Annotated in this window: 104 protein-coding genes, 2 tRNA genes and 2 pseudogenes (1 of these 108 running past the window's edge); 23 read left to right on the forward strand and 85 right to left on the reverse strand. The window is 50.2% G+C overall.

All coding sequences use genetic code 11. The features are described 5' to 3' along the window. Positions 1-224, forward strand: a 224-nt coding sequence (locus tag GOM71_RS07390; RefSeq protein ID WP_173275340.1) for a transposase, incomplete at its 5' end; no start/stop codon positions are given. Between the two features lie 163 nt (positions 225-387). Here GOM71_RS07390 and GOM71_RS23785 read toward each other — a convergent pair. The 3 genes from GOM71_RS23785 to GOM71_RS07395 are packed head-to-tail and all read right to left on the reverse strand — an operon-like array spanning position 388 to position 1297. After that, positions 388-555, reverse strand: a complete 168-nt coding sequence (locus tag GOM71_RS23785) for a hypothetical protein (protein ID WP_173275343.1) — start codon at positions 553-555, stop codon at positions 388-390. Further along, the gene (locus GOM71_RS24690) at positions 546-674 is read right to left on the reverse strand and encodes a hypothetical protein (RefSeq protein ID WP_301539611.1); all 129 of its coding nucleotides are present in this window, start codon (positions 672-674) and stop codon (positions 546-548) included. Before GOM71_RS24690 ends, GOM71_RS23785 begins: the two co-directional genes overlap by 10 nt. After that, positions 674-1297, reverse strand: a complete 624-nt coding sequence (locus GOM71_RS07395) for a hypothetical protein (RefSeq protein ID WP_156279362.1) — start codon at positions 1295-1297, stop codon at positions 674-676. The genes GOM71_RS24690 and GOM71_RS07395 overlap by 1 nt, the downstream gene beginning before the upstream one ends. Before the next feature lie 184 nt (positions 1298-1481). Here GOM71_RS07395 and GOM71_RS07400 point away from each other — a divergent pair, with 184 nt between their 5' ends. Both GOM71_RS07400 and GOM71_RS07405 read left to right on the forward strand, forming a co-directional pair. Next, a complete protein-coding gene (locus GOM71_RS07400; RefSeq protein WP_156279366.1) occupies positions 1482-2402 on the forward strand; it encodes an ABC transporter ATP-binding protein in 921 nt (306 codons plus the stop codon). After that, on the forward strand, positions 2395-3354 hold the full coding sequence (locus tag GOM71_RS07405; RefSeq protein ID WP_156279368.1) for an ABC transporter permease: 960 nt from the start codon (positions 2395-2397) through the stop codon (positions 3352-3354). Before GOM71_RS07400 ends, GOM71_RS07405 begins: the two co-directional genes overlap by 8 nt. A gap of 87 nt (positions 3355-3441) precedes the next feature. Here GOM71_RS07405 and GOM71_RS07410 read toward each other — a convergent pair whose 3' ends face one another. Both GOM71_RS07410 and GOM71_RS07415 read right to left on the reverse strand, forming a co-directional pair. Further along, entirely contained in the window at positions 3442-4254 is an 813-nt protein-coding gene (locus tag GOM71_RS07410; RefSeq protein WP_156279370.1) for an ABC transporter permease, read from the reverse strand. Beyond that, on the reverse strand, positions 4251-5270 hold the full coding sequence (locus GOM71_RS07415; protein WP_156279372.1) for an ATP-binding cassette domain-containing protein: 1020 nt from the start codon (positions 5268-5270) through the stop codon (positions 4251-4253). The genes GOM71_RS07410 and GOM71_RS07415 overlap by 4 nt, the downstream gene beginning before the upstream one ends. Positions 5271-5497: 227 nt before the next feature. Here GOM71_RS07415 and GOM71_RS07420 point away from each other — a divergent pair, with 227 nt between their 5' ends. Continuing rightward, positions 5498-6964: an MFS transporter gene (locus GOM71_RS07420; protein ID WP_156279374.1), complete on the forward strand. Its 1467-nt coding sequence runs from the start codon at positions 5498-5500 to the stop codon at positions 6962-6964. Between the two features lie 157 nt (positions 6965-7121). Here GOM71_RS07420 and GOM71_RS07425 read toward each other — a convergent pair whose 3' ends face one another. The 9 genes and pseudogenes from GOM71_RS07425 to GOM71_RS07465 form a co-directional block, all read right to left on the reverse strand. Next, positions 7122-7505, reverse strand: a complete 384-nt coding sequence (locus tag GOM71_RS07425) for a DUF4830 domain-containing protein (protein ID WP_156279376.1) — start codon at positions 7503-7505, stop codon at positions 7122-7124. A gap of 261 nt (positions 7506-7766) precedes the next feature. After that, on the reverse strand, positions 7767-8414 hold the full coding sequence (locus GOM71_RS07430) for a DJ-1/PfpI family protein (RefSeq protein WP_156279378.1): 648 nt from the start codon (positions 8412-8414) through the stop codon (positions 7767-7769). A 71-nt stretch (positions 8415-8485) separates the two neighbouring features. Beyond that, the gene (locus GOM71_RS07435) at positions 8486-9076 is read right to left on the reverse strand and encodes a TetR/AcrR family transcriptional regulator (RefSeq protein WP_156279721.1); all 591 of its coding nucleotides are present in this window, start codon (positions 9074-9076) and stop codon (positions 8486-8488) included. 170 nt (positions 9077-9246) lie between these two features. Further along, positions 9247-9924, reverse strand: coding sequence for a ribose-5-phosphate isomerase RpiA (gene rpiA, locus GOM71_RS07440; protein ID WP_156279380.1), 678 nt, complete (start codon positions 9922-9924; stop codon positions 9247-9249). A 377-nt stretch (positions 9925-10301) separates the two neighbouring features. Beyond that, complete coding sequence (locus GOM71_RS07445; protein WP_156279382.1) at positions 10302-11012, reverse strand: SDR family oxidoreductase; 711 nt, start codon at positions 11010-11012, stop codon at positions 10302-10304. A gap of 51 nt (positions 11013-11063) precedes the next feature. Then, entirely contained in the window at positions 11064-11645 is a 582-nt protein-coding gene (locus GOM71_RS07450; protein WP_156279384.1) for a TetR/AcrR family transcriptional regulator, read from the reverse strand. A 102-nt stretch (positions 11646-11747) separates the two neighbouring features. Beyond that, a pseudogene (locus GOM71_RS07455) lies at positions 11748-11987 on the reverse strand (DUF4180 domain-containing protein); the annotation flags it as partial. Further along, positions 11975-12145 (reverse strand): hypothetical protein, encoded by a 171-nt coding sequence (locus GOM71_RS07460; RefSeq protein WP_156279388.1) that lies wholly within the window; start codon positions 12143-12145, stop codon positions 11975-11977. The pseudogene GOM71_RS07455 and the gene GOM71_RS07460, both read right to left, overlap by 13 nt. A 64-nt stretch (positions 12146-12209) precedes the next feature. After that, positions 12210-12623: a MerR family transcriptional regulator gene (locus GOM71_RS07465; RefSeq protein WP_367649507.1), complete on the reverse strand. Its 414-nt coding sequence runs from the start codon at positions 12621-12623 to the stop codon at positions 12210-12212. Between the two features lie 132 nt (positions 12624-12755). Here GOM71_RS07465 and GOM71_RS24695 point away from each other — a divergent pair, with 132 nt between their 5' ends. From GOM71_RS24695 to GOM71_RS23800, 3 genes are read left to right on the forward strand one after another with little or no spacing between them, the layout of a single operon-like run. Next, on the forward strand, positions 12756-12878 hold the full coding sequence (locus GOM71_RS24695; protein WP_301539612.1) for a hypothetical protein: 123 nt from the start codon (positions 12756-12758) through the stop codon (positions 12876-12878). Between the two features lie 13 nt (positions 12879-12891). Beyond that, on the forward strand, positions 12892-13203 hold the full coding sequence (locus GOM71_RS23795) for a hypothetical protein (protein ID WP_173275350.1): 312 nt from the start codon (positions 12892-12894) through the stop codon (positions 13201-13203). Positions 13204-13210: 7 nt separating this feature from the next. Beyond that, positions 13211-13363, forward strand: a complete 153-nt coding sequence (locus GOM71_RS23800; protein ID WP_173275353.1) for a hypothetical protein — start codon at positions 13211-13213, stop codon at positions 13361-13363. A gap of 124 nt (positions 13364-13487) precedes the next feature. Here the strand turns inward: GOM71_RS23800 and GOM71_RS07475 are convergent, their stop codons facing one another. Beyond that, the gene (locus tag GOM71_RS07475; protein WP_253944746.1) at positions 13488-14504 is read right to left on the reverse strand and encodes an AraC family transcriptional regulator; all 1017 of its coding nucleotides are present in this window, start codon (positions 14502-14504) and stop codon (positions 13488-13490) included. A gap of 121 nt (positions 14505-14625) precedes the next feature. Between GOM71_RS07475 and GOM71_RS07480 the strand changes: the two genes are divergently transcribed. Further along, positions 14626-15201 carry an NAD(P)H-dependent oxidoreductase gene (locus GOM71_RS07480; protein ID WP_156279397.1) on the forward strand — a complete coding sequence of 192 codons (576 nt, stop codon included), beginning with the start codon at positions 14626-14628 and terminating at the stop codon, positions 15199-15201. 183 nt (positions 15202-15384) lie between these two features. Here GOM71_RS07480 and GOM71_RS07485 read toward each other — a convergent pair whose 3' ends face one another. The 16 genes from GOM71_RS07485 to GOM71_RS07565 all read right to left on the reverse strand — a co-directional run bounded on the left by GOM71_RS07485 (position 15385) and on the right by GOM71_RS07565 (position 36521). Beyond that, positions 15385-16413 carry a LacI family DNA-binding transcriptional regulator gene (locus GOM71_RS07485; RefSeq protein WP_156279399.1) on the reverse strand — a complete coding sequence of 343 codons (1029 nt, stop codon included), beginning with the start codon at positions 16411-16413 and terminating at the stop codon, positions 15385-15387. Between the two features lie 69 nt (positions 16414-16482). After that, complete coding sequence (iolB, locus tag GOM71_RS07490; protein ID WP_156279401.1) at positions 16483-17304, reverse strand: 5-deoxy-glucuronate isomerase; 822 nt, start codon at positions 17302-17304, stop codon at positions 16483-16485. A gap of 28 nt (positions 17305-17332) precedes the next feature. After that, positions 17333-18346 (reverse strand): inositol 2-dehydrogenase, encoded by a 1014-nt coding sequence (gene iolG / locus GOM71_RS07495; protein WP_156279403.1) that lies wholly within the window; start codon positions 18344-18346, stop codon positions 17333-17335. 23 nt (positions 18347-18369) lie between these two features. Continuing rightward, a complete protein-coding gene (locus GOM71_RS07500; protein WP_156279408.1) occupies positions 18370-19839 on the reverse strand; it encodes a CoA-acylating methylmalonate-semialdehyde dehydrogenase in 1470 nt (489 codons plus the stop codon). Between the two features lie 31 nt (positions 19840-19870). Continuing rightward, on the reverse strand, positions 19871-20884 hold the full coding sequence (gene iolC / locus GOM71_RS07505; RefSeq protein WP_156279410.1) for a 5-dehydro-2-deoxygluconokinase: 1014 nt from the start codon (positions 20882-20884) through the stop codon (positions 19871-19873). Positions 20885-20888: 4 nt separating this feature from the next. Beyond that, positions 20889-21800, reverse strand: coding sequence for a myo-inosose-2 dehydratase (gene iolE / locus GOM71_RS07510; protein ID WP_156279412.1), 912 nt, complete (start codon positions 21798-21800; stop codon positions 20889-20891). 34 nt (positions 21801-21834) lie between these two features. Then, positions 21835-23700: a 3D-(3,5/4)-trihydroxycyclohexane-1,2-dione acylhydrolase (decyclizing) gene (gene iolD, locus GOM71_RS07515; protein WP_156279414.1), complete on the reverse strand. Its 1866-nt coding sequence runs from the start codon at positions 23698-23700 to the stop codon at positions 21835-21837. Between the two features lie 266 nt (positions 23701-23966). Then, complete coding sequence (locus tag GOM71_RS07520) at positions 23967-24638, reverse strand: MgtC/SapB family protein (protein WP_156279421.1); 672 nt, start codon at positions 24636-24638, stop codon at positions 23967-23969. A gap of 52 nt (positions 24639-24690) precedes the next feature. Beyond that, positions 24691-26919 (reverse strand): glycoside hydrolase family 88/105 protein, encoded by a 2229-nt coding sequence (locus GOM71_RS07525; protein ID WP_156279424.1) that lies wholly within the window; start codon positions 26917-26919, stop codon positions 24691-24693. Next, complete coding sequence (locus tag GOM71_RS07530; RefSeq protein WP_253944747.1) at positions 26916-28673, reverse strand: hypothetical protein; 1758 nt, start codon at positions 28671-28673, stop codon at positions 26916-26918. Before GOM71_RS07530 ends, GOM71_RS07525 begins: the two co-directional genes overlap by 4 nt. 5 nt (positions 28674-28678) lie before the next feature. After that, a complete protein-coding gene (locus GOM71_RS07535; RefSeq protein WP_156279428.1) occupies positions 28679-29359 on the reverse strand; it encodes a hypothetical protein in 681 nt (226 codons plus the stop codon). A 5-nt stretch (positions 29360-29364) separates the two neighbouring features. After that, a complete protein-coding gene (locus GOM71_RS07540; protein WP_156279430.1) occupies positions 29365-30315 on the reverse strand; it encodes a sugar phosphate isomerase/epimerase family protein in 951 nt (316 codons plus the stop codon). Between the two features lie 51 nt (positions 30316-30366). Then, complete coding sequence (locus tag GOM71_RS07545; RefSeq protein WP_156279432.1) at positions 30367-31242, reverse strand: carbohydrate ABC transporter permease; 876 nt, start codon at positions 31240-31242, stop codon at positions 30367-30369. Positions 31243-31279: 37 nt separating this feature from the next. Then, positions 31280-32182, reverse strand: coding sequence for an ABC transporter permease (locus GOM71_RS07550; protein ID WP_156279434.1), 903 nt, complete (start codon positions 32180-32182; stop codon positions 31280-31282). 93 nt (positions 32183-32275) lie between these two features. Next, a complete protein-coding gene (locus GOM71_RS07555) occupies positions 32276-33889 on the reverse strand; it encodes an extracellular solute-binding protein (protein WP_156279440.1) in 1614 nt (537 codons plus the stop codon). A 355-nt stretch (positions 33890-34244) separates the two neighbouring features. Next, positions 34245-36521 carry a helix-turn-helix domain-containing protein gene (locus GOM71_RS07565; protein WP_156279444.1) on the reverse strand — a complete coding sequence of 759 codons (2277 nt, stop codon included), beginning with the start codon at positions 36519-36521 and terminating at the stop codon, positions 34245-34247. 362 nt (positions 36522-36883) lie between these two features. Here GOM71_RS07565 and katG point away from each other — a divergent pair, with 362 nt between their 5' ends. Then, the gene (katG, locus tag GOM71_RS07570; RefSeq protein ID WP_156279446.1) at positions 36884-39067 is read left to right on the forward strand and encodes a catalase/peroxidase HPI; all 2184 of its coding nucleotides are present in this window, start codon (positions 36884-36886) and stop codon (positions 39065-39067) included. Positions 39068-39134: 67 nt separating this feature from the next. On the opposite strand, the gene GOM71_RS07575 is transcribed toward katG, so the two are convergent. From GOM71_RS07575 to GOM71_RS07595, 5 genes are all read right to left on the reverse strand, one after another. After that, entirely contained in the window at positions 39135-40046 is a 912-nt protein-coding gene (locus tag GOM71_RS07575) for an ROK family protein (RefSeq protein WP_156279448.1), read from the reverse strand. 23 nt (positions 40047-40069) lie between these two features. Beyond that, positions 40070-41545: a glycoside hydrolase family 32 protein gene (locus GOM71_RS07580; RefSeq protein ID WP_156279450.1), complete on the reverse strand. Its 1476-nt coding sequence runs from the start codon at positions 41543-41545 to the stop codon at positions 40070-40072. Positions 41546-41571: 26 nt separating this feature from the next. Further along, on the reverse strand, positions 41572-43188 hold the full coding sequence (locus tag GOM71_RS07585) for an ABC transporter substrate-binding protein (RefSeq protein WP_156279456.1): 1617 nt from the start codon (positions 43186-43188) through the stop codon (positions 41572-41574). A gap of 78 nt (positions 43189-43266) precedes the next feature. Next, entirely contained in the window at positions 43267-44148 is an 882-nt protein-coding gene (locus GOM71_RS07590; RefSeq protein ID WP_156279457.1) for a carbohydrate ABC transporter permease, read from the reverse strand. Positions 44149-44164: 16 nt separating this feature from the next. Next, positions 44165-45058 carry an ABC transporter permease gene (locus GOM71_RS07595; RefSeq protein ID WP_156279725.1) on the reverse strand — a complete coding sequence of 298 codons (894 nt, stop codon included), beginning with the start codon at positions 45056-45058 and terminating at the stop codon, positions 44165-44167. Between the two features lie 532 nt (positions 45059-45590). On the opposite strand from GOM71_RS07595, the gene GOM71_RS07600 reads away from it, so the two are divergent. After that, the gene (locus tag GOM71_RS07600; protein WP_156279458.1) at positions 45591-46631 is read left to right on the forward strand and encodes a LacI family DNA-binding transcriptional regulator; all 1041 of its coding nucleotides are present in this window, start codon (positions 45591-45593) and stop codon (positions 46629-46631) included. A 51-nt stretch (positions 46632-46682) separates the two neighbouring features. Continuing rightward, on the forward strand, positions 46683-47204 hold the full coding sequence (locus GOM71_RS07605) for a GNAT family N-acetyltransferase (protein ID WP_156279459.1): 522 nt from the start codon (positions 46683-46685) through the stop codon (positions 47202-47204). Positions 47205-47302: 98 nt separating this feature from the next. On the opposite strand, the gene GOM71_RS07610 is transcribed toward GOM71_RS07605, so the two are convergent. Further along, positions 47303-47806: a DinB family protein gene (locus GOM71_RS07610; protein WP_156279461.1), complete on the reverse strand. Its 504-nt coding sequence runs from the start codon at positions 47804-47806 to the stop codon at positions 47303-47305. A 107-nt stretch (positions 47807-47913) separates the two neighbouring features. Further along, positions 47914-48849 carry a helix-turn-helix transcriptional regulator gene (locus GOM71_RS07615; protein WP_156279463.1) on the reverse strand — a complete coding sequence of 312 codons (936 nt, stop codon included), beginning with the start codon at positions 48847-48849 and terminating at the stop codon, positions 47914-47916. Positions 48850-49256: 407 nt separating this feature from the next. Here GOM71_RS07615 and GOM71_RS07620 point away from each other — a divergent pair, with 407 nt between their 5' ends. Next, positions 49257-49403, forward strand: coding sequence for a hypothetical protein (locus tag GOM71_RS07620; protein ID WP_156279465.1), 147 nt, complete (start codon positions 49257-49259; stop codon positions 49401-49403). Between the two features lie 166 nt (positions 49404-49569). On the opposite strand, the gene GOM71_RS07625 is transcribed toward GOM71_RS07620, so the two are convergent. From GOM71_RS07625 to GOM71_RS07660, 8 genes are all read right to left on the reverse strand, one after another. Next, a complete protein-coding gene (locus GOM71_RS07625; protein ID WP_156279468.1) occupies positions 49570-50004 on the reverse strand; it encodes a MarR family winged helix-turn-helix transcriptional regulator in 435 nt (144 codons plus the stop codon). An 8-nt stretch (positions 50005-50012) separates the two neighbouring features. After that, entirely contained in the window at positions 50013-50966 is a 954-nt protein-coding gene (locus GOM71_RS07630; protein ID WP_156279470.1) for a quinone oxidoreductase family protein, read from the reverse strand. Positions 50967-51172: 206 nt separating this feature from the next. Next, positions 51173-51331, reverse strand: coding sequence for an S-layer homology domain-containing protein (locus GOM71_RS07635; RefSeq protein ID WP_173275357.1), 159 nt, complete (start codon positions 51329-51331; stop codon positions 51173-51175). 13 nt (positions 51332-51344) lie between these two features. Next, positions 51345-51905: a hypothetical protein gene (locus GOM71_RS07640; protein ID WP_156279474.1), complete on the reverse strand. Its 561-nt coding sequence runs from the start codon at positions 51903-51905 to the stop codon at positions 51345-51347. A 2-nt stretch (positions 51906-51907) separates the two neighbouring features. Beyond that, positions 51908-52174 carry a hypothetical protein gene (locus GOM71_RS07645; protein WP_156279476.1) on the reverse strand — a complete coding sequence of 89 codons (267 nt, stop codon included), beginning with the start codon at positions 52172-52174 and terminating at the stop codon, positions 51908-51910. Positions 52175-52202: 28 nt separating this feature from the next. Further along, entirely contained in the window at positions 52203-52418 is a 216-nt protein-coding gene (locus tag GOM71_RS07650) for a hypothetical protein (RefSeq protein ID WP_156279478.1), read from the reverse strand. 371 nt (positions 52419-52789) lie between these two features. Beyond that, positions 52790-52894 (reverse strand) — tRNA-Ala (locus tag GOM71_RS07655). A gap of 101 nt (positions 52895-52995) precedes the next feature. Continuing rightward, positions 52996-53511: a prolyl hydroxylase family protein gene (locus tag GOM71_RS07660; protein ID WP_253944760.1), complete on the reverse strand. Its 516-nt coding sequence runs from the start codon at positions 53509-53511 to the stop codon at positions 52996-52998. Positions 53512-53757: 246 nt separating this feature from the next. Between GOM71_RS07660 and GOM71_RS07665 the strand changes: the two genes are divergently transcribed. Beyond that, on the forward strand, positions 53758-55035 hold the full coding sequence (locus tag GOM71_RS07665) for a glycosyltransferase (protein ID WP_367649508.1): 1278 nt from the start codon (positions 53758-53760) through the stop codon (positions 55033-55035). Between the two features lie 88 nt (positions 55036-55123). Here the strand turns inward: GOM71_RS07665 and GOM71_RS07670 are convergent, their stop codons facing one another. From GOM71_RS07670 to GOM71_RS07685, 5 genes are all read right to left on the reverse strand, one after another. Next, positions 55124-55726 carry an exosporium glycoprotein BclB-related protein gene (locus tag GOM71_RS07670; protein ID WP_253944748.1) on the reverse strand — a complete coding sequence of 201 codons (603 nt, stop codon included), beginning with the start codon at positions 55724-55726 and terminating at the stop codon, positions 55124-55126. A gap of 151 nt (positions 55727-55877) precedes the next feature. Further along, on the reverse strand, positions 55878-56432 hold the full coding sequence (locus GOM71_RS24070; protein ID WP_367649514.1) for an exosporium glycoprotein BclB-related protein: 555 nt from the start codon (positions 56430-56432) through the stop codon (positions 55878-55880). Further along, positions 56327-56749 carry a hypothetical protein gene (locus tag GOM71_RS24075; RefSeq protein ID WP_216651731.1) on the reverse strand — a complete coding sequence of 141 codons (423 nt, stop codon included), beginning with the start codon at positions 56747-56749 and terminating at the stop codon, positions 56327-56329. The genes GOM71_RS24070 and GOM71_RS24075 overlap by 106 nt, the downstream gene beginning before the upstream one ends. 811 nt (positions 56750-57560) lie before the next feature. After that, positions 57561-58616 (reverse strand): stalk domain-containing protein, encoded by a 1056-nt coding sequence (locus tag GOM71_RS07680; RefSeq protein ID WP_156279486.1) that lies wholly within the window; start codon positions 58614-58616, stop codon positions 57561-57563. 256 nt (positions 58617-58872) lie between these two features. After that, positions 58873-58946: transfer RNA gene (locus tag GOM71_RS07685), tRNA-Ala, on the reverse strand. Between the two features lie 276 nt (positions 58947-59222). Here GOM71_RS07685 and GOM71_RS07690 point away from each other — a divergent pair. Continuing rightward, positions 59223-59564, forward strand: coding sequence for an ArsR/SmtB family transcription factor (locus GOM71_RS07690; RefSeq protein ID WP_156279488.1), 342 nt, complete (start codon positions 59223-59225; stop codon positions 59562-59564). Between the two features lie 96 nt (positions 59565-59660). Next, positions 59661-60440, forward strand: coding sequence for an SDR family NAD(P)-dependent oxidoreductase (locus GOM71_RS07695; protein WP_173275359.1), 780 nt, complete (start codon positions 59661-59663; stop codon positions 60438-60440). 359 nt (positions 60441-60799) lie between these two features. Here GOM71_RS07695 and nrdR read toward each other — a convergent pair whose 3' ends face one another. Beyond that, entirely contained in the window at positions 60800-61279 is a 480-nt protein-coding gene (nrdR, locus tag GOM71_RS07700) for a transcriptional regulator NrdR (protein WP_156279492.1), read from the reverse strand. A 113-nt stretch (positions 61280-61392) separates the two neighbouring features. On the opposite strand from nrdR, the gene GOM71_RS07705 reads away from it, so the two are divergent. Beyond that, positions 61393-61596: an alpha/beta-type small acid-soluble spore protein gene (locus GOM71_RS07705; protein WP_156279494.1), complete on the forward strand. Its 204-nt coding sequence runs from the start codon at positions 61393-61395 to the stop codon at positions 61594-61596. Between the two features lie 105 nt (positions 61597-61701). Here GOM71_RS07705 and GOM71_RS07710 read toward each other — a convergent pair whose 3' ends face one another. The 7 genes from GOM71_RS07710 to GOM71_RS07740 all read right to left on the reverse strand — a co-directional run bounded on the left by GOM71_RS07710 (position 61702) and on the right by GOM71_RS07740 (position 70127). Continuing rightward, on the reverse strand, positions 61702-62268 hold the full coding sequence (locus tag GOM71_RS07710) for a lytic transglycosylase domain-containing protein (protein ID WP_156279496.1): 567 nt from the start codon (positions 62266-62268) through the stop codon (positions 61702-61704). Next, positions 62265-62864, reverse strand: a complete 600-nt coding sequence (gene coaE / locus GOM71_RS07715; protein ID WP_156279499.1) for a dephospho-CoA kinase — start codon at positions 62862-62864, stop codon at positions 62265-62267. The genes GOM71_RS07710 and coaE overlap by 4 nt, the downstream gene beginning before the upstream one ends. Positions 62865-62890: 26 nt before the next feature. Beyond that, on the reverse strand, positions 62891-63613 hold the full coding sequence (locus GOM71_RS07720; protein ID WP_156279727.1) for an MntP/YtaF family protein: 723 nt from the start codon (positions 63611-63613) through the stop codon (positions 62891-62893). Between the two features lie 171 nt (positions 63614-63784). Continuing rightward, complete coding sequence (mutM, locus tag GOM71_RS07725; RefSeq protein ID WP_156279501.1) at positions 63785-64633, reverse strand: DNA-formamidopyrimidine glycosylase; 849 nt, start codon at positions 64631-64633, stop codon at positions 63785-63787. Between the two features lie 48 nt (positions 64634-64681). Further along, entirely contained in the window at positions 64682-67351 is a 2670-nt protein-coding gene (gene polA / locus GOM71_RS07730; protein ID WP_156279503.1) for a DNA polymerase I, read from the reverse strand. Between the two features lie 32 nt (positions 67352-67383). After that, positions 67384-68634, reverse strand: coding sequence for an EAL domain-containing protein (locus tag GOM71_RS07735; RefSeq protein ID WP_156279505.1), 1251 nt, complete (start codon positions 68632-68634; stop codon positions 67384-67386). Further along, complete coding sequence (locus tag GOM71_RS07740) at positions 68631-70127, reverse strand: GGDEF domain-containing protein (RefSeq protein WP_173275362.1); 1497 nt, start codon at positions 70125-70127, stop codon at positions 68631-68633. The genes GOM71_RS07735 and GOM71_RS07740 overlap by 4 nt, the downstream gene beginning before the upstream one ends. Positions 70128-70273: 146 nt before the next feature. On the opposite strand from GOM71_RS07740, the gene GOM71_RS07745 reads away from it, so the two are divergent. Both GOM71_RS07745 and GOM71_RS25120 read left to right on the forward strand, forming a co-directional pair. Further along, positions 70274-71272, forward strand: a complete 999-nt coding sequence (locus tag GOM71_RS07745) for an HD domain-containing phosphohydrolase (protein WP_156279511.1) — start codon at positions 70274-70276, stop codon at positions 71270-71272. A 435-nt stretch (positions 71273-71707) separates the two neighbouring features. Then, positions 71708-72729, forward strand: a pseudogene (locus GOM71_RS25120) (transposase). A 124-nt stretch (positions 72730-72853) separates the two neighbouring features. Here GOM71_RS25120 and GOM71_RS07755 read toward each other — a convergent pair. After that, positions 72854-79405 carry an S-layer homology domain-containing protein gene (locus tag GOM71_RS07755; RefSeq protein ID WP_156279513.1) on the reverse strand — a complete coding sequence of 2184 codons (6552 nt, stop codon included), beginning with the start codon at positions 79403-79405 and terminating at the stop codon, positions 72854-72856. A gap of 278 nt (positions 79406-79683) precedes the next feature. On the opposite strand from GOM71_RS07755, the gene GOM71_RS07760 reads away from it, so the two are divergent. Continuing rightward, positions 79684-80904 (forward strand): HupE/UreJ family protein, encoded by a 1221-nt coding sequence (locus GOM71_RS07760; RefSeq protein WP_156279515.1) that lies wholly within the window; start codon positions 79684-79686, stop codon positions 80902-80904. Between the two features lie 75 nt (positions 80905-80979). On the opposite strand, the gene phoU is transcribed toward GOM71_RS07760, so the two are convergent. From phoU to GOM71_RS07790, 6 genes are all read right to left on the reverse strand, one after another. Then, positions 80980-81645 carry a phosphate signaling complex protein PhoU gene (phoU, locus tag GOM71_RS07765; RefSeq protein ID WP_156279729.1) on the reverse strand — a complete coding sequence of 222 codons (666 nt, stop codon included), beginning with the start codon at positions 81643-81645 and terminating at the stop codon, positions 80980-80982. A 28-nt stretch (positions 81646-81673) separates the two neighbouring features. Next, on the reverse strand, positions 81674-82453 hold the full coding sequence (gene pstB, locus GOM71_RS07770; protein ID WP_253944749.1) for a phosphate ABC transporter ATP-binding protein PstB: 780 nt from the start codon (positions 82451-82453) through the stop codon (positions 81674-81676). A 26-nt stretch (positions 82454-82479) separates the two neighbouring features. Further along, positions 82480-83358 (reverse strand): phosphate ABC transporter permease PstA, encoded by an 879-nt coding sequence (gene pstA / locus GOM71_RS07775; protein ID WP_156279517.1) that lies wholly within the window; start codon positions 83356-83358, stop codon positions 82480-82482. Position 83359: 1 nt separating this feature from the next. Further along, on the reverse strand, positions 83360-84223 hold the full coding sequence (pstC, locus tag GOM71_RS07780; RefSeq protein ID WP_483311027.1) for a phosphate ABC transporter permease subunit PstC: 864 nt from the start codon (positions 84221-84223) through the stop codon (positions 83360-83362). A 218-nt stretch (positions 84224-84441) separates the two neighbouring features. Beyond that, positions 84442-85431 carry a PstS family phosphate ABC transporter substrate-binding protein gene (locus GOM71_RS07785; RefSeq protein WP_253944750.1) on the reverse strand — a complete coding sequence of 330 codons (990 nt, stop codon included), beginning with the start codon at positions 85429-85431 and terminating at the stop codon, positions 84442-84444. 86 nt (positions 85432-85517) lie between these two features. Next, positions 85518-86732 carry a methyl-accepting chemotaxis protein gene (locus GOM71_RS07790; protein ID WP_156279522.1) on the reverse strand — a complete coding sequence of 405 codons (1215 nt, stop codon included), beginning with the start codon at positions 86730-86732 and terminating at the stop codon, positions 85518-85520. A gap of 263 nt (positions 86733-86995) precedes the next feature. Between GOM71_RS07790 and GOM71_RS07795 the strand changes: the two genes are divergently transcribed. After that, on the forward strand, positions 86996-88114 hold the full coding sequence (locus GOM71_RS07795; protein WP_216651723.1) for an acyltransferase family protein: 1119 nt from the start codon (positions 86996-86998) through the stop codon (positions 88112-88114). 77 nt (positions 88115-88191) lie between these two features. On the opposite strand, the gene GOM71_RS07800 is transcribed toward GOM71_RS07795, so the two are convergent. After that, on the reverse strand, positions 88192-90261 hold the full coding sequence (locus tag GOM71_RS07800) for a beta-galactosidase (RefSeq protein ID WP_156279526.1): 2070 nt from the start codon (positions 90259-90261) through the stop codon (positions 88192-88194). Between the two features lie 145 nt (positions 90262-90406). On the opposite strand from GOM71_RS07800, the gene GOM71_RS07805 reads away from it, so the two are divergent. Continuing rightward, positions 90407-91234, forward strand: a complete 828-nt coding sequence (locus tag GOM71_RS07805; protein WP_173275368.1) for an AraC family transcriptional regulator — start codon at positions 90407-90409, stop codon at positions 91232-91234. Positions 91235-91676: 442 nt separating this feature from the next. On the opposite strand, the gene GOM71_RS07810 is transcribed toward GOM71_RS07805, so the two are convergent. After that, entirely contained in the window at positions 91677-92648 is a 972-nt protein-coding gene (locus GOM71_RS07810; protein ID WP_156279530.1) for a 2-hydroxyacid dehydrogenase, read from the reverse strand. 34 nt (positions 92649-92682) lie between these two features. Next, positions 92683-93027, reverse strand: coding sequence for a hypothetical protein (locus GOM71_RS07815; RefSeq protein WP_156279532.1), 345 nt, complete (start codon positions 93025-93027; stop codon positions 92683-92685). Between the two features lie 284 nt (positions 93028-93311). On the opposite strand from GOM71_RS07815, the gene GOM71_RS07820 reads away from it, so the two are divergent. Further along, on the forward strand, positions 93312-94178 hold the full coding sequence (locus tag GOM71_RS07820; protein ID WP_156279534.1) for an AraC family transcriptional regulator: 867 nt from the start codon (positions 93312-93314) through the stop codon (positions 94176-94178). Positions 94179-94201: 23 nt separating this feature from the next. Here the strand turns inward: GOM71_RS07820 and GOM71_RS07825 are convergent, their stop codons facing one another. From GOM71_RS07825 to GOM71_RS07835, 3 genes are all read right to left on the reverse strand, one after another. After that, positions 94202-94924, reverse strand: coding sequence for a response regulator transcription factor (locus tag GOM71_RS07825; protein ID WP_156279536.1), 723 nt, complete (start codon positions 94922-94924; stop codon positions 94202-94204). Positions 94925-95011: 87 nt separating this feature from the next. Next, positions 95012-96787, reverse strand: coding sequence for a two-component system histidine kinase PnpS (pnpS, locus tag GOM71_RS07830; RefSeq protein ID WP_156279538.1), 1776 nt, complete (start codon positions 96785-96787; stop codon positions 95012-95014). 32 nt (positions 96788-96819) lie between these two features. Next, positions 96820-97797 (reverse strand): bile acid:sodium symporter family protein, encoded by a 978-nt coding sequence (locus tag GOM71_RS07835; protein WP_156279540.1) that lies wholly within the window; start codon positions 97795-97797, stop codon positions 96820-96822. Between the two features lie 123 nt (positions 97798-97920). Between GOM71_RS07835 and yfbR the strand changes: the two genes are divergently transcribed. Beyond that, positions 97921-98613, forward strand: a complete 693-nt coding sequence (gene yfbR / locus GOM71_RS07840; protein WP_156279542.1) for a 5'-deoxynucleotidase — start codon at positions 97921-97923, stop codon at positions 98611-98613. Here the strand turns inward: yfbR and GOM71_RS07845 are convergent. From GOM71_RS07845 to GOM71_RS07905, 13 genes are all read right to left on the reverse strand, one after another. Continuing rightward, positions 98591-99145 carry a 2,4'-dihydroxyacetophenone dioxygenase family protein gene (locus tag GOM71_RS07845; protein ID WP_253944751.1) on the reverse strand — a complete coding sequence of 185 codons (555 nt, stop codon included), beginning with the start codon at positions 99143-99145 and terminating at the stop codon, positions 98591-98593. The genes yfbR and GOM71_RS07845 overlap by 23 nt on opposite strands. Beyond that, positions 99142-99723: an adenylyltransferase/cytidyltransferase family protein gene (locus GOM71_RS07850; RefSeq protein ID WP_156279546.1), complete on the reverse strand. Its 582-nt coding sequence runs from the start codon at positions 99721-99723 to the stop codon at positions 99142-99144. The genes GOM71_RS07845 and GOM71_RS07850 overlap by 4 nt, the downstream gene beginning before the upstream one ends. A gap of 33 nt (positions 99724-99756) precedes the next feature. Next, complete coding sequence (locus GOM71_RS07855; protein ID WP_156279548.1) at positions 99757-101175, reverse strand: nicotinamide phosphoribosyltransferase domain-containing protein; 1419 nt, start codon at positions 101173-101175, stop codon at positions 99757-99759. 105 nt (positions 101176-101280) lie between these two features. Then, complete coding sequence (locus tag GOM71_RS07860; RefSeq protein WP_156279550.1) at positions 101281-102057, reverse strand: NUDIX hydrolase; 777 nt, start codon at positions 102055-102057, stop codon at positions 101281-101283. A gap of 505 nt (positions 102058-102562) precedes the next feature. After that, entirely contained in the window at positions 102563-104173 is a 1611-nt protein-coding gene (locus GOM71_RS07865; protein ID WP_156279552.1) for a glycoside hydrolase family 3 protein, read from the reverse strand. Next, positions 104173-105813 (reverse strand): response regulator transcription factor, encoded by a 1641-nt coding sequence (locus tag GOM71_RS07870; RefSeq protein ID WP_156279554.1) that lies wholly within the window; start codon positions 105811-105813, stop codon positions 104173-104175. The genes GOM71_RS07865 and GOM71_RS07870 overlap by 1 nt, the downstream gene beginning before the upstream one ends. Next, the gene (locus GOM71_RS07875) at positions 105810-107621 is read right to left on the reverse strand and encodes a cache domain-containing sensor histidine kinase (protein WP_156279556.1); all 1812 of its coding nucleotides are present in this window, start codon (positions 107619-107621) and stop codon (positions 105810-105812) included. Before GOM71_RS07875 ends, GOM71_RS07870 begins: the two co-directional genes overlap by 4 nt. 28 nt (positions 107622-107649) lie before the next feature. Next, entirely contained in the window at positions 107650-108507 is an 858-nt protein-coding gene (locus GOM71_RS07880) for a carbohydrate ABC transporter permease (RefSeq protein ID WP_156279558.1), read from the reverse strand. After that, positions 108507-109388, reverse strand: coding sequence for a carbohydrate ABC transporter permease (locus GOM71_RS07885; RefSeq protein ID WP_156279560.1), 882 nt, complete (start codon positions 109386-109388; stop codon positions 108507-108509). The genes GOM71_RS07880 and GOM71_RS07885 overlap by 1 nt, the downstream gene beginning before the upstream one ends. A 249-nt stretch (positions 109389-109637) precedes the next feature. Further along, entirely contained in the window at positions 109638-111005 is a 1368-nt protein-coding gene (locus GOM71_RS07890) for an extracellular solute-binding protein (RefSeq protein WP_156279565.1), read from the reverse strand. A 227-nt stretch (positions 111006-111232) separates the two neighbouring features. Beyond that, positions 111233-111412 carry a hypothetical protein gene (locus GOM71_RS07895; protein ID WP_156279568.1) on the reverse strand — a complete coding sequence of 60 codons (180 nt, stop codon included), beginning with the start codon at positions 111410-111412 and terminating at the stop codon, positions 111233-111235. A 7-nt stretch (positions 111413-111419) separates the two neighbouring features. Further along, positions 111420-114320, reverse strand: coding sequence for a DEAD/DEAH box helicase (locus GOM71_RS07900; RefSeq protein ID WP_156279570.1), 2901 nt, complete (start codon positions 114318-114320; stop codon positions 111420-111422). Then, positions 114317-115343: the 3' portion of an SWIM zinc finger family protein gene (locus GOM71_RS07905; protein WP_156279572.1), read on the reverse strand. Its footprint extends 608 nt past the window's final position; only the last 1027 of its 1635 coding nucleotides appear in the window; its start codon lies beyond the right edge, outside the window — the gene reads right to left on this strand; its stop codon occupies positions 114317-114319. Before GOM71_RS07905 ends, GOM71_RS07900 begins: the two co-directional genes overlap by 4 nt.

The following is a 115343-nucleotide window of genomic DNA, read 5'->3' on the forward strand; positions in this document are numbered from 1 at the left end:
ACACAACAAATCCGATCGAGCGTATGAACAAAGAACTACGCAAACGATTAAAGCCGATGAATAGCCTTACTAATATTGAAGCGGCAGAAAAGATCATTTACCTGCAAGCACTAGATTACAACGAAAAATGGTGTGGCAGAGCCATTCGCGGCTTTGTCGATCCTGATACGAAGGTCGCGTTTGAGCAGATGTACAACGAGCGATATGCGAGAGGGGCAGACTAAGATCTTTAATCTCCCGCGCCTGCGCTTGGGCTACGCCCTCCAACCGAACAAACATCATATTCTTTATCCATCGTCCCGATGGATAATCTTACTACACAAACTACTTGACGTCACCCCGTTTTCGCCTCGATTGTGCAATATAACGCTGTGCCACAGCGTTATTTCACCAGCCGCCGGCTTTCGCGCCCGAATAAAGCTGCAGGACAGCTTTATTTCCAACCAATCGGCCGTTTTCGCCTCGATTGTGCAATATAACGCTGTGCCACAGCGTTATTTCACCAGCCGCCCGCTTTCGCGCCCGAATAAAGCTGCAGGACAGCTTTATTCCCATCCATAATTAGTCGAAGTGCCGTCGGTCGCCATCCGTTCGAGCATGAGATCAACACTGCCGCATCCGGCATTGCCGCCAAAGAAAAAAGACGCTTTCGATGAAAGCGTCTTTCTCGTCATTATTCTATGCCATGTTCTGCGCGAATTTTATACATCCCTTGCAGGAGCACTTCGGATGGATCCCGGTTTAGCAAGTGATGCGCAAGCAAGAGGTGGAGAGGAAATGCACAAACATTATTGCCCTCGCGAATAGCCGGGAAACCCGCTTCAAATACAGGACCAATATCCTTATTCCAATCCAGACCCGCATGCACCTTTTCCGGTGCAAATTCCTCTTCTACTGCCGCGATGCAATGCGGAATCACGACTTTGTCGAGCATCGCTTTCGCTTCGTCCTCGCTTGTAGGAGATTTAGGAAGCGGCTTGCCGCCTTCCGTCTTCATCAATTCTACAAAGAAAGAGGAAATCCACAGAGACGGATCGCCGCCCGATTGAAACTTCGCAACAAGCTCGCGAAGAAAAAATCCGCACGTATATCCGTTATTCGATTCATCCTTCACTTCGTAAATAAATATGGGACCGTAAACTTCCTGATTCATGACTTGTCCGTTAACTTCGTCAAAATGCATCTTCAACGCTACGAGGCCATTATGGTAAACAGCCTTAATCAATTCCTGAAACTTCTCTGCGTTTTCGGCTTCTTGTTTGCCGTTTGCTTCCGCGTTTGCGGTCTCATTATTCATCGTCTGCTTCACCCGTTACCAGTATAGCATTAGCTTGTTCCGGCAGTCCAGCAACCGTTTTCAATTTACAATTTTTACTCTTCCCCGACCAAAGCAGGGGGAAAAACCTGTTCAAAGGTCTATTTTGACAACAGCTTTGTTTCGGTATAGTTCTCTTGTAAAGATCATTTAGGAGGTACATTCCATGTCAGAGGCTGTGTTGCAACTTCGCAACCTTACCAAAAAAGCAGGCAATCGCACGATAGTAGACAATTTAACATTTGAAATCCCCGCAGGAGAAGTCTTTGGATTTCTCGGTCCAAACGGCGCAGGCAAAACAACGACGATCCGCATGATCGTCGGACTGATCGCTATGACAAAAGGAGAAGCCATTATTAAAGGCATATCTGTCCGCGATCACTTTGAGCTCGCGATGACTCATGTCGGAGCTATTGTTGAAAATCCGGAAATGTACAAATTTTTAACCGGCTATCAGAACTTGACCCATTTTGCCCGCCGCCATAAGGGCGTTACGAAAGAGCGGATCGACGAAGTCGTTCATATGCTCGGTCTGCAAAACCGCATTCACGAAAAAGTAAAACGCTATTCGCTCGGCATGCGACAGCGGCTTGGCGTCGCGCAAGCCATTCTGCATCGCCCTTCACTGCTTATCCTTGACGAGCCGACAAACGGGCTCGATCCTGCAGGCATTCGCGAGCTGCGGGATTATTTGCGAATGCTTACTCGCGAGGAAGGCATTTCCGTCATCGTCTCCTCTCACTTGCTTGCCGAAATGGAGCTCATGTGCGATCGGGTTGCGATCATTCAGGCCGGCAAGCTTGTCGATATCCGCTCTTTGCAGGAGTCACGCGACCTCGCCGATACGAAAATTTTGATCGAAGCCGATAATCTGGAGGTAGCTCAGCGGCTGCTGTCACAATCGTTTGAGCCGTCAAAGCTGACTATAACGAACAATGGTCTCGAGCTGACGGCCGACAAAGCGGTCATTCCGATTATTGCGAAGCTCCTCGTTAGCGCTGAAATCGAAATCTACGGCATCCATGCCGTACAGAAATCGCTGGAAGAACAATTCCTCGAAATTACGGGAGGTGAGATGGTTGTCTAGTCTGTCCAAACTGATTCAAAACGAAAATATGAAAATTTACCGCCGTCCCCGGACATGGGTGATGATCGGTTTCCTCTTGCTAACCGTTGCGCTGCTAAGCGGGATCATGAAGTGGGATGAAAGTAAAATGGATCTCAACAATTGGGAGCAAGCTCTATCGCAAGAGAACGAACAGTTCCAGCAAGAATTAACTTCGAACAAAGAGCTCGATGCCCAGCAAACGACCTATTTGTCCAATCAAATTAAACTTAATCAATATTACTTAGACAGCGGCATTAATCCGAACGATCTTTCGCTATGGGACCATGTAAACAGCTCCGTCAATTTAACGATGCTTGTCACTCTGTTGACGGTCATTATCGCAGCCGACATGATTGCCGCCGAATTTTCCTGGGGCACGATTAAACTGCTGCTCGTCGGCCCCGCCTCGCGCACGAAAATTATGGCGAGCAAATATATCGCGACGATGGGCTTCGCCTTGCTGCTGCTCGTCATTTGCTTTGCCGCAGCCTTTGCAGCCGGCGGCATTCTCGAAGGCTTCAACAGTGTAAGCCAGCCGCTTGTAACGATCGATGCCGCTGACAGCAGCATTCAAGAAAGCTCGATGATCGTGAACGCTTTGCAAAAATACGGCTTCGCCGTCATCTCGTTAATTATGTATGTAACGATGGCTTTCATGATCTCCGCCGCGTTCCGCAGCACTTCGATGGCGATCGCCTTCTCGCTTCTCTTCATGCTTGTCGGCAATACGCTGACTGCGATTTTGAGCAGCTACAGCTGGGTCAAATATTTGCTTTTCGCCAATATCGATTTGACGCAGTATCTCGACGGCGCCGAACCTCTTCGTCCGGAAATGACGCTGTCCTTCTCGATCCTTATACTGGTCGCCTATTATGCGCTGTTCCAGTTCACAGCTTGGCTTCTCTTCACCAAGCGCGACGTTGCAGCTTAAGCAAACGAAAGAAGCCATGTGCGGGCAGCCCGCACATGGCTTCTTCTTTGCTTTTTACCCAAAGGCTGCGCCGCAGCTTGCGGCGTTTTACGTCCGGCGCATATAAGCGCGAACGGTAAGCGGCGCAAATACAGCGACGATAATAGCCGCACCGATGAGCGAAACAACTAAATCCCAGCCTGCTGTCCCGGTATTGCAAAGCTCACGGACAGCCGTTACCAAATGGGAAATCGGATTGACGTTTACAAACCATTGCAGCCATTTCGGCATCGTTTCAACCGGAACATAGGCATTGGAAAGAAACGTGAGCGGAAATAGAACGAGCATTGAAATACCCTGAACGCTTGAAGCCGTGCGGGAAATGACGCCAAAAAACGCAAAGATCCAGCTAATTGCCCATGAGCAAGCGATAACAAGCAGACCAGCCAGAGCGACACTGCCCAGACCGCCTTCTGGACGCAAGCCCATAATATAGCCCATCGCAAAAGTCAGTACCGTTGCGATCGTATATCGGATCGTATCGGCAAGCAGCGCTCCCGCCAGCGGAGCGATACGCGCGATTGGCAGCGATTTGAACCGGTCGAATACCCCTTTATCCATATCCTCGCGCAACTGGACGCCCGTAACGATCGAGGTCGTAATAACGGTCTGAACAAGGATGCCGGGAATGATGACCGGCAAATAGCTTTTTACATCGCCGGAAATCGCACCGCCAAAAATATAAGTGAACATCAGTGTAAAAATAATCGGCTGAAACGTAACGTCGAACAGCTGCTCCGGCGTGCGTTTTATTTTCAACAGTCCGCGATAGGCCATCGTAAGCGAGTTGCGCAGCGTTTGCCCGAAGCTCGTATAGTTTTTCAATTGCCGCTCACCGGCTAACTTAGTCATTCTGCTCATACTCTCACCGCCTCCAATTGTTTACTTTCCTCCGCACTATCCGAAACGCCATGGCCCGTAATCGTCAGAAACACTTCGTCGAGCGTCGGCTTCTGCACGCTTATTTCTGCCAAGTGAATATTCGCCGAGCGCAAAGCGATAAGCAGATCGGTTACACGGTCCGCATCTGTCATCGGCGCCGTAATTTTGCCCGCTTCTGACGTTAATTGCGACTGAACGTTAAGCACCTGGTCAACGATTCGGCGAGCACCTTGAATATCCAGCGCATCTTGCACTCTTAAATGGAGCGACGAGGTGCCGACGGATTCTTTCAATTCATCCACCGTACCTTCGGCGACAACTTTTCCTCGATCAATTACGGCAACACGATCCGCCAGTTGATCGGCCTCTTCAAGATACTGCGTAGTCAACACTACGGTCGAGCCGGTATTGACCAAACGGCGAATCGTATCCCACATTTGCGACCTTGTGCGCGGGTCAAGCCCGGTCGTCGGCTCATCCAAGAAAATGAGCGGCGGCTGCGCGATCAGACTCGCTGCCAGATCAAGCCGGCGGCGCATGCCGCCGGAGAAATTTTTAAGCGGTTTTTTCGCTGCCTCCGACAATCCGAATTCCTCAAGCAAATCCGCCGCTTTCTTCTTCGCTTCCGCACGGCCGAGCCCCAGCAGCCGGGAGAAAATAATTAAGTTTTCCGTCGCGCTAAGCGACTCGTCGACCGATGCGTATTGGCCGGTTACGCCGATTAATTGGCGAACGATTTGCGATTCCTTCACGACGTCATGGCCGAAAATTTTCGCTGAGCCGCCATCCGGCCGCAGCAGCGTCGCGAGCATGCGAATCGTCGTCGTTTTACCCGCTCCGTTCGGTCCAAGCACGCCATAGATCGAACCGGCGCGCAATTTCAGATTGACGCCGTCCACCGCCCGATTCTCTCCAAAAATTTTAACAAGATCATGTGCTTCAACCGCCCATTCCGCGTGATCCGGCGTTATTATCTTTTTGTTTACAGGGTTCATTTCCATACCTCCATCAACCGTTTATAAAGCGATTCTATTTCACTTTTATAAACTGAGTTTAAACAGCGGATTATTTTTTCGAATCGGTCGGCAGAAGGATTTCAGCCATACAACCAGCGGCGGATATTATTTTGTTGCAATATTGCCAACACCGTTCTGTTTGACGACTCCAATAAAATGTTAGAATGAAGTATCCGATCCCAAATTTCAAATTAGGAGCTAATCTAATGCGGATACATCCTATATCCCTTTTACGTATAACCGGCATTCTAGACGGCGTATCCTTGCTTGTCCTATTGTGTATTGCCATGCCAATGAAATATAAGTGGGGAATCGAAGAAGCGGTAACGATTGTCGGCAGCGTGCACGGCGGCATCTTCATTCTTTACTCGCTTGCCATTGCATACAGCGCCATTCGCGTTCGATGGAGCCTTCTGTGGCCGGCTGCGGCAGCCCTTGCCGCTTTCGTGCCGCTTGGCAACTTTGTGCTGGACTGGCAGCTTAAGAAAGCGCAGACTCGTTACAGCGAACGGCCTTTTGATCGCAGCCTCATCGTTTACAGTATCGTGTTCTTCTCCTTCTTCGATCTGTTCTCGCAGCTGCCGGTCATGAGCACATTTGCTTCCTCCGTCGGCGCCGGCTCGTTTATTGCAGGCTTCGTTATCGGACTGTATTCGTTGACCAATACGCTAGGCAACATTGTATCGGGGATTCTGACCGATAAAGTCGGTCCGTTCAAACTGCTAATGAGCGGATTGCTGTTATCCAGCGCAGCGCTGCTGCTTTATCACTTTGTCGATGAACCCGTCTTGTTGATCGTCGTTCGAATCATTCACGGTTTTGTCGCGGGCTTGATCGTGCCAGCCGCCTTTACGTTCTCGGCAAATACGACGAAAGCGACCGAGCAAGGAAAAAAAGTCGCCTTCACCGGCACATTTGTCGGTTTAGCCGCTATTATCGGCCCCGCTTTCAGCGGCATTATGGCCAGCAGAACTTCCGTTCCGTTTGTTTTTACTTGCGTTGCTATTCTCGGCTTCGCCCTGACGGTGCTGTCCGCTATTTTTCTAAGCCAGAGCAAATTGTCATCCCAACAAAAAAACAAAGCCCGCCGGGAAGTGCAATCCTCCGGCTCAGTGCTCAACGCAAATGTAGCGAAAGCGTATGGAGGAGCTTTCTTCTTAATGTTCTCGCAAGGCGTCATTGCCTACTTGCTGCCGCTGCACGTTCAATCGCTCGGCTATGATTCGCGATTAAGCGGGACGCTGATGAGCACGTTCGGCATCATTGCCGTCCTGCTGTTCGTACTTCCTACCAATCGCATTTTCGATCGGGTGTCTTCGTCCAAAACGATGGCGCTAGGCATGGGATTAATGGGCTTAAGCCAGCTGCTGATCAGTCTGTCAGCTACGACACTCACGCTTTATTTGGTGCTCGGACTGTACGGCGTAGGCTTTGCCTTGCTGTTCCCGTCGATTAATACGATACTGATCAAAGCTACGCCATCGGAGCTCCGCGGCAAAGCTTACGGTTACTTCTACGCCTTCTTCTCCCTAGGCGTTGTCGCCGGCTCTTCATTGCTCGGTTGGCTGCCGTTCAACCATACCGAAGGATTTATTTTCACAGGCATTATTTTATTGCTTTTTGCAACGCTTGCCGCTTTTGTTAAGTCCAAGGAGTCCGCGTTGGCGCACTGATAAAGAGCTATTTGGAAAATTTAACACAGAAAAATCGGTTGATACTAAATCAAACGGGTTCCGTTTTAAGATGCATGAACAAGATTAAAAAGCAGAAAACCCTATACTTATAAGGGTTTTCTGCTTTTTTGTTAATAGTGTTAAGGCTGCGATTGAACTATCGTACCGTTAGCGTAATAAATTTATCTATTTGTCCTACGTTGATTAACCTTTCTTTATCCTTCAAAGAGAAAACTCCAGGCTCCAAACCCTCTAAATTTCCGTATCCACCAATAATATCTTCATCAACTTGATAAATGGAAGCGAATATTTTCTTTCCTGTTTTTTGTTTTTCTTTCAGCAAGTAGGTTGTAATATAAATTTCTTCATTCACATACGGCTTCAAATCAACAACACCTGCGATACTTGGATCCAAGCTTTTTGTCTCTAGCTTTTCTTTACTAATTTTCTCCTCAATATGCCAACCAAACGACTCAAGGTATTCAATAGGATTAACATGATTCTGCTCAGTTGTTTCTTTACTGCAACCAATCAGGAACACAATACAAAAAAATACAAATAAAACAATAATTTTCTTAACCGAAATCGGCTCCCTTCATTTTCCAGATAGATTTGAGACGTAAAGATCCACATGAAGGTTGCAGTGTTTCAACTATTCTGCCAGTTGCTTAAATCAACAATGAGCGTTAAAACAGAACATAGTGCAAAAGGAAGAAGAATTTTGAACTAATCGGTATTTTGAATTAAAAAAGACGCGCCAATTGGCACGTCAAACCTATTGTCATTTAAACCTTTTACACCACTACGCTTTTGCCGCATCCAAATACGGATATTCAATCGTATGAGCGGTCGTTTGAGCCGCATCTTGGCCGAGAAGCTTTCCAACCATATAGAGCGCCATATCAATGCCGGCAGATACGCCGGCTGAGGTCATCACGTCTCCGCTGTCGACATAGCGAACGTTCCTCAACACTTCTACCTCAGGGTAGTTGTTCTCTAAGTAATCCAATACGAACCAATTCGTCGTCGCCCTGCGATTCGTCAGAAGGCCTGCTTCAGCAAGCAAAATGGCGCCGGAGCAAATGGAAGCAACCCATTTATTCGAGCGATGCTGCTCGGCGATCCATTGGAGCAGCTCGGGATTGCTGATCCCGCTTTTCACGGCTGTCAGAGGCCCCCCCGGAATAATAACGATGTCGAATTCAGGATGATCGTTAAGACTGTAATCCGGCTGTATTTTCAGTCCGTTATGCGCCGTAATTTGTTGCCCGTATTGCGACAGCGTATAGACGATAAAAGGCTTTTCTTCCTTCGAAATTCGGTTCAAAAGCATTTTCGGCACATCCGCAGGATCATTGACCGTAAGCGAGAACACTTCGAACGGTCCCGAATAATCCAATACATCAACATGATCAAACAACAAAATACCTACGCGACGCTGTTTTTGCATCCTCTATCCCATCCCTTTCATCAGAGACCAATCGGTCTCTTGAGTTCAAAAAAAGAGAGTTTAACAAAAACTCACTTTACGCAGCAACGAATATACTGCACGACTTGCCTATAATAGCTTTTCATAAACTCATTATCGCTGTACAGCCTTCCCATCATAATTGCCCCTTCAAAGGCCGAAGTCAGAAAAACCGAAACGTCCTGAATGTTGAGGTCGTCTTTAAATTCGTTAGACCGTACGCCCTCTTTCAGAATGGCACGGATAAAGGAAAGCCATTCATTCATCGCTTCCCGCGCTTTGCTATTCAAAGGCTGATGCGTGTCATCCGTGTCTACTGCCGTATTGAGCAGCGGGCATCCGCCGTCCAAAGGCGGATTATGGGCCACGTCCATATAAACGGAGAAAACGGAAAGCAGCTTTTCCTCTGCCGTTCGTTTGCCGTAGACCGCAGCGCGAAATGCCGCGCGGAGCACTTCAACGGCATGGTCGAAAGCTTCCAGCGCGAGCTCGTCTTTATTTTTAAAGTGGCGGTAAATCCCTCCTTTTTGCAAACCGGTAGCATCCATGATATGCGACATGGAAGATCCGGTGTAGCCTTGGCGATTAAACAGCACCGCGGATTTGGCAATGATCATCGTTCGCGTATCCTGTCCGTTTCGCATCATGAATTCCTCCTCTTTCCCTTGAGACCGATCAGTCTCTATTATCTTATTGCATAAATTACCAGCTGTCAACTTTATAATTCATTATTGGCATTTGCCCAAACGAAACGCCCGGAAGCGAGCTCCCAGGCGTTATTTCGTCCTATTCTATTCGTCCTCTTATAAGCGTATTAGCGGTTGTAAGAGCGTTCTGTCAAATTCCCATCCTCGCCGCCCGCGATTACATGATCCGTCATGCCGACAAACAAACCGTTCTCCACAACGCCAGGTATCATATTAATTGCGATATTCAGATGCTTCGGATCATGAATCGCCCCAAAATCGCAATCCAAAATTAAATTTCCGTTATCGGTAATAAACGGAGCTTGTCCCGCCATCCGCAAATCGGCACGACAGCCTAGCTCAGCCAATTGCCTTGCCGTTACCTGCCAGCCGAAAGGGACGACTTCGACCGGCAGCAGAAACTTGCCGAGAACCGGCACGATCTTGGAATTGTCGGCAACGACGATAAAGCGCCGCGATACCGCTGCGATCATCTTCTCGCGAAGCAGCGCTCCGCCGCCGCCCTTTATCAAGCAGAAATTGGGATCCACTTCGTCGGCCCCGTCGATTGCCAAGTCGATGCCTTTCGTTTCGGCAAAATCAAGCAACGGTATGCCTAATTCCGTTGCGAGCTTCTCCGTATTTTTAGAAGTAGGCACGCCTTGAATCTGCAGCCCTTCTTGCACCATTTGCCCGAGCTTCATAATCGTCCAGTAAACCGTCGATCCCGTTCCAAGCCCTACGATCATTCCGTCTTCTACATATTGCGCCGCTTTCTCGCCGACTAACTGCTTCGCATTTGTCATCGCTGCTCCATCTCCATCCCATCCTTTTTATCTCAAACAACAATAATCCATTATGAGCGCACTTGATTCGATTGCGCAACTGTCTAATCGTTATTTAGCAATTCGCCTTCCGTTTACTTTGTTATTACTCTCGTTGTTTATGCTTGCAATATACCGGTATTGCCCGGACACATAAATAAGGAGTGGATCTATTCGATATAGTCAACCATCTCACCAGGGCGAATGTGCATGCTGAGTATACAAAAAAACCCGACTTCTCTTCTATAGAGAAATCGGGGTTGTTCGCGAACTTGGACTTCATTGCGCGGTGCATTGCCCTTTAATTGTAAAATAATTTGTATATAGCGACAATTATTTAGTCAATTATTATTTTCACCCTACCAAGGCAGAGTCTCCATCTTGTGAAAAAAACCTCCGGTTGGCCCGTCGCTCGGCAATGTTGCCAAATACACGGCCGTCTCCGCTCCCTCTTCGATTTCCATCACGGCGCCCGGACCGCCCATATCGGTTTTTACCCAGCCCGGATGACAAGCGTTTACTTTCACATTCGTATCTTGAAGCTGAATGGACAGCTGCGCCGTCCAAGCGTTGAGCGCCGCTTTCGAAGTCGTATATCCCGGGGCGGCTGCTCTTGCATAAAATTTATCCGTCATTAACGTTCCCATCGAGCCCAAAATGCTCGATTGATTGACAATGCGTCCTGCAGGACTCGCTTTCAGCAAATCAAGAAGCGATGTCGTTAATGCATACGGACCAAAGAAATTCGTCGTAAAGCTCCGTCGGATGACATCTACGCCATCCCCTTCATGATCTAAATAAGTACCGGCATTGTTTACGAGAATATCCAGCTTCCCATACTCTTCTTGAATTTTCTCCGCTGCGGATCGAATATGCCGGGCATCCGTAACATCAAGTTCAACCGGTATAGCCTCAATTTGTTCCGTCTTCAGCTGAGCTGCCGCCTGTTCAGCCTTGCTGAAGCTTCGCGCACCCAAAAGTACAATCGCGCCTTGCCGCCCCAGCTGTCTTGCGATTTCCAGTCCGATCCCTTTGTTGGCTCCCGTGATCAATGCGATTTTTTTATCCATAAAAAAAGCCTCCTTTTTATACCGATCGGTACATAATGTTTAAAAAAAATCTTACTCCAGAAGAGTAAGTATTTCGGATGCGACATGCTCAACTTGAGGAAGATTCGGCTTCGACTTCATCGATACGGATAGTCCGATTGCGCTAATCGTCAATAACCGCGAAATAGATGCCGGATTCAAATGCTTCGGCAACTCGCCCGACTGAATTCCTCTTTCAATCGTCTTCCGGAACAATTCCGTTAGACTGGCCTGATAATCCGCCGTAATTTGAGCGAAATCAGGCTCGTGCGGAGCCATCTCAACCATCGTATTGACGCATAAGCAGCCATAATCCGGATTGTTTCCGCCAGATCCGTCGATTATGCCCTGAAAATAAGCATGCAGCGACTCTCTCACTGACGGCGCGCTTTGCAGCTTGTTTACCAAATAGGATAAACTTAGCTGCACATACAGCTTCAGCGCCGCCGTAAACAGCTCTTTCTTCCCTCCGAAAGCCGCATACAAGCTTGGACGTTGAATCGCCATCCGATCGGTAAGATCGCTCAGCGAGGTTGCTTCATATCCTTTTTCCCAAAACACTTGCATAGCCGCCGCCAATGCCGCCCGTTCATCAAATTCCCTTGGTCTTACCATCGTCACTTCACTCTTTCTATACTGATCAGTACAAAACCATATTAATACAGTTTCTTCCACGCGTCAAGAGCGGCGGCATAATCATTTCAGCCTTTTGCTTAGCTAGCTGAGCTTGCTAAACTTTTCAATTGCAGACTGCTCCGTAGGCAAGAAAAAGATATGGCTGCCTTTGTTCGTTTCATACATGAAATCTTTCAGGCTCTGGCTTGAATAGCCCGAAAAATCGCCAACGATCGCGGCCTTCATTTGATAGTTCACAAACTTTTGCATGATCTCGCCTGCGATGCGTGTGCTCAGATCAAAGAAAGCCTCGCTGACCAAACCCTTATCTATAATAAAGCGGTCGCCTGACGAATCGCAATATCCTCATGCGGAGGCATATTTTTAGCTGCCGCATCCATCTCTTGGCGAATTTGATCCCATGCTTTGTTTTCAAATCTGCTAGTTTGCTTTAGATGATCTTTAATGGCCTGCAATTGTTCGATACTCGTTTTTTCCAAATAAATCCCTCCTATCGGTTTTCCTATCGCCATCATAAAACCTGTAGGTAAGTACAGAGTCAAGCTATGACTCCATCTTCATCATTTGGAGTATCGCTCGAGTAGCTGGCTGCATGTCCGACTGTTGCAAATCTTTTTTTAGATACTCCAGCATATCCAGCATCATTTCTTTCTTAGCCATTTCGGATCGAATTTTATTTTGTTTCTTTTCGATTACTACAATAAAATCGTCGATCGTAATCGGCTGGCTATTGGGCTTTAGTAACGCTTTTTGTATTTCTTTTAAAGTAAATCCGCATCGTTTGGCGTTATGAATAAACGCCAGCCGTTCCAGCGCCTCCTCTGAATATAGCCGATAGCCGGATTCGGAACGCAATGGAGCAGAGAGAATGCCGAGCTCCTCGTAATATCTCAATGTCTCGATATTTACATTCGCTAATTTTGCGAGCTGGCCGCGTAAGTAACCGCCGGAAGCCACACCTATCATCTCCTTGAGCGAGTATTACAATTTTTTCATCAAAATTATTGCATTAAACTATCAATTATGACACATATATGTAATTATAGCCTCAAGCTCATATCCTCTCCAAATACAATTCAGGAGAAAATCATGATGAAAACAGTTGTTTTTGGCGCCACCGGCTTTATCAGAAGTAATGTTGATGAGCAATTACTAGAAGCAGGACATGAGGTTAAAGCAGTCGTTAGTCGTTCGAGAAGCAATGAGGAGTAAATTTCTTGAGTCGATGAGAGCGGAAGTCGTCCAGGCCGATTTCAATAAAACCGATGCGATTCTCTCGTTATTAAAAGGAACGCATGAAAAACGGGAGCGGCTTCAACAAGTTGAGGTGGAGCTCACTCGAATGCTTATTCAGGCCGCCGCGCAAGCCCCCTACATATTCATTTCAACAAATTTGTTTGCAAAGAGAGCATGTTGTATTAAACGAGGGCAAGCAACTTGGGATCGAAACCATAATCGTAAGGCCGGCAAGCACGATTGGCAGAAGAGATCGAGCCTCTTTCTTTTCTTCTTTTTACAAAGCGCACTTGCACAATAAGTATCCGATGATTGGTTCAGGAGAAGTGCCGGTATCCTTTATCGATACGAGGGATATTGGCAGAGCAATGGAATGGCTCGGTCATTATGAGCTCAAACCAAGTGAAGATGGCATTTATTTGGTGAAAGGCTTCGATACGACATGTTGGTCGAATCATTAACGGTTCCCCGGATTTGGGATGACAGTAAAATAAGAAGCACCGGTTTTTCCCCTACATATACGCTGGCAGAAGCGGTTGAAGATGCTTTGCACTATTATCAACATGTAAGTCATCGTGAGTAAAGCTATCCGTTACCAGTCGTCTTTCTGTAAGCTGCCGGCGCCAGCCCCGTCCACTTCTTGAACGCGTTGTGAAAGGCGCTCGGTTCGGAATAATGAAGCAGGTAGGCGATTTCTCCGATTGAAAATTCTTTTCCCCGCAAATATTGCTGCGCAAGCTCCTTGCGTACTCGAGCAGATAGCTCATTGAACGAGGCATCCTCCTCTTTGAGCTTCTCCTGCAGGGATCGCGTGCTCATGCCGAATGCTTCAGCCGTCTGCTTTAGCGTCGGCATGCGTGCAGGCATGCAGCCGATCATCCATTGGAACACCTGGCTTGAAAGCGTCCGGCCTGTGAGCAAATGTTGTTTCTTTTCATCCGCAATCGGCTCGAACGCCAAGCGCAGCTTCGGATCCGAATATAGTATCGGATAGCTCAGCACTTCTTGCTTGAACCGCAGAAAGCTTTCGCCGTTCCCGAAGACGGGCTCCACGCCAAACAGCTCCGTGTACGGGCTGATGTCGGCGGGTGCCGTGTGCGCGAATTGCACCTCCAGCAGAGGAATGGTCCGATTGCTCATGAGCCCCATCAAGTGATAGACGGAACTTGTCATGTCCTCCAAGCAATGTCTTGGCATCGGCCGGCCGTCATCGCGAGCAAACCGCAGCCGGATATCCCCGCCTTCGCTGCTCCATTCGAGATTCGCCCCGCTGCACAAAATGACGTTATAACGCTGATAAGCTTTCAGCGCATTCTCGATCGTTTCCGAGTGCATCATGACATAGCCGAGTATCCCCATGTCCGAGATGTCCGTCGTCCTGCCCTGAAATAAGCCAAAGCTTTCATCATTTGTGAATGCTGCCGCTTCGTTCATAAGCCGCTCCAGCTCTTCCCCGGAAATGCGCGTTTCCGCGTCTCGAAGCAAGCCCGGATCGAATGCGGCAGTTTGGCAAAAGCGATCGAAATCCAGCTTTTTACGAGCGATCGCTTTCATGATCGGATATACCATTGTAATCGAAACTTCCCGTCCAGCAGCCACCATTCCCGCCCCCACTCCAAATCTGCGCGATCGATCAACGATTATGCGTGTTGGATCATTTTCCCATACTGACCTTTACTATATAGTGAAAACATCTTAGAAAACAAGGGGAGAAACCATTACTATGAATACGTTGATTATCGTCGGACATCCCGATGCAGAAAGCTACTGCAGCGCACTGGCTCGCGCATATGCGGAAGGAGCATCTTCGCTTTCGGCTAACGTTCGATTGCTGGAGCTGGGCAAACTCGATTTCAATCCGAACCTGGAGTATGGATACAGGAAAAGAACAGAGCTTGAGCCTGATTTGCTGCAGGCGCAGGAATGGATTCGCTGGGCGGATCATCTTGTCATTGTATATCCTACCTGGTGGGGAACGATGCCGGCTATGCTCAAAGGCTTCATGGACCGCGTGCTGCTTCCCGGCTTCGCCTTCAAATACCGGGAAAACTCCGCGCTGTGGGACAAATTGCTAACCGGAAAAACCGCACACCTTATTGTCACTTCAGATACGCCCAGTTGGTTCAATCGGCTCGTCTATCGCCAAGCTGGACACAGCATCATGAAGCGCAACATTCTCGGTTTTTGCGGGGTGAAGACGAAACGGGTAACAGAGGTCGGGCCGGTTCGCGGCTCCTCGGACAGATCGAGGGACAAATGGCTGGAGAAAACGAAAGAGCTCGGATCACGGTTTGCTTAAGCGGAATGGGGAGAGGCACATCTAATAGCTGCGTTTAAACCGCACCCTGCGCCTGCGCATCGGTTACTCTTGCGCCCGGACATAGAAATAACGCTGTGCAGCAGCGTTATTCGGACACATTCCCGCCCAGACGCAGAAATAACGCTGGCAGACAGCGTTATCTCGTCGCAGAGATGCGGAAGTTTATAGGGCTTGTTCAGGTTTTCCAATATAGTCGGTTAGCGCCGATGCAGACTGCCGGACAGAGATTGAGGGACGAAGCACGATTTTTTCTGGCTCCTCACCCGGCTTAGCAATTTGGCGGACAAGAAGCTGAACGGCCGTCTGTCCCAGCTGCTCGATCGGCTGGGCGATCGTCGTCAGCGGCGGATCCGTCACCGAAGCGAGCACCGTATCATCGAAGCCAACGATGGAGCAGTCCTGCGGGATTCGCAGTCCGCTTTCTTTAACCGCCCGGAAGGCTTCAATGGCAAGCAGATCGTTACAGCAAAATATCGCGCTCGGACGATTGGGCATGCTCAGCAGCTCCATCGCCCGTTCCTTGCCATCCTTACGTCCGCAGCTGAGAACATAGGCCGGATCAAGAGATATACCCGCCGCTTCAGCGGTTTGTCTGAAGCCGCGCACCCGTTCTCTGCTGCTGCTTATCGAGTCCTGTTCGGCAAGTACGGCGAGCCGGCGGTGTCCGAGCGAGATCAGATGCTCCGCCGCAGCCGCTCCGCCCGCGTAATCATCCACCACTACGGACGGGATCGTCACTAATGGAAACTCCCGCGCGAGCAAAGCGACCGGAACACCGCCCTGCAGCAGCGGTTTTAAGACAGACAGCTGCTGCATCCCGGTACTAATAATGACTCCGTCCACATTTTTCTGCTGCAGCAGTGCGGCATAATGTTCGACCTTCTCGTCCTTGTTATCGGTACTGCATATAAAGACGCTGTATCCGTGGCGCTGCCCTTCATCCTCGACCGCCCTTGCGATCTCCGCGAAAAAGGGATTGGATATATCAGGCACAAGCAAGCCCAGCGCGTAGGTCTTCTTGCCTGTAAGTGCAGAAGCGATCATACTCGGCTTGTAGCCCATACGCTCCATGATCCGCCTAATCTCTTCCCGGCGTTCCTCGCTGATTTTTCCTTTGCCGTTAATGACAAGGGAAACAGTAGCAATGGATACGCCAGCTTCTTTGGCTACATCATATATGGTTGCTTTCATGATTGCCGTTCTCCAATCCATGTAACATAATACATTTATTATGCGCCCAAATGGATCCGCTTTCAACCATTATCTGGGCGCGGACGGAGACGGCATTAGCCACGCATGCGCCGGATCGTTATAGAACTTCCATACGCGGACCGGTCCGGCCATCACATTCAAGTAATAAACTTCATAGCCCGGGGGCGCCGAGACGGGATGGTACCCTTTGGGCACAAGGACGGCTTCGCCGTCGCCTACAGCCAACGTTTCATCAAGCGACCGGTCATCCGTATAAACCCGTTGAACCGCAAAGCCCTGAGCCGGATTCGTATGATAATAGTAGGTCTCTTCGAGCAGAGACTCCTCGGGCAGAAAGTCCCGGTCATGCTTGTGCGGCGGGTAGCTCGACCAATGTCCGCCAGGCGTAAATACCTCAACAACCAACAGGCTGTCGGCAGGCTCGCTTTCCGGCAAAATGTTATGAACCAGCCGCTCCATGCTGCCGCTTCCGCGAACCTCAACGCCCACTTGCTCCGGCGCGATAAGACGCGCTTCATGCCCGCTTTTGCCCGGCGCAAGACATAACGCCAGCTCCAGCTCCGTGAGCGCCGTCACTTCCCAGCTGTCGCCGCTTGGCACATAGACCGAGTATGGCGGTATTTTCTCAAATACGCTCATTCTTCCACCAATGCCGCTCCAGCTCTTTGTCTTCGTAGCGACATCAGCCTTGCCGCTCAGCAGCACGAGACAGGCTTCCTGATCCCCTGTCTTACGCTTGAGCACTTGCCCCTCAGCCAGCTTAAACACTTCAAAGCCGACATATTCCCATCCCGCCGACTGCTTCGTAATCGAAAGAACCGAGCCGTCTTCTTCCGGCACATGCTGCGGCGATACGATTAAATTGCTCATAGCGTTTGCCTCCTTAGCAGGTTACAATCTATGCCAGCTCGTTGAGCTTAACCGGCCTACTCAGTTTGGCCGATTGCTTAGCCGCCCGTGCGATTAGCTCCGCCTGAAGACCGTCGAAGCCCTCCACCGGAAGCGGCCGGTTATACAATACACTGTCAACGAACATTTTTGTCTCTTCGATATAAGCCTCGTTATAGCGCTCCAGGAAAAAATGAAGCGGCTTATCGCGGACAACGCCTGTCCCGTCGCTGACCGTGACCGTGTTCGGGTAATCATTCTCTGCCGCTACGGTGCCAAGAGAACCAAACACTTCGACGCGCTGGTCGTAGCCGTAAGCGGCGCGGCGGCTGTTATCGATGACGGCGAGTGCGCCGTTAGTAAAAGTAAGCGTCGTTACGGCCGTATCATAATCATCCAGCTCTCCGAAAACCGGATCAATCAGCACTGCGCCTTGGGCGAATACCGTATCAACCTCGCTCCCCGACACGAAACGAGCCATGTCAAAGTCATGGATCGCCATATCCATGAAGATGCCGCCGGATACTTTAATGTACTCCGGGCTAGGCGGGTTCGGATCCCGCGATGTAATTTTTACGAGATGAGGATCGCCGACCCGGCCCTCTTCGACGACCTCCCGCAGCCGTTTGAAATTATGGTCAAACCGGCGGTTAAAGCCAATCTGCAGCTTTACGCCTGCCTTGTTTACCGCTTCAAGCGCCTCTTTTGTCCGATTGACGTCCATGCTGACCGGTTTCTCGCAAAAAATATGTTTTCCCGCTTCCGCCGCCTGAATAATGAGCGGAACATGCGTATCCGTCGATGAACATATAAATACCGCATCAATATCCGGATGTCCGATAATTTCCGAACTGTCTGTCGTAACGAGGCCGATGCCGCGGGCATTAGCCCACGACGTCAGCTCCTCGTTTGCATACAGATCGCTGACGGCGACAATTTGCGCCTCCGCCATGCGAAGCAGATTATCGGCATGAATTTTGCCGATGCGCCCTGCGCCGATAATGCCTACTCTAACCTTGCTCATAAGCCGCTCCTCCATCCGCCCGCTTACCAGCGTGCTGTCATCATTTTTTTACGCGTGTAGAACTCAACCCCATCCGTACCGTTGGCATGAAGATCGCCGTAGAACGATTCCTTCCAGCCCGAGAACGGGAAGAAGGCCATTGGCGCCGGAACGCCAAGATTGATGCCAAGCATGCCCGCGTCAATCGTCTCGCGGAATTGCCGCACATTGCTGCCGTCCTTCGTAAACAGGCATGCGCCGTTTGCGAACGAGGAACGGTTCGCGATCTCAATCGCTTCATCAAGCGAGGAAGCGCGCATGATGGACAGAACCGGCGCAAAAATTTCATCCCGCCAAATTTTCATTTCGCAGCTGACATTATCGAAGATCGTCGGGCCGACAAAATAGCCTTTTTCACCCGCAGCGGCATCCTTGCGGCCGTCACGCAGCAGCGTTGCGCCTTCCTGCTCGCCGGCTTCAATGTATCCGAGCGTCCGCTGCTTATGAGATTCACGGATGACTGGCCCAAGGAATACCCCCTCATCCAAGCCGTTGCCGATCGTGATGGCATCCGCTGCCTGCTGAAGCTTCAGCACGAGCGAATCAGCCGCATCGCCGACAGCGATGACAACTGCGCAAGCCATACAGCGTTCTCCCGCCGAGCCAAAAGCTGCGCTGACGATCTGGGTGACCGCTGCGTCAAGGTCGGCATCCGGCATCACGATCGAGTGATTTTTGGCCCCAGCCAGCGCCTGAACCCGTTTGCCGTTTGCCGTCCCCGTTTTGTAGACATATTCGGCAACCGGCTGGGAACCGACAAAGGAGACCGCAGCAATATCCTTGTTCTCCAAAATGCCATTTACGACATCATGGGCGCCGTGCACAATATTGAGCACACCTGCCGGCAGCCCCGCTTCCGCGAACAGCTCAGCAAGCCTGGACGCCAAAATCGGCGTCCGTTCGGACGGCTTCAGCACAAACGCATTGCCGCATGCGATCGCAAGCGGGTACATCCAGCACGGTACCATCATCGGGAAGTTAAACGGCGTAATCCCGCCTACGACCCCGATCGGGTAGCGGTACATGCCTGATTCCAGATTCGATGCGATATCCGGAAGCTGTTTGCCCATCATCAGCGTTGGCGCGCCTGCGGCGAATTCCACGCATTCGATTCCCCGCTGCACCTCGCCGTAAGCTTCCGTGTAGCTTTTGCCGTTTTCCAACGTAATGAGCCGCGCCAGCTCCTCCCAATGCTCAACGAGCAGCTGCTGATATTTAAACAAGACGCGCGCGCGGCGCGGAACCGGCGTCCGGCTCCAGCTGCCGAAAGCCAGCTTCGCTGCGGCAACCGCCTGATCCAGCTCCTCTCGGGACGAGATCGGCACATGAGCGAGCACTTCGCCGGTTGCCGGATTGTAGACCGGCTCTGTTTTACCGGATTCCGAAGGCACCCATTGCCCCCCGATCAGATTATTTAACGTTTTCACATCTGCATTTGTATTGGTTTGACTCATTGGTTGTTCCCCGCTTTCGTATAAGATCGTATTAACTTGCTGTAATTTCGCCTTTCAGACAACGCTCGATATACTCGTGAACTTGCGGCGCCTTCGGCATTGCATCCGAGCAGCTATGACTGGAGATTACGATGCAGGCGGCTGCGCTGCCGAACTCCATGCTGGCGCTAATGTCCCACCCTTGCATGAGTCCGTAGAGAAAACCGGCTGCGTAAGAATCGCCTGCCCCAAACGTCTTCACGACCTTAGCCGGGAAGCTTCTTGCCCGGTGCGAAGCGCCGTCGTTCGTATATGCGATCGAGCCGTCCTTGCCATGCTTGATAATGACGATTTCGGCGGAATGATTGAACCATTTGGCCGCCGTAATATGATCGTTCCGCTCCGGATTGCTCCCGAGCCGTTCCATCATATCGAACTCTTCCCGCGTTCCGATGATAATGTCGCATTTTTCCGCAGCCAGGTTATAATAGACAGCCGTCTCCTCATCCGAAGTCCATGTATAAGGCCGGTAATCGAGGTCAAAAGCAATGACAGCCCCGTGCCGCTTCGCGTACTCGAGCGCCTGGAACACGGCTTCGCGAGACGGGCTTTGAGCCAGCGCCGTGCCGGAGATGAGAAGCATCTTTGCATTTGCGATTAGCTCCTCCCGCACCTCTCCCGCTTCCAGCTTTAAATCCGCAACATTGTCCCGGTACATCAGAATGCTGCAGTCGGACGGGCTTTTGATCTCGGTAAAAGCAAGACCGGTTACCGCCCCTGTCCGGTCGACCGAAACGCCGGATGCCTCAATGCCTTCCTTGTTCAGATAGCCGGTGATGAACCGTCCCATTTGATCGTCGGCAACTTTGCCGATGAACGCGGTTTTAAGCCCTAAACGCGACATTCCGATACAAATATTCGCTGGCGAACCGCCGACGTATTTCGTAAATGTAACGGTTTCCTCCATCGGGCGATTGATTTCATTCGCATTTAAATCAATGCATAAGCGTCCGACAGCAACGAAATCAAGCGGTTTTGCCGCATTGAATACAACGTTATTCCCCATTCGCCTACTCTCCCTTCCGCTCGTTCTCTTGAATCAGCTTCTCTATATATTGCAGCGCATTACGCGCATATTCGTATGGAGGGTGAAGCGCGGGGTCCTGCTCCCCTTCGAGCATCGCCCATCCCGCGTATCCGTTTTCCAATAGTGTCGAAACAATCGGCGCAAAATCAATACAGCCGTCGCCAGGTACGGTAAACACGCCTTTGCGGATACAGGTTACAAAATCGGCTTGCTCAACGCGCGCTTCTTCCAAAATGGCCGGACGAATATCCTTTAGATGAATGTATGCGATCCGGTCGTAATGCTTGCGAAGCACCTGCAGCGGATCGGCGCCGCCGTAGTAGGCATGCCCTGTGTCATACAGCAACCAGACGAGCGAAGGCGAGGTCAGCTCCATCAGACGGTCGATTTCCTCCGGCGATTCAACGACCGTCCCGCCGTGATGATGGTAAGCAAGCTTCATGCCATATTCACGGGCAATGCTTCCCGCAGCGTTCAAGCCTTCCGCAAGACAGCGCCAGCCGGCTTCGTCCAGACGGAGCACCTCCTTCTCGTTTGGCGTACGGCGGGGATCGAAGTGCAGCGAACCGCCTACCTCCGCCGTGCTGATAACCGTGCTGCCCATACGGCTAAGAAACTCGCAATGAGCCCGATAGGCTGCCAGCTCTTGCTCGCGGAAAGCGGGATCGGACAGAAGAACGGACTTCCATTGCGATACCAGCTGAATACCTCGGGATGTCAGCTCCTGCTTCAATACCGCCGGGTCCTGAGGATATTTGCGTCCCATTTCCGTGCCGGTTAAACCCAGCCTTTGAATATCGTTTAAAATGGTCTCATATGACGTGTCCGCCCCATGCTCGCGAACATCTTCCCCAACCCAGTTAATCGGGTGAATGCCCATCCGGAAGTTACGCATACTTGCTCCTCCTCGCTATGCTAGTTCGTATTTCTTACAGCTTCTTTGCTTTTCCGGTCTCCTCCGCCATGCGTCGATGGGCCGCTTCAACCTTCGGGCTTTCCGATACAGCCGGTACATCCACACGCCACCACGATTCGTAGCCGGAAGTATTCGTTCCCGGAACGACTTTGATCTCAATCAGCGTCGATACCGTTTCCGCACGAGCCTGACGAAGCGCCTCATGAAGCTGCTGCGCGGTATGAACCGTATAAGCGCAGGCTCCTAAGCTGCGCGCCTGTGCAGCGAAATCGATCGGCATATAGCTGCCGGTCAACTGTCCGTCCAGCGGATTGCGGTAACGGAACTCGTTGCCGAAGCCGTCGCTGCCATGCCCTCTTTGCAAATTGTGAATGCACTGGAAGCCGCTGTTGTCGAAGAGCAATACCGTCATCTTCACGCCTTCCTGCAGGCTGGTGACAAGCTCGGAATGCAGCATTAAATAACTTCCGTCTCCGACTACGGCGTAAACCTCTCGACCCCGGTCCGCCAGCGCCGCTCCGAATGCGCCGCTCACTTCATAGCCCATACAGGAGAAGCCGTATTCCATGTGGTAAGTCTTTGGCTCAAGCGGCCGCCACAGCCGATGCAGATCGCCGGGAAGGCTTCCTGCCGCTGCAACGATAACAGCAGACGGCGGAAGCGATTCATTGATGACGCCGAGCGCCCGCGTCTGCGACAGTCCTGCTTCATGCTCTGCCGTGTAGAGCTGTTGAACCTCGCGGTCCCATTCCGCCTTAAGCGACGCCAGCTCGCCTGCATCGTAACCGCTTGCATAGTTCAGCTCAGCCAGCGCTTGCTGCAACGCCGTTAATGCTTCTTTCGCGTCTGACGTCACGGCTAAGCCGTTTTGCTTCACAGCATCAAAACCGCTTATGTTGATATTGATAAACTGCACTTCATCATGTTCAAACGCAGACTTAGACGAGGTCGTAAAATCCGAGTACCGGGTACCGACTCCGATAATGACGTCAGCTTCCTTCGCCAGCTTGTTGGCTGCCAGCGTCCCCGTGACGCCTACGCCGCCCATATTTAAAGGATGATTCCATGGAAGAGCGCTTTTGCCCGCTTGGGTCTCGGCTACCGGAATGCGGAATGACTCGACAAATGCGGCAAGCGCCTCAGTCGCTTCACTGTAATGCACGCCTCCGCCTGCGATCAGAAGCGGCTTCCGCTTGCCGGACAGCAATGCAGCTGCCCGCTTAATCGTCTGCGTTGCTGGAGGGCGGCGGTCAATCAAATGCACCCTTTTCGCAAAAAAAGATTCCGGATAATCGTAAATCTCCGCTTGCACGTCCTGCGGCAAAGCTAGCGTTACAGCTCCCGTCTCGGCAGGATCGGTCAATACCCGCATCGCCGAAAGCGCGGCCGTCATCAGCTGTTCCGGACGGACGATGCGGTCCCAATACCGGCTGACCGGCTTAAAAGCATCAACAGCCGAGATCGTATAATCGCCGGGATGCTCCAGCTGCTGCAGCACCGGATCCGGCTGCCGGCAGGCGAAGTTATCGCCAGGAAGCAGCAGGAGCGGAATCCGGTTCACCGTTGCGGTGCCAGCCGCCGTCACCATGTTCAGCGCGCCAGGGCCGATGGAGGAGGTGCAGGCGAAAATTTGCTTTCTTCCGCTCTGCTTGGCAAACGCCATTGCCGCATGCGCCATCCCCTGCTCGTTTTTCCCTTGAATAAAAGCCAGGCTTCCGGGACTCCGTTCCAGCGCTTCACCAATGCCCGTCACGTTGCCGTGCCCGAATATGCCCATTACGCCTTTGACGAATTTCGTCTCCGTTCCGTCAACCGATATATACTGATTGTCTAGAAAGCGAAGGAGTGCTTGTGCCATCGACAGTTTAATCGTCTTCATCGTTTCCCGCCTTTCTATTTGATCCATTTAGATTAAGCGCTTAACTTCATATAAAAAAGAACTAACATTAATGGATTCCTGCAAAAGTGCAGGCTTATCTAGCGAATGATCTAGGTTCATCGCCGATTCCTGCGAAAGTGCAGGAAATTCATATAGCTAATACTCAAAGCAAGCTTCAAAGCCCTATATTCCTGCACTTTAGCAGGAATATGCCTGTTTGGTTCGATGTGACGGACTTAAAAGATGCACTTTTGCAGCAACCTCTTCTAAGAGCTTATATTTTCTACCTCTACCGAAATGACATTTTTCATACGGCGCATTTCTTCGTAAATAGAGGTAGTCGGGTATAGCGCGCCGGACGACAGGACCAGCCGGATTTCCTTCCGGCCATCCGTCATGTCCTTAATCGTTGTATGCTTGACCTGATGATCGGATCGGATGCTGGCGAACATGCCGTCCAGCTCGGCCGATCGGTCAAAGGTCATGCATACCAAGACGTCACGCTCGCGCAGTTTGGATGGGCCAATAGCGCGTACGACGAGCGGTACCAGATTAACGGCTAGAATGATCATACCGGCAGCTGTAAAAGCTTCCTTATAAAAGCCTGCGCCTGCCGCGATGCCTAGCGCCGATGCCGACCAGACCATCGCGGCTGTCGTCAGGCCGGAAATGACATCATTATTCCGCCTTAGTATAACTCCGGCGCCGATAAAGCCGACGCCGCTTACAATTTGCGCTGCAAGGCGCATCGGATCCATATTGGTCATCCCAGGCCGGGCGAGCTCGCTTGCCGCTTCGATCGATACCATCGTAATGAGGCAGCTTGCCACGGAAATGACCATACTTGTTTTAATGCCAAGCGGCTTATGCCGCAGCTGTCGGTCTACTCCGATCAGCAGCCCGAGGGCTAATGCCGCCCCAAGCTTGATTGCAAACAACGCGAATCCTCCCTTCTGGAGTTGCGTTCACTTTCATGTCTGAACTAGCCCGCTAAGTGCCGTTTAGGCTGTTAAGCATGCTGACTTCAACGCCGGCAAGCATCATAATGCCAATGCCGTGATTGTCGTTAACGACCGTGCGCAAATCATACATATAGTAATCCGGCGAGAAGGAGTAACGAGATCCGCTGCACACGCCATAAACATTGCCTGATCGATCAATCGCCTTTTCCGTCAATCCCCGCCATGCTTTCCTTGCAGCTGCCGCATAATCCCGATCGCTGGAAAGCCAGCCGAAGCGGATGCCCCGGGCGAAGGCGTAAGCGAACATGGCGGTGCACGATGCTTCCTCGTAAGCGTCAGGCTCATTCAGCACCTGCCGCCATAAGCCCGAGCCGCTTTGCAGATCGGCAACGCCGGCGCACATCGCCTTGAAAAAATCGAGCAGCGCAGCGCGGTCCGGATGATCCTCCGGCAACCGTTCAAGCAGCTCAGAGAGCGAGAACAGCACCCATCCGTTGCCCCGTCCCCAAGGGACTTTTGTAGCCTGGCCGTATTTGAAATCATAGACATGCGACATGATCTGTTCTTCTTCAATAAAGAGATACTGGCGGAACAGCAGAAACTGGCGGGCCGCCTCATCCATCGTTTCGCGGTTTCCGGTAACGACGGCGTATCTGGTCAGGAAAGGCGCGCTCATGTACAAATCGTCCGCCCACATCGTGTTGTCGAAATATTCGCCTTCGCTTAACCGGAAGAATGCTCCGTCCTCTCTTCGCTCCAGCCCCTTCAGCATAAAGTCTGTGATCGAATCGGCAATGCGGCGGAACATGCCGTCTCCTTCCTGCAATTGCGCTTCCAGCATCGCGGAGCCAAACGAGCCGCAGTTGTCCAGCATCCGCATCAGCACCAGCTGGTGGTTTACGCTTGGGAAGCCGTACTCCCGGCGGTCCCAGAGGGCGTAATCATACATGTCTGTGCAGGTTCGGATATGTGAAAAGGCGTAATTAGCCAAATCTTTACGGTTTAACTCCCGCGCCATTCGCAGCAGACCGTACATCGTCACGCCAAGCGGATAGTCCCACCGCCCGAAGTTCGTTGCGGCACCGGTTGTCCAATTGTTGCTTAACATCGCATTCTCATAGAACGGGCGGAGACGGGTTGCCGGCATATCCAGCGACCAGTACGTGCTGCCTGACGGCTGTCCTTGGAGATCAACGGCAGGCAGCAGGGCAGAAAGCTGACAGACGTCAGTTGCTTCAAGCTCCACGTTGGCATCAATTGGGCCGGCATACAGCCAATCGCCGCCGCAGCCGTGAATGCGGACAGGCTGCTTTAAAGACAGCGGCTCGCCGTCTGCCGAAGCATTCAGCTCGAAGCCCCAGCCCTGCGCGCTATTTGCCGTACGAATCAATAGATGACCGCTGCCGGATACTAGCTCCACACTTTCACGGAATGCTCCCGCTTCCGTCATCGTCAGCGCCAGCCGCCCGTCCAGCCATACGGAAGCCGGCCCAAATACTCGCCCTTCCAGCACTATCGTCCTGTCCCCCGTTAGCGGCAGCCGTGTCCAGCCGTAGCCGGCAACGGTGTTTTCCGGCCTTCCGAACAAACGCTCCAGATTCGGGAGTTTCTCTTCCTCACTCTGCCACTTCGTGCGAGGCAGCCAGCGAATGCCGGTGTTTTCCTCCGGCTGCCTATCATCAGGGAATTGGCCTTCTCCGTAACACGGCTGTTTCACGGGCTCGGAGAACACCCATCCGGCGCTTCCGTCTCTGCCAGAGAATGGCGCAAGTACGTTAAGAATCCGTACCTTCGCTTCCACGACTCCGAATCGGCAGCCAAAGCCCGCAGGTGTCCGTCTTGCTTCGATCAAAATCCGGTTCCACCCTTTCGCCAGCAGCATCGGGATGACAACACAGGCATCAGGCCTCATTTCTTCAACGGCAGACGTACGAAACAGCTGTTGTTCATTCATGTAAAGCCGAATTGGACCGTGAGGCTCCAAATTACAGTCAATCGAACGTTCGTTATCGCTCCAAACCAGCCCGTAAACGTATGCGTAATCGCCATTTTTCGCTTGCGGCCATCGGGAACCGAGGTTCATATCGTATAAGCCTTCTTCATTTTGTAAAATCCCCTGCTGCGAGAAAGCGCGGTAAGCAAATGGTATTGGCGGATTAGCGCCGACATAGCGAGTCGCCAGCAGCTCCAGAATCCGGTTCTCCTCCTCGCCAAACGCATACCTTGCGCTCTCCCGAGGCTCTATATAGACCGTCATTGTCTTCCTCCCTCCTTGTCCCGGGAAGGCGACAGCCGAATATGAAATGTACGCTCATACGGTGTAAGGACATTTACGACCAGTGTCTGGCAGTCTGCCGGGAAGGCAGCTCCGCGGATCGATTTCATCCTGTGCTCGAATGCTCCGCCGTCCAGTTCAATCCAGTCATCACCGGCTGTGAAAGTCACTGCTCCATCCTTCCACAATTGAGTCCCCGTCTCGCCAGGCGCTCTTTCCCCGCCGCTAAATTCCCCATCCTTGCCGAATATGAAGGAAATTTGGGTCATCAATACATCCGGCTTGTCGCAGCAGACTCGAAGCTTCCAGCCGTCAACCGTTTCCGTCAACTCCGCTTGCACCTGATGCTGCTGCACATGAGTCGGCTGGCGCAGCTGATGCGGAAGCAAATACCACGGACTGACCTGTCCTTTCGAAGTTTCAGGCAGACTGTCTGAAGCAATCGGTCCGTAATAGCATTTCGATTCCGTTCCGGACAGCAAATAGCCGTTTTCCAGCTGTTCCATTTCGTTCATCTTTATAAAGCCCGGTTCAAATGTGCTGCTTACCTGTATGCCAAGCAGTCCGGCCTTCCCGTGCCGCAGCGCAAAGAAGGAATTGGTTTCCGTCATGACCGTCACGCTTGTTTGTCCTGTGTGCTGCCTGGCAACAGGCGCGCCAAACTCAGGGTGCAGCCTGCTGTGGAAAATCCGGCCGCCATGTCCTGCAGACGCCATCTGACTTAAATAATGCTTTCTCTCAAAATTTCCGTTAATCACTACTTTGTAGCGATCAGGCAGGCTGCAAGGCTCAACTGCGCAATTGCGCAGCTCCGGATGAAGCAAGAACCCGAGCAAGGCGTTGTTCGATATAGCGCCTGGATGGTATTGCGCTTCCGCTCCCAGTTTGGCAAGCGCCGCGAACAGCGGATCCTGATCCAGCTCGCTCATCAGACTGGACACTTGCAAATAGCCGGACATATCGTGCCGGTGGCCAAAATCCTGTCTTCCCGAATAATCCGTTACGACCTCGCCGTCCGGATAAATCAAATAGGCCATCATGCGAAGATTGCGCCGGACCGGCTCCAGCAGCTCGGGACGGCCAAGCAGCTCAGCGGTATGATACAGCATAACGTCGCTGACGCCGTTATATATGCCGTTGCTGCGCTCGGTCCATTCCCCGTCCTCCGTGCAATCGATCCCTTCCGCCAGCCATGCGTCTGCGCGGTCAAGCAATTCCTTATTGCCAGTCCATTTATACAGGAAGCCAAGCGCCGCCGTCAGCACCCAGCGATGATTAGGCGTATGGCAGCCGCCGGTCAGCAGCGCCGGTGCCGACCGCTCGAGAAACAAGCGGATATTCGAGCGAACGGACGCAAGCGCCGCCCATTCGTGCTTCTCCAGCAGCTCATAAAGCTGAGCCAGCCCTGCCACAGCAAAGGCGGTATCCGGCGGCGAATGCATATTTGTCCAGCCTGGCGAAATAGTGCCGTCAGTATGCTGGACACGGACGATAAAGGCGGCCGCCAGCTCGAGACGGCCCAGCAGCTGCTCGTCATGATAATAACGGGAATCTGCATTGACAACCGCGCAGCCCCAAATAGCCATAACCGCTAGCGTGCCCGTATGCGTCGGCCAAGCGATCCCGCTGTCACGATCCGCGACGCCGCCATAGAAGCGGCTTTGACTGTCCATGATTTGATTGTCAGCCTCTTTGTTTACCCAATCGTCGTTAACGGCTACCAGCTTTTCATACATAACGATCATCCTTCCAAGGTTCCTTCCTTTATGTCATGCCTGATCTTCGCCAGTTCCGCTTCGATCCGAGCCGGTATTTCTTCGTACAGCGCTGCCCAAGGAACAAGCAATTGCTCCGCGAGCTCATATGGAATGAATTCAAAAGATGGCGTAAACCGATGATATTTTTGCTGATAGGCTCGTACAAGCGCATTCGTCTCGTCATCGTAACGATCCCGTGCTTTATACCAGTCCGGCAATGTCAGCCCGTCCATTCCCGCCCCTTGATCCGTCGCCGTCCGTACATCAGGCAGCCGTTCAAACAGCTGGGGCAGCGGCGAGAACGCATGCTTTCCCGGCTGTGAATAAAGGCTTACCGTCCGGCCTGCCAGATTCGAGCGGTCAGGCAGCAGCGCCTTCAAATACTTGCCGTGGAAGCTTGCCTCCGCATCAGCAACGGCACCGCTGGCATCGATAAACACCCAGACATGCTCCAGCTCATACAAATGCTGAATGTCATAGTCCCAATAGATCGCAAATTCGATTACATAATCGATTCCAGCCGCTAAACGATCGAACTTCCGGCGAAAGGAAGGAGACTGCTCCCCCTCGCGCAGAATAGACACTCCTGCCCGAACCGGATAAAACGGCTCGTTCTTATCGAAATAAAGCTTCGGGGCAAACGCTGCCAAGTGATCCATATCCATACGCGCTAGCCTCCAAGCGCTGCAAGCTTGCCGAGCAGCCGCTCATGGCTAAGCTCGATTTCCTCAGGCGTACATGCCGCCTTCAGCTCATACACCTTCACTGGAGCAGCCTCGATAATCGGGAGAAAACGGTCAAAATAGTGCATATCGCCGCTGTGCACATATGGGCACCAGTGGTCCGACAGGCCGACGGTTTCATGAATATGAATACCGACGACGTCGTCCTTGATCGCTTCCATATCCCGCGCATTATCATACAAGCCCATTCGTTCCATCATCATGCCATGGCCAAAATCGTACCATAGCCCGACCTTCGCGCCCTGCAGCCGATCGAAGACCGTCTTCGCTTCCCGCAATGTCGGCATTTGATAGCAGCGCGACCGTGTTTCAATTCCGATCGATACGTCCCAGCCCTTCGCTTCAATCCGGTCGCACACTTCCTCCAGACTGTCTCCGATCCGGTTCAAGTAATGACCGGCCGCTGATTCCCTGCGCTCGATCATCTCGCTCCAAAGCTTAATGTAAGCCGCCGATTCAGAGCCCTGCTCGTTATAAATCTTCTTGAGCTCCTGATCAATGTTATAGTCGAACGGCACCTCGCCCGGATGGACGACAACCGCCTTCGCTCCGTACCGGTTCGCATATTCGGCAGAACGGAGGAGCAGCTCGATCGACCGCTTGCGCTTTACTTCGTCGTCAAATCCCAGCAAGACGGAATCGGTCCCGTAATCAGAATCTGCGACATGCGGGAACGTATTATGGACGCTCGATACCCCGATTTCTCCCCGTTCAATCATCGGCTCAATCGTCGACAGCAGCTCGCTTGTCACATTGTAATTCAACTCGACGAAACGGAAGCCCAGCTCGCGGATTTCGTCGATCATGGCGCTGCCGGTTTGATGCCGCTTTATATTCCAGCAGGTTGAAAACGAATATTGTCCTTTATCCTTCCCCATAGCTCAAACCCTCCGTATGATGAGCGGCTTAGTGAACAGCCGCGGCTTTGTTTAACCTTTTACCGCTCCAAGCATAACGCCGTTGACGAAATACCGCTGAAGCCACGGATAAACAATCAGAATCGGCACAGTTGCGAAAATAACGCTTGCAGCTTTTAAGCTTTCCGGCTGCAGCAGCTGCTGTCCGCTTGCTCCTTCCGCTTGCATAAGCTCGCTGACCATATTGTTTTGAACGAGCTGATAAAGCTTTAACTGGAGCGGATACATATCCGGGCTCGTAATGTACATCAGCGTGTCGGTAAAGCCGTTCCATCTTCCTACCGCATAGAACAGGCTCAGCGTGGCGATTACCGGCATCGACAGCGGTACGATAATGCTCAGAAGCGTACGGAAATAAGAGCTGCCGTCGATCTCGGCCGACTCCTCCAGCGAGTCGGGAATATTTTGAAAGAACGTAATCAAGATAATGAGGTAGAATGGACTGACAAGTCCGGGCAGCACAAGCGCCCAAATCGAATCCAGCAGGTTCAGGTTGCGCACCAGCATATATTCCGGAATAATGCCGCCGCTAAAAAACATCGTAATGACAATGATAAACATGACGATCTTGCGGCCTTTTAATTTTGACTTGGCAAGCGGATACGCTGCCGCAATAGACATCAGCATGCAAAATACAGTGAACAGAACCGTTAACATAACGGTGAAGCCGAGCGAACGGATCATCGCCATATCGGAGAAAACCTGCTTATACGCGCCCCAATTGATTTCTACCGGCAAAATGCTGACTTCGCCCGACATAATCGCCCGCGCCGAGCTTAAAGAAATCGCAATGATATGAATAAACGGAGCCAGACAAATCATTACAAATACAACAATCGCGAGCGTGTTAATCACATCAAATGTCCGGCTGGCGTTTCGATCTCTCATGTCTTATCGCTCCTTTCTCCTTTTCATTCGCATCGTTCTAAAGAATACTTTGGTCGGCTAGTTTCTTAGAGGTATAGTTCGCGCCGAGCACGAAGAACAGTCCGACAACCGCCTGGAATAAACCGACTACGGTAGCTATCGTATATTGTCCGGATTCGATGCCGATCCGGTAGACGAAGGTGCTGAGCACATCCGAATATTCCCGAACGGCGGTGTTGCCGATAATGTAAGGCCTTTCAAATCCGATCGCAATCATGTGGCCCAGATTAATAATGAGCAGCGTGACGATCGTTGGCTTCAGCGAAGGCAGCGTAATGCTCCAAATTTTTCTTAACCGGCCTGCGCCATCCACGTCTGCTGCTTCAAACAATTCTCTGTTGATGCCTGTAAGCGCCGCCAAATAAATGATCGTTCCCCATCCGGCGCTTTGCCAGACACCGACAGCCAAATAGGTAATGAGCCAGTCTTTCTTATCCGTCAGAAACGGAACGGCATCAAAGCCAAACGATGTAATGACGCTATTGATCATGCCGGACTGCGTGCCGAATACTTGATAGACAATCCCGCCGATAATGACCCAGGAAATAAAATGCGGAATGTACAAAATCGTTTGCGAAAGCTTCTTAAACCAAACTATTTTCAGCTCATAGAGCATAATGGCCAGAAACAGAGGAGCCGGAAACGAAACAACCAGATCCAGAAAATTAAGCATCAGCGTATTGCGAAGAGTCTTATAAAAGTCAGGCATGGCGAACACTTCTCTGAATCCGTCGAATCCGATCCATTCGCTGCCGTTAATGCCCTGAAAGAAGTTAAAATCTTTAAATGCAATCAGAATGCCGTACATCGGACCGTATTTGAAAATAATAAAGTAGCTGACCGGCAGCACCAGCAGTGCATACAATTGCCAATATCTGCGTAAATACGCGGTTCCTTTCAATGCCATCCACCCCTGTCCGCTTGCGGTTATGCCCGGAGACGAGAACAGGCGCGCCGTTCATCGTCTCCAAGCCGTTTTTGTTTGGATCTGTCTTTATTTCATTTCTGCGTAAGCCTTCGTGCGTTCATCCAAGATCGCCTGACCGCCGTTAGCCATGAAATCCTTCATGACCGATTCATAGACGCTGTCGAATTGGTCCGGTTTCGCCATTACCGTCTTAACGACGATTTCTTCAAACTTGTCGAGAAGAGCAGTGCCGTATTTCGCTTCCGCTTCAATCGGACGATCGAACAAGACCGGCTTCACCGTATCGGATCTGGAAATCGACAGCGCTTTGCGCGTTTCTTCCTGGAATGCCTCAGGCATGCCGACGACATAAGCTTCAACGTTTTTCTCTGCATCGCCAAGCTGCTTGCCGTTCGAAATAATGGCCATATCGCCATAGTTGTAAATACGGTTTTTCACTTCATCGGAAGCGTCTGTTTTCACAAAAGGAACGCCGTCCTGAAGCGTATAGTTCTCGCCCTCTACCCCGTTTTGCATATCAAACAGGTTGTTGTTCGAAGCCATCCAATCCAAATATTTGATCGCTTCCACAGCATGCTGACTGCTCTTCGGAATCATCAGAAACATCCCGATCGGGGCATATTCCGGCTTCGGATGCTTGCCTTCCGAGTCGGTATAGACATCAACCGAAGAGAGCTTCGCATCCGGAATATTTTTCTGCAGCGTAGCGTACAGGCCGTCCGGATAGAACGGGTTCATATCGTCTTCGCTGAAAAATCCGACAAGGCCGTTAGCAGCGTCTTCACCCAGCTTCTTTTTGTCCTTGTCGAGACTGAAATCGGTGCTCATCAGCCCTTCGTTGTACAGCTTGTTCATAAATTGCAGCGCATTCTTGAAGCCTGGCAGCAGAATCGGATAATCACGCGAGCCCAGCTTCTGCGTCAGCGTGTAACGCTGCTCTTCCGTTACAGGTTCGATAAAGGACCAGATCAGCGGTTCATATTGCGCCGGTGCAAGCGTCATGCCAAGCGGAATGACTTTTCCGCCGGTTTGGCCCGGATCATTTTCCTTGAACGCTTTCAGCGTGTTGTACAATTCATCGGTTGTCGCAGGTACCGGCAGCCCCAGCTTTTCGAGCCAATCCTGACGGATGAAAGACGAATATTTGCCAAGATGCGACCGTTTTGCCGGAAGGGCGAATTGCGTGCCGTCAAATTGACCGTAAGCGAGCGTCTCTTCGCCAAGGAACTTTTTCAGATTAGGGCCGTATTGGTCAAGCAGCTCTCCGAGATCCGTCAAACCGCCTTGCTGCGCATAGCGGTAGAAGGTGCCCGAATCGTACGTGAATACGATATCCGGGACGTCGCTGCCGCTTGCCATCAGCACATTCAGCTTTTGAACTTCTTCCGAACGCGGAACCGGTACGAATTGCACATTGATGTTGTTCGGAGTGCCGAAATTGTCCTGCACAAATTTAGTTAAGTAATTATTAGTAATAGAAGAACCTGCAGGAGAATTGCCCCGATCGAACACTTCAACCTTAAGCGTTGCCGGTTTGCCGGAAGCTTCTTTGCCGCCTGTTGATTCATTTGCTTTTTCATTCCCGTTGCCGCCGCTGCATGCACTAATGAGCATCGTGCCTGCGAGCGCTGCCGTTAATAGAGTGCTGGCTGTCTTTCTTCCTGTTTTGCTTTGTTTCATTCGATCCCAACCCCTCTTTCATTCGATTCGATTTGCTTCCTGCACCCGGTTTAATGAACACGCTTACAAGTCTTGCAGTTAACCCGTGTTTGGGAAGTGGCCTCAGTATGACACGCTCAAAAGCACGGTGACAATAAACCAGTTTCATCGGCGCAAACCATACCGCCAAACCGTTGCGGCACAAGGCTTTTGCCGCTTAGAATAAATCATTTTCCACACATAAACCGTACGGGAAAATGGCTGAAATAAAGCGATTTCCTGCGATAAACTATACTTTCCTATAATTAAAAAAAAGACAGCTGCGGTCCGAATGAAATTACTTATCCGAACCACCGCTGTCTTCATCAATCCATCCTTACTGCAACCCGTCTGTGACGGCTTGATCACGATTGTCCTGCGCGCCAAATGCTAAAGGTGATGGACGCATTTTCAGCTTGCGAAATTCGCCTGGCGTGACACCGGTCAACCGCTTAAACACCCGCCCGAACGTGATAGAGTTAGCATAGCCAACCTGGAGGGCAATATTCTGCACCGTCTCTTCCGTCTCGGCAAGCAGCCGCTCCGCTTGATGCATGCGCAGCTGGACAAGGAAGTCAACAAACTTCATATCGTACTCCAGCTTGAACAAGTGGCTGGCATATTTGCCGGATATTTCGAAACGGTCGCTCAGATGTTTGAGAGACAAATCCGGATCGGCAAAATTGTCTTGAATATAGGCTCTAATCTCCGTAATGAGCGCCTTATAGCTTTTAGCCTCGCTCATCGCGACATACGTTTCATAAATCTGTTCCAAGTAATCCAACAGCTGCTCTTTCATCTCAGCCAGCATTGATGTTTCCTTCAGTCTCACAAACAATTCCGATACTCTGTCGCCGTCCATACATTCGTTCAACGTACTCGACAGTTCCTTCAACTCACGGCTAAGCATTTGCAGGAACAGCTGAATGAGCGACAAAATGTCTTCGTCCTTCATCGCTTCCGCCTCAAATTGCAGGAAGATGCGCTCGACGGTTTCCCGCCAGCTTGCTTTCGTCAGCCGGAATTCCTGTACGCCATTCGTACACTGCTGCATGTAATTAAACATACCTTGCGGCTGCTGCTGCGGGATGTCCCCGCTGAACGTTATCGCATTCCGGCCAATCGTATACTGGTATTCCATTCCGTTTAATGCATCTTGATAGGACTCGCCGAGTCCATTATAGTCAGCTGCGATGGCACCGATCCCGATGGACAGCTTGAAGCGTAAATGCTCCCCGCTCCATTCCTTTGCAACAATCGCCGTCTTTTTAAGCCGTTCCAGCATCGGATTCGTATCGTCCGCTGACGCGAACACAAACGTAATCCGGTCAGGCGCAGACCATTCTCCCCAGCCTTGCAGCCCTTCATTTTGCGCCAGTTCCTGAATGACATTGCCAAGTGCGAATTTTAATACATTTTGTTCGTGAAGCGTGTTGTCCGCCTGAAATACTTCATATCGGTTCAGCCTGACAACCAGGACTGCATACTGTCCCGTTTGCGGGAGCAAATTAAGCCTGCGCAGCGTTTCCATCATTTGATGGCTGCGCTGTCCGCTGATGAGCTCATTGAACAGCTGCCGGCGCTGCAGAATGACGCTTTCCCGCTGCTCCTTCTCGTGATCCTTAGATTGCACGATCAGATTCTCGAGCGCGCGGTCAATCATCGTCAGATCATCCATTCTGACAGAGCCGTCACTTCCTCGCAGGTGCAGCGCTTGAATCCGGTTCATCATAAGCCGGATCGGCTTATAATTGCGCCGAGTCACCCAGATGATGTACACAATGGCAACTACAAAAGTCAGAACCGCGATAATGACCCACACATAAGATACGACCGATACCCAGCTGAGCAAGTGGCCAACTTGGAGACCGCTCTCAAATGTCCAGCCCAGCGGTGCGGATTCGAGCTTCGTCAGCACTTTTCCGTCGTAAACTGTTCCGTCGTCTCCGGGATAGATCTGCTGCAAATTCGTATCTGTAATCCTCATGAACGAAACTTGCTGATCCGTCATGCTTCTGATCAATTGCTCTACTTTATATAAATTGACGTTAATAACCAGAATGCCGTCTTTGCCGAACGGAAGCGGCGTTTGCTTGTACATGGATATAACCCGCACCGGCTCCAGCCTGTCAAACTCCCGGAAATCCCGGCTTGCCGACCACCCCTGGAAATTGCGGTTATTATCCGCCTGACGGATGAAAGCTCTGTCGCCGAACCCTTCCAGCTCAGTCTGCCCGCTGGAAGACAGCACGGAATCATCAGACTGCTTGTATAAATAGATCGATTCAACCAAGTCATTATCCTCGATGAGTGCCCGCAGGCTATGAATGACATTGTATTTAATCGTTATCGAATCGGATGAGCCGTCCAAATACGATGCGTAGCTTTTGTTCGCTTCGGCTTCCTTCAGCACATTAAATTCCACTTCGCGAATCGCCCGCTCCACACTGTTTACGACATAGCCAGTCGTAATTTTGTCCGCTTTCGCCGTTTCCAACCGGGAAATCTCATTCACCGCAATGAACGACAAAAAAATGATCATGGATACCGTCAAGACCAGTATCGGAAAATAGGAAACGAGCAGCCGTATATACCAGTTGTTAAGCCTCAGCATAACCAACCTCCTGCTACGCCCGACTCTCCATTGTAAGCGCTATCACAATTACAAGCATGGATGAGTTAAGCGTTTTACTTGATGCCTTTATTCTAGCATGCCTCTTCCGGTTACGGAACACTTTGTATGTAAAGTTACACCTGATGAACGTATTTCTTTCAGAAATTGTGTTGAATTTAACGTTTATGTACAACATCATAAGAACAATCCGCTGCCATTTTGAACATCCGAAATGAAAACAGCATGAAGATTAAATGAAACTTGGTCGATACCGTTGCTTTCAATCTGAAAACGTTTTATAAAGAGGAAGAGAGCAAAATATACATTTGCTTCCTCATAAGAACGAATAGGAGGATGAACGTATGGACGGAACAGTTTCTACGAACGGCGGCAAATGCCCATTCATGCACGGCAGCGCAACAAGTCACAAGCCAAGCTTTACGTCAAATAAAGATTGGTGGCCCAACCAGCTAAACTTGAACATCTTGCACCAGCATGATAGAAAATCCAATCCTATGGGAGAAGACTTTGATTATGCGGAACAATTCAAACAGCTAGACTACTTTGCTCTTAAACAGGATCTTCGCGATCTGATGACTGACAGTCAGGAATGGTGGCCTGCCGACTATGGACACTACGGTCCATTTTTCATCCGTATGGCTTGGCATTCCGCTGGTACATACCGTACAGGCGACGGCCGTGGCGGCGGTGGAAGCGGCACGCAGCGTTTTGCTCCGCTTAACAGCTGGCCAGATAACGGCAACCTTGATAAAGCACGCCGGCTGCTTTGGCCGGTTAAACAAAAATATGGCAACAAAATCTCTTGGGCTGATTTGTTCATTCTAACCGGCAATGTCGCAATCGAATCAATGGGCGGCAAGACGTTTGGCTTTGGCGGAGGACGCCCGGACGTATGGCATCCGGAAGAAGATATTTACTGGGGCAGCGAAAAAGAATGGCTCGGCGATAAACGATATACAGGCGATCGCGATTTGGAGAACCCGCTTGCTGCCGTTCAGATGGGCCTTATTTATGTCAATCCGGAAGGTCCGAACGGCAATCCGGATCCGCTTGCCAGCGGCCGCGATATTCGTGAAACGTTCGCCCGGATGGGCATGAACGATGAAGAAACGGTAGCGCTTGTAGCCGGGGGACATACGTTTGGCAAAGCGCACGGCGCAGGCGATGCTGCTCTCGTCGGCCCAGAACCCGAGGCTGCTCCTATTGAAGCGCAAGGCCTCGGCTGGCTGAGCACGCACGGTTCCGGCAAAGGCCGCGACACCATTACAAGCGGTGTCGAAGGCGCTTGGACTGCAAATCCGACGCAATGGGACAACGGCTTCTTCGACATGCTGTTCGGTTATGAATGGGAGCTCACGAAGAGTCCGGCAGGCGCGCATATTTGGGCGGCTATCGATCAGGCTGAAGAGCATCTTGCGCCGGATGCGGAAGACGCTTCCGTTCGCGTTCCGACGATGATGACGACTGCAGATATGGCTTTGCGGGTAGATCCGGCCTACGAGAAAATTTCCCGCCGGTTCCATGCGAATCCGGATGAGTTTGCCGACGCCTTTGCCCGCGCATGGTTCAAGCTCACACACCGCGATATGGGACCTCGCTCCAGATATTTAGGACCGGAAGTGCCGGATGAAACGCTTATCTGGCAAGATCCGATTCCAGCTGCTGATTATGTGTTAACCGATGCGGATGCGGAATTGCTTAAAGAAAAGATTTTGAATTCCGGACTCACGGTCAGCGAGCTCGTAAAAACCGCTTGGGCTTCGGCGAGCACCTTCCGCGGCTCAGACAAACGCGGCGGCGCTAACGGTTCCCGCATCCGGCTTGCGCCGCAGAAGGATTGGGAAGCGAATGAGCCGGAGCAGCTTGCAAACGTGCTTTCGATTCTCGAAGGCATCCGGGATGATTTCAACAAAAATGTCAGCATAGCCGATCTGATCGTGCTTGGCGGTAATGCTGCCGTAGAGAAAGCAGCAAGCGACGCCGGCTTTACCGTAGCCGTTCCCTTCGCCGCCGGACGGGGAGATGCAACGCAAGAGCAAACCGATGCCGAAAGCTTTGCCGTGCTGGAGCCGGCAGCGGACGGTTTCCGCAACTATCAGAAGAAGCATTATCGTGTAAGCGCGGAAGAGCTTCTGTTAGACAAGGCGCAGCTGCTGACGCTTACCGCACCGGAGCTGACCGTGCTTATTGGCGGCATGCGCGTGCTGGGCACAAACTACGGCGGCACGAAACACGGTGTATTCACGGATCGCATCGGCACGCTCACGAACGATTTCTTCGTCCATCTGCTTGACATGAACATCGCCTGGAAGCCGGTAGACAGCAACGTATATGAGGGTCGCGACCGTAAAACGGGTGATGTAGTGCGTACGGCAACTCGCGTTGACCTCGTGTTCGGCTCCAATTCGATCCTTCGCTCCATTGCCGAGGTATATGCGCAAGACGATAACAAAGAAAAGTTTGTGCGCGACTTTGTTGCCGCTTGGGCAAAAGTCATGCATGCCGACCGTTTCGATCTGAACTAGAACTTATAGCACTTTATTTATAAACCAAAAAACACGCCGTCGGCGTGTTTTTTGGTTGTTACCGAGGTCACTTTCCCGTTAAGCCCCGCCCAGCACTCATCTGCGCCTGCTCATAAGCTCGAACACCAAGCGCCAACGCTCCGTATAACCCGGCTTGATGCCCCAATCCCGGCGGAACGATATGCTGATCGATATTCTCTGTGATGGCAGCAGCGCTTACATAGCCATTCAAGTTTTTCCGCACAGCTTCCCGAATAAGCGGAAACAGCTGTGATTGCCCCATAACGCCGCCGCCAAGAATGACCTTCTGCGGTGAGACAAGCAGGATCGCATTGGCAACCGCCTGCGCGATGTAATACGCTTCAATATCCCACGCAGGATGGTCTGCCGGCAGCTCGAAGCCCTTCTGTTTCCAGCGCGCCTCGATGGCAGGGCCGGCCGCCATTCCTTCCAGGCAATCTCCGTGATACGGGCAAATGCCGGGGAATTCATCCTGCGGGTGCCTTCTTGTCAGCATATGTCCGCCTTCCGGATGGACCAGCCCGTGAACCAGCCTGCCTTCCGTGAATACGCCAACGCCTACGCCAGTGCCGATTGTATAATACAGACAGCTGCTGACACCTTTCGCCGCACCCCATACCGCTTCTCCATAAGCGGCTGCATTCACATCGGTATCCCAGCCGTATGGAACCTGAAACGATTGCTGCAATAAGCCAAGAAAATTACAGCTGCTCCATCCCGGCTTTGGTGTCGTCGTGATGCTTCCGTAAGTCGGACTACCTTGTTGAAGATCGATCGGCCCGAAAGAACCGATCCCAATTGCCTCAACCCCTTTATCCGAAAAATACCGGATCACATTGCCTAACGTAATATTCGGCTGTTCAGTCGGGAAGCTGACCGATTCCTCGATAACGCCATGCTCGTTCCCGATGCCGCAAATAAATTTCGTGCCGCCGGCTTCTATCGCTCCAATACGCATGTTTTCTTCCTCCTTAACTCGCGCTAATTCGCCGCAAGCGGCGCCAGCTCGTAGATGCGCAAAGAAGGAATAATGAGCTCGCTGTCGGCCGAGAAGAATGAAACTCCTGTCGCATCGGCATCCGGATAAATGAGATTGGTGATAGCCGCCTCTCCCTCATTGCCGAATACTTCAACCGAACCGGCATCTACAAAAATACGAAGCTCGACGCTTTCGCCTGCCGGTGTAATAGCAGCCGAATTTACGCTGCGGAAAAGAGCATGAAAGCTGTGCTGACCCGAGTTCATCCGGTCTGCATAAATCGTTTGGATTGCTGAAGCGTCGATTCCGACAACCGTCTCGTCGGACGCTCCCGCTCTCACTTTGAATCCGAGCGATTGACCCGCAGGGAGCTGTGCATGAATTTCATAGCTTACGAGCTGGAGTGAACGAAGCGCTTCACTCACCTGAGCAGCTGACGAATTCTCCATAGCCAGCACCTGTTTACGGGCATTTTCCAGTTCATAGGCCGGCTTCTGCATGAGCGATGGCTTGCCGTTTATCGTTTCCAGCGTCAGCTCACGGGGAATAGTCATTGCGCCGCGGAACCCTTCGGTCGGCGTTTGGTTGGCATATTGCCAATTGCTCATCCAGCCGATAAAGAGGCGACGTCCATCCTCGGCCGGAACATCCGACCAAGTAACACCGGCATAATTATCGCGCCCATGGTCCGCCCACCGCACTTGCATTGAAGCAGCATCCGGCGTAAAGGTAACTCCGTCGAAGTCGCCCGTAAAATATTGCGTTCTAGAGCCCTCCGCAAATGCGGGATCGGCTCCAATGCTGACCAGCATGACCCACTTCACATTCGCAGGATCGCCATCCAGCGCAAGCGGAAACAGATCCGGACATTCCCATACGCCGTCATGAGATCCGATGCCGCTGCCGAATTCGCTGCCAAAATTCCAGCTTTTCAAATCGGCCGAATGATAGAGGCAAACCGTCTGGCCGCAAGCGATAATCATCGCCCAGCGGCTGCTTTGCTCATGCCAGAACACCTTCGGATCACGGAAATCGACGAAGCTTTCATGCTCCAGAACCGGATTTCCCGCATATTTCACCCACGTTCTGCCCTTATCCTTGCTGTAAGCCAGGCTCTGCCGCTGAATAACGGGACGGCCCGCTTCCTCCAGGTGGTGAGTAAAAATGGCAACAAGTCCTGGATCGCCTTGATCGAAAAATCCCGTCGTATTATTCCAGTCCACGACCGCGCTGCCGGAGAAAATCGTGCCGAGCTCATCCGGGGCAAGCGCGATGTCCAGCTCTTCCCAAGTAACCAGATCGGTGCTTACGACATGTCCCCAATGCATAGGCCCCCATGTATCCCCGTTCGGATGATGCTGGAAAAACAGATGGTATTCGCCTTCGAAATAGACCATTCCGTTCGGATCATTCATCCAATTCGTTTGCGGCGAGACGTGATAAGCGCCCCTATAGTTTTGTTTAGCGATTGTAGACATGTTTTTGTTCCTCTCCCTTGCTATCTTTAACCTTTTGTCGCTCTGTCGTAGCCGGCTTGTTTAATTTCCAGCCACTCCTTCAAACCAAGACGATCCAGTTCCTTCAAATATTCATCCCATTGTTCATTCGCTTTGCCGTTCTGGTACCATTCCGTACGCATGCGAAGCACGTAAGCAAACAGGTCGGTTTCGATTGTCGTCAGCCGGTCCAGCTCTTCAATGGAGTTGAACACGCTTGGCATCACATTCTCCGCTTTCATATGCGGCGCCATAATGTTTTTAATAATATCCATTCTTCCTTTAGCATCATCCGGCATCGTCGTATATTTGCCATAGTACGAATCCAGGATCGCCAGAGGTCCGCCAATGCTCGTTTTCTCGCGCAGCTCAACAGGCGCAGTACCTTCAAGCGGCAAATGCTTCAGCATATGGCTTGCTTCGTCGAATTCAAAAATGTTTTGCTGCTTGTCGTCGCCGTATGTGCCCCAATTGTTCTGAACCGATTGCACCGGATCATAGAGCTGGTCTACCCATTTCGCTGTCGTCTCCAAGTTTTTGTTAGCGCTGGTTACGACCATTTTGCCGCGTCCGAGGCCAAGCCCGTTCGTTCTTGTTACGTTGACTTCACCGTCCGGTCCAGCAAGCGGCGGCATCACTTCATAGGAATCGTTTGCGCCGGAAATATTCGCTTTGTCCCACGAGAAGTAAAGCCCGTATTTCTGATCCTTTCCTTTCGCCAAGTAAGTGCTCCAATCTTGCGTGTACGCTTCAATGTCGATCAGACCCTCTTTGGACAGCTCGCTAATAAACTGAACCGCATTTTTATATCCCTCTTCCGCAGCGGTAAAAATAACTTTGCCGTCGTTGGAAACGACCGCATGATCGGGATTTTCGCCCAGGCCAAAGGAAGCAAACAGGAAAGCCAAATCTTCCGCTCCAGGCTTATTAATGAAGGAAAGCGGAATTTCATCCGCTTGGCCGTTGCCGTTCGGATCCTGTGTTTTAAACGCGATCAGCACTTGTTTCAATTCTTCCGTCGTTGTCGGCATCTTTAAGCCAAGCTTGTTCAGCCATTCCACATTGATCCACGGCATGCTGTCTACAGCTTGAATGCGTTCTTTGCCGTTGCCGAGCTCTTCGATCCAAGGGAACGCGTAAATATTGCCGTCCGGCGCAGTAATCATGCTCTTATATTCAGGCGCAGCCTCCAGCACCTTCTTGAAATTCGGCATATATTGCTCGATCAAATCATTCAGCGAAATGATCGTTCCGTCCTTTGCAAGCTTCAACAGCTCATAGTCGCTGTAGTCCGCGTTAAAAATCGCATCCGGCAAATCGCCGCTCGCTACTGCCAGATTTCTCTTCTCAACAAACACATCGTTCGTGAAGTTTTTCCAATTGATATGAACGTTGGTCTTTTCTTCAAGCCGCTGGTTAATCAGCTTGTCGTTCGGTTCAGCAGGCGCAATCGCAGAGCTTCTTGTAATGAAATTGAGCGTTACTTTACCATTCGGATCCTGTTTCTCGCTCGCCGCGCTTCCGCCGCCGTTACCGCTGCAGGCAGAGAGCAGCACCGTTGCCGCTAGAACGGAAAGGGTCGCCGATTTGGACACAAACTTCTTCGATTTGATCATTTTTTTCATCGCATAAGACCTCCTAATAGTCGTAAAAAGGAATGATTTCTATCTCTTTATTTGGTCAAATCTATGTGAAGGCCGATTTTATTTTAAAGAACCGACCATAACACCTTTCTCAAAATATTTTTGGAAGAACGGGTACATCACGATCAGCGGCAAGCTCGATATGACAATCGCTGCATATTTAATAATTTCCGACAGCCTCTTCAGCTCGGCCGCAGCAAGCTGATCGCTGATCATGCCCGGCTCGACCTGATTCTGAATAAGGATGGAACGGAGCACCAGCTGAAGCGGATGCAGGCTCGTATTGTCCAGATAGATCATGGCATCGAAGTATGCGTTCCACTGTCCGACAAATGCGTAAAGGGCAAGGACAAATACAATCGGCTTTGACAACGGCAGAACAACCTGCAGAAAGATTCTCATCTCGGTCGCTCCGTCAACGTTAGCCGCTTCCTTCAGTTCAAGAGGCACCCCTTTAAAGAAGGTTCTGGACAAAATGATGTTCCAAACGTTGACGGCTCCCGGAATGATGACGGCCCAAATCGTATTGAGCAGGCCCAAATTTTTCACAAGCAGATACGTAGGCACCAGTCCGCCGCCGAAAAACATCGTAATAATAAACAGCGTCATAAACAGCCCTTTTCCCTTCAAGCGATTGTCAGAAAGCGCATAGCCTGCGCAAATCGAGACTATAACGGTAAGGGCCGCGAAGCTGACTGAATAAAGGATCGAATTGCCAAAGCCTCTTAGCATGGCCGGATTCGTTAGAATCATTCTGTACCCTTCCGCAGACCAGTCGGAGAACCGGAAGGACAAGCCGCGGCTTAGCAGTACGGATGGATCCAGGAAGGAGGCCACCACGACATAGAACAGCGGAACAACGACGAGCAGTACGGCAATGGTTAGAAAAACGCCGTTTATAAAGAGCAAAAACCGATCAAACCCGGAATGCTTAATTGTCATGCCTGTTTCTCCTTTCCTAATAAAGACCGTCGCCCTCGTTCAGCCTTTTTACAATAAAGTTGACCGCAACGAGCATAATGACGTTAATGACCGAATTGAACAATCCTACCGCAGAAGAATAAGCATAATCGCCTGACTGCAAACCAATTTTGTACACGTAAGTAGGGATAATTTCAGATGTCGGAAGATTCATCGCCGTTTGCATCAAATACGCTTTCTCGAATCCGATGGACATAATGCCGCCGGCCGCAAGAATGAACACGATGGCCATGATCGGACGAATGGTCGGCAAATCGATATGCCGAATGCGCTGGAGCAGGTTCGCTCCGTCCAAATTCGCGGCATGATGCAGCTCGGGATCTACATTAGCGAGCGCAGCCACATAAATAATGGATGCCCAGCCCGCGCCCGTCCAAATGTCGGATAAAATGTAGATGCCTCTGAAATATTCCGACCGTGACATAAACATTATCGGTTCGCCTGTCATCATGGTGACGATCTGGTTGATAGGCCCTGTCGGCGAAAGAAAAATAAACAGCATCCCGACGACCACGACAACCGAAATAAAATTCGGCGCATAGAGGAACAATTGAATGTTCTTCTTTATCGCGGTATGGCGAACCTGATTCAGCATAAGCGCTAGCAAAATCGGGATAGGGAAGCTTAGTAAAAGGCCAAAAAAGCTAAGCTTAAGCGTGTTCATAAAAATAACGTCAAAATTCGGCGATGACAGAAACTTCTCGAAATTGTACAGCCCGATCCAATCGCTTCCTAAAATTCCTTTGATGGGGCTAAAATCTTTAAAAGCAATGACGGCTCCGTACATCGGACCGTATTTAAAAATAATCGTCAGTACCAGTGCCGGCGCGAGCAGCAAATAAAGAAAGTAATGTTTTTTCAAATCATCCATGAATGAGCTGCCGGATCTAACGGGCGCATTCGCATGATCAGCATCTATTGTGTTAGCCACGCCTATTCCTCCATCCGTCTACAAAATATCGTTAGGTGCTGTGCAGTAAGGGCTTACATTCTTGTGCATTGCCCCTTTCCGCATTTACAATTTAACAAAACCAAATGTAACCGTCAATACATTTTGTAAAAATATTTTTGTGCATTTGTTTATTTCGATTGTTCATAAAATAGTGCATTTGTGAATATGGAATGTGCAAAAAGCGGCATTGAACGTGTTTTTAGCGCATTTTTTGATTGTTTTCTCGGTTCTTTTTGTACAGCAGCTTTACAAATCAGGTGACAAAATCGATGTATTTGCACATTTAACTTCGAATTTCAATGCCGACTATCCTCTTCAAACCATTTGTGCAAATGTAAAAACGTCATTGCTATTTGTAACAAACTATTATATATTTGAATTATCATTAGGAATAATTGGAATGTAGAAGATTCACATCAAATATCGTTAGCTAGAGGTGGTTTTTACATACATGGCAAAGGAAAAAGTAACGATCCAAGACATCGCGGATGCGCTTGGCATATCCAGAAATACCGCCTCAAAGGCGTTAAACGGAACGAGCACGATTCCGGAGGAAACGCGCAGCAAGGTCATTAAGAAAGCGATTGAATTGAAGTATAAACAATTTGCATATTTGGAAAGCGAGCAAATGATATCCAAGCAATCCGGGAATATCGCCTTATTAACCGCGAATCTTCCAAATACCTCTCATTTCGGTTCGGCATTAATCAGCGGCCTGGAGAAACGGATCAGCTCGGAAAACTATAACTTGAGCTTTCATATTATCCGGGATGTCGACCAGGCGTCTCTTACGCTTCCTAACAACTTCGACGCTTCCAAAGTCGACGGCATTATTTGCATTGAGCTGTTCGACATGGCTTACAGTGAACTCATTACAAGTCTTGGCGTGCCGACGATATTTATCGATTGCGCCTCATCGGTTAGTTATCCGGATTTTAAAGCGGACATTCTGCTGATGGAAAATCAGCACAGCACCTATCAACTGACAAAGAAGCTAATCGACAGCGGCTATTCCAGCTTCGGCTTCATCGGCGATTACAACCATTGTCTCAGCTTTAACGAACGTTGGGTTGGCTTTAACCGGGCGCTTATAGAATCCGGCATCACGCTCAATCTCGAGCAATGTATCGTCGAGGAGGATCGCCTCTTCTTCTCGAAGCCCAACTGGCTGGATGAACGCCTTCAAACGATTAAAGCGCTGCCTTCCGCTTTTATTTGCGCCAATGATTACATTGCCGTCAGCTTTATGAAGGCGCTGAAGAACAACAATATCGCTATCCCTCATGATGTGGCGATTTGCGGCTTCGATAACGGGCCGGAATCCAGCATCGTTGAGCCGCATCTGACGACCGTTCATATTTACAGCAATGAAATGGGCGTAAAGGCGGCGGAAATGCTGCTGTCCCGCATCGACGACCCTTCGCAGCCCTATCAAGTGTCGCATATTTTCACAAAGCCGCTTATTCGAGAAACGACTCCGCATATCCGGTAATCGTAAAAACGAAGGGGGTGTCCCATAAGTCAATACCGGGAGGTAAAACCAATGAATATTATAATTAGACAAGAAAAAGCTGAAGACTTTAACGCAATCTATCATGTCGTACAAAAAGCGTTTGAAGAAGCTGAGTATTCCGATCATGACGAGCAAAATTTGGTGAACAGGCTGAGAAGTTCGTCGAATTATATACCTGAGTTGTCTCTTGTGGCTGAATACGAGGGTAAAGTTGCGGGCCATATTCTTTTTACACAATTAATAGTGGGTGATCAAACTCTGATCGCTCTTGGACCTGTCGCTGTATTACCGGAAATGCATGGTAAAGGTATTGGAACGAAGCTGATTATGGAAGGCCACAGCATTGCTGTGCAGCTTGGTTACAAGGGTTCCGTTGTATTGGGACATGACAAGTATTATCCGAAGTTCGGTTACAAAAAAGCGAGTCAATATGGCATAGAAGCGCCGTTTGAAGTTTCGGACGAACATTTTATGGCCGTTGAGCTTGTTAATGGCGGCCTTGCTGGCGCTCACGGCATTGCACAATATGCGAAAGAGTTTTTTGAGAAGTAGCATTCCGTTCACATACTGCTATCCTGCTGGATAGCGAAAAAAAAACGCAAGTTCTAAGGCTGGTCCAGCCCTGGAACTTGCGTTTTTTGGGGTAATCATCAAACAACGGGAGCTTCCATCCCCATGGCGGCCCATTCCTCTTTGGCAGGACCAAAAATCCCGGGTATCGTTAAACCGGCTTGCCGCATCAAAACTGTCATTTGACCGCGATGGTGAACCTCGTGCATCAGAAAAACGCTCAATGTAAATCCGTTTTTCCAAGGTTCCCCGTACAGGTTGACCTCCTGTTGCAAATTTTCATCCGTCCATTGCGTACGGATCGCTTCCAGCATGGATAGTACGGCTATCCGGTAGGCTTCGGCAACATCGGCGGCCGATGCAGGCGGCTCGGTATATGGATCAGGTCCATCAAACTGCAGCCCTGTGCGGTGAAGCATCTCTGGAACCGTGGTCACGATATGCCAGGCCAGTCTTCCGAGCGTCCGGTAACCGGGCAACACCTCCTGATCCAAAGATGCGTCAGTCAAAAGGTTCAGCAGCTTCTGCGTGCCCTCCGCCTGGTAAGTGTAATCTGTTATAAAACTTTGCAACGATGTGTACATAATGACAGCCTCCTAGTCGATTTTATAAGGCATGGGATTTGCCCGACAGACTTAGTATGAACGAGGTCCACTGACAACGTATTGTCAGCAGAGTTTGCCGAGTTGAATTACTTGTACAATTCAACAATTCGCCTGGCTTGGCCGCTGATCTCATCGGCAAGAGACTTCGGCGCAAGCACGCACAGATCCGGCCCATAACTAAGCAGCATTCCGTAGAGCCAATTATCCTCCGGAAACTCTGACCGGACCAGCAGCGATCCGTCCTCCTCCACCGTCATTTGTTCCGGGCCAAAGAACTCTTCAACCCGCACTCTAACTCGCGGATGAAATCGAAGCACCATCGTTATGTATGACTGTATGTCCCGCTGTCCCCATCTGGCATCCAGATCTTCCAGACGCTCCTTCCGGCGCGGGAATATTTCCATATCGACACGGAGTTTATGAATGCGGGACAGCTTGAATGTTCGGCAATCCTTTCTTAGACGGCAGTAGGCGTATAAGTACCACGCGCTTCCTTTCCAGGCAAGCCCTATCGGCTCAACGGTTCTCTCCCCCGTTTCTCCTTCGGAATTGGAGTATGTAAGCCAGACTGCGTTCCTGTTTTTGGCAGCCAGACGAAGCTCAGCCAGCTTGTCCTTGTCCGCCTCCACCCTCGTCCACGGGCTCAAACCTATAATCAGCTGTTCCCCCGCCTCTTCCATTCGTTGTTGCTCATTTTTGGCAATCAACGCGCTAATCTTGGCCAGCAGATGATCTATTTGCCCATCCTGCAGAGTTGACTGCATGCCTTTTAGGGCCGTTACTATCGACGATAGATCATCTAGGGTAACGATCTGTCTTTCTATGCGAAAATCGTCCATAATCTCGTAGCCGCCGTCCGCCCCCGCATAAGACGCAATGGGGATACCTGCGGCATTGATCGCCTCGATATCTCTGTAAATCGTACGCAGCGAAACCTCAAACCGCTCGGCCAGTTCTTGGGCTCCCAATCGCTTGCGGCTGAGCAGAAGCATGGTGATACCCAGCAATCGTTGGAGCTTCAATGATAAGAACCTCCTATACTAGGTTTTAACAATATTTCCCCCGTGCCTCCCCCTTTTTCAAAAAGTGCGAGAGCGGCCGTTGCGTCGGACAGTGGGAATACCTTCTGTATAATTGATGGTATAGCCCCTTTAGCAAGAAGCTCAAATAGAATGAACAAATGTCATGTTTAAGTTTTTAAACATATAAACCTAAATTGGATTTTAATTCAATTTGCTAGGGAACACAATAGCAGGTTGCGCGATCACGCAAAAGAAATACGGGAACGCCTCACGAATCGCATTCTCCTACGGATTTCGGATTCAAACCCGAATGTTTCTTATTCTCGCACTCGTACTTTGTATCCCGTCTGTCCTCGTATCGGCAGCACCCCAAGCGCGCCCTTCAGCCGCCCCATTAGACAAGGAGAATGTCGAAGCATTCGCAAGGCGGTTTTTTCCAGCAGCCTGAAGTAAAAGATCAGCTGGCGGGCGCCGTTCTCGTCATCGTTAAAGACGGTCAAATTCTATTGAACGAAGGGTATGGCTATGCTGACATCCCCGCGACGATGAAGTAGAACAGTGCCGAATTAGCTTTGAAACGAGTGCAAAGCAAAAATAAAAACGCAGTCCATGATGAACTGCGTACCTTTACCTCCAATCAACATTTTATATTTCCAAACATAAAAAAACGGCATCTCTGCCGTTTGAAACCGACCACTCCAGCCCGGCTTGATTCTTTGGCTATTCAAATTTGTTTAACGAATCGGACAAACGCCTCAAATTGTTCAATAAGCCGGTTTTTTCACCCGGTGTCCAATCACCCATTGCTTCACGCATAATGCGCTGACGGGTGAGATTAATCATGGAGTGGATTTCCTTCCCGTAAGAGGTCAATTCAGACAAGCGAACGCGAGAATCTTCGCTTGATGGATAAGTTTGCACCAATCCTGCCGCCTCTAGCTTATCAATTTGTCGACTGACACTCGAGTAATTTTTCCCCATCATGTCGGCCAAATCACCAACGCTGGTCGATTGAAGGTGACCGATACCAACCAAAACACGAAAGGCAGCTGTTTCCAAATGAACTCCGGCACTGGCAATCATTTTCTTATCACGATCCGGCCGATTAATAATAGAAATTAAATCAATTAGCGCTTTAAAAATTTGTTCTTCCATGTTCAATATTATACCTTTATTACGGGTCTGGGAGTCAAGGGCGCAGTCCAGGCAGCTTCAATATCTTTTAAAGCGAACTCCGCTACAGCAATTTTGATTTTCCCCTCTGCGGCCATTTCAAAAACACTTTTAGCAGATGAAAGCATATCAGCCTGTGAAACACTCCTGCCACCGCTGCCTAGCAGTTCAATTGATGACGCTCGAAGGATCGATGAAGGGACACTGATCGTTTCTTGCCCCGACGATGTTCCGATACTAACAAAGCGAGTTGTCTGATTTGCGCCAATCTGGGCGATCGCTGAAAGAATTGCGAAGGCGCTATCACCCCAAAGGTAATCCAAAATTACGTCAACACCTCCGGAAATAACTGAATTTAAGGCGTCCTGAAACGCTTTAACGCCGCCATCGACTGTCATATCGAACGAAACGACTTCATCAGCCTCCAGTAATCGCAATTTTGATTCGTTACGTCCGGTCACAATGATTTTTTTAGCTCCCAGGTACTTGGCTATCTGAACAGCTAAGCTGCCGGATGCCCCAGTGGCGCCATTAATCAGAACAGTTTGGCCAGGTCTGAAACGAGCCCGATATACCAAAGCAGCCCAAGACGACATAGCTGGATTAGCGATAGCAGCGGCTGTGACATCGTCAATGCCATCTGGTAAACGGATGATCATTTTTTCGTTGACGATTGTTTGCTCCGCCAAACTGCCATAAGGTGCAGTAGGGAGAGCAAAGTATACGCGAGAGCCATCTTCCAAAGTCCCTACGCCGTCTGCGCCTGCTATGATTGGAAAGTTAATCTCTGATGAGTAGTGCATGCCCATTGAACGAAACTTGCTAAGCTTACTTAAGGCTGCTGCCGAAACATTAACCAAAACATGAGCGTCTGTTGCGACTGGTGAATCAAATTGATCAAACACAGGGATTGCCCCCAATTCCTTTACAATCGCTGCCTTCATCGTTTATCAGCCTCTCCTTCATCACATTTATGTGCATATTGCACATATAAAGCATAGCATATTTATGTGCAATATGCACATAAATGTGATCATTCGTTCCAGCTATGTTCTCTACCGCCGTGGTCGGATTCATTACCATTGAAATAAACAAAACCTGCCTGAGCAGATGTTTCACTGCTCAAACAGGCTTTGCCAATAAACCTTTTCTATTCAATGGATCCTAATGCTTGCAGCAGTCTTATGAATAAGACCGCCGCTTGTGCGCGTGTTAACTCGCCCTTCGGATTAAAGGTATCCTCGCTTGTTCCTGTCATAATATTAAGCTTGACCATCAAACGCACATCTTCAAGATAAGCCGAATCCACACTTCCAATATCCTTATAGCGGTCCAGGCTGACAAATTCCTTCGTCGTCGGCAGCTTTTATTGACCACGTCAAAAAGAAATCTCTGCCGTCTACTCCTGCATGATTGTCATTATCGGAGGCGCTTGCGCTGATCGCTGCTGTTCCATAAGCTTCAAAAGCCAAATCGAGCTCCGTCTGATTGTCCGCAATTCCAATATCATCTAAAGGAATTTGATACTCGTACACTTTGTGCTGATAGGCAACCTTGTCCGTATAAATAAAAAACGGCCGCCCCCAAGTCGTCTCGGGTACTGAAGCCTTATACTCTTTTACGCCGGAAGAAGTCTTTACATAAACTTTCGAATAGTCGGCATCGCCATCCATGGTGTTGTCTGGTGTAAAATCGATGACTACATATAAGTTCGTATCATCATTCCATACCCAGCCATAGGTATAACCTTCGGGGTGACCCGTGGTAGGAATCGAGTATTCTTTAAAAAACGGCTGCCTCGAAGCAATCTCCGTTAACTGCCCGTCTATAACTAAATTCCCGGTCGAAGAGTTTAGACGATAAGTATAGAACTCCGAGCCCATATCTATTTCCGAGTAATTGTTGCTGGCAGAAAATGAAAAGGAGTTTTACCAATCGCTTCAGGCTCAATCCTTGCAGCGATGGTCAAGCTATTGGTTAAATGACCAGCGGGGAATTTCAAAATCATCCCTGTCTCTTCAACGTTGATCAAATCCTGATCTGTCAATGCGAGCTTTCCGACTGCAAAATCCGTATCACCGTTAACATCGTTCGGAGACTGTGTTCCAAGAAAGACAGAATCAAGATGCGACTTTCCTCCGCCCTTTTTCACTAATTTTATGGCAGCGGGCTTGTCCGTTTCAAACAGGTTTAATTACAGCGTCTGTACGGAAACGAACTGATGAAAGTGAACCTTGCTCAACCCACTCCCCGTTTTCAAATGCAGAAACTACTACTTGTCCATTAGCCGAAGGTACCGGAATGACACTTGCATCGCTTGGACGATTCCAAATGACAACCGATCCTAGCAGCATCAAAAAAATCAAGATTGCCTTTGTAAAACGATATCGTTTCAACTTACCCATCCCCCTAATCCTGATCCAACACCTATTAAATATATTACTTAAGTTATCCGTTTTTCAACAATAAACTTTCTATAATTTGGGCAACGAACCAATAGAGGTGCATCTTCCTGCAGGCTATCCGACAAATGAAAAACGCAGCCCAACAGCCCTCCCGCCAGTCGGACCTGACGGACGAAGCTAACTCGATAGGACTTTTAGCGGTAGATTCAGATGCCGTGCTCCTGCACTTGATGTTGTTCTTCGATGCTTACCATTCATTTCGTCCGCGCGGGCGAACCCCAATTTTAGGGGTTTATCGCCCCCTAGACATTCCACCAAATTGTAAACACAACGCAACCTAAGGTTGCGTTGTGTTTACAATTTGGTGGAGCCCAGGGGGATCGAACCCCGACCACATCGCTGCCAGCGATGCGCTTTCCCGAGCTTATTAGTTTAACACCCATTATTTAAGAATTCAGCGAATTTCCGAGCGCCTTTCTCAAAGCAACGATACTTTGGATATCTGTAACTCTGTATTGATCCGTCCTTTAGTTTGGGATCTTTCTTTAGAAGCCCCATGATTAGGAGCTCATACTTGATATTGTGGTCGATCGCAAAACCAAAGTGTGCCAATCCACTTTTCCCCAACCTGCAAAACTTTTGATCCGTGTAACGATCGCTGGTCAGGAATGGATGTACCTGGCTGGCAGTTTTCAAAAATCAATAGTGTCCCCGTTGTTGGAGTAACTTCTATATTTAAATGCGGAAAATAAGTTTCTCCTCCAGAGACAACATCATTTAGATAAAAGAGCGCAGTGTATAACCGTTGACCTGACTGCTCAAGTATTACTTTGTTTGATTCTCTCTCTATATCAAAACAATCCAAATGAGGTTCAAACTTACCGCCTACTCCATAATGAGCTACTTGCAATTTACTTGCATAATGAATGGGCTGCTCAACAATTTCTGCTACCTGATTACATACGCTTTGTACAAATTCATTTTGATGATGGTGAAACCAAGCCAAGTTTGAAATTCGTATTTGAGAATATTCTAGCCCTGATTTTCCGACCACTGTTGCCGGTGTTAACTGTCCACGCGCCATCTTAATCAAGGATTGACAGGCTTCGGATTGAAGAGCTGAAGGATAGCAGCCGATAAACGGCTGTTCGTTCAGTAGCTGTATAGGTGTTTGGATAACAATTCAACTCCCAACATGTAAATTCTGTCGAATTATTTATATGTTAGAAGCATATTGATGTGCATTTTGGGGGCTAATTTTTGGGCTAGCATCACTCCGCCCATCCATGTTATTTATGTGTACATTTCAGTTCAAGGAGCATAATCTGCAATGAGATCAAAGATTTTGGCTTCTGCTTCACATCAGGAGGGAGACAATTTGATCACCATCAGCCTTTGCATGATCGTAAAAAATGAAGAGGATACGATTGGAAGCTGCTTGTCTTCAGTGGCTGAAGCTGTAGATGAAGTTATAATTGTCGATACCGGATCGACGGACAGAACAAAATCGATTGTCGAGCCCTTTCATGCGCGCCTTTACGACTTTCAGTGGATTGATGATTTTGCGGCTGCTCGAAATTATGCATTCAGCTTGGCGACAAAAGAATATATTTTTTGGCTGGACGCAGATGATGTATTAACGAAAGACAATCTCGATAAGCTTATTGCACTGAAAGCAACGCTTGATGCTAGCGTGGATTCCGTAACAATGGATTACCATTTGGCATTCGATGAATTCGGCGAAGTATCGTCCAGTGTCACACGCAACCGCTTGGTCAAAAGAGCCAACCAATATCGCTGGTTCGGTGCCGTCCACGAATACCTGGGAGTATGGGGTAATATTTATCATAGCGATATAGCAGTGACGCACAGCAGCATTCATCATGACAACGACAGAAATCTAAATATTTACGAAAAACGTTTTTCGAACGGTGAACAATTTACTGTACGGGATCTTTATTATTTTGCCAACGAGCTTCTTGACCATAAACAGTACGAACGGGCAATTGATTTTTACGAAAAATTTCTTACTACAAAGCAGGGCTGGATCGAGGATAACATATCCTCTTGCGGCAAAATGGCTGATTGCTACCACCAACTGGGAAACCACGAGAAAGAGCTGGAATGCTCGTTAAGATCGTTTCAATACGATACTCCTCGTGCAGAGTATTGCTGCCGTGTAGGCTATCACTTTTTACACAATCGTGAAATCCAAACAGCTATTTTTTGGTATAATCTCGCTACCAACGTGATCCTTCCGGAAAAGAAAATGGGATTCCATAACGTCGCTTGCTCCACATGGCTGCCCCATTTGCAGCTTTGCGTTTGTTATGATCAAATCGGCGAGTATTCCAAGGCTTACCAGCATAATGAAATCGCCCGGCAGTTCCGACCAAACGACCGTACTATATTGTCTAATAAGGCATATTTGGAAAAACGCTTGCATGTAGTAAATAAAACAGAAAATGATAAGAAGCGAACACACGCTACCGAAAAGCTTGCTCGGCGCAACCGTCCATTTTTGTTCAAAAAGAGTGAACCTGGAGGCCTGCCTACTCAACGATCGACTCGAGCTCGACAACAGCAGCCGAAGCGAGCGCTCCATTAAACCACCCGCAATAAAAAAATCCCCCACGACTCTGGATCAAGCCAAAGCAGATAAGGGATCCGATAAAGTAAATATGGCAGAATAAAAATTAGATCATAATACCGGCGCTGGCATAGCCTGATACACACGTAACAATCGGAATGTCTCCAACGCTTTTTGCAGAGAACACCATTAATAAACGAGTTTCTGGAGTTACAGGTATACACAGTCCGCTCTTAATGCCATGGGCAATGGTACCAAGTGGAAGCGTACCGGTAAGTGTTGGAGCTAGTGTCACAACAGCTTCTGGAATTGGAGTAAAGATGTTATCTGGAATAGATGATGCATACAATTGTGCTGTAATCAATACCGATGATGATCCGAGCGCCAATGCTGTCGTAGTGCTAAAATAAGCAGCAATCGAAGTAATGCTTCCCTTCTGAGGAACGGAGAATGCGAAGTCGCGAAGCGCTCCTCCGGCACCTGTAATATCAATCGGTCCGCCTAATACGTTCTTATTAGCACAGGAATTACCAAAACCAACAAGCCCAGTAACAGACAAAGCTCCAGGAATTTCAGACTCCATAGTAACCGGAGTACCTGAAGCAAATGGAATGATAACACCAGAACGTCTTAATCTGACCTTCTTGGGATGTCTGGGGATTCTGCACTCCTTATTTCTTTTGATGATTTTCTTTTTGCAGTATTTCAAGCGCTTTAACTTATTTTTCCAATGTTTTTTAGAACACGGCTTAGATTTAGGCTTAGATTTAGGCTTAGATTTAGGCTTAGGACACGGTTTACAACACGGCCTAGGATAAAGTCTAGGACATCCCATATCAAACACCTCTTCCCGTCATATTCTAGAGGGTAATTCCGGCGCTGGCATAACCTGCTACGGCAGTAAAAATTGGATTTGCCCCTACACTTTGTGCAGAAAAAACCATTAATATGCGAGTTTCTGGAGTTACCGGGATTGACAGATCACGTGTGATACCATGGATAACTGTACCAAGTGGAAGAGAACCTGTAAGTGTAGGAGCCAGTGTCACAACAGCCTCCTGAATCGGATTAAAGACGTTATTTGGAGTAGTTGATTCATATAATTGTGCTGTAATCAATATCGATGATGATCCAAGTGCCAGAGCTGTTGTAGTGCTAAAATAGGCCGCAATCGAAGTAACACTGCCATCACGAGGAACGGAGAACGCGAAATCATGAATTTCTGCCCCTGCTCCTGTAATATCAATTGGACCTCCTAGTACGTTCACATTGGTTGCAGAGCTGCCGAAACCAACAAGTCCAGTAATAGTTAAGGCTCCAAGAAGATCAGACTCCAGGATAACCGGAATCCCTGATGCAAATGGAATGATTGAACCAGGGCCTGTTGCTCCTGTTGGTCCAATAGGCCCTGGAATTCCATCTTCTCCACGTGCTCCTTCGGGTCCTGGAATTCCTGGAATTCCCGGGGGTCCTGGAATTCCAGGAATTCCAGGAGGTCCAATTTGGCCTTCGATTCCAGGAACTCCTGGAGGTCCTGGAATTCCTTGGAATCCTTGGGGACCTTGGGGGCCAGGAGGTCCTTCCGCTCCGTCAACTCCAGGAACTCCTTGAACTCCTTGAACTCCCGGGACTCCTTGGAGTCCTTGGGGACCTTGGAGGCCAGGAGGTCCTTCCGCTCCGTCAGCTCCTGGGGGGCCAGGCTCTCCTCTTTCCCCTGTTTCTCCAGTTGCACCAATTCCACCAGTTGCTCCGGTTGCTCCGGTTGCTCCAGTTGCTCCGGTTGCTCCTACACCCGGACCTGTCGCACCTGTTGCACCTGTTGCACCTGTTGCTCCCGTTGCTCCCACGCCAGCAGGCCCGATCGGACCTACTGGACCTAATGGACCTATCGGACCTACTGGACCTACTGGACCTACTGGACCTATCGGACCTACTAGCCCTCTTTCCCCAACTAATCCCATTGGTCCGGCAGGTGCATTAACAATAATCTTAGGAGGAGGGCAAGTTACTTTAACAACCTTCTTCTTTTTCAAGCAAATGATTTTCTTTTTCACTTTGATATTCTTTTTACATTTCAAATATTTTAACTTCTTTTTCAAACGTCTCTTAGGATGAGATTTAGGATGAGATTTAGGATGAGATTTAGGATGAGATTTAGTACATTGCATACAAGACACCCTTTCTCCATGAATTCAATACACCTAGCGATAATTCCCTTCATTTTATGTAATTTATCACGGTATGCATGGGCATACATGATAGGACAATGCGGATTTTATAGTTATCTCCCTAGAAGTTGTCCAAACGCCCCCGGGTGTTACATAAGATCTGTCATCGTTTTCCGGTGTTGAAGAAACACAAGCGGATATCAGGATTACCCTTGATACTTACAGTCATGTACTGCCAAGTATCCACAAAGAAACAGCTCAGAAGTACGGTGATATGCTGTTGCGATTAGAACGCCTATACGTACAAACACCTCCAAATAGGTCACCACTCCATCAGGAAGGGGACTTACTTGAAGGTGTTTATTAATTCGTTGCTTATTGCTTGAGCAAGGTAACATCCTTACTGTTGACATCCTTCTCATCGAAAGACGCGCGGAAAGTCGGGAGCAGTTGATCCGCTACCCATTCATGCTTTGCCAACGAACCATTGCCAATATAGATCTCGATATAGTATGTCTTCTCCGGCAAGCGGAGGATCCAGAATTGGGAGTACGTGACGGAGAATGGTTCATTATGGCCGGCCACAAAACCGACGAAATGACCGTCGTTCGTCTTCAACGTCCGCTTCTTAACCGTAAACCAGGACGTATGGATTTGCTTCTTCAGTTGCTCCAACGCTTCATCATCCGTCAATGGCTTCCCGCCGTCATCCGTCCATATCGTAACAATGAAACTAGCGTTTGGATTCGCATTTAGCGATCCACTCCAGTTCCAGACTCCCGGATGGGTCTCGAATCCAAACCAACTTGCGGCGGTCGGTTCACTCGGGTTATAAAGCGGTGCCGCGATCGACCAGCTATCCTTACTGCTGCCTATACGATTCTTGCCGTCGACCAGAATATCAGCCGCTCTCGTAATACGAATCGTCTTAGTCTTGCTGTCAAACTTCACTACGGCCTCAAGGGATTCGGCAAATACCCGCAACGGAACCATTAATGAGCCTTGCTTCTCTACCGCCGGCTGAGGCAGTTTTACGACTTTTCCGCCAACTTGAGCTTCCAGCGCGCCAAGTTTTACTAAAGCACTGTAATCCCGATACGATTTGCTATTCAATGTGAAAGACTTTTCATGGGCACTATTGAAAAATTGAATTTCCAGATCGAACGCGATCATTAGCGCTCTAACCGGTATCATTGTGACGCCTTTTGTTTCATACATACCTTGCACCTTTATTTTTTTGCCATTCACTAAAGCCGTATCGCTGCCCTGCTTCAGCTCAATCTCTATTCCAGCAGGTTGAGCGTCGGCAGCACTTGCTACCAACGGAGGAGCAGACAGCCCTCCCATTAACAGGGAAACGATAAAGATAACTGCCACCAAACAAGCAATTCCGATTTTCTTCCATTGTTGCGGCATAATTTGCAGGTTCATTGTAATGCGTACCTCCTATTTTTTACTCTAGAAAACTGTAAAGCTAGTAAAAGGATTTCATTCACTCCATAATATTTCGAAATTAATTGTATTTCAATCCTACTTTATACATAATTTTCTACCTCTCATTTTTAACAAAACTAAGTCGATATCCCCTACGATACCACCAATTACTAATTATTTACAACGAAAGAGTACTAATAGTATTTCATGAAAACAAAAAAAACGACATTTCTGCCGTTTGTGTTACAAGTGTTGGTGGAGCTAGGCGGAATCGAACCGCCGACTGATCGCTGCCAGCGACCTGTTTTCCCCCTAAACTATAGCCCCATATGCTTTTTATTTACGTCCCACGTCGCATACAATTCTTCAGGGGTGTTTCATGGTAGTGTAACCACCTAGATGCGCTCTCCCAGCTGAGCTAAGGCCCCTAATATAACGATAGATTAGATGTTAGCATGGACGAGTACTCCTGTCAATATTAGGATTTCCACCTTTGCACGCACCCCATTTCCGCAAGACCCTCTTGACGTTACCCAACCAGAAATATACAATCAACTCAAGAAACTAAATACTTAGTTATTTCGCCACATTGGAGTGAACGTCATGGAAAAGCCGGATACAACCGCACTAGAGCTACAAGTTCATCAACAGCTAAGGGAATGCAGTCCTGTTTTTCTCGCGCTGGCCGATCCGGTTCGTCAAGATATTATTATGATGTTAACGAAGCACGACTCACTGAATGTAGCCCAAATTACGGAACGGTCGCCCATGTCTCGATCGGCGATCTCTCACCACCTCAAAATTTTGCGCCAAGCAGGTCTCATCGCTTCTAACAAAATCGGAACCGAAATTTATTATGAGCTCGACATCGTCGCCCCTATCGCCCAACTTAAAGCATTCCTTGACACCTCAGAGCAAATTATAGCGCTCAAATCCGAAGAATAAGCTGCACGGCAGCTTTCTTTTTGAATTAAATGACTAAATAATTAGTTATTCGGTTATTTGGTTATTTAAATATATATGCTTAGGAGGCCATTATTTATGAAAACAGTGCTTATTACAGGTGCATCGAGCGGTATAGGCAAGGAATTCGCCGAAATTTTTGCCAGCGAAGGTTATCAGGTTATACTCGCATCGCGAAGTGAAGAGAAACTGAATGAAGTCGCCAGCTATTTGCTTGAAAGTTATCGGACGGAAACGGTCATTATACCAGTCGATTTGGCACAATACGATGGTGCCCGTCTTCTCTATGAGGAAGTAAAAAGACGCTCCCTTGAGGTCGACGTGCTGATCAATAACGCAGGAATCGGCTCTTATGGTTTTCTGCATAAGCTGGACGTCCAATCGGAGCTTGATATGCTCCAGCTCAATGTGCACTCCCTTTCCCATTTAATGATGCTGTTCCTACGCGACATGGTCGCTCGAAATAACGGCTACATTCTGAATGTCGGATCAACGACATCCTTCTACGCTTGTCCGCTCAGCGCCAATTATTCCGCCTCCAAAGCTTTTGTCCTCTCGCTTACGGAAGCTGTCGCGAACGAGCTCGCCGGCACAGGCGTAAGCGTAACTGCGCTTTGTCCGGGAGGAACGGGCACAGCCTTTTTCCAAAAAGCCAAGATGGATAAACAACGGGTCGCGAAACCCAAGAGTCTCATGCAAGCAAATAAGGTAGCTCGTGTAGGCTATAATGCGCTCATGCAGCGCAAAACGTTTGTCATACCGGGATTGCAAAACTGGCTTCTGGCCCAAGCGCCGCGCATTTTCCCAAGAAAGCTGACGACTTCCGTTACGCGCAAAGTTCTCGAGCAAACGCAATAAACCTATTTCGCTAGTTTGTTCCAAATATATTATCGCGATGCTGTCAAATCCCTACTGCCTATCCCACCATCGGACGGTGTAAGACCGAAACTGGCCTTACAATTACGAAAATGACTTCGACCTACACCTGTAAGGACAAAATCGGCCTTACAGTGTTACAAATAACTGTTCTATACCTATAAACGCGTGATGTAAGACCGAAACTGGACTTACAATCGCGAAAGTGAATCTTCTAGCTACTGTAAGTACAAATTCGGCCTAACAGCTACGTACGGCAGCTAAACACAAAACCGCCTCGACAGTCCAATTTGACCATCGAGGCGGTTTCAACTCAAATATTTCCAACCAACTTGTCTATTCTACCCTTGTCCATTCCCGTTAAGCGGATCTTTGGATAAAAGGCTGCTCAGTTCCTTCATAAACATGTCGATATCTTTGAACTGGCGATATACCGAAGCAAACCGGACGTAAGCCACTTCGTCAACCGGATAAAGCTGGCCCATTACGATCCCGCCGATATCACGGCTTTCCACCTCAGCAAGAGCCGTCGTGCGAAGCTCCTTTTCAACCTCGGATACGATCACCTCAAGGCGCTCCACCGATACCGGACGCTTCTCGCAAGCACGAATCAATCCGCGCAAAATTTTATCGCGGCTGAATTCCTCGCGGCTGCCGTCTTTCTTAATGACGATCAGAGGCGTTTCTTCAATCATCTCGAAGGTCGTAAAACGGCGGCTGCACTTTTCACATTCGCGTCTGCGGCGGATCGACTTGTTTTCATTGGCCGGTCTCGAATCGAGCACTTTAGTGCCGGCATAGTCGCAATAAGGGCATTTCATAACCTGTCACTTCCTTTCTTGATCAATTGGATAAATTCCCATAGCTTACCTGTAATGAAGTTTCGTAAAACGCACATAATACATTTACCAACCGCAAGGAGGTGACACATACAATGGCTAGCAGCAACCAACTCGTTGTTCCACAAGCATCGGCAGCTCTTGATCGACTGAAATATGAAGTTGCTCAAGAACTGGGTATCGCTCTTCCGCAAGACGGATACGGCGGTAACCTTTTGACTAAAGATGCGGGCTCCATCGGGGGTTCCATCACTCGTCGCCTGGTGCAAATCGCCGAGCAATCCCTTGCCGGAAAATAACGATTTCATCAGTCATGTATAACTAGAAGCTTTGGCTGGTCCCGTCCTGAAGCGGCGGACAGCCAAAGCTTCTTCCATTTTCACAGTCAAATGAAACAATCCGTACTACAACGTCGGATAAAGCTCTTTGTACTTATTATAATAATAAATAACGCGTTGTACATAGTGCCGCGTTTCTCCGAAAGGAATCCGGTTCACCGATTCCGCTTTGCCGTCCCAACGGCCGCTGTCCAGCCATTTCCGCACATTGCCGGGTCCGGCATTGTAGGCAGCGATGGCTGCCACTTTATTTTGCCCAAATTGCTTGTGAAGCGAATTCAAATACCAGGTACCGATTTCGATACTGACATCGGGCCGATGCTGCAGCATTTCAGGCGTTACTTCCTCGAAGCCCGCTTTGTCGATGACCCATTCCGCTGTTTCCGGCATAATTTGCATCAGTCCAAGCGCCCCCTTAGGGGATACCTTGCCGTTGGAAAAATTCGTTTCCGCTCGAATGATCGCCGCCACTAAATGCGGCTCGACATTATAATTCGAAGAGCTTGCCCGTATGTCTTCCTTATATTGAATCGGATACATCCATCTGGCGATCCAATCCGAGTTCAAGAACATAACGGCAACAAAGCCGATGACGAGCACCAAAAACACTCTTTTCTTCAGCAGCCGCCTCATACAAGCCTCATATTCTGCATAAAGCTGTCAATATGCCGTTCCGTATCCTCCAGCGTTCCACTGTTGTCGATGACCCATTCGGCTCGTCTTTTCTTTTCTTCAATATCCATTTGCAAACCGATCCGTCGAGACGCTTCATCAGCCGAGATCGAATTGCGCTTCATCAGCCGCTCTTGCTGAATCCGTTCCGGCACATAGGCGACCATTACGCCTTCATATTGCTTGTCCTGTCCGGTTTCATACAGAAGCGGAATATCTGCAACGATCAGCTTATTCGGGAAATCCGCTTCATACTGGGCAATACGCTGCTTCATTCGTTCACGAATCGCCGGGTGGAGAATCCCTTCGAGCTGAGCAAGCATTTCTTTATCCTTAAATACAATAGCGCCAAGCGCCGCGCGGTCAAGCGTTCCGTCTTCCTTATGTATGACGGCTTGTCCGAACTTAGAGGCGACAGCCTCTAAAGCCGGTTCACCGGGCATAACGACTTCTCTGGCGACTTGATCAGCATCGACCAGCAATGCCCCGCGCTCCACTAACATAGATGCCACGGTGCTTTTGCCGGTTGCGATACCGCCGGTTAAACCGATCTTCATAAGCTTTCACCCCGATCATCTTACGTTTAAAAAAGCTTCATAATGCCTAATACGATTAACAAAATGCCTGGCAGCACCGACAGCGCCTGCATGCCGCGCCAACTCGAGAACCGAAAGCCAAAGCGTATTCCGCTCATCAAGAAAAGCGCGCTCGCCGCTGCGATCACGACCGCCGTCAATAGCGACGGCAATCCGATCATTGCTGCGCCGATGCCAGCCCCGAATGCGTCGAGCGACAAGGCTACGCCGAGCGTTATAGCTTCCGACGCCGAGATCGTGCCGGATTTATCGACGTCTGCAGCTTGCGGCGTCCGCAATATTTGAATCACGAGGCCTAGCCGCTTCATTTCGACGATCACGACAAGCACCGGATGCGCAAGCTCAGCAGCTGCTGCAGAACCGGATCCAGAGTCGAAACCGGAATCCGAGGCGCCCTCTGCTCCTTCGGCTGCCGATCCGCTTCCTTCCTGATGCTTCTTGCCCCGGCGAAGCTGCAGCAACGCCCATACGCCGATACTGACCAGCAATACGGCGCCAATTAACCGAGCGGCAAAAGGCGGCAAATATCCGGTAATCCATGATCCTACCTGCATCGACAGCCAAATAATAAGCCCCGAGCAAAGCGCGATGATCAACACCGAAAATACCGGTATCCGAATTTTTCGCAGTCCGTAAGTTACGCCTACGCCAAAACCGTCGACACTAACGGCAAATGCAAGCGCCAGCAAAGATGCAAAATGCGCGAACAACTCGCGTCCCTCCCCGCAATCGGACGTCCGCCGCCGTTCCCGAAATGAGTAACGGAACAGCAATCAAGACATCCGCCTATTGTTCGTAACACCAATAGCATATGCGGGAGCGGGGCGACGGTGCATCGCGCACGGCCTTTCTCCTTCATCAAGCGGCCTTAAGCATTCGTTCTATTTGACTCTAATGCGCGGAAGCTTCTGGCAATGCTTGCAAATATGCGTGCCTCTGCCTCCGACAACAAACTTCTCGATCGGCCTTCCACAAGACGTACAAGGCTCGTCCTTCCTGCCGTAAACGAGCAGCTGCTGCTGAAACATGCCCATTTCGCCTTGCCCGTTCACATACGATTTAATGGATGAGCCCCCAGCCTCGACCGCGCTCGCCAGCGTCGCAACGACCGCTTCATAAAGCTTCTTCCATTCGGCAGGCTTTAATTCATTGGCAGCTCTTTCCGGATGAATGCCAGCCGCAAACAACGACTCATCCACATAAATATTGCCAAGCCCTACGATATATTCTTGATTCAGCAGGAGCGGCTTAATTTTTGTTGAGCGTTTAGCCAACGCCTCTTTGAAAGCTACAAGCGTAAATGCAGCATTGTCGAGCGGTTCCAGACCAAGCTTGTTCAGCGGCGGAAGCTCCAAATCCTTTCCTTGCTCGAACAGATGCATCGTTCCGAATTGGCGAACATCCGAATATCGGAGATCGGTGCCGTCGTCGAAATGGAACAGCACATGCGTATGAAGCGCGATCGGCTCATCGCTATTGAACATGCCATACCGGCCTTCCATTCGTAAATGGGAGACGAGCACAAGCCCATCCAGCATGATGCGCAAAAACTTGCCGCGCCGCTCCACCGTCTGAATCGTTCGTCCTTCAAGCGCAGCCGCAAATTGCTCGGGCTCCGCAGGTCTCTGTATAATTCTCGGCAGTCTGACCGTCACGGATTGGATCCGTTTGCCGGCGACAAGCTCGATTAATGTTCGTTTTACGGTTTCTACTTCTGGCAATTCAGGCATTTCTCCTCACCTCAACAACCATTATACCCGATATAGCCCGATTTCGCCTTACTTCGCCTCATACCAATTGACACCGTAATTGACATCCGCCTTGAGCGGCACGTCGAGCTTGATCGCCCCTGCCATAACGGCCGGCACAAGCTCCTTCATGAGCTCCAACTCTTCCTCCGGCACTTCGAATACCAATTCGTCATGCACCTGAAGCAGCATGCGGCTTTTCAGCTTCCGCTCGCGGAGCGTCTCGTCCATGTGAACCATCGCCAGCTTAATAATATCGGCTGCCGTGCCTTGGATCGGCGTATTCATCGCCGTCCGCTCTGCGAATGAACGGATATTGAAGTTGGACGCTTTAATGTCCGGCAAATAACGTCTGCGTTCTTGCAGCGTCGTCACATAGCCTTTCTCCCTCGCTTCAGCCACGATGTCGTCCATATATTTGCGAACGCCTTTAAACACGTCGAAATACTGTTCGATGAACGCTGCCGCTTCCTTGCGTGTAATATGCAGGTTTTGCGACAAGCCGAAATCGCTGATGCCGTATACAATACCGAAGTTAACCGCTTTGGCCGAACGCCGCATATTGGAATCAACTTGATCCGCGGCAACGCCGAATACGTCCATCGCGGTCTTCGTATGGATGTCCATATCGTGGATGAAAGCTTCCTTCAAGCGCTCGTCGCCTGAAATATGCGCCAGCACGCGAAGCTCGATCTGCGAATAGTCCGCAGCGAGAATGTACCAGCCCGGCTCGGACGGAACGAACGCTTTGCGGATTTTCCGGCCTTCCTCCAGACGGATCGGGATATTTTGCAAATTCGGAAATTGGCTGCTCAGCCGTCCCGTCGCTGCGATTGTTTGACGGTAGTACGTATGGATTTTGCCTGTCTGCTGGCGAATTTCTTTCAGCAGCCCTTCCACGTAGGTTGACTGCAGCTTCGCAAGCGAACGATAGTGCAAAATAAGCGGCACAATTTCATGGTATGGCTCGAGCCGCTCCAGCACCTCGGCATCGGTCGAATAGCCGGTTTTTGTCTTTTTCCATACCGGCAAGCCAAGCTTCTCGAACAAAATATCGCCCAGCTGCTTCGTGGAATTAATATTAAACTCTACGCCGGCAAGCCGGTAGATCGAGCTCATGATCTCCGCGAGATTGCGTTCCAGCTCGCTGCCGAGCTTCTCCAGCTCGCTCATTTCCACCTGAATGCCCTGCCGTTCCATTCCCGCCAATACGATGGCAAGCGGCTGTTCCAGTTCGGCATTCAGCTTGTGCATGCCGCTCTTCTCCAGATCGGCTTGTTGCAGCGGCGCAATACGGCGGACTGCATCGGCCTTCGTCGCGAGATGTTGACACAGCGTCTCCGCGTCCGGCACTTTAAACTTTGCGCCTTTGCCGTATACCGCTTCATCCGATGGCACGCCTGGCAATCCGTACCGCTCGCACATGCCGGTCAGCGACAAGCTCGCATCCGTCGGATCGAGCAAATAGGAGGCTAACTGCACATCGAAAGCAGTTCCCCTTAGCACAACGTCTTGCCAGCCAAGCGCCAGCTCCGCTTTGTGCATGTCAAAGCCAAGCTTTGGCTTGTCCGCATCAGCCAGCCAAGTACGCAATGCTTCGGCGAACGGCTGCTTCAACGTCTCAAAAGCCAGGACATATACTTTATGTTCAAGCGCGGCTGAAAGACCCAGCACTTCCGCCTGATGCGGGTTTTCGCCAATTGCTTCAATATATAGGCCATGCTCCGCTCCGCCGTTCAGCGCAGCAAGCAGTTCATTAAGCACCGATTCATCCTTTTCCGAAGCGATGACCGCAATATTAAGCTCAGCGGCAGGCGCGGCCGCTCCGCTGCCGCCTGCAGCGCCGAGATCCAGACGCTCGATCAGCGACTTGAATTCCAGCTTGCGCAGCGCTTCGGCAAGCGTCGCATCCTCATATCCTTCGTAACGGATTTCCGCTGCGCCTTTATCAAGCGGCACCTCGCGGTAAATCGTCGCGAGCTTCTTGCTCATGAGCGCGCTTTCTTTATGCTCTTCGACTTTTTCTTTCATTTTGCCCTTCAGGCTGCCTGAATTTTCAAGCACACTTTCCACCGTTCCGAATTCATGGAGCAGCTTAAGCGCCGTTTTCTCGCCGACGCCGGGAATGCCGGGAATATTGTCGGAGGCATCGCCCATTAACCCTTTCAAATCGATAATTTGAAGCGGTTTCAGGCCGTATCGTTCATTAATGGCTGCAGGCGAATAATGCTCTACCTCGGTAATCCCCTTGCGCGTAATCGCAACGGTTACCTTCTCGGAAGCAAGCTGCAGCATATCTTTGTCGCCGGTAATGACCAGCGCTTCAACGCCTGCATCATCAGCCATTTTCGTCATCGTACCGATAATGTCATCCGCCTCATAACCGGACAACTCATATTGCGCAATGCCGAAAGCACGCAGCAATTCTTTAAGGACTGGAAACTGCTCCGACAGCTCGGTCGGCGTTTTTTCCCGCCCGCCCTTGTACTCCGTATAGCCTTCGTGACGGAAGGTCTGCTTGCCCGCGTCGAAAGCGACGAGCACGTGCGTCGGCTTCTCGTCGGCGAGCAGCTTAAGCAGCATCGTCGTAAAGCCAAATACGGCATTCGTATGTAAGCCTGCTGAGTTCGTCAATGGCGGCATCGCAAAAAAAGCCCGATAAATAATGCTGTTGCCGTCGATCAACATCCACTTGTCCATTCCGACACCTCACCTTAACATTCTACCCCCTATCATACCATATTGCCGGCCATTTTGCCGGGTCGTCCAAGCAGATAGCCTTGCGCAAAATGAACGCCAATTTCCTTAACAGCGGCGAGCTCCTCTTCCCTCTCAATGCCTTCTGCGATAATGGCGATATTCAGCTTCAAAGCAAGCTGCACCAGCGTATGCAATATATGCGCTTTCACCTCATCCTCGTCGATTCGATCGATAATCGAGCGATCGACTTTAATGTAATCCGGGCGCAGCTCTATGATGGATTGCAGCGAAGAATAGCCTGCGCCGACATCGTCAATTGCGATCTGATAGCCTTGCTTCCGGTAATGCTCCAGCACTTTCTTGGCCGCTCCGAAATCCTCGATCGAGCTGCGCTCTGTAATTTCAAACACGACATTGTGCGGCGACAGCTTCCGCTTATTCAGCAAGGACATCGTTTGTCCAGGCGAGAAGCTGGGATCGTCCATTATATGCGCAGGTACGTTAATAAACAATTTTTGCGTTTGCTGCATCCCGTCGCAGCCGTCGATCGATCTCTCTCTTGCCAGCCTGTCGAGCGCGTACACCATTCCTTCCTGCTCGGCAAACGTAAACAGCTGCAGCGGACCGTCAAACCATTTATTCGTCCTGCATCTGGTCAATGCCTCATAGCCGAAAATGATGCGTTCCTCGCCTTGCAGCGAAATAATCGGCTGATAGACCGGATCGACCGAGCGCTGCTCGATGAGCTCTTCAAGGGCGCGAAGCTTCATGCTCCGTATCATCGCCCCCTCCGATTGGCCGTGCAGCATCGCTCTCTTCGTTGCTTCATAAAACAAATCCGAACGAGAATTCTTCCAGCAGCCTTCCAGCAGCGATACTCCCGCGTGCAGACGCATGCCGGTTTCCCGCCCTGTGATCGTCTGCTCCAAAAAATGCTGCTCCCATTCATGCTGCCGCTTGCCTGCAAGTTCCATCAGCCGCAGCTCCATCGTCGTTCTCTGCTGGACAGTCGGAAGCTTAACGACCAGAAACAAATCGTCGTTCATCCAGTACTTCCACACATAAGACGCCTGGTCTCCGGAAGCTTGCTCCAGATTCGTAACTCGCTCGATGTATCGCCGCCATTCCGAATGGAACGCGCCTTTTTTCTTTATTCCGTTTGCAGCAGCAGACTCGGACCGATGCCATGACAAATAAATGATGCCCATGCCACTGTCTTCTTTCTCCCATTGGTCTGTGCTGTCGCTAAGATGGCTCAATGCCCACAGATGTCCCAAATTCACACTCTTCCCTCTCCATGATGCGATTCCGCAATAGTTTCCATTACATAGACGCTTCCGATCTGCGCTTTTGCTCTTTTTTTAAGCTTGGCGGAAGTGCGCGATATGAGATCCGGCGTCAGTTCAGCGTCCTGCTCCGCGATCATCAGCGACAGCGAAAGCGTAACCCCTTCACGCTTCACGAGGTTGCCGTGCCGATCCTCCACCGAAGTCACTTCCGCGCCGCCGTAAAATTGTTTAATGCCCCCGTCAAATTTTGCGATCATTTGCCGGCAAAGCTGCTCTGCGTAATCGCGTTTCGTTACCATAATGAAATCGTCGCCGCCGATATGGCCGATAAAATCGTTAGCCGTGCCTCGCAGCGCAATTTCCTCCCTCAAAACATTTGCCAAATATCGAATCAGATCGTCGCCTTGGCTGAAGCCGAAATAATCGTTAAACCATTTGAAGTAGTCCAAATCGGCGTATATGACGGCAAACGCCTCTTTCGCTCGAATTCTTCGCTGCAGCTCCGATTGAATCCCTTCGTTTCCCGGCAGCCCAGTTAACGGATTGGCGGTGCGCGCAGCTTCCGTGCGCATCGCTGTCATGCATTCCAGTATCGAACGAATCGTTGCCGCTCCAATCAACTGCTCTTCTTTCGTAATAATTACGACGTCGTACAGCTGCGAGAAATCACGGGCCATAGCCAACTGTGACACCTGCTCCACCGGCATGTCCGCATCGACGATAAGCGGCTGCTCATCCATAATTTTCTCCACCGCCCGATTCCAATAAAGCGGAAGGCCAAACTGCCCGGCAAGCAGCTGGTGAAGCTTTTCTTTCATTAGAAGGCCAACCGGCCGGCCGGCATCGGCAATGATGGCCCCCTGTATTTTCGAATTGGAATCGAACATGTAAGCAACCTCGGATACACGAGCCTTGGATGAGAAGCAAGGAAATGGAGCGGCGAGTTGGCCAATCGCGTATAGCTGTCCGTCATTGCTGTATACGCGTTCCTTCGCTTCGCTCCCGATTTGAACAACAGCGGCGACATCCCTCGCGGCAGCCGCTTCCCCGTTCCACTCGGCATTCCACGCCGAATTTAACGCTTCCAATATTGTTCGGTAGATCATGGCCTGGCTCGAACGACCGGATATAGAGGGCGCAGTCAGGGCAGTGCCCATTCGGACAATATTTTTTTTCAATGGCGCGGCCATGGATTGAATAGCTGCCTTTAACACTTTTTCCGTCAAGTCTTCCTTCGGCTTGCCATGATACCAATAGAACGCTTCGCTATCGAGGCGCTGTTTCCAAAAAAGCCGCTCCTGCTCCGATTCCCATTGCCGAAGCGCCTCAATCGCCGAAGCGCCGCAGCCGTCTCGAAGCTGTACATACAGCAATCCAACATCTCCGCGCTGCCATCGTTCTTTAATTGCTCGAATCAAATCGCGGTTTAATAGGCCGGAACCGATCTTTTCCACATGGATCCCCTCTATGATCGCTTGTCTTTTCATTCTCGTATGGTTCATTTTACCTAAAGAATGTGAAGGGAAATCTATCAATATGTAAATGTTTTGTCAAAAGAATGAAAGGGATATTCTGCTAATCTATGTTAAAATGAAGGCTGTCTTCTAACCGTCAGCGAGAAAGAGAGATTAGCATGAACGAAACTTTAGCTCCTTTTCTGAAACTGGCCGATGCTGTCATTATCACTGATGCAAGCCACACAATTCTCAATGTTAATGAAACCTACGAAAGCATTACAGGCTACAAGCATAAAGATATATTGGGCAAAAAAGCCGGCATCCTTCGCACATCCTACACGTCCCAGAGCGTCCATGCCGACATGAAAGCAGCGATTCACTCCGGCAAGCCATGGTCTGGCGTATTCACGAACAGAAAACGGAGCGGTAAGCTTTGGCATTCCTCCATTACGATTACGCCATTCGAAATCGACGGGCAATATTATTACGTCGGCGTTTTCCGGGAGCTGGAACAGCTCGACCAAGGCATGTACTTGGATGACGAGAGGGTCAGCCGCATGCAAGGCTCGTTGCTTAAAGTGCTGGCGATCTCTTGCGAAATCCGCGATCCGGGGACGGAGGCGCATCTGTCGCGCGTGCAGCAGCTAACCGATTTGCTCGTAGACCGCCACAATGAACGAATGAATTTGTGCTATTCAAAGGCTGAGCTTGCCAGAATCGCAAATTCCAGCATTTTGCACGATATCGGCAAGTCGGGCATCCCCGAAGGCATTTTGTACAAGCCCGGATCGCTAGCCGATTATGAGCGAACCATTATCGAGATGCATCCGATTATCGGTCTCGATATTGTCGATAAAATTTTTGCCGAGCTGGACGATGAACTGTTTGAGAAGGAGCTGCAAACGGCAAAAAACATTATTTTGCATCATCATGAAAAATGGGACGGCACCGGCTATCCGCACCGCTTGAAAGGCGATGCTATTCCGCTTGAAGCGCGGATTGTGAGCGTTGTCGACGTTTACGACGCATTGTCTACCAAACGGTCGTACAAGGAAATATGGAATATAGAAACGACGCTCCGTTATTTAGCGGAGCAGCGGGGCAAGCAGTTTGACCCTGCCGTCGTCGACTCCTTCATGTCGCTCGCGGAAGAGGGATTGCTGCCTAATTACTAGGATCACATACTCACTGCACAGTCGAATGCTCCTGCGATCGCGATTGTTCGCGGACATCCTGATCGAAAAGCGAACGCCGTCGCTTCTCCGAAATCATTTGAACTGCTCCGTTTGGTGTGTTCTTTGTAGATTTCTAGATTTCTAATCAAACAAGGCTGTTTCAGGCCTTGTTTGTGAAACTAAGAAGGGGGTGTCCCAAAAGTCATGAAAATGACGATGGGACACCCCTGTTTTTATCTGGGCTAAGCAGCAGACTGCCCATTTAAATGTTCTTCCGATCGCCATTGCTCAGGGATTCCTTTGAATCAACGAGGCAAGGTTGGGATCCCTTCACAAAAACGAACGCTGACGCTTCTCCAGAATCATTTAAATGCTCCGTCTACCCTTAACCTGTTCATAAATTGCTCAAACAAAAAGAAGCCAACCCTTGTTAAAATGGAGGTACCACCCAACCACATTAATAAAGAGAGGCTTCTTATGTATTTAGATATGAATCTCTTCACGAAAGCTTATCCCGGAGGTGGCCGGGATAGCTATCACCCCAAGATGCTCATGAAAGTCATCATTTTTCCTACACGCAGCGCATTTACTCTTCTCGCCAAATCGCGAAAGCGGTTCGTGAAAACATCATGTTTATGTGGCTTGCCGCTAGGCAGCGCCCGGATTTTCGCACCATTAACCGTTTCCGCTCGGAGCGGATGAAAGACGTGCTGGAGACTGTCTATACCTCAGTACTTCAGCTTCTCATCGATGAAAACTACGTCAAGCTCGAACATGACTTCGTGGATGGAACAAAGATCGAAGCGAATGTGAACCGCTACACCTTTGTTTGGGGCCAAGCCAAGCTGTCGTCAAACAGAAGGTAAAGCTGCAAGAAAAAGTGCAGACCTTGTTCGCTACCATTGAAGAGAGCTGTTCGCCTAGTGCGGAAAGACTTTCTCCCACGGCTGCAGAAATATATAATACCTATTACAAAGAAAACACCAAAGCGTGGAAGCAAGACATTAGCAAATTCGAGCATTGGTTGTATGACGAAAAAGAAGACACGTGGACATGCGCAGCAGGACAGAAACTTCTATTCCGTTATGAAAGCAGAAGTACCACGGAAAGTGGTTAAGAAATTACCACTCGCCATTATCGCAGCCTTTTCTGTGAAGGCTGTCCGCTGAAGGAACGATGTACGAAGGCACAAGGCGAGCGTGAAATAAAGGTTAGCATGGAATATCTTCGCCTCAAACGACAAGCGAGGGAACAATTAAAGAGCGATGCATTATCGGTTCGACGCATGCACAAACCAGAGAGTGTTTGGCCAAATCAAGAATAACCGAGGATTCCGCCGGTTCCTGCTTCGAGGCTTGCCGAAAGTCAGCCTAGAGGTCGGGTGGCTTTCACTTGCCCATCATTTGCTGAAGAAAGCTGCAAAGGATAAAAATCTAAAAATAGCGTTGCAGGGATAGCTCTCCGCAACGCTATTTTTATGAAATTCACTTTTTTAATTTACTGATGCGAGCCATTTCTCTAGCGAGCGAACCTCTTTTGAGACGCCCCTTTGCTCGTAAATTACTATTGCTATTGTGCAGTTTACTTACCGCCAAACGTTAACAATTGCAGCATGCGGAAGAGCAAGACCGAGCTTTCCGCACGCGTAGCTTCACCTTCCGGGTCGAACCTGTTGTCCGGCTTGCCGTTCACGACACCCGACTGGGTTAAAGCAGCAATGGCCTCTTCCGCCCAGGCTTGAATTTGCTCGCCGTCTGCAAATTCATTGCTGCCGGTTTGATTGCTTGCGTAACCCGCAAATTTCATTACGCGGTAAAGAATAACGGCCATTTCTTCACGCGTTATCGTTTGATCAGGTTTAAATCCGCCGTCCGAGTAGCCGCTGATCAGCCCCGCTTCCGCTGCTGTCGCAACAGCCCGGGCGAACCAGTCGCTGTCCTCCACATCAGCGAAAGAGTTAGCTCCATCAGCTGGCGAAAGACCAAGCAAACGCACAACCAGCGCCGTAAACTCAGCCCGGGTGATCAATCGTTCAGGCTTGAATTGATCGTCATTCACGCCGTTTACGATTAATCGTTGAGCCAGCGCTTCGATTTCTTTTTGCGCCCAGTGGTCTACTGTATCCTCATAGTGCGCGTCCGTTTGCACAACAAGGAATGTTCCGTTAGTACGGCTGAAAATTTCGACTTCATTGCCAGAAACGTTAAATGGCACCGAGGTATAGACCGTTTTGCCGTTGGCATCCTTGTCGACTCGCACAACCGCGATTGAAGTAGAATCGAAGCTGCCCTTCAACTCGAGCTTCCGGCTGACGTATTGGCCCAGCTCGTTAATCGGTAAGGCTTTGCCTCCGCCGGTCTGTGCCGATAAGACAAACGCGCCTGACGCTAGCACTTTCATGCCGGCAGCCTTCGCCTTTTCAATCGCTTCTCCGTCTGTCTTAATATCAAGTGCGAGACTAATATCTCCAACCGGCACTCCTAGCAGCTGCGCCAGTCGATCCAACTGAATTTGGCTCGTTGTCAGCGTATATTCGCCTGCAGATGTACGAACTAGAATCGTCTTCACATCGGTTTGCTTCAGGAACAACGCCAGGTCTGACGGGCCAAACAACGCGCGTCCGCCATCTTTCGCATCTAACTGAAACACCGCTTGATCAGAATTCGCCTGTTCTATCGCTTGCTCCAGCTTGCCAGGCTCCGTCGTGCTTCCTCCATTGCCCGAAGTAGGCACAGGCGTCGGATTCGACGTTGACGTCGGCGTTGCTGTCGGTGTCGCTGTCGACATAGGCGTTGCCGTTGCCGTCGGCGTTGCTGTCGGTGTCGCTGTCGACGTAGGCGTTGCCGTTGCCGTTGGCGTCGCCGTCGGCTGCTCCGCTTTCGTTCCTTTCAGCTCTCTCGTATCGCGCACCCGAATCCGGCTTCCTTCCGAGAAGCCGCCGAGCACTCCAACCGCTTCATACGTATCGCCAGGTTCCACCTGAGGGACGGAAACGCCGGACTGATTGACAATATAACCGTCCGCGAATACAAGTACCGTGCCGCTGCCATCATTGACGTAATACGAGTTATCATCATATTTAGACACTACTTTGCCAGTTACCTTAACAAGCAGCCCCTGGTTCGCCGGGAGATCCGCGTCGCCTGTCGCCATTTCCTTCGGCGCTGCCGCCTCGCCCGATTCGACGATAACTACGTCTTTAGCGAAGGAATCAAATATCAGCTCCTTGTTGTTTTCGAAGCTTTGCGTTTCCCCGTAGACGCGAACGGTATCGCCAAGCTTCAGCGAGCCGTCCGGAACTTCATTAAATGCCATAATGCCGCCAGTTTCATCCTGCAAATAGAACGCATCGAAAAATACGCCTGCAGCCGTCGTTACTTTGCCTTGCACCATAACGTCAGCGCCGTCCGGCATCGTCCTCGCATCGCCGATCTTAGATACGGACGGCCCTCTGCCAGCAAGCCAATTGATCGCATTCAATCCGAAGTCATTGTTGCCGATATCGCCGTACGAATCGTCCCATTGCAAATCATTTACGACGTTCATACCGGTAACGACAATGCGGCTATTGCCGATCGTTTCGGAAGCGATCGCCGGAATGGCCCCGCCGCCTGCCGTATCGGACACATTATCGTACGTATAGGCGGGCGATTTAATATTGTTCTGATAAGTCGTTTCGTTGCCGCTCGCGAGAATCGTTACGGTCTCGCTGTTCGTCAAAGGCAAGCCGCCGACTTTATACAAGCTTGAGCCGCTGTAATACTCCATGTACGGAACGCCGTCCATCATGTAATTGTCCACAATGTTCGGGAACAGTTTTACAGCAAACTTAGCGGTAGCCGGCGTGCTCCAGAAGTTGCCCGTACTGGAATCGTCAAAAATGCCGTCATTCGCGATTTGGATCGAAGAGCCAACGAGCTCCAGCAAATCGTTGTTAATCGTCGGATCGATGCTAAAATTGCTTTTTCCGGCGATAAAGAGCGAACCGCCGCCGTCAGCGAAAGCTTTTACCGCTGCATTTTCATCTGCCGTCAGATCAACGCCCGGATGCGTAATCATCAATACGTCAACCGAGGACAATACGTCCGCCGTCAGCGTCTCTTTGTTCTCCACTACTGTGTAGCCTTCTTGAACAAGCATCGTTCTGAAATTAGCCAGCTTGTTCGGATAAGAGCCCGTATCCGTCGAAGTGTTCTCATTTCGATGCTTCGCGTCAATCATGACAGTAATGCCAAGAGGCGTTTTCACCGTCACATCAATGGCAAATTGGTTATCGCCCGGATTGTCGCCTTCAGGCGCCGAAACGACCGCGATAAGGCGATGCTCGCCAGCAACCGGATTTGCCCAAGCAATGGCCGCCGTCTTCACCGATGAACGCGCCAGCACATCAATTGTCGCTTCGCCAATCAAATGTGCCGCATCGGCGCTGTCGTAGTACAGATCAACCTTCAGCGCAGCTACGTCTTCCGTGCCTGCATTGCCGACGTCTACTTTGATGTTAGCCGCCACCCCTTCAACCAAAGCGGAGCCTTCAACCGCGACACTGGCAATCTTAACGTCTACAGGAACCTCTTCCGACCAGATCGGGGCGGAATAGACGCGCTCGCCGTCAGCCTGCGTCACTCGAATCATGTACCACTTTTGACCGCCCTCCACTTCAACAGACGGCGTCCATTCGAACGATGCTGTATTGGGTGTATAAGTGTCGATAACTGTACCGCCATTGGAAATCAATTCGACTAACGCCGCCTTATCGTCGGATACGTACGAATTCGCCAAATAATCGTATTCCGGCATCGTATTGCTCTCGGCTACCGAGTCGCTGCCCGTCACTTCAAAATTCAACGTTCTTCCTTGCGCGACTCCGCCCATGTAAGTGCCGTTTGCCAAATAATCGAGCGTGAAATTCGGATCCTCCGTCATGTACACGCGCATTTTCCGCATCGAATCCAGCAGCGATTGCTGCGACAAATCGGTCGCGACAATTACAGTCCGCTGCATCGTTTGGCCCCACGTCGCATCATGGTTGTCTTCGCCGTAAGTCGGAGCGATATGCCAGCCAAGATCAAGCGCGTTAAAATACGTTTTCTCGGCATTCGCGTAGGAGTAATGTCCCGAGCCGTTACCGACCTCAAACATCGTAAACAGTTTATCCACTTCGCTGTTGTAAGGCTTAAAGCTGTTGAACGAGCCTGTCGGCGCATCCGGATGATTAAATTGGGCAACAGCTTCATCTTGCGTCAGTACCCATGCGAAATACTGGCTCAAACTTGTATTGTAAATGCCGCCGTTCTGTTTCCGGTCAATAAAATTTTCCGTGCCAAAAACGTTGGAATGTCCCCATGTGGTTGATGTCATTTCAAACGCCGGGAATACGACGAATTCGTCGTCCTTCGTATATTGATCAGCAAGACTTTTGGTCAGCTGCCAGTCCGCGCCGCCAGTCCGCTCATCCATGCCGTCGGCATTTTTCACACCGTCGGTATTCAAAAGATCCGAATCGATATCATGCGAATGATCGGAGAAGGCAAACCAATCATAGCCGTATTTCTGCGAGGCGAGCACTGCCGCTTCAGGAGCGCCGGACCCGTCATGCGAGATGTTGGTATGATTATGCGTCGTGCCGCGATAATGATTGCCGCCCGTAAACGGCTCCAGCACGGTAAAAGTCCACGCTGCCTCACTGTTATTTCCTCTCACATCCTCGGAAGCAACCTTTACGGTATGTTCGCCCAAAGCCAAGTCGCTTGCAGGCAAGTAGGATACTGTCACTTGATTGTTTGCGCCGGAAGATGGCGTGATGACAATGGCGTCGGTTACGTCTGCATCATCGACCGATAACGTGATCGACTCCAATTGGATACCGCTCAAATCTTTCAGCTTGACCGTTACTTTCGGACGGTAGGCTTCGACTCTTTCATCCTGCTGCGGCGCCATATCCGCGGATTCCGGTCCGCTGACATCGGTCACCAACGTTACGACGTGAGGACTTTCCGCGGTTCCGGAAGTTTTTATGGCCGTGCTGGATTGAGCCTCAATATAGTACTCAAAATTCGTATTCCCGATAGCCGCGTGCGATATCGTTGCCGTGTAAACGGAAGGCGCAGATAGAGCCATCGGCGTCTTCGTGTAAACCGTCGAACCGACGGAACGATAGTAAAGGGAAGCCGATATCGCACCCTCGACGGCGGCTGACATATCCACGTCGACGCCAATATAAGCTTCCGTCAACGGCGTATGCGCGATATTGAGCGACGGCGTAATATCCGCTGACGAACGCGGGAACAATTGATAGCCCGTCGTGTAAGGGCTGCTCGAATCATATTGGCCGACTATACCGGTAATCGAATAGGCTTTTCCGACGGAAAGCATCGTCGAAACATCGATTCCGGTCGTTGACATGACGCGCACAGTGGCCGTTTTGCTCGTATTTGCCGGATCTTGAACGGTAATGTTGAAATGAGCGCCCGAGGCGGTCTGCGCCGTTACCGTCGCCGCCAGCGTAACGATCTTGCCTTCTAGCGGCTCTGCCGTGCTGTAGCCGGACAAATCCGTTACGCTCGACTGGACCGCAGCTGGCAAGACGTTATCCGCACTCACTGCTTCCACAGAAGACGGCTGAAATTCTGTTAAGCCGTTGTAGAAAATTACGGAGCCCGTCATTCTCAATTTATTGCCGCTGGCGATCGTCAAGCCCGATGTCGTTCCGCCGAAAATGTTGATGCCGCCTGTTTCATCCTGGATATAATACGTATTTGTTCCAAGCACATTATTGGCGACAGTTGCAACGCCCTCAATCGTAAAGGTCAATCCTTTATTCACCGGCGAGCCTGCCGCATCAACAATTCTGAGCGTGCTGATCGGCGTCACCCCGGAAGTGTCGAGCATGACCGCTTCCGCAGCATCGCTCTCAAGTCCTCTGCCATTAGCCGTATGCAGCGTTTGCGTCACATATACTTTTTCCGGCGCGTCATTCAATTTATAAGTGAATGTTTTGTCCGCGCCTGCCGTAACGTAATCTGCACCCGATGCAGTCGTCAGCTTGGCCGTCAACGCCTCATCAGAGTAAACCGATATTATCGCATTCGCTGCCGCAGCTGCCCCTGCAATGGTCCCTGCCGAATCTCCGTCCACCACATAGCTGTTAACGGTAACCGGGTCCGCTTTCGCGGCCTTAACAATTAGCAGCTTCTCGCTTTCCGCCTTTCCGGATTCCGTAGCCGCAACAAGTACCGAAGCTATCGATTCATCAACGGCCGCTTGGAAAACGCCGGATGCATCTGCCTCTGCACTAGTCAATAACGCCTCCGTATCCGCTTCATAAATGGAGACCTCTGCATCCGCAGGAACCGCGCCCGCAAAGCCGGTTAACCCACCGGATGTCAAAATGATATTTTTCCCGGATGGGAGCGAGCTTACCGGCATTTCCCCGTCAGACGGGGGAACTTGAATGACCGCCGAGTTTCGAGGATTTGGCGCAGCCACGACGAAATCGCTGTTATTGTTATTCGTATCGTATCCTGCCCCTTGTCCCGTATTGCCCGTCGTATCGCTGCTTGATGCTTTGCGGATAGCTGACGTTGTCGCGGAAATGGCTCCTGTCGCCCCCGCCCCTTCGAATTGGTTGGCTGTCCCGTAACCGGCATAGTCTACGAGAGTCGCAATATTTTGAGCTGTTATTTCTCCTGCAACGCTAGCAATTGCGGCAGTAGACGAGACTAAAGCAACCTTGCCGTTGGCTGCTGCCATGGAAAGCGTGCCACTAGCATCCGGCGCGGGAAGCGCGGAGCCGGCAGCCCCTCCCCCTTCTTGAACAAGATAATAACCGTGCGCTTTGATCGTTCCCGATAATGAGGTAATGTTATAGGTAGTACCGCTCGTGCTTGCATACTGCACCGACCATCCTGCAAGTGAAACATCGCCATTCGTCGGATTATACAGCTCAATGAAATCATTCGTATACAGAGCCCCGGCGTTTCCTCCCGCCCCATAGACCTGACTAATGACAACATGATCCGCAACGCTTGCTTCAGCCTTTCGAATTCCGACGCTGGAGAACATTCCGACCCCCATCGCCGCAATCAACAATAGACTTGTCCACTTTTTGCTGCCGTTCGAAGCTACCCTTAACATATACCACCCTCCCGACGAATAAGAACAAAAACAACAAAAACATAACACGGTTTTGTTAACTAGGAGTAAAATATTGTTAGGTTATAGTTAAAAATATACACGCCATTTTTGATTTGTAAATAGCCACCCTTGACAAATGTTAAGTTTATGTAAACTATTTTTGGATTCTAGTGATTTTAATTGACATCATACTCACTCGGAATCTAAAATTCATATTAATGGCAAGCAGCAACGTATACTCTCTTATATGTATCTAATATAAATTGAGGAGGATTCAGATGAGTCGTAAGTCCGCAATCCGAAAGACTCTTTCATGTCTCTTTATTGCCGCTTTTCCGCTAATCGGCTTTATTCCTTCCGCAAGCGCTCATCCTTTAAGCGCCAGCTATACCGATATACATTTCAAAGAAGATGAGACAGATTTCAGCTTTTCAATCGACGAATTGTCCTTAATAGAGAACGTCGCCGTCGACGGAAATAACAATGGAAAATTGGAGCAAGCAGAACTGGCAGAAAACGAAATTTCGATCATTCATTTAATTGAAGACTCGATCGTCTTTGAAGTCGATAACCGTCAGCAAGCACCCCTGTCCGAAAGCGTTGCGTTTGAGGATAGGAACGGCACAGTATTTTTAACCTTTCAATTTATTTTTCCGCCCGTCTCCTACGGCCAGACCGTACGACTGAACGATGGACTCTACTACAACGACAGCAACACGGCCTATACCAATTTCGTCGTTGCCACTAACGGAGAAGATATAACGCAAGCGATTCTGAAAGGCAGTGATCGCGATTGGACGATGCTGCTTGCAGAGCCGCAACTCGAACAAGGACAAGCTTCAGAGTCAAATGCCGCTCAGCAGAAAGAGTTAACCGAACAAAATGCCGCCTCTGCCTCTGCTCCAGCTTCTCCCGCCGCCGGCAAAACTGAAGGATCGTCGCCAGGCACTTCCCAGTCCGCTTGGGCTTCCTTTTTCAAGCTTGGCATGGAACATATTTTAGGCGGTTTCGATCATTTGCTGTTCCTGCTCGCGCTGCTGCTCGGCAAACAGTCCTACAAGCAATACGCCGCTACTATTACCGCATTTACAATCGCGCATAGCATAACGCTGACGCTTACCTTTTTGGATATCATTCATTTGCCGGTAAAATTCATCGAGGCCGCAATTGCGTTCAGTATTATATATGTCGCGATCGAAAATATTATTTTCAAAAAAATACGTTTCCGATGGCTCATTACATTTGCATTCGGACTTATTCACGGCATGGGCTTCGCCGACATCCTGCTTGGCATGAACATCCCGGCTAAATATATCGCGATCGATTTAGCGAGCTTTAATATCGGCATCGAAGTCATCCAGCTGCTGCTGGTCGCTGCAACAATCCCTATCTTGCGCTACAGTCAAAAATTCAAAGGCTATTTTCGCACCGCGCAAGCCGCTTCTGTACTAATCGCTGCAGCCGGCGCATTCTGGCTAATTGAGCGATTGTCGAGCTAGCTGAAGCCGCTGCCAAACCGAAAAAGCCTGTCGTCGTCTCCTTGCGGAATCGATGACAGGCTTTTTTCATCATTATTAGTGCTGGACGTTAAGATCCGGACGTGAGTTCGTTACGAGATAAACGACGCTCTCGCCGATATTGGTTGCATGATCGCCGATCCGCTCGATATGGCGCGCGACGAAGTTGAGCACGGATGCTTGCGTAATATTGCGGGGGTTTTCCATCATCATCGACAGCAGTTCTCTCGAAATCTGCGCGCACAGCGCGTCGACCTGATCATCGTCGCTTGCCATTTTATAAGCAAGATCAACATTTTCCTGTACGAAGGATTGAATCGCTTCATACGTCATCGTTTGCACGATTTCAGCCATACGCGGCAGGTCAATCAGCGGCTTAATTAAAGGCTGACCCTCCAATCGGATGACCAGTTTGGAGATATTAACGCAAAGATCGCCCATGCGCTCCAAGTCGGAAGCGATTTTGAATGCGGATAAAATGCGGCGCAAATCTTTAGCAACCGGCTGCTGCGTCGCAATCAGCTTCGAGCCAAGCTCTGTTACGTCATGCTCTAATTGATTGAGCTTTACATCCTGAGACACAATTTGTTGAGCTAGCCTAACGTCCGTCTCACTCAACGCTTTGATCGATTGCGATAGCGCGTTTTCAACGAAAGCGCCCATATCTACAAGCAAATTATGAAGCTGTTCCAATCCCAGATCGAATTCCTTGCGTGTCGTCATCATCGTTTATGATCCCCCTCAGATAAGCTTAGCCGAAGCGTCCGCTAATATAGTCTTCCGTCCGTTGATCCGTAGGATTGGAGAACAGCTTTTCCGTATCCGAGAATTCAACGACTTCGCCATTCAAGAAGAACACGGTCTGATTGGATACACGAGCCGCCTGATGCATGTTGTGCGTTACCATTACGATAGTGTAGCGGTCTTTCAGCTCCTGAGCCAATTCTTCGATTTTGAGCGTCGAGATCGGGTCGAGGGCGGAAGTCGCCTCGTCCATCAGCAGAATATCCGGGTTGACCGCAAGTGCGCGGGCAATGCAAAGCCGCTGCTGTTGTCCGCCGGACAGACTGAATGCCGAACGCTTCAGGTAGTCCTTTACTTCATCCCACAAAACGGCTGCCTTCAAGCTCGTTTCAACGATTTCATCGAGCTGCTGTTTACTGCGAATGCCGTGAAGGCGCGGGCCGTATGCAATATTATCGTAGATCGATTTCGGGAACGGATTCGGCTGCTGGAATACCATGCCGACTTTTTTGCGGAGCGTCTCCACATCGACTTCGTTCGAATACAGCTCAGTGCCGCCGATTGCGATGCTTCCTTCGATACGCGTGCCCGGAATCATGTCATTCATCCGATTCAACGTCCGAAGCAGCGTCGATTTTCCGCAGCCGGAAGGCCCGATAAAAGCGGTAATCGCCTTCTCCGGAATGGTCAGCGTTACATCTTTCAATGCGTGAAAGGCTCCGTAATACAAATTCAACTTCTCAATGCTGATCAGCGGTTGTGCTTGAACCATTGCCGTCGTAGCCATCTCTCATTCTCCTCCGTCATACTCGATTAATATTTCTTTTGATATTTATTCCGCAGCAGAATCGCCGAGAAATTCATAATGAGCAGCAAAGCCAGCAGGACAAGAATGCCGCTTGCCGCCAATTCCTTGAACTCATCTTGCGGCTTGGAAATCCAGTTGTAAATTTGAATCGGCATTACGGTAAAAGAGTCCTTCAAGCCGTTCGGCAGAAAGTTGATATACGTCATTGCGCCAATCATGACGAGCGGAGCCGTTTCGCCGATCGCACGCGACATCGCCAGAATAACGCCGGTTAAAATACCGGATAAGGACGAAGGCAGCACCGAACGGGCAACCGTCTGCCATTTCGTCGCACCAAGCGCAAACGAAGCGTCGCGGCGCGCTTTCGGCACTGCGCGAATCGCCTCTTGCGCCGAGACGATAATGATCGGAAGAACAAGAAGCGTCATCGTAAGCGCGCCGGCAATGAGGCTTCGTTCAAGCACCATCAGCCGCACGAACAAGGTTAAACCCAGTATGCCGTATACGATGGAAGGAACGCCTGCAAGCGTACTGATATTAAGCTGGATAAGGCGGGTAAACCGATTTTTTCCGGCATACTCTTCCAGATATATAGCTGCGCCAACACCGAGAATAAACGAGATCGGCAACATAATTAACAGCATATAGATTGAGCCGACAATTGCCGACTTCATCCCGGAAAGCTCCGCTTTACGGGACGGAAAGTTGGTGAACAGCTCCGGTTGGAGCCGCGCCAAACCGTCGACTAACAGATCAATAATAAGCGCGCACAAAGCGAGTATACCGATCGAGGTTGCCGCAATGAATACTAAATGCAGGACAACGTCCTTGCTGCGGCGATTGGCGATTTGTTTGCGGTTGGCATCTTGAAAAATCGAACTCATCTCAATACTCCTCCCGGAATTTTCTTGCGACATATTGGGCAAGAATATTGAGCAGGAACGTAATGACAAAGAGCGTCATGCCGACGGCGAAGATCGTGCCGTACTCGACTGTTCCATGCGGCGTATCGCCCAAGCTGACTTGCACGATATAAGCGGTCATCGTCTGAATGCTGTCGAGCGGATTAGCCGTCAGCGTCGGCGTGGCGCCTGCGGCAACCGTTACGATCATCGTCTCGCCGATCGCTCTGGAAAAAGCGAGAACGGCCGAGGCAACGATACCCGAGAAAGCGGCAGGCACAACGATTTTAAGCGCGACTTCAAGACGTGTAGCGCCGAGCGCATATGCGCCGTCTCGAAGCGATCTCGGCACAGAGGACATGGCATCCTCGCTGAGCGAGCAAACCATCGGAATAATCATAATGCCGACAACGATGCCTGCACTAAGCGCGTTGTACACGCCCGCACCAGGAAATATATCGCGAATAATCGGCGTAATAAAACTGAGTGCGAAATAGCCGTATACGATGGTCGGAACGCCCGCCAACACTTCCAGTGTCGGCTTAATTGCGCTGCGAACGCGCTTTGGCGCGTATTCGGACAAATAAATCGCGCTGGCCAGCCCAAGCGGAATCGCAACGAGACAGGCAATTAACGTAATCATAAGCGTGCCGTTCAGCAGCGGCAGGACGCCAAAGCTTTTTGGCGTAATGAGCGGCGACCATTTGGTGCCGAATATAAAATCAAGGAATGGTATCTTTTGAAAGAATTGATAGGTTTCGGTTATAAGGGTTATAACTATGCCAATTGTCGTTAAAATCGAAATCGATGCGCACAAAAATAACAGGACAGGCATCATTCTGTTCATGACGTCGATTCGCTTGTTCTTGAAATCGTACTTTCCTCTTTGTCCGTCCGGCTGCATACGCGGTTTCCCGCTTATTTGCGGCTTGTCATCTGCATAAATAGCTTCAGTTTGCATGTCGGCCTCCTCTCGACCTTTACAATTCGTTAACATATGCGGCGTGAAAAATGTGATGTCTCTCGAGACACCACATTTTCACCACCTGCCGTCACGATTGCATATTATTGAAGTTTAGCCGCTTCTTCCGTGTACTTCTCTTCTGGAAGCGCAATGTAGCCCACATCGCTTGCAAGAGCGCCGATGTTGTTGATGTAGTATTCCGCAAATGCTTTTACTTCAGGACGCTCAAGCTCTTTCGTGCTTGCGTAGATAAAGAGCGGGCGGGAAAGAGGAGCATAAGATCCGTCTTTGATCGAATCATGCGACGGTTCGATTGGACCGCTGCCGCCGTCGATCGGAACAAGCTTCAGCGCATCTTGGTTCTCTTCGTAGTATGCGAAACCGAAGTAGCCAATGCCGCCTTTGCTGCCGGAAACGCCGTTTACAAGCGTGTTGTCGTCTTCGCTAAAGCTGATTTGCTTATCGTTACGGATGCCCGCTTTATCAAGAATTGCTTCGTTGAAATAGTCATAAGTGCCGGAGTCTGCGCCAGGGGAGAACATTACGATCTCTTCAGCCGGCCATTCAGGACGAACGTCTTGCCACGTTTTGACCGTGCTGCCTGTTACGAAAATTTTGTTCAGTTCTTCAACAGTCAAATGATCGACAAAATCATTATCTTTGCTCACAACAACCGACAAGCCGTCGTATGCAACAGTCAATTCTGTGTATTCAATGCCTGCTTCTTTACATACAGCAGCTTCTTCGTCTTTGATCGGACGGGATGCATCGGCAATTGCGATTTCGCCGGCGCAGAACTGCTTGAAGCCGCCGCCTGTACCCGATACGCCTACCGGAACGCGAACATCCGGATTCTCTTTATTAAACTCTTCAGCTGCTGCCTCAGTCAGCGGAAACACGGTGCTGGAACCGTCGATTTTTATTTCGCCAGACAATTTCACATCTGCCGCTTCTGCACCGCTTGTATTGTTCGAGCCAGTGTTCGTTTCACCGTTCGAGTTGCTCGAGTTGTTGCCGCATGCTGCTGCGAATACGAGCATTGCCACCATACCTGCCATCAAGATCCCCTTAAAACCTTTACCTTTAACCAACTCTACCACTCCTTATAGCATTCTTTTCTGCTTGTTTTGCTGTTCCCTACGTTCTCTATCCTACTAGCGGTTTGTTAATCGAGTATTCATGTTTTGTTAACTTCGTGTAAAAAATATGATTCGAGCAATTTACCGATTTCATTCGACACTTGCGTCATGTGCGCATACGCTTTTTCCGTGCTGCTGCCGATCAGTTCGGTGCTGCTTCGGCTGCTTGCGGCTGCTCGGAACAACGAGGCGAATACGCGTCCAGCTTCCTGAACGCAAGCATCGCTGGCCGTCGCCTCCACTTTGCCTTCGTACGCAAGCGCCGCCGAGCGGTTTATCGCCTCGACAATTGTGCGGGTCAATTGCGATATCTCATCCGCCGATCGCTTCGTCTCTTGCGCCAGCATCATTACCTCGCTCGCGACGACGGCAAATCCGCGGCCATGCTCGCCCGCTCTAGCCGCTTCAATAGAAGCATTAATCGCCAGCAGATTGCTCTGCTCCGCCAATTCACGAATAAGCTTCGTGACGCGGTTGATCGATCCCGCTTCCGCCTCCAGACCGCTCATTTGCTCCTCTTGCAACGTCGAATTGGCCGCCAGACGGCGAAAAGCGTTCGTCACCTTATCCAACTCGTTCTTGCCGCTTAGCGTCAAATCTACCATTTCGCTCGAAATGGCCTCGCCTTGCACAGACGACTCGCGAACAGCGGCAAACGCCGAATCAATTTCATTCACCCGCTGGCTTACTCCGTTAATCATCTGCACCTGCTTGTCCACCGCTTCTTGCTGCAGCAGCCTCGACATGCGCAGCAGATCAGCAACCGTCAGCACGCCTACGGGCAAATCCGCCTTCGTTACAATAACGCAGTCATACAGCAGGCTTTCATGACGATTCAGCGCTTGATCAATCAATTGTTGAGGCTCGGCATCACTGCTGACGATAAGCGGGTCGCGATCCATAAGCTGCGAAATTGGCTTTTCATAAAACAAATCGGCGCCAAACCGATGGCTAAGCCTCATAAAAAACCGATTGCGCATTAATAGACCGCAAGCTCGTCCTTGATCGTCGCTGACAATTGCACACTCGCTCTCCTCATGGTTCTTAAACAGCGAGATCGCCTCTTTGCAGTTTTGCGAGTGGAGCATGCTGAGGGATGGCCGTACAAAGTCTTGAAGCCGCACCGCCGAAGCCGATTGCGCTTCTTGCGCTGCCTTCTCCCGTTGCTTGCCCGCTTTCCATTTGTCCGGTTTATGATCGGCGATCGCGTTCATTGTTGCGGCCGGTTGTTGTTCCAGCAATGAAGTGGACATAACTCGAATCCCACCTTCTTCATCTTGTCATTTGCTTCCATCGCCATTTTAGTTCTAAAGCATCAACGCCAATGCAGTGAATTGTTATCGGATTGTTAAATTCGACAATAATTTGCTCATTTACACAAAAAACACGCCGTTTGTCGACGCACTGCGCAGCTTCGTGCATGATTTAAACATCTTTTTTTAGAAAAAATTAACAAATTGTATTAACCTTGATATACTGATAGGTGTGCTAAATATGACAATTGAGGGGGATTGCCGTGAAAGGCCGCTTATACGCACTTGATTATTTGAGGGCTTTTTTGACGATTTTAGTTATTTTTCACCATACGGCTATTACTTATGGAGCAGAGGGCGGCTGGTATTACATAGAAGCTGCGGGGGACGAACTGACCGCAACAAAGGTAGTTTTAACTCTTTTTACCGGTGTAAACCAAGCTTTTTTCATGGGGTTGTTCTTTTTCATTTCCGGCTACTTCACTCCAGGCTCCTTCGATAAAAAAGGACCTGCGAAGTTTATGCTCGATCGGCTCATACGCCTTGGCATTCCCTTGCTTGTCTATACGGCAATTATCGGACCAGCTATTATTTATGCGCTGTCCTACGCTGATGAGCTTTCCGTTTGGCAGTTCTACAAGGAGCAGGTACTATCTTTTAAACTGATCAATGTTGGACCGTTATGGTTTGCCGAAGCGCTCCTATTATTCGCTGCCGCCTATGCTCTTATTCGAATGGTTGCGAAACAAAGTGTGCCGCTTGTGTGGAACAAGCCTTTTCCGGGAAGAAAATCGCTGCTTCTCTCCATCCTCTTCGTCGGACTTTCCGCATTCATTATTCGACTCTTTTATCCGACAGGCGAAGATTGGCTTGGTTTGCAGTTTGGCTATTTCGCCTCCTACATATTTCTGTACGGGGCAGGCATCGCCGCTCACCGTAACCGTTGGCTGGAGCAGATTGCAGCAAGCACTTCGAAAAAATGGCTTTGGGTTTCCCTTTCTGTATTTCCGCTGATGCCGATTGCGGCACTTCTAGCCGAATCAGCAGGCAATGGGGACGGACTGAACGGCGGAATCCATTTGAGCGCAATCATTTACGCGATGTGGGAGCCGTTTATCGCATGCGGAATTATATTGGGATTGTTAGTTTGGTTCCGTGAAAAGCTGAATCGGCCTAACCGTATGCTTCAACTGCTTGCTGACCATGCCTTCACTGTGTTTATCATTCACCCTCCGATTGTTGTCGGTATCAGCTTTTGGATGAAAAACTTAGAATGGCCCATGCTGCTTAAATTTATCGCAGTCGGCCTGCTGGCAACGGCGAGCTGCTATCTCTTAGCTTTGCTTATCAGACGGATTCCTAGAGTTCGCCGCATACTGTAAATCGGAGCAGCTCCTTCTCCCCTCTACACGAAAACAAAAAGGGCTGCGAACAATGATTCGCAGCCCTTTTTCATCTATTAACGCGCAGCGCGTTTCAGAATACGCACGCCGTATGCCGGCAGTTGAAGCTCGGCGGAAACCGCTCCGCCTTCAAGCAGATCCTCGTAGCTTGCGCCGTCGAGCGCAATGCTTTTCGCATTGCCATTGTAGTTTTGCACAAACACGAAATCATGCTCGCCGTCCGTGCGCAGCGTAGCTACTACACCGCGCGGCAGATCCGTGTCGATGACTCTCGCAACGCCTTCTTGCGCAACCAGCGCGGAGAAGAAGTCTGTAAAGAAAGCTTCTTTGTTGCGGGATGCTACATAATAAGCTTTGCCTTTGCCGAGACGGTTAACCGTCAGCGCTGGCCGGCCAGCATAGAAGTCATCGCCGTATACCGCCAATGCTTCCGCACCTTCAAGGTGGATCAGATCGCAAAGCTCATGAGCTTCATATTCGCCGTTCAAGCCAAGCGAGTTTCCGCTGGACATTACAACGCGGTTCGTTTCGCCATCATGAAGCGAATCGATTTCTTCGGACCAGATGCCAAGCGTCTTGCGCAGCGGTCCCGGGAACCCTTCAAGGAAGCACAGGTCGTTTTCGTTAACGATGCCGGACCAGTACGTCGCAACAAATGTGCCGCCGTTCTCGACAAATTTCTCGATCCGCTCGACTACGCCAGGGCGAACCATGTATAGCATTGGCGCAACAATCACTTTGTACGAATCAAAGTCGCATTCAGCAGAATCGATGACGTCAACCGGAACCCCGAGATCCCAGAACGGACGATAATGGCGCTTCATCGTTTCTTCGTAGTGGATGCCTCCGTTACGCGGACCTTGCGAGTCTTTAACAGCCCAACGATTTTCCCAATCATTAATGATCGCAACTTGCGCATCGACGGATGTGCCGACAACTTCGCTCAGCTTTTCCAGCGCGCTGCCGACGTCGGTTACATCACGGAATACACGCGTATGCTCATGTCCGACGTGGTCAACAACTGCGCCGTGCAGCTTCTCGCTTGAGCCGCGGCTTTTGCGCCATTGGAAATATTGAACGGTATCCGAGCCATGGGCGATAGCTTGCATAGAAGCGAGCAAATGCATGCCCGGCTTTTTGAGCTTCGATACCGGCTGCCAGTTCGTCATGCTTGGCGTGCTTTCCATCAGCATGAACGGCTTGCCTCCTTTTAGCGAACGGAACAAGTCATGGTTGAAAGCAAAAGATGCCGCAACCTCGCTATGATCTTCCGCATCATGCCATGTCGGATAGGCATCCCACGAAATAACATCGAGCAGCTCGGCAAACTTCCAGTAGTTCAGCGACTCGAAATCGTACATCATGTTCGTCGTAATCGGCAGCTCTGGATTGATCGCGCGAAGCGGCTCCATTTCTTTACGGCAGAAATCAACCGTTTGGTCCGTTACGAAACGTCTCCAGTCAATATTCATCGCATGAACCGCATTCTCGCCGCGTTGAGCCGGCGTATCGATTTGGCTCCAATCCGTATACGTATGGCTCCAGAACGTTGTCCACCAAGCATCGTTTAACGCTTCAAGCGAGCCGTATTTATTTTTCAGCCAACCACGAAACGCTTCCGTACAAAGATCGCAATGGCATTCGCCGCCGTATTCGTTCGAAATATGCCAGCCGAGTACTGCCGGATGATTGGAATAACGTTCTGCCAGCTTCGTGTTCATGATTTTTACTTTCTCGCGGTAAACCGGAGACGTGAAGCAATGGTTGTGGCGTGCGCCGTGCAGATTGCGAATGCCGTTTTGCTCTACGCGAAGCACCTCGGGATATTTTTTGGACATCCAAGCCGGTCTTGCGCCGCTTGGCGTTGCCAGCATCGCATAAATACCGTTTGCTGCAAAACGGTCAAGCAACTGATCCATCCATTCAAAAGTAAATACGCCTTCTTCCGGCTCCAACGCCATCCAGGCGAAAATGCCGACCGACATGACGTTGCTTTTGGAAAGCTTCATCAGTCGAATGTCTTCTTCAAGCACATGCGGGTACTTCTGCCATTGATCAGGATTATAATCCGCTCCGTGAAGCATTTGCGGAATTTTTGGACTAATCGGGGGAAACTTTTTAGCCATAAAAATTCGGGCCTCCAATAATAAGTTGTCAAATAGGAATCAAGCTATTACTATAACTATATTAAGATTATATAATGCTTTATAGCCTAACAAAATCACATTATTTTCGCATCATTATCAAAATATGAATATAGGTGATTCGAATATGGATACAATCTCCTTCCCGACGCTTACGGAAGCGGACCGACTGCTGCCGATCTATCCCGATATCGTTGGCCATTGGGACAATCAAGAAACGATCGACAGGCCGGACGGATTTTCGCATTTTCAATGGCTGCAAGTAACGGCTGGCGAAGGCGAGCTCGTCATTGGAGAAGAGCGGTTCACAATAAAAGCCGGGCAAGGCTTCTGTCTCTTCCCGAATGTTCCGCATCGTTACTATGCCACTCGCGAGCCATGGGACATTTATTTTCTCAGCTTTGGAGGCGACTTGGCTCCGCACCTGCTGAAACAAGCGGGCATAACAGAATCCGGCGTTTTCTCAACGACCGGCAGCGAAATTATCGTTTCTCATATGCGCAGCATCTATGCAATGACGCAATCCGAGAACGCTTTTCTCGGACTGGAATGCTCTAAGCTTGTTTATATGTTTCTGCTCGATTTGATGAAAGTAATCCGCATCAGCTCGCACTCCGCCGAACACAACTTTGCAAAGCTTCGTCCCGTCATTCAATATATTGAAGCAAATACTGGCGCAGTCATTACGATTAACGACCTTGCCGGCTGCATTGACGTTACGCCGCAATATTTATGTCTGCTGTTCAAAAAAACGATGCGCATGCGGCCGATGGAATACGTTAATCGCGAGCGCATTAATCGGAGCAAAGAAATTATGTTTCGCGAAAGCGAGCATAAGCTGAACGACATCGCCTCGATGGTCGGCTTTGACAGCGCGAGCTATTTCAGCTCCGTCTTTCGCAAGCTGGAAGGGATAAGCCCTGAGCAGTTTAAAAAAATACACGGCATCCGATGACAGATGCGTCAGGCTGGTTGTTGATCTGATGCGTTAGTTGGCGGGGATGGCGGTAGATAGACGCATTGAATTCAAATAGCGCTGTGGCACAGCGTTATTTGGTCAGGTAGCAGGTTAGTTGGCGATATAACGCTGTCGCACAGCGTTATTTTTCGTAATCGGTCCGCATTTGGCTGTTTGGAGGAAAATAGCGCTGTCGCACAGCGCTATTTGGTCGGGTAGCAGGTTAATTGGCGATATAACGCTGTCGCACAGCGTTATTTTTCGTAATCGGTCCGCATTTGGCTGTTTGGAGGAAAATAGCGCTGTCGCACAGTGCTATTTGGTCGTGTGGCAGGTTAATTGGCGATATAGCGCTGTCGCACAGCGCTATTTGGTCGTGTGGCAGGTTAATTGGCGATATAGCGCTGTCGCACAGAGCTATTTTTCGTAATCGGTCCGGCTACGCCTTCAATTCCGGAATAACGTATTTCGGCTCCCTGCCGTACAACGCCTCGACCAGATTTTCCGCTGCGAGCATTGCCATACGATTTCGCGTCGCAGCTGTCGCCGAGCCGATATGCGGCAACGTTACGACGTTGTCCAGCTGCAGCAGCGGATTGTCAACGCTGACCGGCTCCTTCTCGTATACGTCGAGCGCAGCCGCGCGAATCGTACCGCTGCGCAACGCTTCGACAAGTGCAGCCTCATCGACATTTTCGCCCCGCGACACATTGATAAAAGCAGCCGTCGGCTTCATCAGAGTAAACTGCTCCGCGCCGATCATTCTCTTCGTTTCCGGTGTAAGCGGCGCAAGCAATACGACAAAATCGGATTGCGCGAGCAGCTCATTAAGCGGCAAGTAAGACAAGCCGAGCTTCTGCTCCGCTTCAGGTTTCCGATTGCGGTTATAGTACGAGACATCCATATCGAATCCAAATTTCGCCCGCTTCGCGACCATTTCGCCAATACGACCCATCCCGATGATGCCGAGTTTGGCGTGATGCACATCTACGCCAAACAGCGATGGCCCAATGCCGCGCTGCCACCCTCCCGAGCGGACGAGATTGTGCAGCTCCGTTACTCTTCTGGCCGCCGCCAGCATTAGCGCCAGCGTTAAGTCGGCCACCGTATCATCCAGCACATAAGGCGTATGCGTACCAATAATGCCGCGCGAACGCATGGCGTTTAAATCGTTGTTGTTGTAGCCGACCGATACATTGCTGACAACGCGCAGCTTCGGAGCGGAACCGAGCAATCGCTCGCTGATCGCATTTCCGGATACGAGCAGCCCTTCCGCATCCGCTAACCGTTCAGCCAGCTGTGCGCCGGTAATCGCTTCTGCCCCTTGCCAATATTCGCATTCGCAATGCTGATCCAAATACTCTTTTACTTCACTAGACACCTTGCTTGCTATGTACGCTTTCGGTTTCATTCTTCGCCCTCCTAAATATCCCTGTCAAAAAACACTACAAAATTTTGCTGAACGATTCGAAATTGGAAGGTTTGCGTCCGGCCATCCGATTTAACTTCAGGTAGCTGTACGCGTATTTATAATAATGGCCGTGTCTGCAATCTGACAATGCCTGCTCCCAGTACAGCTCTTCCCATGGACTACCCGCGGATACTGTGATGGATGGAGTACACTCATCTTGATTTTTTTCCAATCCGTTTGCATAGGCCAGAATATCCATCCTTGTAAACAGAGAATTGTCCAGACTGGCAAGCTCAGCATCGTGAAATGCATGCTTCAGCTCCGTGATGGAGTGGCCATGAGTCAATAGATGTCCGCGCTGCATATCGCCCTTTTCCATTTGGCGCGGCCTTTGAAAGGTATCGAGCCGGTGTCAGCGGAACCCTCGCATTCGCCGCGCGGATCCCAACAGGATCCATGACAATGTTGTCAGCATTTATCGTAACACTCATTAGCTACATCAGGATCGACTCCTTTTGTTGCTAATCATACTGCCGCCAACTCCACTTTGCAAACAACTATGTATACTAAGTTTGTCAAGCCAGCCTGTTGCGCGTTGCGCCAAAGCCCACTACAATGAGAGAAACGCTTACAGAAACAGAAACGACTGGAGGGTTCTCCTGCATGCAGCCCTATAACGAAAAAGTCGTCTACGAGAATCCTCTGCTTTCCTTGCGGATTTTCCAAACGAATCGCAATCAGCATATATTAAGCAATTGGCATTATCATAAGCAGCTTGAGCTGCTGTATATTGCAAAAGGAAAACTCGACTTTTATGTCGAGGACAAAGTTTTCCAGCTTCAATCGGAGGACGTCGTCATCGTTGGCGCCTCGCAGCTCCATCGCGACAGATCGTTGACCCATCTGGACTATATTGTTTTACAGTTCGATTTAGAGCCTTTTTTCGATCATAGCACGATTCCGTATATGCGTTATTTTTCCGAGACAGAAAACCCGCTCAGCGAAGCGAACTATATTTTTCAGGAAAATGCTCCGGTCAAACAAGAAGTCGGCTCCTGCATCCGCCAGCTGCTTGAAGAGGCAACCCGCAAAGACATCGGCTACGAGCTTGCCGTCAGCATGCTCATCCGAAAAATATTGCTGCTGTTGCTCCGCAACGACAACCGGAAGGTGCTCGCCGAACAGGACGCGTTCGACCGTGTGCGGCTAAAGCCCGTGCTTGACTACGTCGAAGACCGGCTGAACGAAAGAATTCAAGTCGAGGAAGTATGCAAAATCGCAAATATGAGCTACTACTACTTCGTTAAGTTTTTCAAAAAAACGATCGGCATGTCGTTCACCGAATATGTCAATTACCGCAAAATCAAATGGGCGGAGCGCTTGCTGCTGACGAAAGACATTAGCATCTCCGATGTCGGCGAACGAATCGGCATGCCGAATATGGCTCATTTCTATAAAATGTTCAAAAAATATAACGACTGCTCGCCGAAGCAGTTCCAGCGCAAAATGTTGGAGTGGAATCGCCAATAGCGCACAAAAAAACTCGTCCCCCGTTAAGCTTTGGGTGTGACGAGTTTTTTTGGCATAACGAGCTTGTAGCCGACGCCGCGAATCGATTCGATTTGTACCGATTGCTGGCCAAGCTCAAGCTTTTTGCGAAGCGAGCTGACATGAACATCAACCGTGCGTTGACCGCCGATATAATCAAAACCCCAGACGACATTCATCAAGTCGTCCCGCGTTATGACCATACCCGGACGTTGCACCAAATACAGAAGCACTTCGAATTCCTTCGGACGAAGCGGAACCGTTTCCCCATTCAGGATGACTTCATACTTCTCAGGGTAGATCGATAAATCGCCTGCGCTAATGACTTTATCCGTCGATTCGACCGGGACAATGTCATCGTTTTGCGTACGGCGAAGCACGGCAGATACGCGGGCAAGCAATTCCGCGACGCCAAACGGCTTTGTAATATAGTCGTCTGCGCCGTGTTTAAGACCTTGAACAACTTCTTCCTCGGCGTTGCGTGCCGTCAAAATAATGACCGGTGTCCGAACGCCGTTCTGACGCAGCCGGTTCAATACCTCGAAACCATTCAAGCCAGGAAGCATGATGTCCAAAATAATGAGATCGAAGCTGCGCTGCAGCGCAGTCTGCAATCCTTCCGCTCCATGATCGACAACGGTTACAGCGTAACCCTCTTGCGTCAAGTTGTAGGATAACAGCCGCGCTAAGGTCGGTTCGTCTTCGATTACGAGCACTTTATGCGACATAAACGGAAACCTCCATATCGGAGAAATGAATTACAGCCTAATATTAACATGAAATCTTAATAAATGGGTAATTGAAATATAGACAGCCTATTGTTGAAGCACCGGAAGTTCGATAATGAACGTCGATCCGACGCCGACCGTACTCGTAACCGCGATCGTTCCTTTGTGCAGCTCAACCAAGTGCTTGACGATCGAAAGGCCAAGGCCGGTGCCGCCTGAACTGCGCGAGCGCGCTTTGTCGACCCGATAAAACCGCTCGAAAATACGCGGCAAATCTTTTTTCGGAATGCCGATTCCGGTATCGCTTATTTTAATCCGAATATGATCCTCGTCGATCCCTTCGACCGTAAGCTGCACTTTGCCGCCTTCAGGCGTATAGTTAATCCCGTTCGCCAGCAAATTCATCATAATTTGGCGCAGCCGATCCTCGTCGGCTTCGACGTAAAGCCCCGCTTCCGCGTTCACTTCAAGCTTGATCGATTTTTTCGCCGCCTCTGTCTCGAGCATTGTAATCGTCTTCTGCACGAACGTATCCATTTCAATCGGGGAAAAATAGAGCGGAACGCGCCGCGACTCAATTTTCGACAGCTCCAAAATGTCGCCGATCAACCGGTTCAACCGATCGCTTTCGTCAAAAATAATTTGCAGAAACGATTTGGCCGTTTCTTCATCTTTGACCACGCCGCCGAGCAGCGTCTCTGCAAAGCCTTTCACAGCTGCAATCGGCGTCTTCAATTCATGCGAGACATTCGCAACAAATTCGCTGCGCATCCGCTCGAGCCTGCGAATGGCCGTTACGTCCTGAAGCACAAGCAGCACGCCGCCAAACTCGTTGCCCTCGTGAAAAATTGGCACAAGATGCAGTTCAAGCAGCCGCTCTTCCGGAAAATAAAAATTGATTTCTTCGCGAATATGCTCGCGAACCGTCAGTCCTTCCTGAATCATTTGCGACAGCTCATATTGCTGCTTCGCCTCGGCGAAATGCCGGCCGACGAGCTCACGCGACGAGAAGCCGAGAATTTCTTCGGCGCGGCGACTGATCAGAACGATTTTCCCCGTCTCTTCAATCATGACAACGCCGTTGATCATATTGTCCAATACGCTCTCCAGCTGGCTTTCGTTCTCACGGATGCGAGTCATTTGCACTTCCAAACTGTCGGCCATCGCATTGATTGCGTTGCCTAGCTCGCCAATTTCTCCTTTTCCGAGTCCTGTCACTCTGGCATGGTAGTCCATATTTTTAATCTGTTTGGCGACGCTCGTAATTTTCTCCAGCGGCCGTGTCAAGCTAAGCGCAATCCGATAGCTGATCAGAGCCGCGAACACAAATAAGATGAGCAAACCTATAAATAGCACGGTCCATAGCTGATATATGCTTTTTTCGACTTCCGAAAGGCTGACGGCAAGCCTGATAATGTTCGATTGCGGATTAGATGGTTCCGTCGCAATGGCGACATAGAGCAAATTTTGCCCTAACGTTTCACTGTATCGAATTTCCCGACCGATGCCCGAAGCATGCGCTTCAAGCACTTCTGAACGGTTGAAATGGTTGTCCATTGTCGCGGCGGCGTGATCGGAATCGCCCAGTACTGTGCCGTCGCCAGCGATAAAGGTAACCCGCTCGCCCGTATAGGCTTTCAAGTTGGCGGCTTCAGTCGAGTAATAAGGAATAAGCGATGCCGGATCGCCGTTTTTCCATTCCATTTTCGCCAGCACAATTTTCATCTCCCGCACCATGCTGTCCTCCAGCGTGCGGATATGCGTCTCTTTAAACGTTTTGGCCATAATAATGCCCGCTGCCGTAACCGACAGCGCAATCATTAAAATCATTATAATAGTCAACCGATTCCGGAAGCTGTTCATAAGGATCACCTTCTATATCAAAGTCACTCGTTCTATCGTACATGCGGCGTTGCCGTTTCGCTAGGCTTGCCTTTGTTAAGTTTTTGTAAAACAAAATGATGCACGGTTGCAAGAGGCTGCTGTACGAGGATCGACAAAACGACCGGAACCGCAGTTAATGGGCTGAAATAGCCTAACGCAAGCACAATGCCAAGCGAAATATTACGCATCCCCGTCGAGTAGGAGACGGTAACTTGAAGTTCGCGGTCGCGGCGAAGCGCCGTGCCGAGAAATCCGACCGCATAGCAGATCGCGACGAGAACAACGACCAGGGGAACAAGCTTAAGCATGTCCCGTTTTAGTTGCTCGACATGCGGGGCAATAGCCGACGCATTTAAGGATACGACCGCCACGAAGCAGAGCTTTGATATCGGAGCGGACACCGGCTTAACGCGCTCTTGAATGCGTCCGCTGCTCCATTGATTAAGCATAACGCCGGCAACTGTCGGCAGGACGATAATGATGAGCAAGTCCGTTATGAGCGGTACCGGATCAATTTCGACCGAGGAATTGAAAAACAGGTGCAGGCCTGCAGGCACGACAAGCGGGCTAAGCGCGGAATCCAGCACGACCATTGCCAGTACGAGCGGAACGCTCCCCCCAGACATGCCGACCCAAAGCACCGTTGAAACGCCAAGCGGTATAATCGTAAACATAACGAGGCCGACGACGTACGGAGAGCTTGGACCGAATAGGGCGGAGCCTATGCCGTAAGCGATCAACGGCGAGACAACGTGAGCCAGAGCAAACGTCCATACCATCACGCCGGGCTTACGGAGCACCTCTTTTAACTGCGCAATGCCGCAGCCGATTGCCATCGTTAGCGTCACATATGCGAACAGATAGGGCACTGCGCCAACCATCGGCTGCAGACTGTCGGCAAAAAGAAAACCCAGGATTAGCGATCCCGGGATAATGAGAAACATCCATTTCTCGAAGTAGCGGTTAAACGCAAGTCCAAATTGACGCATAGCTTCCCCTTTAGTTATAGAGCTAGTTGTAACGACTCTTTTAGCTTTATAATAGCATAGTGCGGCAAATCGTCATATGTTTGGACCTATATCGATACAGAAGGATCGAAGGAGCGGATTACCATGTTAAATGAAGACGGCCGGAGCCAAGAGGAGAAATCAGGAGAACAAGTACAGGCGGACAGCCCGTTCTTTGCTTATATGTACCGTTTGAAATATATCGAGCGCTGGAGCCTGATGCGCAATACGACGAAGGAAAATGTAGCGGAGCATACGTTCCATGTTGCGCTGCTGGCCCATATGCTTTGCGAAATCGGCAATTACGTTTTCCAAGCTTCCTATAATGCAGACAGAGCGGTGACGATAGCGCTTTTCCACGATGCGACAGAGGTTTTTACCGGGGACATCCCGACGCCGGTTAAGCATCATAATCCGAAAATGCTCTCCAGCTTTCGCGAGATTGAGGCGATGGCAGCGGAAAGACTGCTTAGCATGGTTCCCCTGCCGCTTCAGGACGCTTATGCATCGCTGTTAGGCAAACCGGCGGGAGGAGCCGCAATGTCCGAACAGGAGCAAAAGCTCCATGCCTTAGTTAAAGCAGCGGATTTGCTCGACGCTTATTTGAAATGTTTAAGCGAGCTCTCTGCAGGAAACCGCGAATTTCTAGTCGCCAAAGGGCAAACCGAGCTTGCGCTCGAACGTCTTGCCATGCCTGAAGTCCAATGGTTTCTTGCCCATATGGCGCCAAGCCTCGGCAAAACGCTCGACGAGCTCTCTGAGCCGCTGAAGTCTGTCAATAAACCAGATCCTCTCTAATGGCAATTCCGTTTTGCTCGCAATAGTGATGATATTTTTTTAATACCGTATAAATATCGTCCTGTCCGACGATTTGATTATTGTCATCAAAATATTGGAGTGTTCCGCTTAAAATAAAGAGTGTTATGACTTCTTCGTCACCTGTCAGGAGCGTATGAATGTCACCAGGCGGTTCGAAAATAAAGGTTCCCGGCGTTGCCGTCCATTCTCGCCCTTCATAGCCCCATTTTCCCTGGATGTTGTATCCGATCACAGATCCGCCCGTATGCCGGTGTCTGCCTAACGCCTGATTGCTTTTTATTTTAAACAGATAGATCCAAGTCCCTGTGCTCAGATCAAACCGCAACGGCTTGAAAAAGCAAGACTCATTGTCGGTAAAAGGAACCCACGGCAGTTCACCGATATTGACGATTCTTTCCGGCAGCTGCATTTTTTCGGCAAGTTCGATAACTGATTGATGGATAATATCATTCATAATAGTGGCACCTTTCATTGCATGGTATCGCGCTGGCTGCATGCTGCCGGCGATCAAGGCTTATTATTCAGCTCGTTATAGGCCGGGATGCGTAGCAACTCCTCGCGCAGCGAGTCATACTCCCCGTGCAGCGCCGGATTGACATAGTGCTCCCAGAACGGCTTGTCGCCCTTCGCCAGCGCTTCCCGCAGCCTTGTCGCGCTGATTGGCTGTTTGCTCCGGGGCAGCGACAGCTGCGCAATGCCTGCGAGCTCCTCCTTCGGAAACCAGGCTGCCCGCTCCTCGTCGCTCCCGAAAACCATCAAATCGAGAGCAGGGAACTTTTGCTGCTGCCCGCAGCTCTTCACAGCTCCTAATAAGTATGCTCCCCAAGCGTGGCTGTGGTCGTTCTCATGGCTGTAGTCGGCCAGAGGCGCGTATTGTACCCGTTCGCCGTACAGCCTGCTCAGCAGTTCAATTCGCCTTTCCGCCGAAAAAGGGTTGCGTTCCGTTCCTTGAAGCTGTGCCGAACCGACCAGTACAAGTACCCGTTCGCAAACAGCTAGCGCCGTATCGATCATGAGCTCATGACCGATATGCACATGCTGGAATCGTCCTAATACGAAGCCGTATTTAAAGGCTTTCTCTACGGTCATGTAAATCCCTCCTCAATTACCGCTTTCTATCGCTTATAAATATTGTTGTGCAATTGCCTCAATCCGGTTCTGAATCCCTTCCGACAATTCAATCGCCTTTTGCTTTGCTTCGGTTTGGCCAATCGCCGCTTGAACTCTGCCGCGTACCTCCATCCAATGCGCCGGGCCTGCTTTGAGCAGCTGCGGCATGCCGATTCCGTCATGCGTATAGATCGTTTCATAAAGCCCTTGTTCTCCAGCGGCCTTTGCTTCCTCCGCAGCCATCGCTACTAGCCGGCCGTTTATATTGGTGATTTTCACCTCACCAGGAATGCTCCGTTTCAACGGTTCCATCGAAAATTTCATCCGTTCTTTGCCGTTGCTGTATGCGGTTTTCATTGCCCAGCCGTACGTATCCCTGTTCAAATGCTGGTAGAAGCCCGAACCGATGCCATACGATACGAAGGCAAGCGGCACGCCTTGGCGTTCCAGTTCAGCATCGTAATTTTGCACTTGTTCAAAGCTCATGCCTTCGCCGATAATGACGGCGGTCTCGTTTTGAAACCCGCCCTTCTTCGCCGTCCGGTAAATCTCAATTGCTTGTGCAAGCACATCGCCGCTGTCCGGACGCAATACGATTCGTATGCCTCTTTCCCGAGCTTGAAGCGCAAGCTGCGGCAAATATTCGCGAATGACACGGTACGCGTCATACGTGTCGATAACGAGCGCTACAATTTTTTCGCCGGCATCAGCCGTAGCGTCAATGGCATGGCGGAAGCATGCCAGCTCATCGTCATATTGCTGCGTTACTTTATGAGCCAGTGCGGCGATGCTGCCGATAACCGCTCCCGGGGTATGCAGTGTCGTATGGAAATCGTCAGTCCCTTGGAGCGATAAATTCCATGCCGTTCCCGCCCAGTAAGCGTCCTCCAAGCTCCGATGCCCGCGGAAACCGAAGCTGTGCAGCCGCCAGTAAAAGCCCTCTCCTTCTCCCTGCTCCTGACGCTTGCGCTCCAAATATTCACGAAGCCGGAATGCTTCCGTCGCGCATGCGCTTGGGAAATAAGCGTGCATTAGAACGCCTTCCCACCATGTAACGAGCTCGCCGAAGCCTTCAACTGTGTTGCGTACTTGCGCGAATGGCGTTCCTGCCGGGCACCACGTTCCCTCGGGCAGCGACTCAATCGCAATCGGCGCGTAGCCGTCGCATTCGCGAACTACTTTTAGAAACAGCTCCGCCGGAAATTGCAAGCCTTGCATATCGGCGCATTGCTCCGCTTCACGGACATGCTCCTCCGTAATCCGAATTGCCAGAAGCTCGGTAGCAATCTCGCGAAGCCCGTATAGAATCATGCCTTCCTTCCGGTTATACATATGGCTGATTTCCCAATCCATGTTGCATTTCAGCCGGTAGTGCGACAAATTATAGCTGTCCGTCAAAAGTAATGGATTATTGCGAATTGCGTTTAGCATGTTTCATTCCCCCATAAAATGTTTTTTAAAAGTCACATTGACTATATTGATGGCGAAAAAGAAATCCTCGTTGCTCCGAGGTTCTCTTAGATGACTGAACTGGCTTTAAAATATACCTGAGTTGTAAATAGAAATACTTGGTTCATATCCGGAAAAACGATAGAGCTGCGCGGGTCGATTCGAGTGGCGATCGCTCGTTCTCGGTTCGCCGTTTGCTCCGACAGACTCACAAATCAGACCTTTTCTCGTCTTCGTTGCGAGCAAGTTCCGTTTAAAATTGGCGATGTCTTCTTCAAAGGATGGCACCACCGCTTGAATGACCTGATACAGCTCGCGAATCGTAAATTCCTCGGGCAAAAACTCCGATGCGATCGTCGTCGACATCATCATATGTCTAACATGCTCGAGAGTGTCTTGAAGCAGCTCATGGTGATCGAAGGCAAGCGTCATCTCCAGCGCCTCTCCGATCGTGAAAAGCTTGGCTTCCTCAGCATCCGTATCGGCCGCCAAATTCAGCAGATGTCTTTCTTGTACCAAGGCGCAGTATACGACCGAAGGCATCCAGCCGCGCGGATCTCTGCCGGGGTAATAAACCGTCTTCACCTGCTCGATTCTAACGAAGTTATCGACGTTCGTCTCTTCCTTTAGCTCGCGGTACGCGGCTTCCGCCAACGTCTCGTTCTCGCCGGAAAACCCGCCCGGCAGCGCCCAATATCCCGGAAAAGCCTCTGAGTCTCGGCTTCGTTTCACGAGCAATACATTCAATTCCCGGTGAGCAAGCGTCCGGTAGCTGCTGGGCTGCTCGCGGGACAAGATCGTAAAGATCGCAATATCAACCGGAAGTCCGTCCGGCGTCCTGTATACTTTCTTCTCGATATCCATTCGCTTCGTTCACCTCCTGATAATGCCAGTATATGCCAATGATTTTATATTGTCAATATGACTATTAAAATATTTTTCCACTCGCTAATTAAGCTGTCCTCATTCCGGCTCGCTATATTGGATTTCTCCACTAACTTTTGCTCCCGTCCCCGACAGCGAACCTCATTCGCGAATTAACGAAACTAATTTCGCTACTGTCCTCATTATTACCGCCTTCGTTAGAGCTAACGAACCAAATTTCTCTATTTACGAAATCAGCTTCTTCAAAAGCGAACTCCGATTCGCAAATCGCCAAAGCAGCCATTCAGCATCACCAAATAACGAAAATAGGTTCGCAATATTGCGAACCTGTTTCGCTGAAGTGTGTGTAAGACACGCGTAAGATAAGTTGAGCATGTGAGCTGAGTTTGCCGAGTGAGATACGAGGCTCGCAAGGAAGAGACAATTTAAAAATGCCCGACTGCCAAGCAAACTTGCTTGGCAGTCGGGCTATATCCAGCACAGATTACAGTTCCACGCTCCATCCGAACGGATATGCGGCCGAAATCTCCAGCGGCAGCTTGCCGGCTGGCTTTAGTGTGCCTGTCAATATTTTTGCAGCCGATTGCAAAGCGAGCGGGCGGCATTCATAGACGGCCAGATACGCCTGCACATCGGGATAAACGTTCAAATCAAGCGGATTGCGCACCGACAGCGCAATTGTTCGATCGCCCGCGCGAGCAATGACTTCCTTCGCAATGCTCGCTTCCAATTCATGCTTCGTTGCATCGTAAGTGACGACGACAATTTGCTCAAACGAATCCAGGTCCGCAAGCGGATCGGCGCTGCTCATGCTTCGCTCCGTCATCCGCTCCAGCGTGCCCTCCAAATAAAGGCCAAGCGTGCCGTCGCCGGACAATATCTCATCCGCCACCGATACCGGCTTGATATCCGGCCACAGCACGAGTGTGCGAGCATCGTGCTTCAGCGGCAGCAAACCGCCTTCGTTCTTGACGAGCGTCGCCGACGCCTCGCTCCAAGTGCGGGCAACCGTGCGGTTAGCCTCCGTCGCAAGGCCCGCTGAAGCTTTCTCCCACGGCGCGATCGGCATGTCGATGTCAAGCTGGCTCTTAAGCCGCAAGACGCGGGAAAGTGATTCCTCGATGCGCGACAAAGGGAGAAGGCCGCTCTCTACCGCAGCTACTACGGCCTCCAGCGCCGCCTTCTGCTTCTCGAATGTATGACTGACGAGCACCATGTCCGCTCCGGCGAGCAGCGCTTCAACTGCCCCTTTCTCAGGACCGTAGAACCGGTCTATCGCATCCATCTCCAGGCAATCGGTTACGATAATGCCGTCATATCCGAGCTCCTCCCGCAGCAAACCGGTAAGGACGTGATGCGAAAGCGTCGACGGTTTGCCCGAAGGCTCAAGCGCTGGCAACACGACATGCGCCGTCATTATGGCGGCAGTGCCTGCCGCTATCGCCGCGCGAAACGGCTTCAACTCAATCGCATCCAGCCTCTCTCTGCCATGCGGGATGACAGGCAGATCGTGATGCGAATCAACGGCCGTGTCGCCATGCCCCGGAAAATGCTTCACCGTCGCCGCAACTCTCGCCGCTTGATAGCCAAGCATCGCGGCCGTTCCAAGCTCGCCGACAACTTCTGATCGGTCACTGTAAGAGCGGACATTGATAACCGGATTGTCCGGATTGTTGTTCACATCAAGACACGGCGCATAGTTCATCGTAATGCCAAGGTAGCGCAGCTCCTCGCCGCAAATGCGGGCCGTTTCATAAGCGCCTTCCTTAGAGCCTGCTGCCCCAAGCGCCATATTGCCGGGCATAAGCGTTACCCCGTCAACCAAACGGGCAACCATGCCCCCCTCCTGGTCAATGGCGACTAGCAAATTCGGCTTGCCGGCAGCCTTGGCGATTTGCTTTAACGAATCGGATAAACGATGAACTTGTCTGGCTTCTCGCACATTACGGGAAAAATAAATCGTTCCCCCGATGCCGTATGTTTCGATCAGCTCCTTTATTTCCTCGCTTGGCTCATAGCCGTGAAAGCCGAACACAAACAGTTGCCCGACCTTTTCCCGAAGCGTCCAATTTCTCCAGTTCTCATAGCTCCCCATTATGCGTGATCCCCTCCATCGAATTGTCCCGTTGCCTCTTGCTGATGCTTGCTTCTATAATCGGTCGGGTTTTCCCCGGTATATTTCATAAATACCTTCGTAAAATATCTGCGCTCCGAATAGCCGACTTCCTTTGCGATCTGCGCGACGCTTTTTTGCGTCCCTGCCAGCATTGCCTTCGCCCTTTCCATCCGCTGTCTTGTCACATATTCAATAAACGTTTCATTGTAGGTCTGTTTGAACAGCAGGCTGAAGTATGAGGTGCTAAGCCCGACATGCGACGCCGCTTCCTCAACGCTCATATCCCGGTACAAATGACGATCGAGATACAGCTTTGCCTCCGCCATCGAAATTTCAGATTGCTTTTTCTTATCCGTCGATTTATCGGCTACCGCCGCAGTTACCTGCAAAATGACGGACAGCAGGTCTTTAATGCCGAACCGGCGATCGAGCTTCCGCCATAAGGAGTCCTCTTGCTCCCGTGAAAAAATGCCCATCTCTTTCATTTCCCGCATCAAATTCAAAACAAAAAAATGCAGCATCGGCTTAAACCGGTTAATGGACGGCTCGCTCATCCGCTGAAGCTGCAGCGTCAAGCGCTTCAGCTCCTCGCCGACCGTTGCCGTATCCCCGCGTTTGACCGCGGCGATCAGCTTTTCCGACGTATCCCAAAACGCTTGATCCTCGCGCGAAGGCGCGCCGCTGTTTTCCGGATACACGGCAATAGCATCCTGATGAGGCGCCAGCTGCATCCCTTGCTGCACGAGTTTATATGCCTGCGAGATCGAAGCAACCGGCGCATATTCACGGTAAATGCCTGCCGACAGCGACAGCTTAACGTGATTTTTAACCGCGGTAAGCAGCGCTTTTGCCCATTCGACAACCTGCTCGCTGCTGTAAGGCTTTGATTTATCGACTTCGATCAAGACGCACCATTCGCCGTCGCGAATTTGAATGACGGCATGATGAAAGCCGTTTTGCTGCAGCTTCTCCCGAAGCACATTGCATACGGCGAAGTTCCATAGCTTCCGTTCTTTGTCGCTCCATTCGCGCCAATCCTTCGTTTGCTCCGAGCTTACGTCGAGGTCAAGCACGATAAGCGCAAATTGCTGCTCATGAAACGTCTGTTCATCGCCTGCGAGAATCCAATTGCTTGCCGACACTTCCGTATAGTCCATCAAAATATCGTACAATATTTTTTCGCTCGCCAAATCGATCATTCGGCCAAGCTTTTGCCGCTCCTCGCTTAACTGCTTTTGCTTCATCCGCTGGCTAGCCATTACCCGGGCAATAACTCCGGTCAGCTCATCGTACGGAATCGGCTTCAGCACATAATCCTGCACGCCATATTGAATCGCTGCCCGCGTATAGGCAAAATCCTGATAGCCGGACAACATAATAATGTCGCACTCGGCCCCTTTTTCCCGGATGTGCTTGACGAGATCCAACCCGTCCATTATCGGCATCCGAATGTCGCAAAGCACAAGGTCAAAAGGTTCCGCCTCGATCAGCTCGAGCGCTTCCATCCCGTTTTTCGCTGTGCCCGCCACCGTTAAGCCGAGCATTTCCCAAGGAATTACTTTTTCTAAATTGCGCGTAATATGCGGCTCATCGTCAACTAACAGCACTTTTCCGGTCATACTCGTTCACCTCTGCTTTTCGGAATTGTGCAGCGAATAACGGTTCCGTACCCTTCGGCGCTGCAAATCATCATCCCGTACGCGGGACCGTAATGAATGCGCAGCCGATCTGCGACATTGCGCAAGCCAAGTCCTCGGCGTTCGCCGAGCTCGGCGGCATTGCGCCGCTTCTCCAGCCTGCCGCTTCGATCCGCAAACTTCATTAATGCTTGCTCGTTCATGCCGACGCCGTTGTCGCTAACGAAAAATACGATCTGCCGCGCCTCCACTTGAACGTCAATGGATATGATGCCCTTGCCCTCCTCCAGACCTTCAAATCCATGCTGAATGCTGTTCTCGACAAGCGGCTGAAGCGTCAGCTTGAGTATCGTATAATAATAGGCTTCCTCCGGAACGTTCAATTCAAAAGTAAAAAGATCCTCAAACCGGTATTTTTGAATTTCAAGGTAGCTGCGAACATGCTCGATCTCTTGTCTGATGACGATTTCTTCCGAATCATGCATCGAAGTACGGAGCAGACTGCTCAGTCGGCGCACCATTAGCATAATTTTTTGCCCTTCGTTCTGAGCCGCCAGCGCATTGATCGATTCCAGCGTATTAAACAGAAAATGCGGCTTGATTTGCGCCTGCATCAGCATCATTTCCGCATGCTGCTTACGTTCCTGCTCCGTTCTAACCTCGGTCAGCAGCTCGCCCATCCGCTCAACCATGCTGTTGAAGCTGTTGGCGAGCAATACAGTTTCGTCTTTGCCCTGTGCTTTTACTCGAATGTCGAGCAAGCCTTGTTCGACAAGCCGCATTTTCCGCACCACTTTAATGATCGATCTCGCGACCCGGTTAACGAAAAAGACGTTGAACAAAATAGCGGAAATGACGCAAAAAACTGTCACCATTCCAATCCATTGCACAAACCGCACATTTTCGTTCGTTAATGAATTCCAAGATTTTACCGAGACAAGCACCCATCCATTGCGCTCCAAATTGTAAGCCGATACGAGACTGTCTACATCATTGAATTTGATTCTGGAGCTTGCGTAGCTTTCCGTGCTTGCCAGATCGCCTTCTGTAAAAGCGCTCAAATTGCTGCCTTCCAGCTGTTTATTGCTGTCTAGCAAAATAAGGCCCTCCTGATTCACGATTACGTATCGGGAATCACGGCCCTCTGCCACAGGATTAAGAAACGTGTTCAGCATCGAGTACACTTCTTCTGTTTTATACTGCGTAATCATAAAGCCAATATCGGAGAGCGTCTCGTAATCCTTGACGAGCCTCATTTGCGTAAACAATGGCGGCGCTACACCCGTAAGTTGCTGCTCCTCGTATGGACCGATCCACTTCGATCGGCCTCCAAGCTGTAAGGTCTCCAAATATAACGGCTGTTCCTTCAGCTTATCGAACACGATTGGCTTGAACGTCGTAGGATCGTTGCGAAAAGCGCGGAACATCGTTCCGTCCAGCGAATACAACACGACGTAGCTGACCGCCGGATGTTGAAAAAGAATGCGTTTCATTTCTTTTTCAGCCTGGTTAATCGCGATCAGCGTGCTGGCGTCGTCTGGTGAAATAGTTCTGTATTTCAACGTGTCTTGCACTTCAGAGCTCGTCAAATTGCCGTCCGACAGCTGATCGAGCTCCTTGAAGAAATAACGGATATTGCCGCCGACTGCCTTGAGCGAAATTTCTGTCTGCTCGCTATATTTTTTCTCCAACAGCGTTTCCGAGTTGAGAAAGGATACGATGCCAAGGCCAATCATCGGCACCAGAATCAGAAAAATAAAGGCAAGCATAAGTTTCGGTCTCAAATTCATCAGGCAGGGGCCCCTTCCGCAGTTGCAATTAGCCCTTGACGCTTCCCGCCGTCATGCCTTCAATAATCTGGCGCTGCAAGAAGAAATAAACGACCAGTACCGGAATGATGCTCATAATAACAGCGGCCGACAACGACGCAAAGTTCGTCCGGTAACCGTCGTTAAAGCTTGCCATGCCGGTAGGCAGCGTGCGAAGCGTCTCGGATGTTATAAAGAGCTGGGATAAAATATATTCGTTCCAATTGCCGATGAAGCTAAGAATCGTCACTGTAACAAGCGCAGGCGCAGAGATCGGAATAATGACTCTGGCGAACAATCCTGCGGCGCTGAGTCCGTCCATTATGCCGGCTTCTTCCAGCTCATTCGGAATGGATAACATAAATGCATAAATAATAAACACCGTAATCGGCAATCCATACGTGCAGTATACCAAAATCAAACCGAGATGCGAATCGTAAAGTTGAATGCCGTAGTCGGTCGTAAGCGTCTGGATCAAGCGATATAACGGAATGAACAAGGCGCCTGAAGGAACAAGCAGGCCGAACATAATAAAGGTATAGACGAGCTTGTTCATGCGGACAAATTTCATTCGCGACAAGGCGAAGGATGTCATGGCAGCGAACAGTACCGTCAGGAAGCAGGCCGCAACTGTAACATAAAGGCTGTTCCATGCGTACAGCCCGATTTTGGCCGTTTCCCATGCGGCCCGATAATTGTCGAAGTTGAAGCTTTTCGGCAGCGCCCATGTATTGACCGTAATTTCACGGTTCGTCTTGAACGAAGTCATCAGCAGCCATAAGAGCGGAAATAAAGTGACGATCACGTAGCCCCACAGAAACGCATGGCTTAACGTCTGGCCTTTGTTCAACTTTTTCAAAGTCAACATTAGTACTGCACCTCCTCATGCTTCGTCAGACGATTCAGGATGAAAGTAAGCACGAGAATAATAAGGAACATTGCAACGCCGATTGCGCTGCCGTAGCCAAGCTCCATCGAACGGAAACCGACCTTCAGCATGTAAGTGGACATAACCTCCGTCGATTGGAACGGACCGCCGTTAGTCATAATTTGTACGATATCGAGCACTTTCATCGTACCCGAAACGGACAAGAGCAGCATAACGAACATAATTGGCCGAACGAGCGGAAGCGTAATGTTCCATGTTTCGTTCCATGCATTAACGCCGTCGATTTTAGCCGCTTCCACAATTTCCTTCGGAATGTTCAAAATCGCCGCAAGGCACAATACGATAAAGAAACCGATGTTCTGCCAAGCGTTGGCGATCAGAATAGAGAGCATCGCAAGCTTCGGATCCGACAGCCATTCGCGCGCCCAGCTGTCCGGGAACACGAGGCGGATGAACTGATTGATCAAGCCGGTATCGTAGTTGTATAAAACGCCGAACAGTATAGCGACCGTAGCGGTGGAAATAACGACGGGAACGAATACGGCCGACTTGTAAAAGTCACGCAAACGGCTTACCTTACTGATAACGATCGAGATAAGGAAGACGAGCGGAATATTCACGACTAAGGAAAAGATCAGAAACCAAAAATTGTTTAGAAGTGATTTCAAAAAGATTTTGTCGCTCCAAAGGCGTATGAAGTTGTCCAGTCCGATAAACACCTTATCGGTAATGCCGTCCCAACGAAACAAACCGTAAATAAAAGAGACAATAACCGGATAAACGAAAAATAAAGCGTAAAGCGCGATTGTCGGCAGTATGAACGCAATATAAATGAATGGATTTCTAAGCGCTTTGTTCATCATTTTCCTCCTTACATCAGGGCCTTTGAGCGGAGCTCAAAGCCACTCATTACTTACATCAGGGCCTTTGAGCGGAGCTCAAAGCCACTCATTACTTACATCAGGGCCTTTGAGCATGACATCAGGATTTTTAGTGGAGCTAAAAATCACCCCGCATCCTCAAAGCCACTCATTACTTACATCAGCAAACTCCACTTATTAATAATAAAGGGTGCCCCTGAGGGACACCCTCTCGTCCAATAGGTTCGATTACTGGGCTGCGTTTGCTTTCTCTTGAGCCGCTTGGATTTTCGCGGCAACCTTCTCAGGCGTCGACACTTTGCCGATCAGCTCTTGAAGGCCAACGTTTACTTCTGCGCCAACTGCAGGCTGTACGATAGCGTCATATGCTTTCCAAGAGGAGGAGGCGTTAGCCATTACCGTCAAAATTTCAGTTGTCAGCGGGTCAACGCCGGACAGATCGGACAATTTCATCGAAGGCAGCAATTTGTCTTCAACAAGCGTACGTTTTTGCACTTCTTCCGTATAGAAATTCGCGATGAACTTTTTAACCGCTTCTATTTTGTCTGCATCAAGATTTGCGGAGAATCCGAAGCCGTTCGAGTACGAAGCGTTGATCGACGTTTGGTCGCCTGCCCCGCCTGTGATCGACGGGAATGGGAAGTAGCCGATTTGACCTTTCAAGTCGCCTGCTTCTTCACCGGAGAAACGGTTAGCATCCCAAGTGCCTGTAAATACCATTGCAGCTTTGCCGGACAGCAATTGCGCGCCTTGATCAGCGTATGCAAGACCCAATGCGCCTTTCGTGAAGTAATCTTTGTTTACGATCTCAGCGTAGGAAGCGAAACCTTTCACGAAGTTCTCGTCTGTCCATTTTGCTTCGCCGGTAACGAGTTTATTAATAGCGTCGATGCCTACATTGCGTTCCATAACGGTATTCCACATCATGCCGTTAACCCAGCCGTCTTTCGCAGCAAGTCCGAACGGCGTGTAGCCTGCAGCTTTTATTGCATCTGCTACAGTAAGCAGCTCTTCCCATGTTGTTGGCGTTTTGAGGTTCAGCTCCGTAAAGATTTTTTTGTTATAGAAGATCGCTTCGCTGTATCCGCCGAACGGCAAGCCGTATACTTTGCCGTCGATCGTAAACTCGTCAAGGCTTGCGAACTTGTCTTTGATGCCCAGCTCTTCAATAATTGGCGTCAGATCGAGCATGCGGCCAGCTTTTACGTAAAGATTGAGGTCGGCGCCGCCGAACACTTCGAAAATATCAGGAGGATTGCCGGCTGTCATTTCCGCTTTCAGCTTTTGGTCGCGGTTGACGATTTCGTCGATGCCTTCAAGTTTGAATGTAAGTCCAGGGTTTGCATCTTGCGTTTGCTTTACGACGTCTTCGAGGATGGCAAGACGCGTTTTGCTCGTTTCTTTGATTTGCGTATGGCGGAGGGACAACGTTACGTCCTTCGGAGCCTGAGTCGCTTCAGCCGTAGCTGCCGGCTCTTTCGTTGCATCCGTGCCCTGATTGGCATTTGTGCCGCCGTTGTTGTTCGATCCGCAAGCAGAGATGACAAGCATCATAGAAACGAGCGTTGTGGCGATTGCGATATAGCTCTTTTTCATTATTAAAGACCTCCTCGATAATGTTGTTGCCTGTTTGCCTTGCACCTTTATTATAGATTCGCGATTTCCCGGCAAGGAGGTCAAAAAAAGAACGAGTTAGGGATACAATTCTATTATTTTTGTATGGGGGGATAAAAATATACAGCCTGCCGGGCAACAAATCCCAGGCAGGCTGTATCATAAGAGAATCGTATCCTGTTGTCGCGGGGTAAAATTCCCCGTTTCGATTATTCCCGCATCTTCAACGCATGCGACCGGACGGCCTCATAGAATGCGATCCACTCGGCATTCCGTTCCTCCTGCGCCGCTTCAGTCAAGCCAGCTTCCGGCGACTGCTCCGCATCGGTCGTTTTTCTTCGTTCCGCCATCACCTTGGCCAGCTTGTCGCGTAAATTCGACTCACTCATTGCCGCATCATCCTTTCAACCAGTTCTTCCGAAGCGCGAACAGCTCCCGCAGCTCGTCGGTCGACAGCTCCGTCACCCATTGCTCGGATTGGCTGACGATTTGCTCATTCAAATTTTGCTTACGCTCGATCATCTCGTCGATTCGTTCTTCCAGCGTGCCTAACGTAATAAACTTATGAACTTGAACCGATCTCTGCTGGCCAATTCGGAATGCTCGGTCCGTCGCCTGATTCTCGACCGCCGGGTTCCACCACCGGTCAAAATGAAAGACATGATTGGCAGCGGTCAAATTAAGCCCTGTCCCGCCTGCTTTAAGCGACAACACGAAGGCGCAGCCCGGTATGTTTTCATTTTGGAACGTATCAATCATCTCATCGCGCTTTGCCTTTGGCACACCGCCGTGCAAATACGGCGCCGGGATGCCGAGCCGCTCCTCCAGAAGTGCGCTTAATTGGCGGCCCATCTCGACATATTGTGTAAAGATGAGGCAGCGCTCGCCCTCGGCGGCAATTTCGTCGACCATTTCGAGCAGTCGCGCCACTTTATTTGAGCGTTCCTCTTCCCATTGCTTCGCGCCCTCATCGCTTAGAAGCGAAGGGTGGTCGCATAGCTGCTTCAGCTTCGTTAGCGAGGCTAATATTAATCCTCGCCGCTGCATCGCATCAAGCGAATCCAGCTTCTCCAGCAAATCCGCAACAATGTTCTCATAAATAGCGCCCTGCTCGGCAGTTAGCGCCACATACGTTTTCGATTCGTTCTTCTCCGGCAAAGCCAGCTGAATCGCCGGGTCTTTCTTCACCCGCCGCAGCATAAACGGCTTCACCCAGCGCTGCAGCCCGGCGATGACCGCTTCGTCCCGAGTCCGTTCGATAGGCGCAACGACAGACTTTCGGAACTCGCCCATCCCGCCCAAATAGCCCGGATTAATGAAATCGTAGATCGACCATAACTCCGTAAGCCGGTTTTCCATCGGTGTGCCGGTTAGCGCTATACGGTGGTAAGCCGGCAGCGAGCGAATCGCGACCGATTGCTTGGTATACACATTTTTGATGTTTTGCGCTTCGTCCAAGCACAGCGCATCCCATTCGATAAGGCGCAAATCGTCATCGTCCAGCTGCGCGAGCGAATATGAAGTAATGACGAGGTCGGCCTCCCGTACGGCCGCCTCCAGCTCCTCGCCCTTTTCCCGCTTCGGTCCGTAATGCACATGAACGCGGATAAAAGGCGCAAACTTCTCCAGCTCCTTTTGCCAGTTCCCAATAACGGAAGTCGGGCAGATTAGCAAGGAAGGGCTTCCGGTCCCCAACTTCTGTTCCTTGATATGCGACAGATAGCTAATAAATTGAATTGTTTTGCCCAAGCCCATATCATCGGCCAGGACGCCGCCAAGGCCGAAGCGCCGCAGAAAGAGCATCCAGGAAACGCCCTGCTGCTGATAAAGCCGCAGCTCTCCCTGGAAACTTTCCGGCGTCTCGACAAGAGGAATCTCCGATGTCTGCTGCAGCTGCTCCAGCCACCGGGTCAAGTGGTCGTTCAGCTCCACTTCCGCTCTAATGCTGAACATATCCTCTTCTTGTTCCTCAAGCGGGATTCCGCCCATTAAGTGCATTTCCATCACGTCGCGGAAGGACAGTCCTTTCCGCTTGCCAACCCGCTTCATCCAATCGCGAATTTGCGCGACGTCATGCGGATCGAGATGCACCCATTCGCCGCCGATATTCATCAGCCTGCGATTCTCTTCCGCCAGCCGCATAAATTCGGCTTCGGACAAATCGACGCCGCCGAGCGCCATTCGCCAATCGAATTGAACAATCTGATCAAGTCCGAACATCGGCTGCGACTCGGAACCAACCGCCGACTTCATTTTCGCCCTTAATCTCAGCTTGCGGGAACGGACCGCTTCCCACCAAGCAGGCAACAGCACCGGACACCCTGCCTCCAATAAATTTAAGCTTGCCTTCTCCATAAACAGCCATGCGTCATTGTCCGTCAACGATTGCCGCAATTTCCCCGTCTCTTTGTCGACCCAGTCGGGAATTGCAGTTTGCCATTTATCTTGTTCCTTCACAAGCTTCGTAACGAGCAGCGGAACCCACTCCTCAGGAAGTGCGCTCCATTCGGCTCCCTCCTGCTCCTGCTCCCAGCCGCCGCCTGCTTCGCGAAGCGGAATCCACGAACCGCCATCACGGCTTTGCAATGCAGGCCGCAGCCGCCAGCCAGCCGACTCGTTTGGCTCGACAAGCTGCAGCGCCGTCTTAAACGGCAGCGAATCTTTGCGCAGGCCGATCGCAATGAGCCAATCCTCTTCATCCGACGCTTTCCGTTGCAGCACCGTTTCTCCGCCCGCCGCCGCTTCGACCTGGCGCCAAGCCCCGGCAACATCGCTATCCTCTTCAATCATTTGCTCCACCGCGCCGCTCAGCCAATCCTCAATGCCGGCATCGCCAGAATCCGCTGCTGCTTCAAGCGCGTTCCACTGCCGCATTCGCTCTTGCTCGGCCTCCGGCCACGCGAACCGCCAAGCTCGCTTGTGCTCGGACCAGCGGCTCCAATCCGGCTCGAACCAGCCGTTCAAAAGCGCCTCTCTGATAAGCTCAGCCATTTCCTTTAAGCGCTGCGCCCGTTCGCTCCATTCCATCTGCAGCAGCCTAGCGTGCTGCGGCATCGACAAATAATCGACGGCGGTTAACGGAGGAAGCTTTAACAGCTTTCTGCCGTTATGCACAATTTCTTCAATTTCAGCGCCGTACCAAGAAGCTTTATGCCATGCGAACAGCACAAACCGCATGCGGCTCATTCCCTCTTGTCGATCTGTTGAAGTCAGCATAACGGAGCCGTGAAGATCCTCCTCATGCTTCAGCCAAAAACCGTCCGCCGAAAACACGCCTGCGCCAATAAATGTTTTCATGTAACGAGTTTTCCTTTCCACAGCTCTTCCTGGAACGCTCTAAGCCGTTGATTCTTTTTGATAATACCGGACAAATAACGGTTCCACGTCTCCGTATTTTTCTCCGCTTTATATAATCGTTCCAGCTTCTTCAGCTGCTTGACCGCCATCCGGTAGCCTTGCCGATTGCGCGAGCTGATCCATTCGTCGATCGACTGATGGTACAGCGGCAGCATTACATGCGGCGCTTCTTTCGATACTTCCTTCACGTCCTGAACGCCTAGTTCATCCGGCTTTATGCCAAGCAGCAATTGCAGATCGGCCCATTGCTCATATTTTTGCATCGCAAGCCAATGGCTCGACAATTCAGAATACGAATGAGGCAAAAGCTCGGTCATATATGACGTCCATTGCGGATTATCCGGCTGATGCTCATCTGCATGACGGCAAAGCATCATAAAAGGACCGATCGTTCTGCCGCTTCGATTCGGATAAATCCGGTCGCGAAGAAATGCCATCCACCGGTCAAACAGCTCCCATCGCTGCTCTTGAAGCCGCTGCGCAGCGCAAGGATAAATCATTTTTTGCGAGCGCGAAAAATCGGCAAGACCGAAGTGGCGCAGCGCCCTATCATCATCCCCGCCGAAAAAGCTGAGCATAGCCGAAGCGGTATGAATAAATGAACGGTTAACAGGCTCCTCGCCTTCATTCGCTCCGCTTTCCGTTTCAGCTTGGATAAGTGCGGACAATTCGCGTTCCCGCCAGCTTGCGTCCTCCGAAAACTTCTCGGCGGCAGCCAAATAAAGATATGGCCAATCAAACAGCTGCTGCTCCTGCTTCAACGCACGATTGAAAGCAATGCGAACGATATGTTCCGTCCACTGCCGCTCGCGCTCGCTCATTTCGGCAGGCTGCAGCTCCAACACGAGATTCCCGAAATGCTCAACCCACGGCTCTGCCATTCGAGCGAATGACATCTCATGATAATAGCGGCTAAAGCTATCGACGGATTTAATCGCATATTCTGCTTGCTCCAGCACGAAT

It is taken from the genome of Paenibacillus sp. NEAU-GSW1 (assembly GCF_009737085.1).
Taxonomy (GTDB): Bacteria; Bacillota; Bacilli; order Paenibacillales; family Paenibacillaceae; genus Pristimantibacillus.

Excerpts from the sequence above, each read along its gene's own strand:
- GOM71_RS24690 (WP_301539611.1), bottom strand. The coding sequence starts at position 674 with ATGACGAGAAAGACGCTTTCATCGAAAGCGTCTTTTTTCTTTGGCGGC.
- GOM71_RS07810 (WP_156279530.1), bottom strand. The coding sequence starts at position 92,648 with ATGAAACCGAAAGCGTACATAGCAAGCAAGGTGTCTAGTGAAGTAAAA.
- GOM71_RS07630 (WP_156279470.1), bottom strand. The coding sequence starts at position 50,966 with ATGAAGGCAGCGATTGTAAAGGAATTGGGGGCAATCCCTGTGTTTGAT.
- GOM71_RS23800 (WP_173275353.1), top strand. The coding sequence starts at position 13,211 with ATGATTGGTTCAGGAGAAGTGCCGGTATCCTTTATCGATACGAGGGAT.
- GOM71_RS07820 (WP_156279534.1), top strand. The coding sequence starts at position 93,312 with ATGCAGCCCTATAACGAAAAAGTCGTCTACGAGAATCCTCTGCTTTCC.
- phoU (WP_156279729.1), bottom strand. The coding sequence starts at position 81,645 with ATGACGACACGCAAGGAATTCGATCTGGGATTGGAACAGCTTCATAAT.
- GOM71_RS07680 (WP_156279486.1), bottom strand. The coding sequence starts at position 58,616 with ATGAACCTGCAAATTATGCCGCAACAATGGAAGAAAATCGGAATTGCT.
- GOM71_RS07890 (WP_156279565.1), bottom strand. The coding sequence starts at position 111,005 with ATGAAAAAGAGCTATATCGCAATCGCCACAACGCTCGTTTCTATGATG.
- GOM71_RS07660 (WP_253944760.1), bottom strand. The coding sequence starts at position 53,511 with ATGGCGCGTGGACAGTTAACACCGGCAACAGTGGTCGGAAAATCAGGG.
- GOM71_RS07565 (WP_156279444.1), bottom strand. The coding sequence starts at position 36,521 with ATGCTGAGGCTTAACAACTGGTATATACGGCTGCTCGTTTCCTATTTT.
- polA (WP_156279503.1), bottom strand. The coding sequence starts at position 67,351 with ATGGACAAGTGGATGTTGATCGACGGCAACAGCATTATTTATCGGGCT.
- iolG (WP_156279403.1), bottom strand. The coding sequence starts at position 18,346 with ATGAGCAAGGTTAGAGTAGGCATTATCGGCGCAGGGCGCATCGGCAAA.
- iolE (WP_156279412.1), bottom strand. The coding sequence starts at position 21,800 with ATGCGTAACTTCCGGATGGGCATTCACCCGATTAACTGGGTTGGGGAA.
- GOM71_RS07595 (WP_156279725.1), bottom strand. The coding sequence starts at position 45,058 with ATGGATGATTTGAAAAAACATTACTTTCTTTATTTGCTGCTCGCGCCG.
- GOM71_RS07690 (WP_156279488.1), top strand. The coding sequence starts at position 59,223 with ATGGAAAAGCCGGATACAACCGCACTAGAGCTACAAGTTCATCAACAG.
- GOM71_RS07605 (WP_156279459.1), top strand. The coding sequence starts at position 46,683 with ATGAATATTATAATTAGACAAGAAAAAGCTGAAGACTTTAACGCAATC.
- GOM71_RS07640 (WP_156279474.1), bottom strand. The coding sequence starts at position 51,905 with ATGGGCTCGGAGTTCTATACTTATCGTCTAAACTCTTCGACCGGGAAT.
- GOM71_RS07395 (WP_156279362.1), bottom strand. The coding sequence starts at position 1,297 with ATGAATAATGAGACCGCAAACGCGGAAGCAAACGGCAAACAAGAAGCC.
- GOM71_RS07705 (WP_156279494.1), top strand. The coding sequence starts at position 61,393 with ATGGCTAGCAGCAACCAACTCGTTGTTCCACAAGCATCGGCAGCTCTT.
- GOM71_RS07410 (WP_156279370.1), bottom strand. The coding sequence starts at position 4,254 with ATGAGCAGAATGACTAAGTTAGCCGGTGAGCGGCAATTGAAAAACTAT.
- GOM71_RS07500 (WP_156279408.1), bottom strand. The coding sequence starts at position 19,839 with ATGAGTCAAACCAATACAAATGCAGATGTGAAAACGTTAAATAATCTG.
- GOM71_RS07860 (WP_156279550.1), bottom strand. The coding sequence starts at position 102,057 with ATGGATATCGAGAAGAAAGTATACAGGACGCCGGACGGACTTCCGGTT.
- iolC (WP_156279410.1), bottom strand. The coding sequence starts at position 20,884 with ATGGGGAATAACGTTGTATTCAATGCGGCAAAACCGCTTGATTTCGTT.
- GOM71_RS07540 (WP_156279430.1), bottom strand. The coding sequence starts at position 30,315 with ATGGGGAAGGATAAAGGACAATATTCGTTTTCAACCTGCTGGAATATA.
- GOM71_RS07850 (WP_156279546.1), bottom strand. The coding sequence starts at position 99,723 with ATGACCGTAGAGAAAGCCTTTAAATACGGCTTCGTATTAGGACGATTC.
- GOM71_RS07530 (WP_253944747.1), bottom strand. The coding sequence starts at position 28,673 with ATGTATGAAAAGCTGGTAGCCGTTAACGACGATTGGGTAAACAAAGAG.
- GOM71_RS07665 (WP_367649508.1), top strand. The coding sequence starts at position 53,758 with ATGAGATCAAAGATTTTGGCTTCTGCTTCACATCAGGAGGGAGACAAT.
- GOM71_RS07575 (WP_156279448.1), bottom strand. The coding sequence starts at position 40,046 with ATGCGTATTGGAGCGATAGAAGCCGGCGGCACGAAATTTATTTGCGGC.
- GOM71_RS07400 (WP_156279366.1), top strand. The coding sequence starts at position 1,482 with ATGTCAGAGGCTGTGTTGCAACTTCGCAACCTTACCAAAAAAGCAGGC.
- GOM71_RS07445 (WP_156279382.1), bottom strand. The coding sequence starts at position 11,012 with ATGGATAAAAAAATCGCATTGATCACGGGAGCCAACAAAGGGATCGGA.
- GOM71_RS07875 (WP_156279556.1), bottom strand. The coding sequence starts at position 107,621 with ATGAATTTGAGACCGAAACTTATGCTTGCCTTTATTTTTCTGATTCTG.
- GOM71_RS07835 (WP_156279540.1), bottom strand. The coding sequence starts at position 97,797 with ATGCGTCAATTTGGACTTGCGTTTAACCGCTACTTCGAGAAATGGATG.
- GOM71_RS07525 (WP_156279424.1), bottom strand. The coding sequence starts at position 26,919 with ATGACGGTCTATATAGAGCCTCGGGAGAGCGCAAGGTATGCGTTTGGC.
- GOM71_RS07435 (WP_156279721.1), bottom strand. The coding sequence starts at position 9,076 with ATGCGAAACGGACAGGATACGCGAACGATGATCATTGCCAAATCCGCG.
- pstA (WP_156279517.1), bottom strand. The coding sequence starts at position 83,358 with ATGAGTTCGATTTTTCAAGATGCCAACCGCAAACAAATCGCCAATCGC.
- pnpS (WP_156279538.1), bottom strand. The coding sequence starts at position 96,787 with ATGAACAGCTTCCGGAATCGGTTGACTATTATAATGATTTTAATGATT.
- iolD (WP_156279414.1), bottom strand. The coding sequence starts at position 23,700 with ATGAAGACGATTAAACTGTCGATGGCACAAGCACTCCTTCGCTTTCTA.
- GOM71_RS07600 (WP_156279458.1), top strand. The coding sequence starts at position 45,591 with ATGGCAAAGGAAAAAGTAACGATCCAAGACATCGCGGATGCGCTTGGC.
- GOM71_RS07555 (WP_156279440.1), bottom strand. The coding sequence starts at position 33,889 with ATGAAACAAAGCAAAACAGGAAGAAAGACAGCCAGCACTCTATTAACG.
- GOM71_RS07880 (WP_156279558.1), bottom strand. The coding sequence starts at position 108,507 with ATGTTGACTTTGAAAAAGTTGAACAAAGGCCAGACGTTAAGCCATGCG.
- GOM71_RS07800 (WP_156279526.1), bottom strand. The coding sequence starts at position 90,261 with ATGGCTAAAAAGTTTCCCCCGATTAGTCCAAAAATTCCGCAAATGCTT.
- GOM71_RS07755 (WP_156279513.1), bottom strand. The coding sequence starts at position 79,405 with ATGTTAAGGGTAGCTTCGAACGGCAGCAAAAAGTGGACAAGTCTATTG.
- pstC (WP_483311027.1), bottom strand. The coding sequence starts at position 84,223 with ATGAACAGAATGATGCCTGTCCTGTTATTTTTGTGCGCATCGATTTCG.
- GOM71_RS07585 (WP_156279456.1), bottom strand. The coding sequence starts at position 43,188 with ATGAAAAAAATGATCAAATCGAAGAAGTTTGTGTCCAAATCGGCGACC.
- GOM71_RS07790 (WP_156279522.1), bottom strand. The coding sequence starts at position 86,732 with ATGTCCACTTCATTGCTGGAACAACAACCGGCCGCAACAATGAACGCG.
- coaE (WP_156279499.1), bottom strand. The coding sequence starts at position 62,864 with ATGAAGATCGGTTTAACCGGCGGTATCGCAACCGGCAAAAGCACCGTG.
- GOM71_RS07485 (WP_156279399.1), bottom strand. The coding sequence starts at position 16,413 with ATGAAAGCAACCATATATGATGTAGCCAAAGAAGCTGGCGTATCCATT.
- GOM71_RS07420 (WP_156279374.1), top strand. The coding sequence starts at position 5,498 with ATGCGGATACATCCTATATCCCTTTTACGTATAACCGGCATTCTAGAC.
- GOM71_RS07480 (WP_156279397.1), top strand. The coding sequence starts at position 14,626 with ATGAATACGTTGATTATCGTCGGACATCCCGATGCAGAAAGCTACTGC.
- GOM71_RS07855 (WP_156279548.1), bottom strand. The coding sequence starts at position 101,175 with ATGCTAAACGCAATTCGCAATAATCCATTACTTTTGACGGACAGCTAT.
- pstB (WP_253944749.1), bottom strand. The coding sequence starts at position 82,453 with ATGGCTACGACGGCAATGGTTCAAGCACAACCGCTGATCAGCATTGAG.
- GOM71_RS24695 (WP_301539612.1), top strand. The coding sequence starts at position 12,756 with ATGATGAAAACAGTTGTTTTTGGCGCCACCGGCTTTATCAGAAGTAAT.
- katG (WP_156279446.1), top strand. The coding sequence starts at position 36,884 with ATGGACGGAACAGTTTCTACGAACGGCGGCAAATGCCCATTCATGCAC.
- mutM (WP_156279501.1), bottom strand. The coding sequence starts at position 64,633 with ATGCCTGAATTGCCAGAAGTAGAAACCGTAAAACGAACATTAATCGAG.
- GOM71_RS07430 (WP_156279378.1), bottom strand. The coding sequence starts at position 8,414 with ATGCAAAAACAGCGTCGCGTAGGTATTTTGTTGTTTGATCATGTTGAT.
- GOM71_RS07900 (WP_156279570.1), bottom strand. The coding sequence starts at position 114,320 with ATGAAAACATTTATTGGCGCAGGCGTGTTTTCGGCGGACGGTTTTTGG.
- GOM71_RS07710 (WP_156279496.1), bottom strand. The coding sequence starts at position 62,268 with ATGAGGCGGCTGCTGAAGAAAAGAGTGTTTTTGGTGCTCGTCATCGGC.
- GOM71_RS23795 (WP_173275350.1), top strand. The coding sequence starts at position 12,892 with ATGAGAGCGGAAGTCGTCCAGGCCGATTTCAATAAAACCGATGCGATT.
- GOM71_RS07695 (WP_173275359.1), top strand. The coding sequence starts at position 59,661 with ATGAAAACAGTGCTTATTACAGGTGCATCGAGCGGTATAGGCAAGGAA.
- GOM71_RS07580 (WP_156279450.1), bottom strand. The coding sequence starts at position 41,545 with ATGTCTACAATCGCTAAACAAAACTATAGGGGCGCTTATCACGTCTCG.
- GOM71_RS07815 (WP_156279532.1), bottom strand. The coding sequence starts at position 93,027 with ATGGAAAAGGGCGATATGCAGCGCGGACATCTATTGACTCATGGCCAC.
- GOM71_RS07590 (WP_156279457.1), bottom strand. The coding sequence starts at position 44,148 with ATGACAATTAAGCATTCCGGGTTTGATCGGTTTTTGCTCTTTATAAAC.
- GOM71_RS23785 (WP_173275343.1), bottom strand. The coding sequence starts at position 555 with ATGGGAATAAAGCTGTCCTGCAGCTTTATTCGGGCGCGAAAGCGGGCG.
- GOM71_RS07620 (WP_156279465.1), top strand. The coding sequence starts at position 49,257 with ATGTCGAAGCATTCGCAAGGCGGTTTTTTCCAGCAGCCTGAAGTAAAA.
- GOM71_RS07535 (WP_156279428.1), bottom strand. The coding sequence starts at position 29,359 with ATGGATATGGATCACTTGGCAGCGTTTGCCCCGAAGCTTTATTTCGAT.
- GOM71_RS07415 (WP_156279372.1), bottom strand. The coding sequence starts at position 5,270 with ATGAACCCTGTAAACAAAAAGATAATAACGCCGGATCACGCGGAATGG.
- GOM71_RS07625 (WP_156279468.1), bottom strand. The coding sequence starts at position 50,004 with ATGGAAGAACAAATTTTTAAAGCGCTAATTGATTTAATTTCTATTATT.
- iolB (WP_156279401.1), bottom strand. The coding sequence starts at position 17,304 with ATGAGCAATTTAATCGTATCGCCGCAGCATGTGCCGGAAGAAGACGGC.
- GOM71_RS07805 (WP_173275368.1), top strand. The coding sequence starts at position 90,407 with ATGGATACAATCTCCTTCCCGACGCTTACGGAAGCGGACCGACTGCTG.
- GOM71_RS07740 (WP_173275362.1), bottom strand. The coding sequence starts at position 70,127 with ATGAAAAGACAAGCGATCATAGAGGGGATCCATGTGGAAAAGATCGGT.
- GOM71_RS07745 (WP_156279511.1), top strand. The coding sequence starts at position 70,274 with ATGAACGAAACTTTAGCTCCTTTTCTGAAACTGGCCGATGCTGTCATT.
- GOM71_RS07895 (WP_156279568.1), bottom strand. The coding sequence starts at position 111,412 with ATGAGTGAGTCGAATTTACGCGACAAGCTGGCCAAGGTGATGGCGGAA.
- nrdR (WP_156279492.1), bottom strand. The coding sequence starts at position 61,279 with ATGAAATGCCCTTATTGCGACTATGCCGGCACTAAAGTGCTCGATTCG.
- GOM71_RS07870 (WP_156279554.1), bottom strand. The coding sequence starts at position 105,813 with ATGACCGGAAAAGTGCTGTTAGTTGACGATGAGCCGCATATTACGCGC.
- GOM71_RS07450 (WP_156279384.1), bottom strand. The coding sequence starts at position 11,645 with ATGGTAAGACCAAGGGAATTTGATGAACGGGCGGCATTGGCGGCGGCT.
- GOM71_RS07545 (WP_156279432.1), bottom strand. The coding sequence starts at position 31,242 with ATGAGAGATCGAAACGCCAGCCGGACATTTGATGTGATTAACACGCTC.
- GOM71_RS07865 (WP_156279552.1), bottom strand. The coding sequence starts at position 104,173 with ATGGGGAGCTATGAGAACTGGAGAAATTGGACGCTTCGGGAAAAGGTC.
- GOM71_RS07610 (WP_156279461.1), bottom strand. The coding sequence starts at position 47,806 with ATGTACACATCGTTGCAAAGTTTTATAACAGATTACACTTACCAGGCG.
- GOM71_RS07475 (WP_253944746.1), bottom strand. The coding sequence starts at position 14,504 with ATGGTGGCTGCTGGACGGGAAGTTTCGATTACAATGGTATATCCGATC.
- GOM71_RS07825 (WP_156279536.1), bottom strand. The coding sequence starts at position 94,924 with ATGTCGCATAAAGTGCTCGTAATCGAAGACGAACCGACCTTAGCGCGG.
- yfbR (WP_156279542.1), top strand. The coding sequence starts at position 97,921 with ATGTTAAATGAAGACGGCCGGAGCCAAGAGGAGAAATCAGGAGAACAA.
- GOM71_RS07885 (WP_156279560.1), bottom strand. The coding sequence starts at position 109,388 with ATGAACAAAGCGCTTAGAAATCCATTCATTTATATTGCGTTCATACTG.
- GOM71_RS07760 (WP_156279515.1), top strand. The coding sequence starts at position 79,684 with ATGAGTCGTAAGTCCGCAATCCGAAAGACTCTTTCATGTCTCTTTATT.
- rpiA (WP_156279380.1), bottom strand. The coding sequence starts at position 9,924 with ATGACAAATGCGAAGCAGTTAGTCGGCGAGAAAGCGGCGCAATATGTA.